General features: G+C 66.7%; 100 protein-coding genes (2 of these 100 cut by a window edge). 43 read left to right on the forward strand and 57 right to left on the reverse strand.

Annotation, left to right across the window (positions count from 1 at the left end; all coding sequences use genetic code 11):
* The 6 genes in view from RTW82_RS00545 to mreB are tightly spaced (at most 49 nt apart) and all read right to left on the reverse strand, a layout consistent with a single transcriptional unit that may run on beyond the window.
* Positions 1-3,090, reverse strand: the 5' portion of a protein-coding gene (locus RTW82_RS00545) for a YhdP family protein (RefSeq protein ID WP_316923959.1). The gene continues 741 nt to the left of window position 1, outside the view; 3,090 of the gene's 3,831 nt are visible here — the first part of the coding sequence; its start codon is at positions 3,088-3,090; its stop codon lies off the left edge, out of view.
* Positions 3,091-3,104: 14 nt separating this feature from the next.
* On the reverse strand, positions 3,105-4,562 hold the full coding sequence (rng, locus tag RTW82_RS00550; RefSeq protein WP_021217769.1) for a ribonuclease G: 1,458 nt from the start codon (positions 4,560-4,562) through the stop codon (positions 3,105-3,107).
* 9 nt (positions 4,563-4,571) lie between these two features.
* Positions 4,572-5,165 (reverse strand): Maf family protein, encoded by a 594-nt coding sequence (locus RTW82_RS00555; RefSeq protein ID WP_184488680.1) that lies wholly within the window; start codon positions 5,163-5,165, stop codon positions 4,572-4,574.
* 49 nt (positions 5,166-5,214) lie between these two features.
* The gene (gene mreD, locus RTW82_RS00560; RefSeq protein ID WP_021217767.1) at positions 5,215-5,703 is read right to left on the reverse strand and encodes a rod shape-determining protein MreD; all 489 of its coding nucleotides are present in this window, start codon (positions 5,701-5,703) and stop codon (positions 5,215-5,217) included.
* Positions 5,703-6,722, reverse strand: a complete 1,020-nt coding sequence (mreC, locus tag RTW82_RS00565; RefSeq protein WP_184488768.1) for a rod shape-determining protein MreC — start codon at positions 6,720-6,722, stop codon at positions 5,703-5,705. The genes mreD and mreC overlap by 1 nt, the downstream gene beginning before the upstream one ends.
* Before the next feature lie 33 nt (positions 6,723-6,755).
* Positions 6,756-7,793: a rod shape-determining protein MreB gene (mreB, locus tag RTW82_RS00570; protein WP_021217765.1), complete on the reverse strand. Its 1,038-nt coding sequence runs from the start codon at positions 7,791-7,793 to the stop codon at positions 6,756-6,758.
* 218 nt (positions 7,794-8,011) lie between these two features.
* Between mreB and gatC the strand changes: the two genes are divergently transcribed.
* The 7 genes from gatC (at position 8,012) to RTW82_RS00605 (ending at position 15,007) form a co-directional block, all read left to right on the forward strand.
* Complete coding sequence (gene gatC, locus RTW82_RS00575) at positions 8,012-8,299, forward strand: Asp-tRNA(Asn)/Glu-tRNA(Gln) amidotransferase subunit GatC (RefSeq protein WP_021217764.1); 288 nt, start codon at positions 8,012-8,014, stop codon at positions 8,297-8,299.
* 16 nt (positions 8,300-8,315) lie between these two features.
* On the forward strand, positions 8,316-9,767 hold the full coding sequence (gatA, locus tag RTW82_RS00580) for an Asp-tRNA(Asn)/Glu-tRNA(Gln) amidotransferase subunit GatA (RefSeq protein ID WP_184488679.1): 1,452 nt from the start codon (positions 8,316-8,318) through the stop codon (positions 9,765-9,767).
* A gap of 11 nt (positions 9,768-9,778) precedes the next feature.
* Positions 9,779-11,224: an Asp-tRNA(Asn)/Glu-tRNA(Gln) amidotransferase subunit GatB gene (gene gatB, locus RTW82_RS00585; RefSeq protein WP_316923960.1), complete on the forward strand. Its 1,446-nt coding sequence runs from the start codon at positions 9,779-9,781 to the stop codon at positions 11,222-11,224.
* 83 nt (positions 11,225-11,307) lie between these two features.
* The gene (locus RTW82_RS00590) at positions 11,308-11,691 is read left to right on the forward strand and encodes a septal ring lytic transglycosylase RlpA family protein (RefSeq protein ID WP_021217761.1); all 384 of its coding nucleotides are present in this window, start codon (positions 11,308-11,310) and stop codon (positions 11,689-11,691) included.
* 19 nt (positions 11,692-11,710) lie between these two features.
* Positions 11,711-12,097 (forward strand): carboxymuconolactone decarboxylase family protein, encoded by a 387-nt coding sequence (locus tag RTW82_RS00595; RefSeq protein ID WP_316923961.1) that lies wholly within the window; start codon positions 11,711-11,713, stop codon positions 12,095-12,097.
* Between the two features lie 949 nt (positions 12,098-13,046).
* Positions 13,047-13,964, forward strand: coding sequence for a GGDEF domain-containing protein (locus tag RTW82_RS00600; RefSeq protein WP_316923962.1), 918 nt, complete (start codon positions 13,047-13,049; stop codon positions 13,962-13,964).
* Between the two features lie 8 nt (positions 13,965-13,972).
* A complete protein-coding gene (locus tag RTW82_RS00605; RefSeq protein WP_316923963.1) occupies positions 13,973-15,007 on the forward strand; it encodes an AraC family transcriptional regulator in 1,035 nt (344 codons plus the stop codon).
* A gap of 6 nt (positions 15,008-15,013) precedes the next feature.
* On the opposite strand, the gene RTW82_RS00610 is transcribed toward RTW82_RS00605, so the two are convergent.
* Positions 15,014-15,967: a fimbrial protein gene (locus RTW82_RS00610; protein WP_316923964.1), complete on the reverse strand. Its 954-nt coding sequence runs from the start codon at positions 15,965-15,967 to the stop codon at positions 15,014-15,016.
* 182 nt (positions 15,968-16,149) lie between these two features.
* On the opposite strand from RTW82_RS00610, the gene RTW82_RS00615 reads away from it, so the two are divergent.
* The gene (locus tag RTW82_RS00615; RefSeq protein ID WP_316923965.1) at positions 16,150-16,620 is read left to right on the forward strand and encodes an Lrp/AsnC family transcriptional regulator; all 471 of its coding nucleotides are present in this window, start codon (positions 16,150-16,152) and stop codon (positions 16,618-16,620) included.
* A 4-nt stretch (positions 16,621-16,624) separates the two neighbouring features.
* Here RTW82_RS00615 and RTW82_RS00620 read toward each other — a convergent pair whose 3' ends face one another.
* Positions 16,625-17,617: a fimbrial protein gene (locus RTW82_RS00620; protein ID WP_316923966.1), complete on the reverse strand. Its 993-nt coding sequence runs from the start codon at positions 17,615-17,617 to the stop codon at positions 16,625-16,627.
* Positions 17,618-17,906: 289 nt separating this feature from the next.
* On the opposite strand from RTW82_RS00620, the gene RTW82_RS00625 reads away from it, so the two are divergent.
* Both RTW82_RS00625 and RTW82_RS00630 read left to right on the forward strand, forming a co-directional pair.
* Entirely contained in the window at positions 17,907-19,589 is a 1,683-nt protein-coding gene (locus RTW82_RS00625) for a flavin monoamine oxidase family protein (RefSeq protein ID WP_316923967.1), read from the forward strand.
* Between the two features lie 14 nt (positions 19,590-19,603).
* On the forward strand, positions 19,604-20,392 hold the full coding sequence (locus RTW82_RS00630; protein ID WP_316923968.1) for a carbon-nitrogen hydrolase family protein: 789 nt from the start codon (positions 19,604-19,606) through the stop codon (positions 20,390-20,392).
* 463 nt (positions 20,393-20,855) lie between these two features.
* On the opposite strand, the gene RTW82_RS00635 is transcribed toward RTW82_RS00630, so the two are convergent.
* The 4 genes from RTW82_RS00635 to RTW82_RS00650 are packed head-to-tail and all read right to left on the reverse strand — an operon-like array spanning position 20,856 to position 23,685.
* A complete protein-coding gene (locus RTW82_RS00635) occupies positions 20,856-21,560 on the reverse strand; it encodes a type 1 glutamine amidotransferase (RefSeq protein ID WP_316923969.1) in 705 nt (234 codons plus the stop codon).
* 1 nt (position 21,561) lies between these two features.
* Positions 21,562-22,758, reverse strand: coding sequence for an acetylornithine transaminase (locus RTW82_RS00640; protein ID WP_021222735.1), 1,197 nt, complete (start codon positions 22,756-22,758; stop codon positions 21,562-21,564).
* A complete protein-coding gene (locus RTW82_RS00645) occupies positions 22,751-22,990 on the reverse strand; it encodes a hypothetical protein (protein WP_043246979.1) in 240 nt (79 codons plus the stop codon). Before RTW82_RS00645 ends, RTW82_RS00640 begins: the two co-directional genes overlap by 8 nt.
* Positions 22,987-23,685, reverse strand: a complete 699-nt coding sequence (locus tag RTW82_RS00650) for an MOSC domain-containing protein (RefSeq protein WP_316924333.1) — start codon at positions 23,683-23,685, stop codon at positions 22,987-22,989. Before RTW82_RS00650 ends, RTW82_RS00645 begins: the two co-directional genes overlap by 4 nt.
* A gap of 102 nt (positions 23,686-23,787) precedes the next feature.
* Here RTW82_RS00650 and RTW82_RS00655 point away from each other — a divergent pair, with 102 nt between their 5' ends.
* On the forward strand, positions 23,788-24,678 hold the full coding sequence (locus RTW82_RS00655; RefSeq protein WP_021222738.1) for a LysR family transcriptional regulator: 891 nt from the start codon (positions 23,788-23,790) through the stop codon (positions 24,676-24,678).
* A gap of 406 nt (positions 24,679-25,084) precedes the next feature.
* A complete protein-coding gene (locus tag RTW82_RS00660; RefSeq protein ID WP_410478737.1) occupies positions 25,085-25,738 on the forward strand; it encodes an endonuclease I family protein in 654 nt (217 codons plus the stop codon).
* A 264-nt stretch (positions 25,739-26,002) separates the two neighbouring features.
* On the opposite strand, the gene RTW82_RS00665 is transcribed toward RTW82_RS00660, so the two are convergent.
* From RTW82_RS00665 to bioB, 11 genes are all read right to left on the reverse strand, one after another.
* Positions 26,003-27,781 (reverse strand): acyl-CoA dehydrogenase C-terminal domain-containing protein, encoded by a 1,779-nt coding sequence (locus tag RTW82_RS00665; RefSeq protein WP_316923971.1) that lies wholly within the window; start codon positions 27,779-27,781, stop codon positions 26,003-26,005.
* 194 nt (positions 27,782-27,975) lie between these two features.
* A complete protein-coding gene (locus tag RTW82_RS00670) occupies positions 27,976-29,772 on the reverse strand; it encodes an acyl-CoA dehydrogenase C-terminal domain-containing protein (RefSeq protein ID WP_316923972.1) in 1,797 nt (598 codons plus the stop codon).
* A 116-nt stretch (positions 29,773-29,888) separates the two neighbouring features.
* Complete coding sequence (locus tag RTW82_RS00675) at positions 29,889-31,181, reverse strand: sensor domain-containing diguanylate cyclase (RefSeq protein WP_031289053.1); 1,293 nt, start codon at positions 31,179-31,181, stop codon at positions 29,889-29,891.
* A 191-nt stretch (positions 31,182-31,372) separates the two neighbouring features.
* Positions 31,373-33,178 (reverse strand): phenylacyl-CoA dehydrogenase, encoded by a 1,806-nt coding sequence (locus RTW82_RS00680; protein WP_316923973.1) that lies wholly within the window; start codon positions 33,176-33,178, stop codon positions 31,373-31,375.
* Between the two features lie 166 nt (positions 33,179-33,344).
* Positions 33,345-34,049, reverse strand: coding sequence for a putative metalloprotease CJM1_0395 family protein (locus RTW82_RS00685; protein ID WP_316923974.1), 705 nt, complete (start codon positions 34,047-34,049; stop codon positions 33,345-33,347).
* Between the two features lie 58 nt (positions 34,050-34,107).
* Entirely contained in the window at positions 34,108-34,377 is a 270-nt protein-coding gene (locus RTW82_RS00690; protein WP_031289057.1) for a hypothetical protein, read from the reverse strand.
* A 90-nt stretch (positions 34,378-34,467) separates the two neighbouring features.
* Complete coding sequence (gene bioD, locus RTW82_RS00695) at positions 34,468-35,151, reverse strand: dethiobiotin synthase (RefSeq protein ID WP_316923975.1); 684 nt, start codon at positions 35,149-35,151, stop codon at positions 34,468-34,470.
* Entirely contained in the window at positions 35,152-35,982 is an 831-nt protein-coding gene (bioC, locus tag RTW82_RS00700) for a malonyl-ACP O-methyltransferase BioC (protein WP_316923976.1), read from the reverse strand.
* Positions 35,975-36,700 carry an alpha/beta fold hydrolase gene (locus RTW82_RS00705; protein ID WP_316923977.1) on the reverse strand — a complete coding sequence of 242 codons (726 nt, stop codon included), beginning with the start codon at positions 36,698-36,700 and terminating at the stop codon, positions 35,975-35,977. The genes bioC and RTW82_RS00705 overlap by 8 nt, the downstream gene beginning before the upstream one ends.
* Entirely contained in the window at positions 36,693-37,874 is a 1,182-nt protein-coding gene (bioF, locus tag RTW82_RS00710) for an 8-amino-7-oxononanoate synthase (protein ID WP_316923978.1), read from the reverse strand. The genes RTW82_RS00705 and bioF overlap by 8 nt, the downstream gene beginning before the upstream one ends.
* 92 nt (positions 37,875-37,966) lie before the next feature.
* A complete protein-coding gene (gene bioB / locus RTW82_RS00715; RefSeq protein WP_316923979.1) occupies positions 37,967-39,022 on the reverse strand; it encodes a biotin synthase BioB in 1,056 nt (351 codons plus the stop codon).
* A 218-nt stretch (positions 39,023-39,240) separates the two neighbouring features.
* On the opposite strand from bioB, the gene RTW82_RS00720 reads away from it, so the two are divergent.
* From RTW82_RS00720 to rarD, 5 genes are all read left to right on the forward strand, one after another.
* Positions 39,241-39,534 (forward strand): hypothetical protein, encoded by a 294-nt coding sequence (locus RTW82_RS00720; protein WP_021222751.1) that lies wholly within the window; start codon positions 39,241-39,243, stop codon positions 39,532-39,534.
* A gap of 21 nt (positions 39,535-39,555) precedes the next feature.
* Entirely contained in the window at positions 39,556-40,290 is a 735-nt protein-coding gene (locus RTW82_RS00725) for a ComF family protein (protein ID WP_316923980.1), read from the forward strand.
* A 64-nt stretch (positions 40,291-40,354) separates the two neighbouring features.
* A complete protein-coding gene (locus tag RTW82_RS00730; protein ID WP_265170335.1) occupies positions 40,355-41,119 on the forward strand; it encodes a TOBE domain-containing protein in 765 nt (254 codons plus the stop codon).
* 77 nt (positions 41,120-41,196) lie between these two features.
* Positions 41,197-42,171 carry a serine/threonine protein kinase gene (locus RTW82_RS00735; protein WP_021222754.1) on the forward strand — a complete coding sequence of 325 codons (975 nt, stop codon included), beginning with the start codon at positions 41,197-41,199 and terminating at the stop codon, positions 42,169-42,171.
* 151 nt (positions 42,172-42,322) lie between these two features.
* A complete protein-coding gene (rarD, locus tag RTW82_RS00740) occupies positions 42,323-43,213 on the forward strand; it encodes an EamA family transporter RarD (protein ID WP_316923981.1) in 891 nt (296 codons plus the stop codon).
* Positions 43,214-43,427: 214 nt separating this feature from the next.
* Here the strand turns inward: rarD and RTW82_RS00745 are convergent, their stop codons facing one another.
* Both RTW82_RS00745 and RTW82_RS00750 read right to left on the reverse strand, forming a co-directional pair.
* Positions 43,428-43,949, reverse strand: coding sequence for a glycine cleavage system protein R (locus RTW82_RS00745; RefSeq protein ID WP_021222756.1), 522 nt, complete (start codon positions 43,947-43,949; stop codon positions 43,428-43,430).
* Between the two features lie 30 nt (positions 43,950-43,979).
* On the reverse strand, positions 43,980-44,426 hold the full coding sequence (locus RTW82_RS00750) for a GNAT family N-acetyltransferase (protein WP_021222757.1): 447 nt from the start codon (positions 44,424-44,426) through the stop codon (positions 43,980-43,982).
* A 315-nt stretch (positions 44,427-44,741) separates the two neighbouring features.
* On the opposite strand from RTW82_RS00750, the gene RTW82_RS00755 reads away from it, so the two are divergent.
* Positions 44,742-46,919, forward strand: coding sequence for a malate synthase G (locus tag RTW82_RS00755; protein ID WP_316923982.1), 2,178 nt, complete (start codon positions 44,742-44,744; stop codon positions 46,917-46,919).
* Between the two features lie 59 nt (positions 46,920-46,978).
* Here RTW82_RS00755 and RTW82_RS00760 read toward each other — a convergent pair whose 3' ends face one another.
* The 4 genes from RTW82_RS00760 to RTW82_RS00775 all read right to left on the reverse strand — a co-directional run bounded on the left by RTW82_RS00760 (position 46,979) and on the right by RTW82_RS00775 (position 49,131).
* The gene (locus RTW82_RS00760) at positions 46,979-47,548 is read right to left on the reverse strand and encodes a TetR/AcrR family transcriptional regulator (protein ID WP_316923983.1); all 570 of its coding nucleotides are present in this window, start codon (positions 47,546-47,548) and stop codon (positions 46,979-46,981) included.
* Positions 47,549-47,610: 62 nt separating this feature from the next.
* Entirely contained in the window at positions 47,611-48,018 is a 408-nt protein-coding gene (locus tag RTW82_RS00765; RefSeq protein WP_410478738.1) for a PaaI family thioesterase, read from the reverse strand.
* Positions 48,018-48,449, reverse strand: a complete 432-nt coding sequence (locus RTW82_RS00770) for a PaaI family thioesterase (RefSeq protein WP_316923984.1) — start codon at positions 48,447-48,449, stop codon at positions 48,018-48,020. Before RTW82_RS00770 ends, RTW82_RS00765 begins: the two co-directional genes overlap by 1 nt.
* A gap of 175 nt (positions 48,450-48,624) precedes the next feature.
* The gene (locus RTW82_RS00775; protein WP_316923985.1) at positions 48,625-49,131 is read right to left on the reverse strand and encodes a response regulator; all 507 of its coding nucleotides are present in this window, start codon (positions 49,129-49,131) and stop codon (positions 48,625-48,627) included.
* Positions 49,132-49,426: 295 nt separating this feature from the next.
* On the opposite strand from RTW82_RS00775, the gene RTW82_RS00780 reads away from it, so the two are divergent.
* The 8 genes from RTW82_RS00780 to RTW82_RS00815 all read left to right on the forward strand — a co-directional run bounded on the left by RTW82_RS00780 (position 49,427) and on the right by RTW82_RS00815 (position 58,610).
* A complete protein-coding gene (locus RTW82_RS00780) occupies positions 49,427-51,361 on the forward strand; it encodes a putative nucleotidyltransferase substrate binding domain-containing protein (RefSeq protein WP_316923986.1) in 1,935 nt (644 codons plus the stop codon).
* Positions 51,358-52,068, forward strand: a complete 711-nt coding sequence (locus tag RTW82_RS00785) for a PolC-type DNA polymerase III (protein WP_263402786.1) — start codon at positions 51,358-51,360, stop codon at positions 52,066-52,068. The genes RTW82_RS00780 and RTW82_RS00785 overlap by 4 nt, the downstream gene beginning before the upstream one ends.
* Before the next feature lie 124 nt (positions 52,069-52,192).
* A complete protein-coding gene (locus tag RTW82_RS00790) occupies positions 52,193-52,711 on the forward strand; it encodes an RNA polymerase sigma factor (RefSeq protein ID WP_021222765.1) in 519 nt (172 codons plus the stop codon).
* Positions 52,708-53,658: a FecR family protein gene (locus RTW82_RS00795; protein WP_316923987.1), complete on the forward strand. Its 951-nt coding sequence runs from the start codon at positions 52,708-52,710 to the stop codon at positions 53,656-53,658. The genes RTW82_RS00790 and RTW82_RS00795 overlap by 4 nt, the downstream gene beginning before the upstream one ends.
* Before the next feature lie 138 nt (positions 53,659-53,796).
* Positions 53,797-56,226 (forward strand): TonB-dependent siderophore receptor, encoded by a 2,430-nt coding sequence (locus RTW82_RS00800; protein ID WP_316923988.1) that lies wholly within the window; start codon positions 53,797-53,799, stop codon positions 56,224-56,226.
* 69 nt (positions 56,227-56,295) lie between these two features.
* Positions 56,296-57,420 (forward strand): PepSY-associated TM helix domain-containing protein, encoded by a 1,125-nt coding sequence (locus RTW82_RS00805; protein WP_316923989.1) that lies wholly within the window; start codon positions 56,296-56,298, stop codon positions 57,418-57,420.
* On the forward strand, positions 57,417-57,581 hold the full coding sequence (locus RTW82_RS00810) for a hypothetical protein (protein WP_263402781.1): 165 nt from the start codon (positions 57,417-57,419) through the stop codon (positions 57,579-57,581). Before RTW82_RS00805 ends, RTW82_RS00810 begins: the two co-directional genes overlap by 4 nt.
* Positions 57,582-57,659: 78 nt before the next feature.
* On the forward strand, positions 57,660-58,610 hold the full coding sequence (locus RTW82_RS00815) for a lyase (protein WP_316923990.1): 951 nt from the start codon (positions 57,660-57,662) through the stop codon (positions 58,608-58,610).
* Between the two features lie 326 nt (positions 58,611-58,936).
* Here RTW82_RS00815 and RTW82_RS00820 read toward each other — a convergent pair whose 3' ends face one another.
* The 5 genes from RTW82_RS00820 to RTW82_RS00840 form a co-directional block, all read right to left on the reverse strand.
* Positions 58,937-61,012 (reverse strand): TonB-dependent siderophore receptor, encoded by a 2,076-nt coding sequence (locus RTW82_RS00820; protein ID WP_316924335.1) that lies wholly within the window; start codon positions 61,010-61,012, stop codon positions 58,937-58,939.
* Positions 61,013-61,210: 198 nt separating this feature from the next.
* Positions 61,211-61,378, reverse strand: a complete 168-nt coding sequence (locus RTW82_RS00825) for a hypothetical protein (RefSeq protein WP_173177495.1) — start codon at positions 61,376-61,378, stop codon at positions 61,211-61,213.
* Positions 61,368-61,694, reverse strand: coding sequence for a hypothetical protein (locus tag RTW82_RS00830; protein WP_316923991.1), 327 nt, complete (start codon positions 61,692-61,694; stop codon positions 61,368-61,370). The genes RTW82_RS00825 and RTW82_RS00830 overlap by 11 nt, the downstream gene beginning before the upstream one ends.
* Before the next feature lie 56 nt (positions 61,695-61,750).
* Positions 61,751-63,103 carry a cell envelope integrity protein CreD gene (gene creD, locus RTW82_RS00835; protein WP_316923992.1) on the reverse strand — a complete coding sequence of 451 codons (1,353 nt, stop codon included), beginning with the start codon at positions 63,101-63,103 and terminating at the stop codon, positions 61,751-61,753.
* A 337-nt stretch (positions 63,104-63,440) separates the two neighbouring features.
* A complete protein-coding gene (locus tag RTW82_RS00840) occupies positions 63,441-63,878 on the reverse strand; it encodes a CBS domain-containing protein (RefSeq protein WP_021217056.1) in 438 nt (145 codons plus the stop codon).
* Between the two features lie 143 nt (positions 63,879-64,021).
* On the opposite strand from RTW82_RS00840, the gene RTW82_RS00845 reads away from it, so the two are divergent.
* Positions 64,022-64,744, forward strand: a complete 723-nt coding sequence (locus RTW82_RS00845; RefSeq protein WP_213628082.1) for a hypothetical protein — start codon at positions 64,022-64,024, stop codon at positions 64,742-64,744.
* Positions 64,745-64,838: 94 nt separating this feature from the next.
* On the opposite strand, the gene creC is transcribed toward RTW82_RS00845, so the two are convergent.
* The 4 genes from creC to RTW82_RS00865 form a co-directional block, all read right to left on the reverse strand.
* Positions 64,839-66,263, reverse strand: coding sequence for a two-component system sensor histidine kinase CreC (gene creC, locus RTW82_RS00850; protein WP_316923993.1), 1,425 nt, complete (start codon positions 66,261-66,263; stop codon positions 64,839-64,841).
* Positions 66,264-66,276: 13 nt separating this feature from the next.
* Complete coding sequence (creB, locus tag RTW82_RS00855; RefSeq protein WP_021217053.1) at positions 66,277-66,972, reverse strand: two-component system response regulator CreB; 696 nt, start codon at positions 66,970-66,972, stop codon at positions 66,277-66,279.
* An 89-nt stretch (positions 66,973-67,061) separates the two neighbouring features.
* Complete coding sequence (locus tag RTW82_RS00860) at positions 67,062-67,580, reverse strand: ATP-dependent zinc protease (RefSeq protein ID WP_316923994.1); 519 nt, start codon at positions 67,578-67,580, stop codon at positions 67,062-67,064.
* A 61-nt stretch (positions 67,581-67,641) separates the two neighbouring features.
* Complete coding sequence (locus RTW82_RS00865; protein WP_316923995.1) at positions 67,642-68,898, reverse strand: HD-GYP domain-containing protein; 1,257 nt, start codon at positions 68,896-68,898, stop codon at positions 67,642-67,644.
* Positions 68,899-69,062: 164 nt separating this feature from the next.
* On the opposite strand from RTW82_RS00865, the gene RTW82_RS00870 reads away from it, so the two are divergent.
* A complete protein-coding gene (locus RTW82_RS00870; protein ID WP_316923996.1) occupies positions 69,063-69,956 on the forward strand; it encodes an acyltransferase in 894 nt (297 codons plus the stop codon).
* A gap of 305 nt (positions 69,957-70,261) precedes the next feature.
* On the forward strand, positions 70,262-72,220 hold the full coding sequence (betT, locus tag RTW82_RS00875; protein ID WP_184488572.1) for a choline transporter BetT: 1,959 nt from the start codon (positions 70,262-70,264) through the stop codon (positions 72,218-72,220).
* Positions 72,221-72,441: 221 nt separating this feature from the next.
* On the opposite strand, the gene fdhA is transcribed toward betT, so the two are convergent.
* From fdhA to glyA, 7 genes are all read right to left on the reverse strand, one after another.
* Positions 72,442-73,641: a formaldehyde dehydrogenase, glutathione-independent gene (fdhA, locus tag RTW82_RS00880; protein ID WP_021217048.1), complete on the reverse strand. Its 1,200-nt coding sequence runs from the start codon at positions 73,639-73,641 to the stop codon at positions 72,442-72,444.
* A 188-nt stretch (positions 73,642-73,829) separates the two neighbouring features.
* Positions 73,830-74,687: a formyltetrahydrofolate deformylase gene (gene purU, locus RTW82_RS00885; protein WP_316923997.1), complete on the reverse strand. Its 858-nt coding sequence runs from the start codon at positions 74,685-74,687 to the stop codon at positions 73,830-73,832.
* Positions 74,688-74,842: 155 nt separating this feature from the next.
* The gene (locus RTW82_RS00890) at positions 74,843-75,484 is read right to left on the reverse strand and encodes a sarcosine oxidase subunit gamma (protein ID WP_021217046.1); all 642 of its coding nucleotides are present in this window, start codon (positions 75,482-75,484) and stop codon (positions 74,843-74,845) included.
* A 57-nt stretch (positions 75,485-75,541) separates the two neighbouring features.
* Positions 75,542-78,562, reverse strand: a complete 3,021-nt coding sequence (locus RTW82_RS00895) for a sarcosine oxidase subunit alpha (protein WP_316923998.1) — start codon at positions 78,560-78,562, stop codon at positions 75,542-75,544.
* Complete coding sequence (locus RTW82_RS00900) at positions 78,559-78,885, reverse strand: sarcosine oxidase subunit delta (protein ID WP_021217044.1); 327 nt, start codon at positions 78,883-78,885, stop codon at positions 78,559-78,561. Before RTW82_RS00900 ends, RTW82_RS00895 begins: the two co-directional genes overlap by 4 nt.
* Positions 78,886-78,896: 11 nt before the next feature.
* The gene (locus RTW82_RS00905; RefSeq protein ID WP_184488474.1) at positions 78,897-80,147 is read right to left on the reverse strand and encodes a sarcosine oxidase subunit beta family protein; all 1,251 of its coding nucleotides are present in this window, start codon (positions 80,145-80,147) and stop codon (positions 78,897-78,899) included.
* 15 nt (positions 80,148-80,162) lie between these two features.
* Positions 80,163-81,416: a serine hydroxymethyltransferase gene (glyA, locus tag RTW82_RS00910; protein ID WP_184488473.1), complete on the reverse strand. Its 1,254-nt coding sequence runs from the start codon at positions 81,414-81,416 to the stop codon at positions 80,163-80,165.
* A gap of 507 nt (positions 81,417-81,923) precedes the next feature.
* On the opposite strand from glyA, the gene RTW82_RS00915 reads away from it, so the two are divergent.
* A complete protein-coding gene (locus RTW82_RS00915) occupies positions 81,924-82,229 on the forward strand; it encodes an NIPSNAP family protein (protein ID WP_316923999.1) in 306 nt (101 codons plus the stop codon).
* A 169-nt stretch (positions 82,230-82,398) separates the two neighbouring features.
* Here the strand turns inward: RTW82_RS00915 and RTW82_RS00920 are convergent, their stop codons facing one another.
* Complete coding sequence (locus tag RTW82_RS00920; protein WP_271659740.1) at positions 82,399-82,698, reverse strand: hypothetical protein; 300 nt, start codon at positions 82,696-82,698, stop codon at positions 82,399-82,401.
* 233 nt (positions 82,699-82,931) lie between these two features.
* Here RTW82_RS00920 and RTW82_RS00925 point away from each other — a divergent pair, with 233 nt between their 5' ends.
* Positions 82,932-83,975, forward strand: a complete 1,044-nt coding sequence (locus tag RTW82_RS00925; RefSeq protein WP_021218147.1) for a low specificity L-threonine aldolase — start codon at positions 82,932-82,934, stop codon at positions 83,973-83,975.
* Positions 83,976-84,750: 775 nt separating this feature from the next.
* On the opposite strand, the gene gbcB is transcribed toward RTW82_RS00925, so the two are convergent.
* Positions 84,751-85,854, reverse strand: a complete 1,104-nt coding sequence (gbcB, locus tag RTW82_RS00930) for a glycine-betaine demethylase subunit GbcB (protein ID WP_043240720.1) — start codon at positions 85,852-85,854, stop codon at positions 84,751-84,753.
* Between the two features lie 349 nt (positions 85,855-86,203).
* On the opposite strand from gbcB, the gene gbcA reads away from it, so the two are divergent.
* Positions 86,204-87,493 carry a glycine-betaine demethylase subunit GbcA gene (gbcA, locus tag RTW82_RS00935; RefSeq protein WP_316924000.1) on the forward strand — a complete coding sequence of 430 codons (1,290 nt, stop codon included), beginning with the start codon at positions 86,204-86,206 and terminating at the stop codon, positions 87,491-87,493.
* A gap of 267 nt (positions 87,494-87,760) precedes the next feature.
* Here the strand turns inward: gbcA and RTW82_RS00940 are convergent, their stop codons facing one another.
* Positions 87,761-88,138 carry an NUDIX hydrolase gene (locus tag RTW82_RS00940; RefSeq protein WP_265170321.1) on the reverse strand — a complete coding sequence of 126 codons (378 nt, stop codon included), beginning with the start codon at positions 88,136-88,138 and terminating at the stop codon, positions 87,761-87,763.
* A gap of 537 nt (positions 88,139-88,675) precedes the next feature.
* On the opposite strand from RTW82_RS00940, the gene RTW82_RS00945 reads away from it, so the two are divergent.
* Complete coding sequence (locus tag RTW82_RS00945) at positions 88,676-88,984, forward strand: hypothetical protein (RefSeq protein WP_265170320.1); 309 nt, start codon at positions 88,676-88,678, stop codon at positions 88,982-88,984.
* Positions 88,985-89,333: 349 nt separating this feature from the next.
* On the opposite strand, the gene RTW82_RS00950 is transcribed toward RTW82_RS00945, so the two are convergent.
* The 3 genes from RTW82_RS00950 to RTW82_RS00960 all read right to left on the reverse strand — a co-directional run bounded on the left by RTW82_RS00950 (position 89,334) and on the right by RTW82_RS00960 (position 93,754).
* Positions 89,334-91,907 (reverse strand): fimbria/pilus outer membrane usher protein, encoded by a 2,574-nt coding sequence (locus tag RTW82_RS00950; protein ID WP_316924001.1) that lies wholly within the window; start codon positions 91,905-91,907, stop codon positions 89,334-89,336.
* A 173-nt stretch (positions 91,908-92,080) separates the two neighbouring features.
* Positions 92,081-92,788, reverse strand: coding sequence for a molecular chaperone (locus tag RTW82_RS00955; protein ID WP_316924002.1), 708 nt, complete (start codon positions 92,786-92,788; stop codon positions 92,081-92,083).
* 330 nt (positions 92,789-93,118) lie between these two features.
* On the reverse strand, positions 93,119-93,754 hold the full coding sequence (locus RTW82_RS00960) for a response regulator (protein ID WP_021218154.1): 636 nt from the start codon (positions 93,752-93,754) through the stop codon (positions 93,119-93,121).
* Positions 93,755-93,919: 165 nt separating this feature from the next.
* On the opposite strand from RTW82_RS00960, the gene RTW82_RS00965 reads away from it, so the two are divergent.
* Positions 93,920-95,098, forward strand: coding sequence for an EAL domain-containing response regulator (locus tag RTW82_RS00965; protein WP_316924003.1), 1,179 nt, complete (start codon positions 93,920-93,922; stop codon positions 95,096-95,098).
* 18 nt (positions 95,099-95,116) lie between these two features.
* Here the strand turns inward: RTW82_RS00965 and RTW82_RS00970 are convergent, their stop codons facing one another.
* A complete protein-coding gene (locus RTW82_RS00970) occupies positions 95,117-98,749 on the reverse strand; it encodes a transporter substrate-binding domain-containing protein (RefSeq protein WP_410478750.1) in 3,633 nt (1,210 codons plus the stop codon).
* A gap of 468 nt (positions 98,750-99,217) precedes the next feature.
* Here RTW82_RS00970 and RTW82_RS00975 point away from each other — a divergent pair, with 468 nt between their 5' ends.
* A complete protein-coding gene (locus RTW82_RS00975; protein WP_021218157.1) occupies positions 99,218-99,844 on the forward strand; it encodes a response regulator transcription factor in 627 nt (208 codons plus the stop codon).
* A gap of 4 nt (positions 99,845-99,848) precedes the next feature.
* Here the strand turns inward: RTW82_RS00975 and RTW82_RS00980 are convergent, their stop codons facing one another.
* From RTW82_RS00980 to choX, 4 genes are all read right to left on the reverse strand, one after another.
* Positions 99,849-100,337: a thioesterase family protein gene (locus tag RTW82_RS00980; RefSeq protein WP_316924005.1), complete on the reverse strand. Its 489-nt coding sequence runs from the start codon at positions 100,335-100,337 to the stop codon at positions 99,849-99,851.
* 67 nt (positions 100,338-100,404) lie between these two features.
* Positions 100,405-101,370 (reverse strand): L-carnitine dehydrogenase, encoded by a 966-nt coding sequence (locus tag RTW82_RS00985; RefSeq protein WP_316924006.1) that lies wholly within the window; start codon positions 101,368-101,370, stop codon positions 100,405-100,407.
* A gap of 65 nt (positions 101,371-101,435) precedes the next feature.
* Positions 101,436-102,323: a 3-keto-5-aminohexanoate cleavage protein gene (locus RTW82_RS00990; protein ID WP_021218160.1), complete on the reverse strand. Its 888-nt coding sequence runs from the start codon at positions 102,321-102,323 to the stop codon at positions 101,436-101,438.
* A gap of 99 nt (positions 102,324-102,422) precedes the next feature.
* The gene (gene choX, locus RTW82_RS00995) at positions 102,423-103,361 is read right to left on the reverse strand and encodes a choline ABC transporter substrate-binding protein (RefSeq protein ID WP_021218161.1); all 939 of its coding nucleotides are present in this window, start codon (positions 103,359-103,361) and stop codon (positions 102,423-102,425) included.
* A gap of 238 nt (positions 103,362-103,599) precedes the next feature.
* Between choX and RTW82_RS01000 the strand changes: the two genes are divergently transcribed.
* From RTW82_RS01000 to RTW82_RS01035, 8 genes are all read left to right on the forward strand, one after another.
* Positions 103,600-104,610 (forward strand): GlxA family transcriptional regulator, encoded by a 1,011-nt coding sequence (locus RTW82_RS01000; RefSeq protein ID WP_184488466.1) that lies wholly within the window; start codon positions 103,600-103,602, stop codon positions 104,608-104,610.
* 217 nt (positions 104,611-104,827) lie between these two features.
* Entirely contained in the window at positions 104,828-105,805 is a 978-nt protein-coding gene (locus tag RTW82_RS01005) for a dipeptidase (protein WP_316924007.1), read from the forward strand.
* 139 nt (positions 105,806-105,944) lie between these two features.
* Entirely contained in the window at positions 105,945-106,475 is a 531-nt protein-coding gene (locus tag RTW82_RS01010) for a DUF5943 domain-containing protein (RefSeq protein ID WP_316924008.1), read from the forward strand.
* Positions 106,476-106,491: 16 nt separating this feature from the next.
* Entirely contained in the window at positions 106,492-108,552 is a 2,061-nt protein-coding gene (gene dgcA / locus RTW82_RS01015; RefSeq protein ID WP_031287283.1) for a dimethylglycine demethylation protein DgcA, read from the forward strand.
* A gap of 101 nt (positions 108,553-108,653) precedes the next feature.
* Positions 108,654-110,618 (forward strand): dimethylglycine demethylation protein DgcB, encoded by a 1,965-nt coding sequence (dgcB, locus tag RTW82_RS01020; RefSeq protein WP_316924009.1) that lies wholly within the window; start codon positions 108,654-108,656, stop codon positions 110,616-110,618.
* Between the two features lie 46 nt (positions 110,619-110,664).
* Positions 110,665-111,897: an electron transfer flavoprotein subunit alpha/FixB family protein gene (locus tag RTW82_RS01025; protein WP_316924010.1), complete on the forward strand. Its 1,233-nt coding sequence runs from the start codon at positions 110,665-110,667 to the stop codon at positions 111,895-111,897.
* Positions 111,887-112,666 carry an electron transfer flavoprotein subunit beta gene (locus tag RTW82_RS01030; protein WP_021218168.1) on the forward strand — a complete coding sequence of 260 codons (780 nt, stop codon included), beginning with the start codon at positions 111,887-111,889 and terminating at the stop codon, positions 112,664-112,666. Before RTW82_RS01025 ends, RTW82_RS01030 begins: the two co-directional genes overlap by 11 nt.
* A 31-nt stretch (positions 112,667-112,697) precedes the next feature.
* A complete protein-coding gene (locus tag RTW82_RS01035) occupies positions 112,698-112,943 on the forward strand; it encodes a hypothetical protein (protein ID WP_021218169.1) in 246 nt (81 codons plus the stop codon).
* A gap of 295 nt (positions 112,944-113,238) precedes the next feature.
* Here the strand turns inward: RTW82_RS01035 and RTW82_RS01040 are convergent, their stop codons facing one another.
* A protein-coding gene (locus tag RTW82_RS01040) for a GlxA family transcriptional regulator (RefSeq protein WP_021218170.1) crosses the window boundary here: on the reverse strand, positions 113,239-114,263 show its 3' portion. 76 nt of this gene lie beyond the right edge of the window; only the last 1,025 of its 1,101 coding nucleotides appear in the window; its start codon lies off the right edge, out of view; the stop codon is at positions 113,239-113,241.

Below are 114,263 nucleotides of genomic sequence, written 5' to 3' on the forward strand. Positions count from 1 at the left end.
CGTCGGCCGGGCCTTGAACGCCCAGGCACCCAGGGGCTCGTCGCCAAGCTGCACCTGGGCGATGCGCACATCCAGCGCCGGGACGGCATGGGGGTCGACATCCTTCAGCGGGTCGGGGCTGGCTTCCGCCGCCTCGTCGTCCTCCGGCGGCTTGGGCAGGCGCACCCGGGCCAGGTCGAGCACGATGGGCGCCCCCTTGGCGTCGGGCAGGCTGACGCTGCCCTGCAGCAGGTCGCTGTCGAGGTCGACCTTCCACAGGGCGTCACCCCGGGCCAGGCCGACCCGGAAGTCCTCGAGGCTCATGCCCATGCCATCGAAGTGGCCGATGCGCAGGTCGGCGCCTTGCAACAGGCCCACGGCATCACCGGCGTCCTTGGCGGCGTAGCGATCACGCACCGCCTGCCAGGCGGCCAGGTCCAGCTTAGCCAAGGTGCCGCGCACGCGAATGCCACGGTTCGACGGCATGCTGGCGCTGCCCGAGCCCAGCAGCAGCTCGCCGCGTGCCTGGGAAAAGTCCGTGGCCGGCGCCGCGACCGCCAGGTTGGCCAGGCCGCCGTAGTCCAGCCAGTAGCGCCGTTCGGGGCCGTCCAGGGTCATGCGCCACTGGCTGTCGCGCACCTCGCCGGCCGCCTTGCCGAAGGGTGCCGGCAGGTCGATGGCCGCGCCCTTGAGGCTGGAATCGATGCGCAGCTGGCTGTCCTTGCCATCCAGCACCAGCTCGAGCTTGTAGGGGAGATCACCGGAAATCGGCAGCGGCCGGGTCACCCCCAGCCAGGCGGCGACGTCCTTCACCGCGGCCTGGCCGCCGGCCTGGATGCGCGTGCGCCCCTTGCCGTTGCGCCCTTCGGCGATGGCCTTGGCGATCACCTCGCGACCGAAGGCCTTGCCCCGGATCTGCTGGGCGCTGAGGCCGCTGGCGGTGTCGAAGCGGAAGGTGCCGGCCAGGGCGCTGAGCTCCAGGCTCGGCTTGGCGAATTTCAACCGGGCATCACGGGTGGTGAGCTCGACGATGACCCGGGGTTCACCCCCGGCCTTCTCCAGGGGGATGTCCAGGTCCAGGTTGCCATCCAGGCTGCCATCGCCCTGCCAGCCGGCCATCACCTCGGCGGCCGGTGTGGGTGCCTCCTGCATGATCTTCAGGCCATCGGTGAAGCTGCTGTCCAGCTGTGCCTTGACCCGCAGGTGCGGCACCTGGCCATGCTCCACATGGGGCACATCGGCGCGGGCATCGCTGACGCGGCTGTCGAGGATGCGCCCGCTGGGCACGCGCACGCGCACGCCGCTGTCTTCGACGAACACGTCGCCACGGGCCTCGCGCAGGGCCGGCCAGCCGGGCTGATAGGCCAGTTCGGCATCGTGGACCTTGAAGAACAGGCTGATGGAGCGGGATTCCGGCGGCGAGTCGTGCTGCAACGAGCCCTGGTACTGGAAGAAGCCCTCGTCCACCACGCCACCCTTGATCGCGGTCTTCAGCCATTCGGCCAGGGCCGGGCTGAGGCCGCTGGACAGGGTCGGCAGGTACTTCTCGGTGTAGCGCGCATCGCCCTCGTGCAGGCCGACGCGCAGGTCCATGTAATCCTCCTGCGCCGGGTCGTGCAGCAGGCGGATGAGGAAGTCGCCGGCGACCTTGCCTTCATCACCGGTCACCTGCAGGTAGGGGCTGATCAGGGTGAAGCCCTGGTCATCCAGCTTCCAGGTCAGCCGCGCATGGGCCTCGTGGTAGCGCCAGGGCTTGGGGAACAGGTGATCAAGGTGCAGGGCGAAGTCGTCGGAATCCATCCGCAGCTCACCGCCGGCCAGGTCGCCGGTGATGCTGCCGCTGACGTTCTCGGCTGCCGGCGCGCCGTGCACGGCGTTGAAGGAGATGCGCTCCAGGTTGCTGCTGAAACCGATATGCCGGGCGCCCTCCACCTGGGGCCGATAAACCATCTGCAGGTTGCGCAAGGCACCCCGGGGCTTGAGGCCGCTGACCAGCTCGGCGGCCAGGTCCGGCAGCGGCACCAGGCCCTCCACCAGCGGCACCAGGGGCTGCAGGTCGAGGCGGTCGGCGGCGAGCTTCCACTCGGTTTCGCCCTGGCCATTGTCCAGCACCTGTTCGAGCTTGATGTGGGCATTGCTGTAGCGCTGCTCGCCGACGCTCACCGCCAGGGAGTCCAGCAACAGGCTCATGCCCTTGTCGTTGCGGTTGAAGTAGGCGTCCACCGCCAGGTCCTGCAGGGCCACCGGCTTGCGCTGGGCATAGCTGCCGCGCAGTTCGCCGACGTGCAAACGGGCCACGGCGCCTTGAAGGGCACCGCGCTTCCAGTCGACCCAGAGTTCGCCACCGCCCTTGAACTGTTCGATGCGCCAGTCACGGGTCAGGCTCTTCGGCAGCCAGCGCGCCCAGTCGCTCTGGGGCAGGCTGAGGTAGAGCTCGGCGTCGCTGTCCAGCACCACGTCGGGGTTGAGCCGGGTACGCAGGCGCAGGCTCAGTGGCTGGCCGTCCGGCAGGGTCAGCTGGCCGTCCAGGCGTTGCCGCGAGGCACTGCCGCCCAGGGATGTCTGTACGTAGGTGAAGGTGACCGGCTTCTGCTTCCAGGGCTCCAGGGTGACCTGGCTGTTGAGCAGGGAAATGCGTTTGACGATCCCGAGGCCATCGATCAGCTTGCGCGGGTTGAATGGCTGCTGGTCGTCACGGGCGGGCATGCCGGCCAGGGTCCACTTGCCGGCCTCGTCCTGCTGCACCTGCAGCTGCAAGCCCTCGACTTCCAGGCTGGCGATGCGCGGCGCACGGGCCAGCAGGCTGCCAAGCAGGTCGGGCACTACGCGCACCTGGTCCAGGCGCAGAACCGCGTCACCCTCCCCCAGCATCACATCATGGGCCACCAGCACCGGACCCATGCCTTGCCAGCGGCCTTCGAGGCTGCCGATCAGCAAGGGTTCGCCCAGGGCCTCGCGAGCCTTCTCCTGGACTTCGGCACGGTACTCGGCCACCAGCGGCACCAGTTGCCGTCCCAGGCTCACATAGAGCGCAGCCAGCACCAGGCCCAGTGCGCAGAGCGCCAGCAGGGTACGCAGGAAGGTGACCAACGACAGGCCCGGACGCGCCATATCAGTTCAGGCCCTCAGAGCAGCACGACATCGTACTGCTCCTGGGAATACATCCCCTCGACCTGGAACTTGATGGTGCGCCCGATGAAGGCTTCGAGGTCGGCGACGTTGCCCGACTCCTCGTCCAGCAGGCGGTCCACCACCTTCTGGTTGGCCAGCACCAGATAGCCCTCGGCCTGGTAGGCGCGGGCTTCGCGGAGGATTTCGCGGAAGATCTCGTAGCAGATGGTTTCGGCGGTCTTCAGCATGCCGCGGCCCTGGCAGCTCGGGCAGGGCTCGCAGAGGTTCTGCATCAGGCTTTCGCGGGTGCGCTTGCGGGTCATCTGCACCAGGCCGAGTTCGGTGATGCCGATGATGTTGGTCTTGGCGTGGTCCCGTTCCAGCTGCTTCTCCAGCGTCCGCAGGACCTGGCGCTGATGCTCCTCGTCCTCCATATCGATGAAGTCGATGATGATGATGCCGCCCAGGTTGCGCAGGCGCAGCTGGCGGGCGATGGCGGTGGCCGCTTCGAGGTTGGTCTTGAAGATGGTCTCTTCGAGCGTGCGGTGGCCGACGAAGGCGCCGGTGTTCACGTCGATGGTGGTCATCGCCTCGGTGGGGTCGATGATCAGGTAGCCGCCGGACTTCAGCAGCACCTTGCGCTCCAGGGCCTTCTGGATCTCGTCCTCGACGCCGTAGAGGTCGAAGATCGGGCGCTCGCCAGGGTAGTGCTCCAGGCGGTCGGCGATCTCCGGCATCAGCTCGTCGACGAACTGGGTGACCTTCTGGAAGGTCTCGCGGGAGTCGATGCGGATCTTCTCGATACGCGGGTGGACCAGGTCACGCAGGGTGCGCAGGGCCAGGCTCAGGTCTTCGTAGATCACCGAAGGCGCGGGGGCGCTCTGCATCTGCGAGGAAATCTGCTCCCACAACCGGCGCAGGTAGCGGATGTCGACGAGGATCTCCTCGGCCCGCGCACCATCGGCGGCGGTGCGCAGGATGAAGCCACCGGTTTCCACGATGCCTTCGGCGGCGACGCAATCGGCCACCACCTGCTTGAGGCGTTCGCGCTCGGCTTCGTCTTCGATCTTCAGCGAGATGCCCACATGGGCGGTACGCGGCATGTACACCAGGTAGCGCGAGGGGATCGACAGCTGGGTGGTCAGGCGCGCGCCCTTGCTGCCGATGGGGTCCTTGGTCACCTGCACCACCAGGGCCTGGCCCTCGTGGACCAGGGCGGTGATGTTCTCCACCGCACTGCCTTCGCGGTTGGAAATCTCCGAGGCATGGATGAATGCGGCGCGATCCAGGCCGATATCGACGAAGGCCGCCTGCATGCCCGGCAGCACCCGCACCACCTTGCCCTTGTAGATGTTGCCGACGATGCCACGACGCTGGGTGCGCTCTACATGCACCTCCTGCAGCACGCCGTTTTCCACCACCGCCACGCGCGATTCCATCGGCGTGATATTGATCAGAATCTCTTCGCTCATGCTGAGAACCTACCCGACGCGCTGCCAACAAGAAATGCCGAATTCGCCCAGCACGTCCGCCGTTTCCAACAACGGTAGACCCACCACGGCGGAATAACTCCCCTGAATGTTCTCGACGAACACCGCACCCAGTCCCTGAATCGCGTAGCCACCTGCCTTGTCCGTCGGCTCGCCGCTGGCCCAATAGGCCTCGCGCTCGGCCTGGGGGATGACGCGGAAGCGCACCCGACTGGTCACAAGGCGCGAGATGCAACGCCCGGGCTGGGCCACCGCCAATGCGGTCAACACCTCGTGCTCGCGGCCGGAAAGGCCCGCCAGCATCGCCAGGAAGTCGTCGCGGTCCTGGGGCTTGCCGAGGATGCGGCCATCGAGCACCACCGACGTATCGGCACCCAGCACGCAGGCATCCCCGGCGGCATCGCCCAGGGCGGCCAGGCCGGCGGCGGCCTTTTCCCGGGCCAGGCGCTCGACGTAGGCCGGGGCAGGTTCGCCGGGGCGCACGGATTCATCGATGGAAGCGGAAAGAAGCCGGAAGGGAACGCCGATCTGGGCGAGCAATTCGCGACGGCGGGGCGAGCCGGATGCCAGGTGGAGCGTGGCCATGCTGGGACTTCTCCATGTCGAGAAGGCGCGCGGCATGGCCGCGGCCTGGTCATTTGACGTTGAGGCGGCGGCTCAGGCCGCGCAAGGCGGCGAAAATCCAGGGCCAGAGCAAGGCGCTGACCAGGGCGGGCAAGAGGAACAACAAGGTCGGCGGGCGGTTGCCGGTCAGGGCGTTGAGCCACAGCTGCACCAGTTGGGCGAGGCCGAAGACCACCATCAGCACCAGACTCTGCTGCCACATGGGGAACATGCGCAAGCGCTGATGCAGGGTCAGTACGAGGAATGTGATCAGGGACAGGATCAGCGCGTTCTGCCCCAGCAGGGTGCCGTAGAGCACGTCTTCGGCAACGCCGACCAGCCAGGCGGTGGTCATGCCTACGCGGTGCGGCAGGGCCAGCGTCCAGTAGGTGAGCAGCAGGGCGGGCCACAGCGGGCGCCCCACTTCCATGAAGGTGGGCATGGGCGCAACGCTGAGCAGCAGGGCCAGCAACAGGCTGAACCAGATCACCCAGCCATTGTTCGAACGGGCGCTGACCATCAGCGGTTCTCCCGGTGGGCGGGCGGCGTAGCCGGCGTCGAGGAGGCCGCGCCAGCAGGAGTCGGGGCGGCAGGCGTGGCGGCGGCGCCTGGGGCGGCCGCACCGGCGGGCGCGGGCGTCGCAGCGGGCTTGCCGGCGGCCTCGCGATCGGCCGCTTCCTGGGCTTCGGCCGAATCGTTGGCGCGTTGTTCGGGGCTGCGGGTATCGGTGAACACCAGCAGCAGGTAGCGGCTGCGGTTCAGGGCGGCGGTGGGCACGGCACGGACGATGGCGAAAGGCTGGCCGGAGTCGTGGATGACTTCCTTGACCGTCGCCACCGGGTAGCCGGCGGGGAAGCGCTGGCCAAGGCCGGAACTCACCAGCAGGTCGCCTTCCTTGATATCCGCGGTATCGGCCACATGGCGCAGCTCCAGGCGTTCCGGATTACCGGTGCCGCTGGCGATGGCGCGCAGGCCGTTGCGGTTCACCTGAACCGGAATGCTGTGGGTGGTATCGGTGAGCAGCAGGACGCGGGCGGTGTAGGGCATGACCTCCACCACCTGGCCCATCAGGCCACGGGCGTCGAGCACTGGCTGGCCGAGGAACACGCCGTCCTTCTCGCCCTTGTCCACCAGGATGCGGTGGGTGAAGGGGTTGGGATCGACGCCGATCAGCTCGCCCACCAGCACCTTGTCGTCCACCAGGGCGGAGGAGTTGAGCAGCTCGCGCAGGCGCACGTTCTGCTCGGTCAGGGCCGCCAGCTTCTGCAGGCGACGCTGCATCAGCAGGCCTTCGGCCTTGAGCTTCTCGTTCTCGGCGATCAGGGTGCTGCGGCTGGTGAACTGGTCGCTGACACCATCCCAGAGGCGCACCGGCAAATCCGCCAGCCAATAGAAGGGCGTCAGCACGAGGCCCATCTGGCTGCGTGCTGGTTTCAGTGTGTCGAAGCGGGCATCGACCACCATCAAGGCGGCAGAAAGCACGGCGAACGCCAACAGGCGCACGCCGAGCGAAGGTCCCTTGGCGAATAGCGGTTTTATGACCCGCTCCTCAGGTGCAATGGCTCTCCAACCTTACTCGGTGGAGAGCAGGTCCATTGCGTGACGATCCATCATTTCCAGGGCGCGACCACCACCACGGGCCACGCAGGTCAGCGGGTCCTCGGCGACGATCACCGGCAGGCCGGTTTCCTGGGACAGGAGCTTGTCGAGATCGCGCAGCAGCGCGCCACCACCGGTCAGCACCAGGCCGCGCTCGGCGATGTCGGAAGCCAGCTCCGGCGGGGATTGTTCCAGGGCGCTCTTGACCGCCTGGACGATGGTCGCCAGGGATTCCTGCAGCGCTTCCAGAACCTCGTTGGAGTTCAGGGTGAAACTACGCGGTACGCCTTCGGCCAGGTTGCGGCCACGGACATCGATCTCGCGGACTTCGCCACCCGGGAAGGCGGTGCCGATTTCCTGCTTGATGCGCTCAGCGGTGGATTCACCGATCAGGCTGCCGTAGTTGCGGCGCACGTAGGTAACGATGGACTCGTCGAAACGGTCGCCGCCAACCCGTACGGATTCGGCGTAGACCACGCCGTTGAGGGAGATCAGGGCGATCTCGGTGGTGCCACCGCCGATGTCGACGACCATGGAGCCACGGGCCTCTTCGACCGGCAGGCCGGCACCGATGGCCGCGGCCATGGGTTCTTCGATCAGGAAGACTTCACGGGCGCCGGCGCCCAAGGCGGATTCGCGAATGGCGCGACGCTCGACCTGGGTGGACTTGCAGGGAACGCAGATCAGCACACGGGGGCTGGGCTGCAGGAAGCTGTTCTCGTGCACCTTGTTGATGAAGTACTGCAGCATCTTCTCGCAGACGCTGAAGTCGGCGATCACGCCGTCTTTCATCGGGCGGATGGCGGAAATGTTGCCGGGGGTACGACCGAGCATGCGCTTGGCCTCGGTACCGACGGCCACGACGCTCTTCTGGTTGCCGTGGTTACGAATGGCGACCACGGACGGCTCGTTCAGGACGATGCCGCGCTCGCGCACATAAATCAGGGTATTGGCAGTGCCCAGGTCGATCGAAAGATCGCTGGAAAACATGCCACGCAGTTTCTTGAACATGGGAGAGGGACCCTAGGCAACGCGTGGGTAAAAAAGTGCGGCAAACTCTAACAACGACAGGGATTTTGGGCAAGGCGCCGATATGTTAAATTGCCGGTTTTTCCGGGCCTCTGGGCCCATCATCGCGGCCTTTGACCGCCCGTTCGCGGTGCCGTTCCCGGCGCCCTTCCCGCACGGTCCCAAGCACTGCGCTGACCGCACCTCAGTTGGAGAACCCGATGGCGCTTGAACGCTCCGACGTGGAAAAGATCGCCCATCTCGCCCGCCTGGGCCTGAACGACGGCGATATCCCGCGTACCACCGAGACCCTCAACAACATCCTCGGCCTGATCGACGCGATGCAGGCCGTGGACACCGACGGCATCGAGCCGCTGGCCCACCCCCTCGAAGCCACCCAGCGCCTGCGCGCGGACGAAGTGACCGAGGAGAACCACCGCGACGCCTACCAGGCCATCGCGCCGGCCGTCGAGAACGGCCTCTACCTCGTGCCTAAAGTCATCGACTAAGGAAAAGGGTTACAGCATGCATCAATTGACCCTGGCCGAGATCGCCCGTGCGCTGGCCGCCAAGGAATTCTCCTCCGAGGAACTGAGCGGCGCCCTGCTGGCGCGCATCCAGGCCCTCGACCCGCAACTCAACAGCTTCGTCACCGTCACCGCCGACCAGGCGCTGGAACAGGCCCGTGCCGCCGACGCCCGTCGCGCCGCCGGCGAGAACGGCGCCCTGCTCGGCGCGCCCATCGCCCACAAGGACCTGTTCTGCACCCAGGGCGTACGCACCAGTTGCGGTTCGAAGATGCTCGACAACTTCACCGCCCCCTATGACGCCACCGTGGTCGAGAAGCTCAAGGCCGCCGGCACCGTCAGCCTCGGCAAGCTGAACATGGACGAGTTCGCCATGGGCTCCGCCAGCGAATCCAGTTACTACGGCGCGGTGAAGAACCCCTGGGCGCTCGACCGCGTGCCCGGCGGCTCCTCCGGCGGTTCCGCCGCGGCCGTCGCCGCGCGCCTGGTGCCCGGCACCACCGGTACCGACACCGGCGGCTCGATCCGCCAACCCGCGGCCTTCACCAACCTCACCGGCATCAAGCCCACCTACGGCCGCGTGTCGCGCTGGGGCATGATCGCCTACGCCTCCAGCCTCGATCAGGCCGGCCCGCTGGCCCGCACCGCCGAGGACTGCGCCCTGCTCCTGGGCGCCATGGCCGGCTTCGATCCCAAGGACAGCACCAGCGTCGACGCCCCGGTGGACGATTACCTCGCCGCCCTCGCCCAGCCCCTGGCCGGCCTGCGCATCGGCCTGCCCAAGGAATACTTCGGCAGCGGCCTCGACGCGCGCATCGGCGCCGCCGTGATGGCCGTGGTCGAAGAGCTGAAGAAGCTCGGCGCCACCGTCAAGGACGTCTCGCTGCCCAACATGCAGCACGCCATCCCCGCCTACTACGTGATCGCCCCGGCCGAGGCCAGCTCCAACCTCTCGCGCTTCGACGGCGTGCGCTTCGGCTACCGCTGCGATGCGCCCAAGGACCTCACCGACCTGTACAAGCGCTCCCGCGAGGAAGGCTTCGGCAGCGAAGTGAAGCGCCGCATCATGGTCGGCACCTACGCGCTGTCCGCCGGCTACTACGACGCCTACTACCTGAAGGCGCAGAAGATCCGTCGCCTGATCAAGAACGACTTCGTCAAAGCCTTCGAGGGCGTCGACCTGATCCTCGGCCCGACCACGCCCAACCCGGCCTGGAAACTCGGCGAGAAGAACAACGACCCGGTCGCCCAGTACCTCGAAGACATCTACACCATCACCGCCAACCTCGCCGGCCTGCCCGGCCTGTCCATGCCCGCCGGCTTCGTCGACGGCCTGCCGGTAGGCGTGCAGTTGCTCGCACCCTACTTCCAGGAAGGACGCCTGCTCAACGTGGCCCACCAGTACCAGCAGGTCACCGACTGGCACAAACAGGCCCCGGCCGGATTCTGAGGACGACACACATGCAATGGGAAACCGTGATCGGGCTGGAAATCCACGCACAGCTCAGCACCCAATCGAAGATCTTCTCCGCCAGCGCCACCACCTTCGGCGCCGAGCCCAACACCCAGGCCAGCCTGGTTGACCTCGGCATGCCCGGCGTGCTGCCGGTGCTCAATGCCGAAGCCGTGCGCATGGCCGTGAAATTCGGCCTGGCCATCGACGCCGAAATCGGCGAGCGCAACGTCTTCGCCCGCAAGAACTACTTCTACCCGGACCTGCCCAAGGGCTACCAGACCAGCCAGATGGACCTGCCCATCGTTGGCAAGGGCCACCTGGACATCACCCTGGACGACGGCACCACCCGCCGCATCGGCATCACCCGCGCGCACCTCGAAGAGGACGCCGGCAAGAGCCTGCACGAAGACTTCCACGGCATGACCGGCATCGACCTCAACCGTGCCGGCACCCCGCTGCTGGAAATCGTCTCCGAGCCGGAGATGCGCAGTGCCAAGGAAGCCGTGGCCTACGCCAAGGCCATCCACGCCCTGGTCCGCTACCTCGGCATCTGCGACGGCAACATGGCCGAAGGCTCGCTGCGCTGCGACTGCAACGTCTCGGTCCGCCCCAAGGGCCAGGTCGAGTTCGGCACCCGCCGCGAGATCAAGAACGTCAACTCGTTCAAGTTCATCGAGCGCGCCATCAACACCGAGATCGCCTGGCAGATCGACGAGCTGGAATCCGGCCGCAAGATCGTCCAGGAAACCGTGCTCTACGACGTGGCGGCCAACGAAACCCGCTCCATGCGCAGCAAGGAAGAAGCCAACGACTACCGTTACTTCCCCTGCCCGGACCTGCTGCCGGTGGTGATCGAGAAGAGCTTCCTCGACGAAGTGCGCGCCCAGCTGCCGGAGTTGCCGGTGCAGAAGCGCGAGCGTTTCGAGAGCCACTTCGGCCTCTCCGCCTACGACGCCAGCGTGCTCTCCGCCAGCCGCGAGATGGCCGACTACTTCGAAGCCGTGCAACGCACCTGTGGCGACGCCAAGCTGGCCGCCAACTGGGTGATGGGCGAGCTTTCCAGCCTGCTCAACAAGGACGGCCTGGAGATCGAGCAATCGCCGGTGTCCGCCGAGTACCTGGGCACCATGATCCTGCGCCTGAAGGACGGCACCATCAACGGCAAGGCCGCGAAGACCGTGTTCGCCGCCATGGCCGAAGGTGAAGGCTCCCCCGACGCCATCATCAAGGCCCGCGACCTGGTGCAGAACACCGACAGCGGCGCCGTGGAGACGCTGCTCGACGAGGTGCTCGCCGCCAACGCCGAACAGGTCGAGCAGTACCGCGCCAGCGACGAAGCCAAGCGCGGCAAGATGTTCGGCTTCTTCGTCGGCCAGGCCATGAAAGCAGCCAAGGGCAAGGCCAACCCGGCCCAAGTGAACGAACTGCTGAAGAAGAAACTCGAAGGCTGAGCCTGCTGAACCGGTGGGCCCCGCACGGGGCCCACCGGACAGTGACAGGGCACAAGAACGTTTCGCCTCCATCAGGTGACGCCATGCAGCGACTGCTCTGCCTTCTCGCTTTCTCCGGCCTGTTGACCGGCTGCTCCTACATCCCCTTCGAACGCGACAGCGAAACCCCGGGCGACTACCGCGCCGAGGGCCGCGCCTCCTTCTATGGCGCCCGCCACCACGGCCAGAAGACCGCCAGCGGCGAACGCTTCGACCAGAACGCCCTGACCGCCGCCCACCGCACCCTGCCCTTCGGCACCCGGGTCAAGGTCACCAACCTCGACAACGACCGCAGCGTGGTACTGCGCATCAACGATCGCGGCCCCTATGCCCGCACGCGGATCATCGACGTCTCGAAAAAGGCCGCCGAAGAGCTGGGCATGATCCGCTCGGGCGTGGTGCCGGTGCGCGTCGAAAGCCTCAGATGAACCCAAGCAGGAAACCGCTATGAGCGAAACACGCAAACCCGGCGTCCAGGTCCGCCGCGAAGTCATGGGCGACACCTTCGTCGACCGCGCCCTGGGCAATGCCACCGAATTCACCCAGCCGCTGCAGGAGTTCGTCAACGAACACGCCTGGGGCGGCGTCTGGAACCGTGAAGGCCTGGACCGCAAGACCCGCAGCCTGATCACCCTCGCCGCCCTCACCGCCCTGAAATGCCCCCAGGAGCTCAAGGGCCACGTGCGCGGCGCGCTGAACAACGGCTGCACCGTGGAAGAAATCCGCGAAGCGCTGCTGCACTGCGCCGTCTACGCCGGCGTCCCCGCCGCCATCGACGCCTTCCGCGCCGCCCAGGAAATCATCGACACCTGGCAGGCCGAGCAGAAGGCCTGATTAGCGCCTGTAGGTTGGCGCCGAGCGCAGCGAGGCCCAACGATGCGCGGCTCGAGGTCGCTGCGCGGGACTGTGGGAGATTCATTCGCGAAGAGGGCCAACTCGGGCGGCGTTCCGCGAGCTACGCGCCATGCCCGCCTCCGCCTGGTGGAGGTAAAAAGCGACCTCCACCAAGCAACGGTGATGTCCGAGCGACGCGGGCATGGGTAGGGGCGAATTCATTGGCTCTGTCTGCGTAAGTGTTGCTAGAGGATTTGAGTCCAGCTGATTGCCGAGCTCTGCTGATGTTTCTGGTTTCGCCCACCCGGGCGAGTCCCTTTTCTCAGTCGCTGGAACGCCAGCCCGGTGAAAAGGAATCAAAAAACTTGCCCCATCATCCGGCCCGACTGCGTCGGGTTCCCTCACTCCATCGCCGTTACTCGCTACGCTCGCCCTTCGGGTCGCACTGAAGTGCGTTCGCCGCAAGCGTCGTCTGGGGGCCGGCGCGATGGGCCATCCATGGCCTGGCGCGCCGGGGCCGGCGCGATGGGCCATCCATGGCCTGGCGCGCCTCTCGCGGCATCCATGCCGCTCGTCCCCCGGCGCAACGACTGCGTTCGGCCTCCTGGAGGGGCGTTGGCGGCTGCTCCAACTTTCTTCGTCCAGCGCATCACCACAGGTGCGCACGGGCTTTCGTAGGATGGTGTAGAGCGAAGCGAAACCCATGCGGTGGAGGTAGCGCAAACCCTCGGGCGCCCGGAAAGGGCCGTGCTTGAGCGCCTGCGTTAAAATCACAACAGCTAACGCAGACAGAGCCAATGAATTCGCCCCTACGGAATGCGACCCGGGCACCTGAAAATCTGCCCATGTGCCCTGAGCCGATCCGACCCTCCCACCCCGCTCCGGCGCTGCAACTTCGCCGTCACAATCATCTGCTCTGCTGGCCCGGTCGAACCTCCCGGACAGCGCCATGACCTCCCTGCTCAAGCTGCATCGCCTCAAGCTCACCGCGCTGTTCCTGGCGGCCAATATCGGTCTGCTGCTGCACCTGGCGGTGGGCGACCTGAAGGCGACGTCGGAGTGGGTCTGGCTGGACATCCTCGGCGAGGGTGGCTCGGCGCTGCTGGCCCTGGTGTGGATCGGCCTGGTGCTGAAAAGCCGGCCCGCCGGGCGGGTCACCAACCTGCTGGTGCTGGGGCTGGCCGGGGTGTTCTTTTCCTGGTGGATCGACAGCCTCGACGAATTCATCCGCATGCCCGACACGGTGCACTGGGACCACTGGCTGGAGTCGGTGCCCATGCCCATCGGCCTGGTGCTGCTGACCCTGGGCATCTACCACTGGCACCGCGAGCAGTTGGCCATCAGCGCGCAGATGGAGAAGCGCGAGCGGCTGTTCCGCGAGCACCGCCAGTTCGACACGCTCACCCCGCTGGGCGACGCCGACTACCTGCGCCGCCAGCTGGAGCTGGGCCTGGGCGAAGCCGCCGCGAACGGCCAGCCGCTGTCGCTGGTGATCCTCGACATCGATGACTTCAGCAAGGTCAACGACCGCTTCGGCCACGCCGAGGGCGACCACCTGCTGCTGGCCCTGACGCAGTTGCTGCTGCTCAACCTGCGCCGCCAGGACCTGCTCTGCCGCCTGGCCGGCGACCGCTTCGTGGTGCTGCTGCCGAACACCGGCGAGCGCCAGGCGCACCAGTTGGCCACGGAGCTGGGCGAGGCGGTGGCGCACTTCGCCCACCGCACCCGCCAGCACGGCGAGCGCCTGCAACTGCGCGCCAGCACAGCGGTGGCGATGGCCCTGGACGAGAGCCCCGAGGCGCTGCTGCAACGGCTCAACCTGGCCCTGGCAAAGGCCCGCTCGCCGCGCCTGGCCCACAGTGCCTGAGGTGCGCGATGACCATCAGGGGTGACTGGTACGAGTGCGACAGCCGCTTCATTCCGGCCCATGGCCAGCCGGCGGTGCTGATCGACCTGGCGCTCTCGCGGGGGATCGACAGCCACCGCCTGCTGCGGGGGACCGGCCTGTTCTACGAGGACATCCTCGCCGGCGGCCAGCTCGTCAGCCCGCAGCAGTTCCTCGGGCTGATTGGCAATGCCCGGCGTCTGCTGGCCGCTGATGACACGGCCTTTCTCTTCGGCCAGCGGCTGCTGCCCGGCCACTACGGCGCCGCCAGCCACACCCTGCTGCATGCCGAGCACCTGCAGGATGCGCTGGGGCAGCTAATCCGCCAGCGCGCGCTGCTGACGCCGTTGCTGGCGCCCCGGCTGGTGCTGGACGAGCAGGACGCCTGGCTTTACTGGGTGGACGCCTGCGGGGCGGGGGAACACCGCCGCTTCTTGCTGGAGGCGAGCATGGCGGCAGTGGCAGCGCTGTGCCGGCGCCTGGGCGGGGAGCGGCTGCCGTGGCGCTACCACTTCGCCCATGGCCAGCCGCGCTGCATCGAGCAGTACTGGGTGCACCTGGGGGACGAGGTGCGCTTCGACCAGCACGTGGATGCCATGCAGGTGCCGCGCGCCTGGCTGACCCGGGCGCTGCCGGAGGCGTCGCAGACCGCCGGCCAGGTCGCACGCCAGGAATGCGCGCGCCACCTGGCGGCGCTGGGCCATCGCGCCAGCCTGCTGGACCGGCTCTACGGCTGGCTGCTGGAGCGGGTGCGCGAGGCGCCGGTGCTGGAGGACGCGGCCCTGGCCTTCGCCATGAGCCCGGCCACCTTCAAGCGCAAGCTGGCCAAGCACGGCACGCATTACCAGGAGCAGCGCGACCTGGTGCGCAAGCACGTGGCGCTGTACCTCTACCGCATCAAGGGCTACTGCAACGACGAGGTGGCGGCGTACCTGCACTTCCACGACAGCACCAACTTCCGCCGCTCGCTCAGGCGCTGGACGGGGCTCTCCCCCAGCGCGCTGCGCCAGCTCTTCGGGGCCTGAACCGCGCTACTCGTAGAACAGGGTGAGGGTGGCGGTGGTCAGCACCTGCCCCGGCCTGACCGTGGGCTCGAGCTGGTAATAGCGCGCGATCAGCGAAATCATGCTGGGGCCGCCAGTTGCGCCGGTATTCAGGTGCTCGTTCCTGGCGCCCAGCGCCAGGGGCGTCCCACCATTGCCCTTGAGCAATTGCACGCCGATGCCCTGGGCCATGTTCGGGCCTATCACGTTCTTGAGCACCGAGCCGGCTTCATGCAGCCCGTCCACACGGTAGGAGATGCGGATATCAGGGTCGCAATCGAGATTCAGGCTGAAGGCCTTCTCCCGGGCCGCGCTGCCGACCCCATTGAAATGATGCAGGTTGGCGATCGGCAACTTCACCGTGGTGTCAGGGGTGCGCAGGCTGCAGCCCTTCTTGGTGAAAACCAGCTGGGTGGGCGAGAAGGTCAGCTCGTTGTCGTAATAGATCCTCACGGGATTGACGTGCAGCGCCCCTGAGCTGGGGTTGTCGTTGGTCTTGACCAGTTGGACCCAGAAGCGCTGGGCAGGCGCGTAGTGGTTGCGCGGGATCTCCCTGCGAGGGCGGCTGCCGTGCATGATTTCCCCGCCCCCAATGCTGGCGGGCAGGTTGTTCGAGTTCTGTGCCCAGCCGACCCTCACCCCGATGCCTTCCAGGCTGGTGGCATAAACCCCGCTGAGACCCGACACCGCCGCGGGCGAACTGATGAAGCCCGTACTGACGTGGTGAGAGCCGAGCTCCATGCACCTTACATAGGCGTCGCCCGTACCGATCCAGCCGTGGGTATCGAAAATGACTCCGCCGACGGGGATATCGCGAGGTGCGCTGATGGATGCCGGGAACGCTTGCACCGATTTACGCCCCGTATCCAGAGCGCATGCACGGGCATGGCTCCAGGAGGCCAGAAGCAAGACCGCAAGAACCCAATACATATGTCGGGACAAGATTCGCCACCCATCGTCTGTTGACTGAAGGCGGCATGCTAACGATGGAGAGAAAGGCGCCCAGCCAGCAGGGCCCTCCACACGCTGTAGGCCGTTCCTGAGCGCGACGAAATGACGATCGACTTCGTCTTCGGGGCGCCATCCGGTAGCCTTGCTCCAGCTTCCCCTCGCACGAGCCCGACATGCCCGAAAGCCACTTCCCCCTCGACGAAACCGACCGCCAGTTGATCGCCGCCCTGCAGATCAACGCCCGGGAAAGCGTCGCCACCCTCGCCCGTCGCCTGGGCATAGCGCGCACCACGGTGAACTCGCGCCTGGCACGCCTGGAGCGCAGCGGGGTAATCAGCGGCTATGGGGTCCGCCTGGGCCAGCGGGTGGCGGAGGGGGGGCTGCAGGCCTATGTGGGCATCACCGTGCGGCCGCGCAGCGGCAAGGACGTGCTGCGCCGGCTGACCGGCATGGCCGAGGTGCAGTTGCTGTGCACCGTGAGCGGGGAGTTCGACTACGTGGCCTGGCTGCGGGCCGAGTCACCGGAGCGGCTCGACCTGCTGCTGGACGAGATCGGCAATGTCGAGGGCGTGGAACGTACCACCACCTCGATCATCCTCAGTTGCAAGATCGACCGGGGCCAGCCATTGCCGGGCCCGGCCTGAGCGATCAGCGGTAGAACAGGGTCAGCGTGGCCATGGCGACCACCTGGCCGGGAGTCACCTGCTCCGCGACCTGGCGGTAGCGGGCCATCAGTGGTATCCGCACCCTCTTTTCGCCCATCGCGCTGCGCCCGAGCGGGTACTCGCTGCCGAGCGACAGCGGGAGGCCCTGCAAGTCGGTCAACTGCACCCCTACGCCACGTGCCATGGCGAGTCCCGCACTGTTCTTCAGGGTCGACGCATCATGGTTCAAGCCATCGAGACGGTAGGCGATGTCGAGATCGGGATCGCATTCCAGGGCGATGCTGACGTCGAGCGGCCAGGCAGTGCTGCCGATGCCGGAAAAATCCTTGAGCCAGGTCTTGTGCAGGGTGCGGGTGAGGGCAGTGCCTTCGACCAGCCGGCAACTGCGAGCCTGGAAGGCGATGGCGATGGCGGGGAAACGCAGGGAGTTGGTGCGCTCGTCGTGGTAATGCACTTCCACTGCCGGGATGCTGTAGGTGCCACTGGAAATCGGCCCGGTCTTCACCAATTGGATCCACCAGTTGCTCGCGGGGGTGTAGTGCCCCCAGGCCAGCGCATCCGTCTTGCGCGGCGAGTTCATGAACTCACCGCCGCTCATCTGCGCCGGCAGCGTCGTTGCGTTCCGCGACCAGGCCACGCGGATGCCGATGCCCGGCACGCCGCTGGGGTAGACGTTCGCATGCCCCGCAACGCTCGCCCCACTGGTAAAGCCGCGGCGCAGCCAGAGGTCGCCGTGCTGCAGGAACCCGCCGCAGTTGACGTCCGCCTTGCCGCCCTGGATCCAGCGCTGGGTATCGAACAGCACGAGGCCGTTCGCCGCGTCGCGCGGCACCACCAGTTCCGTTGGCAGGGGCGCCGTGGTCGGCGGCGCCTCGGCAGTCCTCTTGCAATAGGCCGTGACCGCCCAGGCAGGCTGCTGGCTGATCACCAGTATCGAGAAGAAGAGAATGAATGAACGAACGAGCCCAGCGTGCATGAGGCATCTCCCGGTGTTTCGGTTTCGAAGGCTCAGATGATCGCCGATCGATATCTTCGCCCGGCCCGCGCGCGTCTTGCCGTGTTGGAAGACTTGTCTCTACGCGTAGATGAATATTCCTTGGCTGCCTGGCTGGGCGGGATAGCATTTCGTCATATCGCCATGAATGGTCGTCGTTTAGCTATAAAAACTGGCTTAGTGACGACACAAAACGTCTTATGGACGAAAATAAGCCTCCCTAGAATGACGCCAACGCTGCCCAGACAGCCCTCTCATTCTTCAGGTCGCCATGCACACCACCAATCGCCACCCCGCCGACGGCAAGAAGCCGATCACCATCTTCGGCCCCGACTTCCCCTTCGCCTTCGATGACTGGATCGAGCACCCCGCCGGCCTGGGCAGCATCCCCACCGAGCGCCAGGGCGAGGAAGTGGCCATCGTCGGCGCGGGCATCGCCGGGCTGGTGGCGGCCTACGAGCTGATGAAGCTGGGCCTCAAGCCCGTGGTCTACGAGGCCTCGAAAATGGGTGGCCGCCTGCGCTCGCAGAGCTTCGAAGGCACCGAGGGGATCATCGCGGAGCTGGGCGGCATGCGCTTCCCGGTGTCGTCCACGGCCTTCTACCACTACGTCGACAAGCTCGGCCTGGAGACCCGCCCCTTCCCCAACCCGCTGACGCCGGCTTCCGGCAGCACGGTGATCGACCTCGAAGGCAAGACCTACTACGCCGAGAAGATGGCCGACCTGCCGGCGCTGTTCCGCGAGGTGGCCGACGCCTGGGCCGACGCCCTGGAAGACGGCGCGCAGTTCGGCGAGATCCAGCAGGCCATCCGCGACCGCGACACCAAACGCCTGAAGGAACTGTGGAACAGCCTGGTGCCGCTCTGGGACGACCGCACCTTCTACGACTTCGTCGCCACCTCCAAGGCCTTCGCCAAGCTGTCGTTCCACCACCGCGAAGTGTTCGGCCAGGTGGGCTTCGGCACCGGCGGCTGGGACTCGGACTTCCCCAACTCCATGCTGGAGATCTTCCGCGTGGTGATGACCAACTGCGACGACCACCAGCATCTGGTGGTGGGCGGTGTGCAGCAGGTGCCGCTGGGCATCTGGCGCCACGTGCCGGAGCGCATGGCCCACTGGCCGGCGGGCACCAGCCTGGCGTCCCTGCACAATGGCGCGCCGCGCCCGGGGGTGAAGCGCATCGCCCGCGCCGCCGATGGCCAGTTGGCGGTGACCGACGCCTGGGGCGACACCCGCCACTACGCGGCGGTACTGACCACCTGCCAGAGCTGGCTGCTGACCACCCAGATCGAATGCGAGGAGTCGCTGTTCTCGCAGAAGATGTGGATGGCCCTGGACCGCACCCGCTACATGCAGTCGTCGAAGACCTTCGTGATGGTCGACCGCCCCTTCTGGAAGGACAAGGACCCGGTCACCGGCCGCGACACCATGAGCATGACGCTCACCGACCGCCTCACCCGCGGCACCTACCTGTTCGACAACGGCGACGACAAGCCGGGGGTGATCTGCCTCTCCTACTCCTGGATGAGCGACGCCCTGAAGATGCTGCCGCAACCCATCGAGAAGCGGGTGAAGCTGGCGCTGGACGCGCTAAAGAAGATCTACCCGGACGTGGACATCGCCAGCCACATCATCGGCGACCCGATCACCGTTTCCTGGGAGGCCGACCCGCACTTCCTCGGCGCCTTCAAGGGCGCGCTGCCGGGCCACTACCGCTACAACCAGCGCATGTACGCGCACTTCATGCAGGACGACATGCCCGCCGAGCACAAGGGCATGTTCATCGCCGGTGACGACGTGTCCTGGACCCCGGCCTGGGTGGAGGGCGCGGTGCAGACCTCGCTCAACGCCGTGTGGGGGATCATGAAGCACTACGGCGGCGCCACCCACGCCGCCAACCCCGGCCCGGGCGATGTGTTCGCCGAACTCGGCCCCATCGCCCTGCCGGAATGACCAGGAGAGACGCCATGCGCATCGCCCTCTACCAGTGCCCGCCCCTGCCGCTGGACCCAGAGGCGAACCTCGCCCGCCTGCACCGCCAGGCCACCGAGGCGGCGCGGCGCGGCGCCCGCCTGCTGGTGGGCCCGGAGATGTACCTGAGCGGCTACAACATCGGCCGCGAGGCGGCGCAGGAACTGGCCCAGCCCAGCGATGGCCCCTGGGCGCAGCGCATCGCCGCCATCGCCCGCGAGCAGGGCATCACCATTCTCTATGGCTACCCGGAACGGGGCGCGGACGGCGCCCTGTTCAACTCGGCGCAACTGATCGACGCGCGGGGCGAGCGCCTGGGCAACTACCGCAAGACCCACCTGTTCGGCGAGCTGGACCGGGGCATGTTCAGCCCGGGCGAAGCGCCCTGCCCGATCATCGAGCTGGAAGGCTGGAAGCTCGGCGTGCTGATCTGCTACGACGTGGAGTTCCCCGAGAACGTGCGGCGCCTGGCCCAGGCCGGTGCCGAGCTGGTGCTGGTGCCTACTGCCAACATGGTGCCGTACGACTTCGTCTGCGACGTGCTGGTGCGCACCCGCGCCTACGAGAGCCAGTGCTACCTGGCCTACGCCAACTACTGCGGCGCCGAGGGTGCCATCCGCTACTGCGGCCTCTCCAGCCTCAACGGCCCCGACGGCGAACAGACCGCCCGCGCCGGCCGCGACGAAACCCTGCTGCTGGCCGATATCGCCCACGAAGCCCTGGAAACCTCCCGCGCCGCCATCACCTACCTGCACGACCGCCGGCCGGAGCTGTACCGGCCGTAGGTCGGCGCCGAGCCCTGCTGCTCGGCAATCAACCACCCAACGAAGCGTTGCGTAGTGCAAGGCGCGCAGCCATGTACACACACCTTATCCACAGCCCCATCCACGGTTTCCGGGGACAGGTAGGGCGGGTGAAACCCGCGTGGCTTGGTTCTCGGACCGTCGGGTTGCACCCGACCGACAACCCCCCACCGCCCGTAGGTTGGCGCCGAGCGCAACGAGGCCCAACGCAACCATGGCGACCCCGCTTGCTCGGAAATCGATCACCCGACGAAGCGCTGTGCAGTGCAAGGCGCGCAGCCGTGTACACACAGCTTATCCACAGCCCCATCCACGGTTTTCGGGGACAGCACTCCGTAGGAGCGAGCTCTGTTCGCGAAGCCAATCATCGCCCTGAATGAAAAACCGCCCGGGGCAAAGGGCAGGGCCGCCGGGCGGTTGAGAAAACAGACTCGAGGGGAAAGGGTCAGGTCAGCACGGCGTGGGGACCGGTGAGGTAGTCGAGCAGGCGGAACAGCGTCGGCGTCAGGGCGCTGCAATGGGGGTAACCGTCACGGATGGCTCCGGCGCTTTCCACCGAGCCGGCGAGCGCCAGGTCTTCGGGGCAGGCTTCGAGCAGCGCGTGGATGCTTTCGGGGGTGCTTTCCAGGTGGCATTGCAGGCCGATGGCGCGCTCCTGCCAGACGAAGCCCTGGTTGGCGCAGGCGGCCGAGCCATAGAGCGGGATGGAGCCGGCCGGCAGGTCGAAGGTCTCGCCGTGCCAATGCATGGCCATCAGGCGCTGCGGCAGCATGCGGCCCAGGGGCGAGTGTTCGGCCAGGGCGTGCTTCTCCATGGGCCACCAGCCGATCTCGGCTTCGCCCGGGTGCACCTGCGCTCCCAGGGCTTCGGCCAGCAACTGGGCGCCCAGGCAAATACCCAGCACCCGCTTGCCGCCCTCGAGCGCCGCGCGGATCAGCGCCTTCTCGCCGACCAGCCAGGGCAGCACGGCTTCGTCGTGGACGCTCATCGGGCCGCCCATGACGATCAGCAGCTCGAAGTCATCCAGCTGCGGCAGCGGGCAGCCGGCATAGAGGTCGTGCACCCGCACCTGGGCGGAACGCAGGTCGAGCCATTGGGCGATGCGGCCGATGCCCTCGAAGGGCACGTGCTGGAGGATGGCGACGCGCATATCAGGCGGGCTCCTTGTGTTTGCCCTTGGCCAGGGCGAAGGCGCGGTTGAGGCGCTTGAGCATTTCATCGACGTTGGCGTGGCTGACCGTGAGCGCCGGGGAGAAGCGCAGGCAGTCGCTGGCCAGGCCGTTGATCAGCAGGCCCTCCCCCAGCGCGGCGCGGACCACGGCATCGGCGCGCTGCTCGATCAGCGGCATGCCGATCAGCAGGCCATGACCGCGCAAGGGGCCGTGGCCATGACGGCGGGCCACGCGGGCCAGGCCTTCGCGCAGGTGCTGGGCGACCTCGCGCACCTGTTCGAGGAAGCCCGGCTCCAGCACGGTGTTGAGCACGGCGAGGCCGGCGGCGGTCATCAGCGCGTTGCCGTGGTAGGTGCCGCCTTGCTCGCCCGGTTCGAAGCAGCAGGCGTTGCCCCGGGCCAGCAGCGCGGCCAGGGGCACACCGCCACCCAGGCCCTTGCCGAGGGTGATGATGTCGGCGCGCACGCCGTAGAGGTCTTCGGCCAGCAAGGCGCCACAACGGCCGACGCCGGTCTGCACTTCGTCGAGGATCAGCAGCACGCCGCGCTCGCGGCACAGGCGCTCGGCGCCCTGCAGGTATTCGAGGGTGGCGGGAATGACCCCGGCCTCGCCCTGCACCGGCTCCAGCATCACCGCCACCGTGCTGTCGTCGACGGCCGCGCGCAGGGCGTCGAGATCGTTGAACGGCACCTTGGTGAAGCCGGGCACCTTGGGCTCGAACATATCCTGGAAGGCCGGTTTGCCGGACGCGGACATGGTGGCGAGGGTGCGGCCGTGGAAGCTGTTGCAGGCGGTGACGATGCCGTAGGCGCCGCCCCGGTGCAGCTGGCCCCATTTGCGCGCGAGCTTGATCGCGCCCTCGTTGGCTTCGGCGCCACTGTTGAGGAAGTAGACCTGGTCGCTGCCGCTGGCCTGGCACAGGCGCGAGGCGAGCTTGAGCATGCCGCGGTTGTAGAAGGCGGGACCCGGGTTGATCAGGGCCTCAGCCTGGCGCTTGAGCGCCTCCACCACCACGCCGGGGCTGTGGCCGAGGCTGTTGACCGCCCAGCCCTGGGTGAAGTCCAGGTAGGCGCGGCCGTCGGCATCCCACAACCAGGAGCCCTGGCCCCGCACGAAGACCTGGGAGGGGCGCTCGACGGTGCGCATCAGGCGCAGGCCGGCCAGGGGGTCACGCATGTTCGGGCACCTCTTCGTGGCGGTATTCGATGCCCAGCAGGCGCAAGCCCTCCGGGCCCTGTTCGAGGATGCGACGCAGCTCGCGGCGACGACGGATGCGCAGGGCGAAGCCTTCGGCGGCGGGGAAGCGCTCGCGCAGCAGGGCGGTCATTTCGACGTAGCGCGCCTGGCTGACCTCCAGGTTGGCGAACAGCACGCCGTTCCGTTCCAGGGTGATCTGGTAGTCGCTCATGCGCGCATCCCCTCCAGCGGCAAGCCGTGCAGGCGTGCGTTCCAGTCCTCGACCTGGCCACTGTCCAGGCGGCGGGCGGCCCCATCGCGCCAGCGGCCACTGAGGGCTTCGCACTGCTGCAGTTGCCGCAGCCCTTCGTGCTCCAGCGGGGTGTGGAAATAGGCACGCACCGCCTGGGCGACGCTGAGCTCGGGATAGCGGCGTTCCTGCAGTTCGAGGCGGTCCTCCCGGCTGACGAAGCCGGGGCGCAGCACCCGGTAGAACCAGCCGCAACGGCCCGTGTCCTGGACGAAGCGCGGCAGCTCCTCGATGCCCCAGCGGCGGCTCAGGCGGTAGCAGGGCGAGCGCGGCTGGCTGACCTGTACCAGCGCCTGGCCCCAGCGGAACACGTCGCCGATGCACACCTGCTCTTCGGTCAGCCCGTAGGTGGAGATGTTTTCGCCGAAGGACGGCGCCTTCCAGGCGAGGTGGCGGTAGTGCTTGCGCCAGAAGCGGTAGTGCTCGGCCGGGTAGTGGTGCAGCGCGCGCTCGGGGCCGCCGTGGAAGCGCGGGTCGCCCTGCTCGTCGCTGCCCAGCCCCTGGGGCCAGAGCCAGAGGCGGTGGTCCACTTCGCGCTTGTCGATTGCGCTGCTGAGGCCACCGCCGATATCTTCGGCTTTACCTATGAAAATCGCTTTTACTTCTACGCCCTGCATCACCCGCTCCAGCGCTTGAAACAGCATTTATGCTGGTTAGACTAGGGCGTTGCCGCTGCGCATGACATTTCGTTTTTTCAGCTTCATTGATAAGAAAGGCTTATGGATTTTCGTCAGCTTCGCTACTTCGTCGCACTCTATGAGGAAGGCCATGTGGGCCGCGCCGCCGAGCGCCTGAGCATCTCCCAGCCGGCGCTGTCGCAGCAGGTCCGCCAGTTGGAACAGGGGCTGGACGTGAGCCTGTTCCAGCGCACCGGCAAGCGCCTGCTGCCGACCCTGGCCGCGCACACGCTGTACAACCATGCGCTGCCCCTGCTGGACGGCATGGAACGAGCGCGGGAGGCATTGCGCAATTTCCGTGGCCAATCGCCCCGCAGCCTGGCCATCGGCGTACTGCAGACGGTGAACGCGAGCCTGGTGCCGCTGCTGCTGGAACGCCTGCGTGAGGCCCAGCCGCACCTGGTGGTGCAGATCTACGAATTGTCGGGGCTGGATATCGAGCGGCGGCTGCTGACCGGCAACCTGGATATCGGCATCGGCTTCCTGCCGCCGCGCCAGCCCGGGCTGCACAGCCAGCTGCTGTACGAGGACGAGTTGCAGCTGGTGATCCCCGAGGAGCACCCGCTGAAGGAGTTCCGCAAGGTGTCCCTGGCCCAGGCGGCCGAGCTGCCGATGCTGTTGCTGGGCGAGGAGTTCCGCGTGCGGCAGATCTGGCAGGAGCAGTTGGCGCTGATCGGCCGACGCCCCCAGGTGCAGGCGGAGCTGAACCATATGGCCGGCATCCTCGACAGCCTGCCGCACACCCGCCTGGCCACGGTGCTGCCCGGCCGGGCGCGGCAGCTGCACGCCAACCAGGCGCTGTTGTGGAAACCCTTGAGCGAACCGCGGGTGCCGTTGAAGGTGGGGCTGGTGTTCCGCGATGCCCAGCGCCAGCAGGCGACGCTGGAGCTGCTGCAGGCGCTGCTGGAGAAGCTGGTGACGCCGACTGCGTGAAACCTGGGCCAGAAAAAGAAAAACCCCGCCGAAGCGAGGTTTTTGCAGACTTGTATCCCTGACATCCCTGATCTACCCACCATCCTGGCGGAAATCCGGCGTAGTCCCTGTTATTCAGTGCGCTTCCTGCGCTACGTCCCTATGGAGCAAAGATTAGTCCTGTACCCATGTAGGCGGAAGCAGCTAAAACCTTCAGGCAATGTAAGCATTAACTTACAAATCAGTGGATTGGCGATTTGATCACAAAATGCCATCAGTTCGATAAAACCCCCATTCCAGAGGTGCTACCGCTACCGAGCAAGCGATCGGTAGGTTTTGTCTTCAGAATAGTCGCTTGATAGACTCCGCATTGTCCTACAAGAACGAAGTAGCCAGCCTTTTCCGGCGGTCTTACAGGGTCATGACCATGCGCGTAGTAACGATTGCGCTTTTCTGCCTCGCTCCCTGCATCCCCCTTTCCGCCCTGGCCGGCGGCCAGACACGGCTCCCCGACCCGAAGGCGGCCGTGACCCAGGCCTTCTGGCAGCAGCTCTACCCTGGCGCGGGCACCACGCTCTATTGCGGCAAGGCCTTCAACGGCGAGAGCGGGCTGCTGGCGGCGAGCCCCGTCTACCCCATCAAGCAGATCAAGAGCGCGTTGCGCTGCGTCACCGATAGCCAGTGCAAGACCGCCAACCCGCAGTACTCCTTCATGCTCGCCGACCTGCACAACCTCTACCCGGAGCTGGCGCGGGTCGAGCTGGCGCGGCGCAACGCGCTGTTCGGCATGGTGGGCGATGTGCCGAGCAAGTTCGGCGCCGACTGCGACCTCAAGGCCAGCTTCCAGTTGGTGGAGCCCCGCGATGTCGCCAAGGGCAACGTGGCCCGGGCGATCTTCTACATGCACATCGAATACGGCCTGCCCATCGTCGGCCAAGTGCAGATGTTCAAGGAATGGCACCGCCTGGACCCGGTAGACGCCGAGGAGCGCGCACGCAACGAGCAGATCGCCGGCCTCCAGGGCACGCGCAATCGCTTCATCGACGACCCGGGCCTGGTGGACAAGCTGATTGCGGATTGAAGGGGCGCAACCAGGCTTCGGAGCCTGCAGCCGCCGCTCACTCCGAACGTAGGGTGTGCTGCGCGCACCTGGGACTCGCCGGAAGCACCGAGCGGCGGTGCGCACACGGCACACCCTACGGCACGAGCTCATCCTGTCAGTCCTCGGCGCGAACCGTCACAGGCACAGAGCCGATGACTCATGACCACGTCCTGAAGACGCGGTTTCCCACGTTCAAATGAAAAAGCCCCGCATCGGCGGGGCTTTTTCGTTTGCGGGGGCCGCTTAGAACTGGGCGGCGTCCAGCAGGTACAGCGACTCACTACCGGCTTTCACCGAGGCGGTCAGGGAGTGGATGCGCGGCAGCAGGCGGGCGAAGTAGAAACGCGCGGTGCCCAGCTTGCTGGCGTAGAACTCGTCCTGGCCTTCCTTGCCCAGCGAGGCCTTGGCCATCAGTGCCCACATGTAGGCATAGGCGGTGTAGCCGAAGGCGTGCAGGTACTCGACCGACGCGGCGCCGATCTCGTTGGGGTTGGACTTGGCGCTTTCCAGCAGCCAGGCGGTGAGGTCGTCGAGGTTGGCGACCGCAGCGTTCAGCGGCTCGACGAACTCGGCCAGGTCAGCGGAGGCGCTGCCGGTGAAGGCCTTGATCTCATCGGAGAAGTGCTTGTAGAACGCGCCGCCGCTGCCGACGATCTTGCGGCCGACGAGGTCCAGCGCCTGGATGCCGTTGGTGCCTTCGTAGATCTGGGTGATGCGCACGTCACGCACCAGCTGCTCCTGGCCCCATTCGCGGATGAAGCCGTGGCCGCCGAAGATCTGCTGGCCGTGGACGGTGGTTTCCAGGCCGAGGTCGGTGAGGAAGGCCTTGGCCACGGGGGTGAGCAGGGCGACCATTTCTTCGGCGCGTTTGCGCACGACGGGGTCTTCGCTGAACTTGGCGGTGTCCAGCTGCATGGCGACGTAGGTGGAGAAGGCACGACCGCCTTCGTTGGCCGCCTTCATGGTCAGCAGCATGCGACGCACGTCGGGGTGCACGATGATCGGGTCGGCGGCCTTGTCCTTGGCGACCGGGCCGGTCGGCGCGCGGCTCTGGATGCGGTCGCGGGCGTATTCGACGGCGCTCTGGTAGGAACGCTCACCGGAAGCCAGGCCCTGGATGCCAACACCCAGACGCTCGTAGTTCATCATGGTGAACATGGCGGCCAGGCCCTTGTTCGGGGCGTCGACGATCCAGCCGGTGGCGCCGTCGAAGTTCATCACGCAGGTAGCGGAGGCCTTGATGCCCATCTTGTGCTCGATGGAGCCGCAGGACAGGGTGTTCTTCTCGCCGAGGGAGCCGTCGGCATTGACCATGAACTTGGGCACCAGGAACAGCGAGATGCCTTTCGGGCCGGCGGGCGCGTCGGGCAGCTTGGCCAGAACCAGGTGGATGATGTTCTCGGTGAGGTCGTGCTCGCCGCCGGTGATGAAGATCTTGGTGCCGGTGACCTTGTAGCTGCCGTCGGCCTGGGGTTCGGCCTTGGTGCGGATGATGCCCAGGTCGGTGCCGGCGTGGGGTTCGGTCAGGCACATGGAGCCCGCCCAGACGCCCGCGTACATGTTCGGCAGGTACTTTTCCTTGAGCTCTTCGCTGGCGTGCGCGTTGATCGACAGGCAGGCACCGGCGGTGAGCATCGGGTAGAGGCCGAAGGAGAGGTTGGCCGAGTTGACCATTTCCTCGACCTGGGCGGAGATCGCCTTGGGCATGCCCATGCCGCCGTAGACCGGGTCACCACCGACGCCGACCCAGCCGCCCTCGGCGTAGGTCTTGTAAGCCTCGGGGAAACCGGCAGGCGTGGTGACCGCGCCGTCGCTCCACTGGCAGCCTTCTTCGTCGCCGGAGCGGTTCAGCGGGGCGATGGTGCCGCCGGTGACCTTGCCGGCCTCTTCGAGGATCGCGGATGCGGTTTCGGCATCGACGGTCTCGGCCAGGGCGGGCAGCTCGGCCCAGAGCTTGGCAACCTCGAAAACCTCGTTGAGGACGAAGCGCATATCGCGCAGGGGCGCTTTGTAGTCAGCCATGTGCAAAACCTCGCAGGAACTCTACAGGCGGCCGGAAGGGCCGGTTTCACGGAACAGGGCGGCAGTGTACCCGAACAACTTTTGAGACACATAGGGTCGTTGCGTGACCATATGTTATCGACAAGTCACAATTCGCAACCCGGATGAAAAGGGCCCGCACATGGCGGGCCCCTGGATACACCCAGATTAGACGCTTAGAGCGCGAACTGGTCGGCCGGCAGGGCCATCAGGCAGTCGCTGCCCGCCTCGACCCCAGCCTGATGGGCGGTGGTGCGGGGCAGCAGGCGCTTGAAGTAGAAGTCGAAGGTGGCGAGCTTGGTCTGGTAGTACGCCGCCTCGCTGGTGCCGGCGTCGAGCTTGGTCTGGGCGACCACGGCCATCTGCAGCCAGAACCAGGCGAGCACGATGTAGCCGGAGTACATCAGGTAGTCGACGGAGGCAGCGCCCACTTCGTCCGGGTTCTTCATCGCGGCCATGCCGACCTTCTGGGTCAGCTCGCCCCACTGCTGGTTGAGCCGAGCCAGTTCGGCGGCCTGTGCCTTGAACTGCGGGTGCTCGGCCTGGGCCAGGCAGAACTTGTGCACGCGCTTGGTGAAGCCGCGCAACAGCTTGCCCTGGCTGCCGAGCACCTTGCGGCCGAGCAGGTCGAGGGCCTGAATACCGTTGGTGCCCTCATAGATGGGGGCGATGCGGCAGTCGCGTACCAGTTGCTCCATGCCCCACTCGCGAATGTAGCCGTGGCCGCCGAACACCTGCATGCCGAGGTTGGTGGCCTCCAGCCCGGTCTCGGTCATGAAGGCCTTGCAGATGGGGGTGAGGAAGGCCAGCAGGTCATCGGCTTCCTGGCGCTGCTCGGCGTCCTGGCTGCCGTGGGCGATATCCAGCAGTTGCGCGGTGAAGTAGGAGAGCGCGCGGTTGCCTTCGTTGAACGCCTTCATGGTCAGCAGCATGCGGCGCACGTCGGGGTGCACGATGATCGGGTCGGCGGCCTTTTCCGGGGCTTTCGGCCCGGTCAGTGCGCGCATCTGCAGGCGGTCGTTGGCGTAGCGCACGGCGCCCTGGTAGCTGGCCTCGCCGAGGCAGAGGCCCTGCATGCCGGTGCCCAGGCGGGCGTGGTTCATCATGGTGAACATGCAGTTAAGGCCCTTGTTGGCCTCGCCGATCAGGTAGCCGGTGGCGGAGTCGAAGTTCATCACGCAGGTGGCGGAAGCCTTGATGCCCATCTTGTGCTCGATGGAGCCACAGGAGACGGCGTTGCGCGCACCGACGGCGCCATCGGCGGCGGGCATGAACTTGGGCACGATGAACAGCGAGATGCCCTTGGTGCCGGCGGGGGCGTCGGGCAGCTTGGCGAGGACGAGGTGAACGATGTTCTCGCTCATGTCGTGCTCGCCGGCGGAGATGAAGATCTTGGTGCCGCTGACTGCGTAGCTGCCGTCGGCCTGGGGCACGGCGCGGGTCTTGATGATGCCGAGGTCGGTGCCGCAATGGGGCTCGGTGAGGCACATGGTGCCGGTCCAGCGGCCTTCGGTCATGCGGGTGAGGTAGGTCTGCTTCTGCTCTTCGGTGCCGTGGGCGTGGATGGCCGACATGGCGCCGTGGGTGAGGCCGGGGTACATGGCCCAGGATTGGTTACTGGAGGCGACCATCTCGCTGATGATCAGGCCGAGGGAATGCGGCAGGCCCTGGCCGCCATAGGCCGGGTCGGCGGCGAGGCCGTTCCAGCCCCCTTCCACGTACTGGGCGAAGGCTTCCTTGAAGCCCTTGGGCGTGGTCACCACGCCGTCGTTCCACTGGCACTCTTCTTCGTCGCCGGAACGGTTGATGGGCGAGAGCACCTGCTCGCAGAACTTGGCACCCTCTTCGAGAATCGCCGAGACCATGTCCGGGGTGGCGTCGCTGGCACCGATGGCGGCGTAGGTGGCCGGGAAATCGAAGACTTCGTCGATGAGGAAGCGCATGTCGCGCAGGGGGGCCTTGTACTCGGGCATGGCAGGTTCTCCGTCGGGTGAGCGCCATGGTCGGCGCCAATCATCCGACCCTACTGCTCAAGCCGCAGTCGGACAACGACGCTGCAAGCGCTGAATGCAGCGCCATAACCTGCGGTCTACGTGGCCGCCCGCTTCACCCGCACGGCACCGCGACGGTTCTGCCCGTGCAGGAACACCCGGTTGCGGCCGGCGCTCTTGGCGCTGTAGAGGGCCTGGTCCGCCACCTTGATGACTTCCTCCGGTGTGCGCTGTTCGGCGTCACGCTCGGCCACGCCGATGCTGATGGTCACCGAGACGCTCTGCCCGGCGCCGCCGCTGCGCTTGCTGCGGCCCTGCTCGTCGCTCTTGGGGCGGCTGTCCTTGTCGCGCAGCTGCATGCTGTAGTTCTCGATGGCTTCGCGTATCGCCTCCAGGTGCGGCTGGCATTCTTCCATGGTCTTGCCGGTGAAGACGATGGTGAATTCCTCGCCGCCGTAGCGATACGCCTTGCCACCGCCGGTGACCTTCTTCAGGCGGCTGGCGACCATGCGCAGCACCTGGTCGCCGACATCGTGGCCGTAGGTGTCGTTGAATTTCTTGAAGTGGTCGACGTCGGTCATCGCCAGCACGTAGTTGCGCCCGAGGCGTTGCAGGCGCTCGTTGAGGGCGCGGCGGCCGGGCAGCCCGGTGAGCTCGTCACGGAAGGCCATCTGGTAGGCCTCGTGGGCCACCGAGGCGGTGAGCGCGAGCATCGCCAGGCTGCTCATTGCATGCAGCGCATGGGGCAGGACGAAGACCTTGGGCAGCATCCACCAGATGCCCAGCAGGGCCAGGAGCTGGGCGGCGTGCTGCGGCCGGGGCTGGCGCACATAGATGACCGCCAGGGCGATCAGGGCACCGACGAAGGCGAAGTAGGAAAGCTGGATCAGGCTCATCCAGGTGCCATGCAGCAACGGCCAGTGCACGGCGGTCAGCGCCGGCAGCACGGATTCGGGGTAGCTGCGACCAAGCGCGACGGCGACGCCGACCACGGCGAGCATCACCGCAGCGCGGGCGACGAAGTCCTGCAGCAGGTGGGTGCGCTCCTGCCAGCAACCGAACAGGCCGAACAGCAGGGGCAGCAGCAGGCTGCAGAGGTGGAACACCAGGGCCGCGTCTTCACGCACGACACGCTCGGTCTGGTAGTAGTCGACCTGGGTGTCGAGCAGGTAGTAAGCGAGGTAGAGGATCAGCAGCAGGAACAACTGGCGCAGGCGGCCGTAGGCGGCGCAGAACGAACCGCCGAGCAGCAGCAGGAGCGTGGGCAGCACGTTGAACAACGAGACGAAGAACTCCGTCATGACCGTCAGCGAGCCCATCACGCCGCCGGCCAGGATCAGGGCCAGGGGCGGGACGAAATGACTGACGCGAAAGGACGAGAGAGACCGCACTGATGCTGATCCAGAAAGGTGTCGGAGGGGGTGGGCGAGCTGGCCATATGATTGCATTTCTGCAGGGGCCACGCATCCGTCTGCGCGACGAAACGCCCCTATTCGCGCCCTCTTGGCCGAGGTTGCGGGCACATTCACACGCCCATGAAAAAGCCCGCCTTGCGGCGGGCTTCTTCGTACAGCGCTAAACCTTAGTAACCGAGGGCGAAGTCTTCTTCGGCCAGGTCCATCAGGTTGTTGGCGCCGGACAGCATGGTTTCAACATGGGTACGGGTACGCGGCAGGATGCGCTTGAAGTAGAAACGCGCGGTCTGCAGCTTGGCCTTGTAGAAGGCGGCGTCGCCTTCGCCAGCAGCGATCTTCTCGGCAGCCAGGCGAGCGATGTCGGCCCAGAAGTAAGCCAGGCAGGCGTAACCGGAGTACATGAGGTAGTCCACGGAAGCGGCGCCGACTTCTTCGCGATCTTTCATCGCAGCCATGCCGACCTTCATGGTGATGTCGCCCCACTCCTTGTTCAGCTTGGCCAGCGGCTCGACGAATTCCTTGACGGCTTCGTTGCCTTCGTTGGCCTGGCAGAACTTGTGCACGATCTTGGTGAAGCCCTTCAGCGCTTCGCCCTGGGTCATGAGGATCTTGCGGCCCAGCAGGTCCAGAGCCTGGATACCGGTGGTGCCTTCGTACAGCATGGAGATGCGGCTGTCGCGAACGTTCTGCTCCATGCCCCACTCGGCGATGAAGCCGTGGCCACCATAGATCTGTACGCCGTGGTTGGCCGACTCGAAGCCGACTTCGGTCATGAACGCCTTGGCGATCGGGGTCAGGAAGGCCAGCAGCGCGTCGGCGGCTTTCTTCTCTTCCTCGTTCTGGCTGTATTTGACGATGTCGACCTGCTTGGCGGTGAAGTACACCATCGCGCGGTTGCCTTCGGCGAAGGCTTTCATGGTCAGCAGCATGCGACGCACGTCCGGGTGGACGATGATCGGGTCAGCGGGCTTCTCGGGCGCTTTCGGGCCGGTCAGAGCACGCATCTGCAGACGCTCGCGAGCGTATTTCAGGCCACCCTGGAAACCGATTTCGGCGTGGGCCAGGCCTTGCAGCGCGGTACCCAGGCGAGCGGTGTTCATGAAGGTGAACATGCAGTTCAGGCCTTTGTTCGCCGGGCCGATCAGGAAACCGGTAGCGCCGTCGAAGTTCATCACGCAGGTCGCGTTGCCGTGGATGCCCATCTTGTGTTCGAGGGAACCGCACGCAACGGCGTTGCGCTCGCCCACGCCGCCTTCAGCGGTCGGCATGAACTTCGGCACGATGAACAGGGAGATGCCTTTGGTGCCGGCCGGTGCATCGGGCAGGCGGGCCAAGACGATATGGACGATGTTGTCGGCCATGTCGTGTTCACCGGCGGAGATGAAGATCTTGGTGCCGGTGACTTTGTAGGAACCATCGGCCTGAGGCTCGGCCTTGGTGCGCAGCATGCCCAGGTCGGTACCGCAGTGCGGTTCGGTCAGGCACATGGTGCCGGTCCACTCGCCGGATACCAGCTTGGTCAGGTAGGTGTGTTTCTGGTCGTCGGTGCCGTGGGCGGACAGGGTGTTCATCGCGCCGTGGGACAGGCCGGGGTACATGCCCCAGGACCAGTTGGCTTCGCCGACCATTTCGCTGATGGCCAGGCCGAGCGACTCGGGCAGGCCTTGGCCGCCGTGGTCGACGTCATGGGCCAGGCTCGGCCAGCCGCCTTCGACGAACTGCTTGTAGGCTTCCTTGAAGCCGGCCGGGGTTTTCACGCCGGACTCGCTCCAGGTGCAACCCTCGATGTCACCCACGCGGTTCAGCGGAGCGATCACCTGCTCACAGAACTTCGCACCTTCCTCGAGAATGGCGTCAACCATGTCCGGGGTGGCGTCCTGGCAGCCAGGCAGGCTCTGATAGTGCGCTTCGTAGCCGAGCAGCTCGTCACGTACGAAACGGATATCACGCAAGGGGGCCTTGTAATCAGGCATAGCAGTAAACCTCTACGGTGGGTTCCTAGTTAAGGTGACCGGCACATCGGTCGCTTACAACATCACGGTAGTCGCTGTGGGCTGCGCGGAAGCCGCCCGACAATCAAACAGGTGTTTGAAACATACGTTTACGCCAATCCCTTGTCAAGCATCCGCCCATCGGCGCTCAAGCGCGGGTATCGAGCAGGGGGCCGAGGGCGCTGGGGCTGGCGACCTGAAGGTAGATACCCAGATCCTGATTGGCCGCAGGAGAGGCCGACGAAGACGACTCGTCCTCCGATTTGGCACGGGCGGCGGCTTTGCTCGCGGCCTCCTCGGAGGCTTCCTCGCGGCGCTGCTGGGCGAGTTCGACCAGCGCCTGCCCGGCCTGGGCGGCAGCTTCGGCGGCGACGCGGCGGTCCTGGGCCGATGGATCGGCCGGGGCCAGCGCTGCACGCTGTACCACCGCCATCTTGCGCAGAGTGGCGGCGGGGTCACCCGCCACTGCGCTCACGTCGATGCCGACTTCGCCACTCGTGGCATAGGACTGGCCATCCGGGCCACGCTTGAAACTGTAGCTGGGGGAGCCGGCATAGGCAGCGCCTACTGCGGCATGGGCCTGCTCATGGGCGCGCACTTCGCGGTCCCGCGCAGCCAGTTCGGCGATTTCCTGCAGGTCCTGCTGTTCCTGCTGCCGTGTTGCGCGTGCAGAGGCCGCACCCTCGCCGTCACGCACGTCGGCGCGGGTGCCCGTGGAAAGAGACCGATCATCGGTGGCCGATGAAGAACGAAGAGAAGAAGAGGAATCAGTGGCAGCGCCGCTCAGCGAACCGCGCGAAGACGGCGACGCCAGTGTGGGCGAGGGGAGATATGCAGCACTGCCGATCCGCATGGGGCCCTCCCTGCCCGCGCCAGACCACCGGCCGCTAACGCAGTCGGGATGCCCTTGGTCAGGCGTGGGTGTCGATCAGGGTTCCGAGTACATCGTCAGCGGTCTTGATCACCTGCGCCCCGGCTTCCGCCTGGAACTTGCCGACGTTGAGGTCCACCAGGTTGCTCGCCTGGTCGGCACCGTTGAATTCCTGCACGCGGGCGCTGGGGGCCTGCTGGTTGCGCTGCACGGACGAGCCTGCGATATCCGCACCAGCCTGGTCGATACGACGCTGGCCAGACTGCAGAGCACTCAATCCTGCGCTGAAGGCACTACCGGAGATTTCCATCACCAACCCCGAAACAAGAGATTAACGACCTAATTGAAGCAGAAAACGCCTAAAAAACGTACAAACAAAAGGCTATCAACTTCGGATCGCTTATAGCCCAAGCGGGGCGAGGTCCAGCCAGGCGGCAACGGCGGCGGGTGTCGGCGACTCCAGGCGCGGGATGCGGCCCAGGCAAGGGGCCGGAAGGCGCTCTGTCAGGGTGGCCAGGTTCTCTTCCAGACGCGAGGTGTTCGGGTCCACCAGGTTGGCCACCCAGCCGGCGAGCGGCAGCCCATCCCGCAGGATCACCTCGGCGCTGAGCAGTGCGTGGTTGATGCAGCCCAGGCGTACGCCGACCACGAGGATCACCGGCAGGCCCAGGGCAATCGGCAGGTCGGACAGGTTGGCCCGGTCCGCCAGGGGCACCCGCCAACCACCCGCCCCTTCCACCAGGGTGAAGTCGGCGCCTTTGTCGAGAATCCGCCGCACGGGGACCGAGAGCGCGGCCAGGTTCAGCTCGACACCCGCTTCGCGGGCAGCCAGATGCGGGGCGATGGCGGGCTCGAAGGCCAGCGGGTTGATCTCCTCGTAGGCCAGCGGCAGCGAGCACTCGCCCAGCAGTGCCAGGGCGTCTTCGTTGCGCAGGCCATCGGCGGTAGCCAGGCAACCGGACGCCACCGGCTTGCTCGCCGCCGTGGACAGCCCAACCCGACGTGCCGCATGCAGCAGGCCGGCAGCCACCGTGGTCTTGCCGATCTCGGTGTCGGTACCGGCGATGAAGAAGGCAGCGGCCATTCAGGAATCCTTGCGCAGCAGGCCGTGGACGACCTGATAGGTAACGGGCAGGCCGGCGTCATCGCGGCGACGCTCGTAGGCGTCGATCAGGGCGAGCATGCGCGCCCGGCCGGTCAGGCCACCGGGGCGACCGGGGTTGAGGTTGTGCGCACCCAGCGCCTTGAGCTCATGGGTCAGGCTGCGCAGATCGGGGAAATGCAGGGTTCGCGGGCGACGTTCGAGCTGCAGCGGAGTCAACCCGCTTGCGACGCAAAGCGCCTGGTAGCGTTGGAACTCGCGGAAGCGGTTGACGTGGACGAAGCCGTCCACCTCCTGCCAGCTGTCGCGCAGCTCCTGCAGGGTGCCGACACAGAGACTGCTGAACACCAGCAGTCCACCCGGTCGCAGCACCCGCCGCACCTCGGCCAGCACGGCGGCGAAATCGCCGCACCACTGCACCGCCAGGCTGCTGAACACCAGGTCCAGGCAACCATCTGCCAGCGGCAGGCGCTCGGCGTCGCCCGCCGCGAAATACCGCGCGCCCCCCAGGGGTTGCGCGTGCTGCAGCATGCCTTCGGCGATATCCATCGCCAGGCCGGACGAAGCCGGGAAGCGCTGCGCCAGCTGGCGCGAGAAGTACCCGGTGCCGCAGCCCAGGTCGAGCCAGCGTTCAGGAGCAAAGTGCTTGGGCAGGCTGTCGAGCAGGGCACCGCCGACGGCGCGCTGCAGCTCGGCCACGCTGTCATAGCTGGCGGCCGCGCGCGAGAAGGACGCCGCTACCTGGCGCTTGTCCGGCAGGGGCGAAGCGTCCTGGGAGGCGCAGGGCAGAGGCAGGGCAACGGATTCAGACATCTTCACCTTCGAACATGAACGCCAGCATCGCTTCGGCGACCGCATCCGGGCACTCCACCGGCAGGCCGTGGCTGGCCTCACGGATGATCGACGCCTCCACGTCCGGTAACCAATCCAGCAACGCCTGGCAGGCGGCGGCGGGCACCAGCGCATCGCGGCCGGCGAACAGGTGCAACTGGGGGCCGCTGTAGGCACGCAGGGCGCCACGGGTATCCAGCCCGGCCAGCAGTTGCAGGCCGGCTTCCAGCACCTCGGGCGGTGTCGACGGCTGGGTGACCTGCAGTTGCCGCGCCAGGGTGCGCGGGTCCTTGGCGCCCTGGCTCACCAGCAGGCGGAAGCGCTTGAGGGTCAGTGCAGGGTCAAGGCCAAAGGCTTCATGGAAAGCGGCGAAGACCTCGCCAGGCATGGCGCTCGGCCAATCCTCGCGGGCACGGAAACACAGGTTGCTGGCAAGACCGATGAGCCCGCGGCAGGACGCGTCCCGCCGTGCCGCCAACTGCGCGGCCAGCATGCCGCCCAGGGACCAGCCGGCCAGCCAGCAGTCGCTCGGCAGGCGCGCATCAAGTTCGTCGAGCCAGGCTTCCGGCTGCGCCAGGTCGGGCAGCGCTTCGATCTCGATGTTCAGGTGCGGCGCACGCTCGGACAGGGCATCGCGCAGCGGCTCCAGGGCCGCCGGGCCCAGCGCCCAGCCGGGCAGCAGGATCAATCGATCACGCATCGGGGTTTCCTTCCTTAGCCAGAATGTTCCAGCTTTCGGACAACGCCAGGAGCAACAGTTCCAGCTGGGCCTCGCTGTGGGAGGCACTGAAGGTCACCCGCAAACGCGCACTGCCGGCCGGAACCGTGGGTGGGCGGATGGCGCCGACGAGAATGCCGCGCTCGCGCAGCAGGGCCGCGAGCCTCATGGCCCGGGCGCTGTCGCCGACGAGGATCGGCTGGATCGGCGTCGGGCTGTCCATCAGCGTCAGGCCGATCTCGGCGGCGCCCTCGCGGAAGCGCTGGATCAACCGGTTCAGGTGCTCGCGGCGCCAGCTCTCCTTCTGCAGCAGCTCGAGGCTCTTGAGCGTCGCGCAGGCCACAGCGGGCGGCTGGCTGGTGGTGTAGATGTAGGGACGGGCGAACTGCACCAGCGTCTCGATCAGCTCCTCGCTGCCGGCAACGAAGGCCCCGGCGGTGCCGAAGGCCTTGCCCAGGGTGCCCACCAGCACGGGCACGTCGTCCAGACCGAGGCCGAAGTGCTCGACGATGCCGCCGCCCGTGGCGCCCAGGGGGCCGAAGCCGTGGGCGTCGTCGACCATCACCCAGGCGCCCTTCTCCCTGGCCTTGGCGCAGAGCGCAGGCAGGTCGGCGAGGTCGCCGTCCATGCTGAACACACCGTCGGTGACTACCAGGGTGTTGCCTTCCGCCTTCTCCAGGCGCGAAGCCAGGCTGCCCACATCGTTGTGCAGGTAGCGGGAAAAACGTGCCCCGGAGAGCAGGCCCGCGTCCAGCAGCGAGGCGTGGTTGAGGCGATCCTCCAGCACGCTGTCGCCCTTGCCCACCAGCGCGGTGACGGCGCCCAGGTTGGCCATGTAGCCGGTGGAGAACAGCAGCGCGCGCGGCCGACCGGTGAACTCGGCCAGGGCCAGCTCCAGTTCGTGGTGCGGTCCGCTGTGGCCGATCACCAGGTGCGAGGCACCCCCACCGGCGCCCCAGCGCTCGGCACCGGCACGCAACGCGGCGATCACCTCGGGGTGGTTGGCCAGGCCCAGGTAGTCGTTGGAACAGAAGGCGAGCACCGCCCGGCCATCCACCACCGCCTCGGGCCCCTGGGGGCTTTCCAGCAGGGGGCGCTGGCGGTAAAGGTCGGCGGCGCGGCGCTCGGCGAGTCGGGAAGCGAGATCGAAGGGCATAGAAAGCTCGAAGCGGGAAGCTAGAAGCTGAAAGCCCGAGCCACCCGCTTCAAGCTTCCGGCTTCAGGCTTCAGGCTTCCAGCTCGCCGTCGTTAAACAGCAGCGTTATAGAAGAGCTTGGAGTCTCTCTGCTCCACCAGCGCCTGTTCGATGGCGGCCTGGTGCACTTCGTCGGCGTGTTCTTCGCGCTCTTCCGGCTTGATGCCGAGGCGGGCGAAGAGCTGCATGTCCTTGTCCGCTTGCGGGTTGGCGGTGGTCAGCAGTTTTTCGCCGTAGAAGATGGAGTTGGCGCCGGCCATGAAGGCCAGGGCCTGCATCTGCTCGTTCATCTGCTCGCGGCCTGCGGAGAGGCGTACATGGGACTTCGGCATCATGATGCGCGCCACGGCCAGGGTGCGGATGAAGTCGAACGGGTCGACGTCCTTCTCTTCGGCCAGCGGCGTGCCCTTGACCTTGACCAGCATGTTGATCGGCACCGACTCCGGGTGCTCCGGCAGGTTGGCCAGCTGGATCAGCAGGCCGGCGCGGTCGTCCACCGACTCGCCCATGCCGAGGATGCCGCCGGAACAGATCTTCATCCCCGCCTCGCGCACGTAGGCCAGGGTCTGCAGGCGCTCACTGTAGGTGCGGGTGGTGATGATGTTGCCGTAGAACTCCGGCGAGGTATCGAGGTTGTGGTTGTAGTAGTCCAGCCCGGCATCGGCCAGCGCCTGGGTCTGCTCCTGGTCGAGGCGGCCGAGGGTCATGCAGGTCTCGAGGCCGAGCTTCTTCACGCCCTTCACCATCTCCAGCACGTAGGGCATGTCCTTGGCGGAGGGGTGCTTCCAGGCGGCGCCCATGCAGAAGCGGGTGGAGCCGATGGCCTTGGCCTCGGCGGCGGCCTGCAGGACCTTCTGCACCTCCATCAGCTTTTCCTTGTCCAGGCCGGTGTTGTAGTGGCCGGACTGGGGGCAGTACTTGCAGTCTTCGGGGCAGGCGCCGGTCTTGATCGACAGCAGGGTGGAAACCTGCACGCGATTCGGGTCGAAGTGCGCGCGGTGCACGGTCTGCGCCTGGAACAGCAGGTCATTGAAGGGTTGCTCGAACAGCGCCCGCACTTCGGCGAGGGACCAGTCGTGGCGTGTAGAGATGGCTGCGGTTGCACTCATGGGAGCTTCCTTCGACGCGTGGATCGCGCCTCTTGTAAGGGGAAATCCCGACGGCGAGCGCGGGAATTCAGGCTGATGGGCATCTTGATTTTGGGGTATGACGCTGTCAACCAAAAACTCGACACAGGTTTACATCTGGTTATTTGTTGACCACAAAGAACCCTTGGCTGCCGTTTGGATCAAAGACCCTGACGGTCCTGAACGCATAAGGAATGAGCATGGGTAACGACGGTTTCTTCAGTTGGCTAGGCGAGGCGATCGGCAAGGTGATCCGCTTCATCGTGGACCTCCTTTCCACCGTCCTCGGCGGCGTCTGGGCGGCCATGGACGACTTTCTCCACGGCCTCGCGCGGGCCATCGGCATGGATGTGTCGATCTTCAGCTTCGTCGTACTCATTCTCGGCCTGCTCCTGCTGTTCAGCGGCGTACGCGCATTGCTGCGAAAGGGCATCATCAGCGGCCTGATCCTCATCTTCCTCGGCCTGGTCGTCATGAGCTGGCTGATTCACTGACCTCGCCCACGGAGGGGCGCCATGGACAGGATCGTCCACCTGCTGCGCCACCTCGTCACCCCATCCCCGACCTGCGCGCTGTGCGGCGCGCGGGCAACCGGCAGCAGCCTGCCAATATGCCCCGGCTGCGAAGGCGACCTCCCCTGGCTGGACGGCTGCTGCAGCGTCTGTGCCCTGCCCCTCCCCGCCCACGGGCTGGTGTGCGGCGAATGCCTGAAGCAGCCACCCGCCTTCGATGCCGCCCACATCGCCTGGCGCTATGACTTCCCGGTAGACAGCCTCATCACCCGCTTCAAGCACCAGGCCCAATGGCCCTTGGGGCGCCTGCTGGCGGAGCTGCTGGCCAACCACCTGCAACGGACCCAGGCCCCAGGTGAACCCCGCCCCGATGCCCTGCTCGCGGTGCCGCTGGCCGCCCGGCGCCAACGCCAGCGCGGCTTCAACCAGGCGCAGATGCTCGCCCACTGGCTTGGCCGTCAACTGCGCCTGCCCGTGCACGACGACTGGCTACTCCGCGCCCTCGACACCCCCGCCCAGCAAGGCCTGGACGCCGCCACCCGCAAGCGCAACCTGCGCGGCGCCTTCCAGCTCGCCAGGCACGCCGCGCCGAGCGGGCTGCACCTGGCCCTGGTGGATGACGTGCTGACCACCGGCACCACCGCGCAATACCTCGCCCAGTTGCTGAAACGCGCCGGCGCCGCACGGGTCGACATCTATTGCCTGGCCCGCACGCCCAAACCCGGCAGCACGCCCTGAGTGCTTGACTGAAGCGTCGGACTCACTCAGCCTGCTGCGCCATAGTCACCAGCAGTTATCCGCCATGAGCCAGCTCACGCCCCTGACCCAGCAACTGACCCGCCGCCCGCAGCGCATGGCCCTGCTGGAGCAGATCGGCGTGCAGGGCTCGATCACCCGCGCCGCCAAGGCCGCAGGGCTGAGCTACAAGGCCGCGTGGGACGCCATCGACGAACTCAACAACCTTTCCGAGAAGCCCCTGGTCGAACGCAGCGTCGGCGGCAAGGGCGGCGGTGGCGCACGCCTATCCGCCGAGGGCGAGCGCCTGCTGGCCCTGTTCAAGCGCATGGAAAGCCTGCAGGCGCGTCTGCTGGAAAGCGCCGAAAGCGAGCAGGACCTCGAGCGCCTCGGCCGCCTGATGCTGCGCACCAGCGCCCGCAACCAGCTCAGCGGCAAGGTCGTTGCGCTGCACGCCCAAGGCCGCAACGACGTGGTGGAGATCGAACTCCCCGGTGGTGCGAGCATGCGCGCGCAGATCACCCATGACAGCAGCGAAAAGCTGGAGCTTGCCCCCGGTGGCGGCGTGATCGCCCTGATGAAGGCCGGCTGGCTCAGCGTGCAACCCCTGGGCGCCACGCCCGACCCGCAGATGAACGCCCTGGAAGGCCGCATCGAGGCGATCCTGCCCGATGACGAAGGCCCCAGCGAAGTGCGCATCACCCTGGCCAGCGGCCAGACCCTGTGCGCCCTGGCCGAAGCCCAGCAACTCAAGGCCGATGGCCTGCAGCCCGGCAGCATGGCCCGCGCCCAGTTCTCCCCCAGCCAGGTTCTGCTCGGCACCCCGCTCTGAGATGCGCTCCTTATAGATAGGCCGCCCCGCTGGTGCCATTGGCGCTAGACTTGCCGCCCAATCCATCGGAGCCACCCATGTCCCATCCCTTCGCCGAACTGACCCCCGACCTGGTGCTCGATGCAGTGGAGAGCCTGGGCTACCTCAGTGACGCCCGCGTGCTGGCCCTGAACAGCTACGAGAACCGCGTCTACCAGGTCGGCATCGAGGACGAGCAGCCGCTGATCGCCAAGTTCTATCGCCCGCAACGCTGGACCGACGCCGCGATCCGCGAAGAGCACGCCTTCAGCGCCGAGCTCGCCGAACATGAAGTCCCGGTGGTGGCCCCGCTCTCCCGGGATGGCGAAACCCTGTTCGAACATGCCGGCTTCCGCTTCGCCCTGTTCCCCCGTCGCGGCGGCCGCGCCCCCGAGCCCGGCAACATGGACCAGCTCTACCGCCTCGGCCAGCTGCTCGGCCGCCTGCATGCGGTAGGCGCCGTGCGCCCCTTCGAGCACCGCGAGACCCAGACCGTCCAGGCCTTCGGCCACGACTCGCTGCACACCCTGCTGGAGGGCGGCTTCGTGCCCAAGAGCCTGCTCCCGGCCTATGAGTCCGTCGCCCGCGACCTGCTCAAGCGCCTCGACCAGCGCTTCGGCGAGGTGCGCTACAACGCCATCCGCCTGCACGGCGACTGCCACCCCGGCAACCTGCTGTGCCGTGATGAAACCTTCCACATGGTCGACCTCGACGACTGCCGCATGGGCCCGGCAGTGCAAGACCTGTGGATGATGCTGGCCGGCGAGCGCCACGAACGCCTGACGCAACTCTCAGAGCTGGTGGACGGCTACCAGGAATTCCACGATTTCGACCCCCGCGAGCTGCCCCTCATCGAAGCCCTCCGGGCCCTGCGCCTGATGCACTACAGCGCCTGGCTGGCACGGCGCTGGGACGACCCGGCCTTCCCCATGAGCTTCCCCTGGTTCGGCAGCGAGCGTTACTGGGGCGACCAGGTGCTGATCCTGCGCGAGCAGCTGGCGGCGATGGACGAAGAGCCGTTGCGGCTCTTCTAGCCCCTGCGAACGAGAGCGGAACGCGGCGTAACGTATTTCTTACGCCCGTTTCGACGGGGGCCTGCCGGAAGATCCTGAACACACAGACAAGTCGGCCGGGCGGCCTCTAGAATGTCGGACCTTTCGTTAGCGACCTAAGCAAGGACCTTGCATGGCCACCGCCAACCCGCGTCGCGGGTACATTCTCGGCCTGACCGCCTACATCATCTGGGGCCTGTTCCCCATCTATTTCAAAGCCATCCAGGCCGTCCCCGCCCTGGAGATCATCGTCCATCGCGCGGTCTGGTCCGCCGTGTTCGGCGCCCTCCTGCTGCTGGTGTGGAAGCACCCCGGCTGGCTGCGTGAGCTGCGGGCCAACCCGAAACGCTTCGGCATCCTCGCCGCCAGCGGCATGCTGATCGCCTCCAACTGGCTGGTCTACGTCTGGGCGGTGAACAACGGGCGCATGCTCGAAGCCAGCCTGGGCTACTACATCAACCCGCTGGTGAACGTGCTGCTGGGAATGCTGCTGCTCGGCGAGCGCCTGCGTCGCCTGCAATGGCTCGCCGTGGGCCTGGCGACTGCGGGCGTGGCGCAGCAAATCTGGCAAGTGGGCAGCCTGCCCTGGGTGTCGCTGACCCTGGCGCTGACCTTCGGCTTCTACGGGCTGATCCGCAAGCAGGCGCCTGTAGCGGCGCTGCCCGGGCTGGTGGTGGAAACCTGGCTGCTGCTGCCTATCGCGCTGGGCTGGCTGGCCCTGCACCCGGCGGCGCAGACCAGCCAGGTGGCGTTCTGGAGCACGCCCGAAGCCTTCTGGCTGATGGCCGCAGGCCCGATCACCCTGGTACCGCTGGTGTGCTTCAACGCCGCCGCCCGCCACCTGCCCTACACCACCCTGGGCTTCCTCCAGTACCTGGCGCCGACCTTGGTGATGCTGCAGGCCATCTTCCTCTATGGCGAACACTTCGACCCAAGCAAGCTCGTCGCCTTCTGCTTCATCTGGGCCGGCCTGCTCGTCTACAGCGTCGACGCCTGGTTCACCCTGCGTCGCAACGTCGGCTGAGCAGAAAACGAACGATCGGCTACAGGCCAGGCAACGCGAGGCCTGTAGCCGTTTCTCCCAAGGTTATCCACAGCTCCATCCCCGCCCTTTGTGCACAAGCCGCTGATTTAGCTCGTTTTTCACCCAGGTAGCGGAAAAGCCCGCCCCGCGTGGCGCAGCCGTTACGCTCCCCAGGTTATCCACAGGCTTGCTCAGGTTTTCCGGGGATAGCGGCTCAGGACGCCTGGGGCTGCAGGTTGAGTTCCACCATCAGGTCGTCGGCCAGGGTCTCCAGGCGCCTCTGCAGCACATCCAGCGAAAGCGTCAGCGGCACCGCCAGCAACGCTTCGGCATGGAACAGCGGCTCGCTGCTCATGGGCGCGGGCTTCACCTCGGTCACCAGGCGCTCCAGGTTCACCCCCTCCTCGGACAGCAGCCGGGTGATGTCGCGGACGATGCCGGGGCGGTCGTTCCCCACCAGGTCCAGCAGGATCGGCTTCCAGGTGCAGGAAGGCTCGATGCCGCTTTCCGCCAGCATCACCCGGATGCCATGGGTGGCCAGGCCCTGCAGCCCTTCCACCAGTTCGTCATAACCCTCGGCCGGCACCGCCACCCGCAGGATGCCGGCGAACTGCCCGGCCATGCGTGACATGCGGCTTTCCAGCCAGTTGCCGCCATGGGCGGCGATGCACTGGGCGACCCGTTCCACCAACCCGGGCTGATCCGGGGCGATTACCGTCAGTACCAGATGGTCCACGTTCTACTCCTTGCCTTAAGTGGGGCCGCCTCAGGCGAGGCTCAGCCAATAGGTCAGGTACACCTGGTCACGCACGTAGCCCAGGCGCTCGTACAGGGCCTGGCCGGCCAGGTTGGTCTTCGCCGTCTCCAGCTGCAGGCCGCAGGCACCGGTGGCCTCGCCATGGGCACGCGCCGCGTTCATCAGCGCTTCGCCCACGCCTTGCCGGCGGGCATCGGGGGCGACGTACAGGTCGCTGAGCAACCAGGCCGGCGCCAGGGCCAGGGACGACATGAAGGGGTAGAGCTGCACGAACCCTTGCGCCCTGCCCTCCAGGCTACGCGCGATGAACAGCACCGAATCGCCGCGCGCCAGGCGGTCACCAAGAAAGTCGCGCACCTCGCCCAGGGGGCGCGGCACTTCGTAGAAATCCAGGTAGCCGGAGAAGAGTGCGGCGAGCTCATCGATATCGGCAGCGGTTACGGCATGCACAGCCATGGTGGAACTCCGTTTTTTGTAGTGGGAGGAGTATAGAAAAGAGCTGGATGTAGTCCCGAAATCTACCTTCACAGCCTGCGGCGCTGGGTCGCAGGCACGGTTTTTCAGAAATCGTGTACGTTTTTAAGATTTATCTGGAACAATCACCCAGTTTTTTGAGAACATTCTGCCCCCGCTGTGACTGTAAGGCGTTTTCCGGTCGCATAGCGACGCACGCCCATGATTTTTACGACGGGTTCATGTAGTATGCCGCGGCTCGGACTACAAGCACTGGAGCATGGTCCGAAGCGGATATTGAGCAGAGTGAGGCAAGCAATGACTGAGCGCGTTCAAGTCGGTGGCCTGCAGGTCGCCAGAGTCCTGTTCGACTTCGTGAATAACGAAGCCATCCCCGGAACCGGCCTCAGCGCCGATAAGTTCTGGGCCGGAGCCGAAGCGGTCATCAATGACCTGGCGCCCAAGAACAAAGCCCTGCTCGCCAAGCGCGACGAACTCCAGGCGCAGATCGATGCCTGGCACCAGGCCCGCGCCGGCCAGGCCCACGATGCCGTGGCCTACAAGACCTTCCTTCAGGAAATCGGCTACCTGCTCCCCGAGCCGGCCGACTTCCATGCCACCACCACCAACGTCGACGAAGAAATCGCCCGCATGGCCGGCCCGCAGCTGGTCGTACCGGTGATGAATGCCCGCTTCGCGCTGAACGCCGCCAACGCCCGTTGGGGCTCGCTGTACGACGCGCTCTACGGCACCGACGTGATCAGCGAAGAGAACGGCGCCGAGAAGGGCAAAGGCTACAACAAGGTCCGTGGTGACAAGGTCATCGCCTTCGCCCGCGCCTTCCTCGACGAAGCCGCCCCGCTGCACGACGGCTCCCACGTCGACGCCACCGCCTATGCCATCAAGGACGGCGCCTTCGCCGTGACCCTGAAGGACGGCACCACGACCGGCCTCAAGGACGCTGCCCAGTTCATCGCCTTCCAGGGTGATGCCGCAGCCCCGCAAGCCCTGCTGCTGAAGCACAACGGCCTGCACTTCGAAATCCAGATCGACGCCAACAGCCCCATCGGCAAGACCGATGCCGCTGGCGTCAAGGACGTGCTGATGGAAGCCGCCCTGACCACCATCATGGATTGCGAAGACTCCGTTGCCGCCGTCGATGCCGACGACAAGACCGTGGTCTACCGCAACTGGCTGGGCCTGATGAAAGGCGACCTGGCCGAGAGCGTGTCCAAGGGCGGCGAGACCTTCACCCGCACCATGAACCCCGACCGCGTCTACACCAAGGCCGACGGTTCCGAGCTGACCCTGCACGGCCGCAGCCTGCTGTTCGTGCGCAACGTTGGTCACCTGATGACCAACCCGGCCATCCTCGACGCCGCTGGCAACGAGATCCCGGAAGGCATCCAGGACGCGCTGTTCACCAGCCTGATCGCCCTGCACAACCTCAACGGCAACACCAGCCGCAAGAACACCCGCACCGGCTCGGTCTACATCGTCAAGCCGAAGATGCACGGTCCGGAAGAAGTCGCCTTCGCCGCTGAAATCTTCAGCCGCGTCGAGGATGTGCTCGGCATGCCGCGCAACACCCTGAAGGTCGGCATCATGGACGAAGAGCGCCGTACCACCATCAACCTCAAGGCGTGCATCAAGGCCGCCAGCGAGCGCGTGGTCTTCATCAACACCGGCTTCCTCGACCGCACCGGTGACGAAATCCACACCTCCATGGAAGCTGGCGCCGTTGTGCGCAAGGCCGCCATGAAGAGCGAGAAGTGGATCGGCGCCTACGAAAACAACAACGTCGACATCGGCCTGGCCACCGGCCTGCAAGGCCGCGCCCAGATCGGCAAGGGCATGTGGGCCATGCCCGACCTGATGGCCGGCATGCTCGAGCAGAAGATCGGCCACCCGCTGGCCGGCGCCAACACCGCCTGGGTGCCGTCGCCGACCGCCGCCACCCTGCACGCCCTGCACTACCACAAGGTCGACGTGTTCGCCCGTCAGGCCGAACTGGCCAAGCGCACGCCCGCCTCGGTGGACGACATCCTGACCATCCCGCTGGCGCCCAACACCAACTGGACCGCTGACGAGATCCAGAACGAACTGGACAACAACGCCCAAGGCATCCTCGGCTATGTAGTGCGCTGGATCGACCAAGGCGTCGGCTGCTCCAAGGTGCCGGACATCAACGATGTCGGCCTGATGGAAGACCGCGCCACCCTGCGTATCTCCAGCCAGCTGCTGGCCAACTGGCTGCGCCACAACGTGGTCACCGAGGAGCAGATCCTCGCCAGCCTCAAGCGCATGGCTCCGGTGGTTGACCGTCAGAACGCCAACGACCCGCTGTACCGCCCGCTGGCCCCCAACTTCGACGACAACGTAGCCTTCCAGGCCGCAGTCGAACTGGTGGTCGAAGGCACCAAGCAGCCCAACGGCTACACCGAGCCGGTCCTGCACCGTCGTCGCCGCGAGTTCAAGGCGAAGAACGGCCTGTAAGCCGGGCTCCACAATAAACCGCCCCTCGGGGCGGTTTTTTCATGCCTGTGAAAAGCCCTTCATCCCGGCAACAAGGGCAGCAGCTCCGCCTCGATCAATTGCAGCGGCCGCAGGGAGCGCTGCACCCGGGCCACGCCCAGCGCGCCTTCCAGGGCGGCGATCAGCAACCAGGCGCGGCTCTCGGCAACGGCCGCCGGCACACCGTCCGCACCCAGCGCCTGCTCGAACACGCCGTGCCAGCCAGCCAGCGCAGCGCCGCAACGCTGGTGAACGCCGTTCAGCTCATCGTCGATGCTCAAGGTGGTGGCGAAGATGGGGCAGGACTCGGCGTAGCCCGACGCCTCCAGCCAACCGCGCAGTGTGGCGGTGAACCCCAGCAGGGCGTTACGCGCATGGGGTGCCCGGCTTGCGGCCTGTTCGAGATGCGCTCGCACCTCGCTGGCGACGAAGTCGATGGCCGCGCCGACGATCTCCGGCTTGCCATCGGGGAAGTAGTGGTAGAGCGACCCCTTGGGCGTTTCCGAGCGCGCGATGATGTCGCCCAGGGCGGTGCCGAAATAGCCCTTGCTCGCCAGCAGTGAAGCGGTGGCACGCACGACGCGATCGGCAGCGTTGGATTTCTTCGGCAAAGGGACGTCTCCAGGAGCAATGGCGCGCCGGCCGCCCGGCGCGCGCAAAGCATGCCCGAGCCTCAGGGAATATGAAACACGGCGCTGCCGCGGGCCACGGGGTGTTCCCCGCAGCGCAGGTCCGCACTGGCGAAGGCCAGGCGCTGGCCCACCTTGTGGATCGCCGTGCGCACCTCCACCAGGTCACCCAGGCGGGCCGCTCCACAAAAATCCAGGCTCAGGTTCACCGTGGCCATCGCCAGGGGCGGCTCCTGGGAGAAGGCCGTGGAGTAGCCCAGCGCGACATCCGCCAGGGTGCAGAGCAAACCACCATGGGCGGTGCCCCGCAGGTTGCAGTGCTTCTGCTGGATGCGCGCAGCGATGACCAGGCCGCCCTCCTCGTCGCGCCGGGAATACAGCGGGCCCAGCAGATCGAGGAAGGGACTGCTGCGGAACAGCGGCTCGAAGCCGGGAGGGATCGCGGCGTCCATCAGCGCCCACCCTCGCCACCGACCTTGGCCACGCTGGCCAGGGCCACCGCCACCAGCTTCTCTTCGCCATTCCTGACCGCGAAGACCTCGGCGAAGGTGGCCAGGGACCGACTCGATGCCTTCAGCACCCGCCCCCGGGCCAGCAACCGCTCACCCACCGCCGGCGCCAGCAGGTTGAGTTTGTACTCCGAGGTCACCACGTCCCCCGCCACCGAGGCCGCCGCCCAGGCGCAGGCGCTGTCGGCCATGAAGCCGACCACTGCGCCATGCACGAAGCCATGGTGCTGGTGCATCACCTCCGGCTTCACGTCGACTTCCAACTCGACGACGCCATCGCCCAGCGCATTGACGCGCGCGCCCATCAGCGCAGCGAAGGGGGTGGCGCGGATCACCGCCTCGAGTCTTTCCAGCAAACGCGGATTCTCACTCATGACACGTCCTCCTGAAGAAAATGGCCGGCCTTTTTTATATAGACCGGTCTAACTATTTTGCTCAGAAAGCGATCACCCACAAGCAGGCGCAGGCCTGCATCAGGCCGGCGAATGCCAGGCCAACCAGCACCTTGATGAACGGAGGGAGGAAATGAAAAGCCGCCTCGCGGCGGCTTCAGGCGCTTTTCAGCGCGAGGATTTCGGCCTTGCCTTGCCTCGCCCTCACCGGCGGGCTCTTCGCCGGCGGAGCCCCCAGCTCGTTGCGCACCAGTGTAACCAGGCGGCTGATATCCACGGGCTTGAGCAGGAAATCGAGCACCTTCAGGCGCATGGCCTCGATGGCGTCCTGCACATCGGCGTCACCGCTGGTGATGATCACCGGCAGGTCGGCACGTGCCGATTGACGAACCTCGCGGACCAGCTCCAGGCCGCCGCCGCAGGTAAGGTGCAGCTCGGTCACCAGCAGGTCGATGGAGGGCCGCGCCAGCAGCAGCGCCAGTGCCTGCTCGGCGCTGCCGGCGGTGGTGCAGACGATGCCCTGGGCCAGCAACCGCTCGGCCAGGGCGTAACGCGCCGCCTCGTCGCCGTCCACCACCAGGACGCTGGGCTGGGCGTTGGGCACGCGCACGAGCTCATCGAGGGCCTTCATCTCCTCCTGGCTCAGCAAGTCACCGTAGTTCATGGACTTCACCTCGTAGCGGCCGTTGCAGGCGCGCTGCTCCACACAAAACCGGAATGCGCGGGATTACGCCTGTGTGATAGCGGATGAACATAAGAGTTCCTGCACCCCCGCCGAACGGTACGAAAAACGACCAACGCGACGGCACGCACGCAAAACCCCGGTCCAGACAGCCCCGCCCCTGGCGACCGAGCGGCCGGGAGGCAGCGGCGGCCTCTCTATACTTACGTCCAATGTGCAGCACCGCTGCAGCCACCGACCATGCACCCCACAACAAGAGAGCCGTGGAACCCACAGCATGAGCACGACGGACGCCTTCGCCCAGGCGGGCAAGCTGGCGGTGATGCAGAACGTCCATGGCACCATGGAATTCCTGCAGAAGTTTCCGCCCTTCAACCAGATGGAAAGCGCCCACCTGGCCTACCTGGTGGAGAACTGCCTGTTGCGTTTCTACGGGCGCGGGGAATCCATCATCAAGCCCAGCGACGGGCCGGTGGAGCACTTCTACATCGTCAAGCAGGGCCGGGTCGTCGGCGAGCGCCCACACTCCGCCAAGCGCGGCACCGAAACCACCTTCGAGATCGCCGGCGGCGAGTGCTTCCCCCTCGCCGCCCTGCTCGGCGAACGCGCTACCCGCACCGAGCACCTGGCCGGTGAAGACACCTTCTGCCTGCTCCTGGCCAAGCCGTCGTTCGTGCGCCTGTTCGCCCTCTCCGGCCCCTTCCGCGACTTCGCCCTGCGCGGCGTCAGCAGCCTGCTCGACCAGGTCAACCAGCAGGTGCAGCTGCGCGCGGTGGAAACCCTCGGCGCCCAGTACTCCCTCGACACCCGCCTGATCGACCTCGCCGTGCGCCAGCCCATCGCCTGCCCGCCGCAGATGCCCCTGCGCGACGCGGTGCGGCTGATGCACGAGAACCAGGTGGGCAGCATCGTCATCGTCGACGAGCAGCAGCGGCCCCAGGGCATCTTCACCCTGCGCGACCTGCGCCGGGTGATCGCCGACGCCTGCGCCGACCTCGGCCAGAGCATCGCCGAGCTGATGACCCAGCAGCCTTTCCACCTGCCCCCGGATGCCAGCGCCTTCGACGCCGCCATCGCCATGACCGAGCGCCACATCGCCCACGTCTGCGTGGTGGACGACGGCCGTCTGCGCGGCGTGGTCTCCGAGCGCGACCTGTTCTCCCTGCAACGGGTCGACCTGGTGCACCTGGCGCGCACCATCCGCCACGCCGGTCGGGTGGAAACCCTCGCCGCCCTGCGCAGCGACATCCAGCGCCTGGTGGACAGCATGCTCGCCCACGGCGCCAGCTCCACCCAGATCACCCACATCATCACCCTGCTCAACGACCACACCGTGTGCCGGGTCATCGAGCTGGCCATCGAAGCCCTCGGCGACCCCGACCTGCCCTTCACCTGGCTGTGCTTCGGCAGCGAAGGCCGTCGCGAGCAGACCCTGCACACCGACCAGGACAACGGCATCCTCTTCGAGGCCCGCGACGCCGCCGAAGCCGCCGCCATCCGTGGGCGCCTGCTGCCCCTGGCCGAACGCATCAACCAGGACCTGGCCAAATGCGGCTTCGAGCTGTGCCGGGGGCGCATCATGGCCAGCAATCCCGAGCTGTGCCTGTCGCGCCAGGAGTGGAGCCGCCGCTTCGCCGGCTTCATCCGCGAGGCCACGCCGGAAAGCCTGCTGGGCTCGAGCATCTACTTCGACCTGCGCACCGTCTGGGGCGACCGCGAGAGCTGCGAGCAACTGCGCCGCGAAGTGCTCGTGCAAGTAGCCGACAACCAACTGTTCCAGCGCCTGATGGCCGACAACGCCCTGCGCCAACGCCCGCCCGTGGGCCGCTTCCGTGATTTCGTGGTGGCCCGCAAGGGTGCCGAGAAAGACACCCTCGACCTCAAGGTCCAGGGCCTCACCCCCTTCGTCGACGGCGCGCGCCTGCTCGCCCTAGCCCACGGCATCGACAGCTGCAACACCCTCGAACGCCTGCGCCAGCTGGTCGCCCACGAAGTGATCGACGCCCAGGACGGCGCCGCCTTCGAGGAGGCCTACCACTTCATCCAGCAGACCCGCATGCAGCAGCACCAGCAACAGGCCCGCCAGGGGCTGCCCTTCTCCAACCGCCTCGACCCGGACAGCCTCAACCACCTGGACCGGCGCATCCTCCGCGAATCCTTCCGCCAGGCCCAGCGCCTGCAGGCCAGCCTCGCGCTGCGCTACCAGCTATGAACGCCCTCGCCTGGCTCACCCGACGCCACCGCCCGCCGTTGAGCGATGCCCAGCAGCGCCGGCGGGAACAGCTGCCCGCCCCGCTCGGGCTGGGCGACGGCCCCCTGGGCGAACAGCGCTTCGTGGTGCTCGACCTGGAAACCAGCGGCCTGAACATGAGCCGCGACCTGGTGCTGTCCATTGGTGCGGTGAGCATCGAGAACGGCGCCATCGACCTGGGCCACCAGTTCGAAGCCACCCTGCACCGCGAAACCGGCCGTATCAGCCCCAGCGTGCTGATCCACGGCATCGCCCCCAGCGAGTCGGCCGAAGGTGTGGAGCCCGCCGAAGCCCTGCTGGCCTTCATGGAATACCTCGGCGACAGCCCGCTGCTGGCCTTCCACGCCCCCTTCGACCAGCGCATGCTCGCCCGCGCCCTCCGGCGTGACCTCGGCCACCGCCTGCAGCACCCCTTCCTCGACGTCGCCGAACTGGCCCCGCTGCTGTGCCCCGACGCCGGCATCCGCAACGGCGGGCTGGACCAATGGGCCGAGTATTTCGGCCTGCAGGTGCAGCAGCGCCACCACGCCAGCGCCGACGCCCTGGCCACCGCCGAAATGGCCCTGATCCTCTTCAGCCGCGCCCGCCAACAAGGCCTCGGCAGCCCCGCCGCCCTCGCCGCCGCCCTGACCCGCTGGCAACGCCGCCAGCAGCAACCCGGCCTCTGATCCCTCCGCGAACGGTCATCGCCAACCGACGGCCTGCGATTGCGGCCCGTGGCCAGCATGGGCATAATTGCGAATCATTCTCGCTCTATTTCCTACCAGCCAGCTTCGAGCGGCGGAGGTTGCAGTGTCGCTTGGGGAAACCACGAACCATGCTCTGGCGGGCGCGCTCTATCGCGACCATCGTGACTGGCTGCTCGGCTGGCTGCGGCGCAGCCTCAGCTGCCCCCATCGGGCGGAAGACCTCAGCCAGGACGCCTTCGTGCGCATCCTCGGCAAGCCCGACCTGCACCAGGTGCGCGAACCCCGCGCCCTGCTCACCACCATTGCCCGTGGCCTTCTGGTGGACCATTTCCGCCGCAGCGCCCTGGAGCGCGCCTACCTCGACGAACTCGCCCTGGTGCCCGAAGCCGTGCACCCGGACCTGGAAGAGCAGGCGCTGATCCTCGAAGCCCTGCGCGAGATCGACCGCCTGCTGGGCACGCTCTCCAGCAAGGCGCGCGCCGCTTTCCTCTACAACCGTGTCGACGGCCTGGGCCACGCCGAAATCGCCGAGCGCCTGGGCGTCTCCGTGCCGCGCGTGCGCCAGTACCTCGCCCAGGGCCTGCGCCAGTGCTACATCGCGCTCTACGGTGAGCCGACGTGAATCGCGCCCCGGTTTCCTCACAGGTTCTCGACGAAGCCATCCACTGGCAGCTGTGCCTGGGGTCGGGCGACGCCAGTGCCGGCGAGCAGGCGGAATTTCTCCACTGGCACGCCGCCAATGCCGAGCACGCCCGTGCCTGGGCGCAACTGGCCGGGCTCGACCAGCAATTCATCGCCGCCGGCAGCGCCCCGGCCCGCCGTGCCCTGCTGCGCTCGCCGCGCAGCATGCGCCGCAGCGGCGGCCTGCTCGGCCTGGTGCTGGTCGGCGCCCTGGCCCTGGGCCTGGCCAACCAGCAGCGCCCACTGAGCGACTGGCTGGCCGACGAAGTCACCGCCAGCGGCGAACAACGCGACCTGCTGCTGCCCGACAGCACCCACGTGCGCCTCAACAGCCGCAGTGCCCTGGACATCGAGTTCGACCCGGCCCAGCGCCGCATCCACCTGCGCAGCGGCGAGATCCTCGTCGAAACCGCCCACGGCGACCCGCGCCCCTTCGTGGTCGGCACCGAGAACGGTGACCTGCGCGCCCTCGGCACCCGCTTCCTGGTACGCGCCGAGAAGGACGGCACGCGCCTGGTCGTCCTGCAATCGGCGGTCGCCGCCCACCCGGCCCAGGCCGACGACGAACGCATCATCAAGGAAGGCCAGCAGGTGCTGATGCGCCGCACCCAACTGGAGGCCAGCCAGCCCGCCGCCGTGGGCGCCGACGCCTGGGTACACGGCATGCTGGTGGTGGAAAACGCCCGCCTCGCCGACCTGCTGGAGCAGTTGGGCGAATACCGCAGCGGCTACCTGGGCGTCGCCCCGGAAATCGCCGACCTGCGCATCAGCGGCAGCTTCCCCCTGCGCAACAGCGACCTCGCCCTGGACGCCCTGCCGCCCAGCCTGCCCGTGCGCATCGAACGCCACACCGGCTGGTGGACCCGCGTGGTGCCCGCCGAGAAATAGCGCTTCAACCCGGGCTCCGGCCCGGAAAACCGCCATCCGGCGGACTTTCAAAAAATATTTCGCAGGGCCCCTATCACTTTTCTATCCTGATCCGGCAACAGGTCATTGAGACTTATTTCCTATCAGGAGTCGTTCGCAATGACGTTTGCCTTCCGTCCCAGCCTGCTCGCCGTCGCCATCGTCCTGAGCAGCCTGTCCGCCCATGCCGTCGCTGAAACCCAGCAGTACAAACTGCCCGCCGCGCCCATGGCCAGCACCCTGAGCCGCATCGCCAGCGAAGCCGGCATCGTCCTGAGCATCGACCCATCGCTGACCGCCGGTAAAACCGCCCAGCCGGTGCAAGGCGAATACTCGCCGGTCGCCGCACTCAACGCCGCCCTTAACGGCAGCGGCCTGCAACTGGTGAAAAGCCCCTCGGGCACCTTCAGCCTTGAGCCCGTGGCCGATAACGGCCTGGCCCTGCCGGCCACCAATATCGACGCCGCCGGTGTCGGCGAAAGCGCCTGGGGCCCCACCACCGGCTACCTGGCCAAACGCACCGCCGCCGGCACCAAAACGGATACCGCGCTGGCCGAGGCCCCGCGTTCGATCTCCGTCGCCACCCGCGAGCAGATGCAGGAGCGCAGCGTCCACAGCCTCGATGACGCGGTGAAATACATGCCCGGCATCGTCTCCGCCAGCTTCGGCAGCGACACCCGCTACGACTGGATGCGCGTGCGCGGCTTCGAACCGACCCACTTCCTCGATGGCCTGCCGCTGCCGCGCGGCGTGTACGCCAACCCGAAACCGGAAACCTGGAACCTGGACCGCCTGGCCCTGCTGCGCGGCCCGGCTTCTTCCGTGTACGGCCAGACCCCGCCCGGCGGCCTGCTGGACATGGTCAGCCGTCGCCCGAGCGCCGAGACCAGCCACGAGATCGAAGTGCAGTACGGCAGCGACAACCATCGCCAGATCAACTTCGCCAGCACCGGCAAGATCGACGAGCAGGGCCAGTTCCTCTACGGCCTGAGCGGCGTGGTACGCGACAGCGGCACGCAGATCGACCACGTCGACAACAAGCGCTACAACCTCGCCCCCAGCCTGACCTGGAATATCGACCCCGACACCACGCTGACCCTGCTGTCGCAGTTCACCCGCGACGATACCGGCACCACCAGCCAGTTCCGACCGATCCAGGGCACCAAGATCGACATGCCGTTCGGCAAGATCTCCCACCACAAGAACCTGGGCGATCCGGACTACGACTTCTACGACCGCACCTACTACGCCCTGGGCTACGCCTTCGAGCATCGCTTCAACGATGTCTGGCAGTTCCGCCAGAACCTGCGCTACACCAAGTCCGAGCTGTCGTTCCAGACCGTCACCGTCAACAGCTACATCCCGTCCCTCGCCGGTTTCGGCTACGTGGTCGACGCCAACGGTAATGTCGGTCGCAACAGCACCAACACCGATGAAGACATCAGCCAGTTCGCCGTGGACAACAACTTCCAGGCCGACTTCGCCACCGGCGGCATCGATCACACCCTGCTGCTCGGCCTCGATCACCAGCGCATCGAAACCGACTACATGTCGGTCTTCGGTACCGCCTTCAACGGCTACGCCCCGCCGGACATCAACGTCAACAACCCGGTCTCCGGCCAGCCGATCGTCCGCCCGCCGCGTTCGCTGGCGTACTACGACTACAACCAGAAAACCAACCAGACCGGCCTCTACGTCCAGGACCAGATGGCCCTCGACCAGTGGCGCCTGACCCTCGGCGGCCGTGAGGACTGGGTGCACACCGGCACCACCTTCCTCAACCAGAGCGATGCCACCAACACCGAACGTGACAAGGCCTTCAGCGGTAACGCCGCCCTCAGCTACGTGTTCGATTCCGGCTTCACCCCCTACCTGTCGTACGCCGAGTCCTTCCAGCCCACCAGCAACGCCACGGCATCGCCGACCGACTCCTTCAAGCCGACCGAAGGCAAGCAGTGGGAGCTGGGCATCAAGTACCAGCCGCCGGGCAGCGACATCCTGCTGACCGCCGCCGTCTATGACCTGACCCAGCAGAACGTGTCGGTCACCAATCGCATCAACGGCACGCCGGTCACCAGCCAGGACGGCGAAGTGAAGGTCAAGGGCCTGGAGCTGGAAGCCGTGGGCAACGTCACCGACAGCCTGAAGCTGATCGCTTCCTACACCCAGGCGAAGTCCGAAGTGCAGGACGGCGAGTACAAGGGCAAGCGCCTGCAACTGATGCCCAACCGCCAGGCCTCGCTGTGGGCCGACTACACCTGGCACAACGGCGTGCTCGACGGCTTCGGCATCGCCGCCGGCGCCCGCTACACCGGCAACACCTTCGGTGACCAGGCCAACTCCGAGCTCGGCTTCGCCAAGTCCTACACCGTGTTCGATGCCGCCGTGCACTACGACCTCGGCCGCCTGGACAGCAGCCTGAACGGTGCGTCGTTAGCGCTCAACGCCACCAACCTGCTGGACAAGGACTACCTCTCCACCTGCGACGCCTACTACTGCTACTACGGTGACGAGCGCAGCGTCGTCGCCAGCGCCACCTACAAGTGGTAAGCCACTAAGTCGTACACCACGCTCCACCTAGGCCGCCCGCTGGGCGGCCTTCGGCTTTTGGACAGGCTCATGAAATCAACCACCATCCGCCGCTGGTCCTTCGTCCACACCTGGACCAGCCTGATCTGCACGGCCTTCCTGCTGCTCCTGGCACTGACCGGCCTGCCGCTGATCTTCCACCACGAGATCGACCACCTGCTGGGCGACGCCCCGGTGCTGCGCGAGATGCCGGCGGACTCGCCGCGCCTCGACCTGCAGCAACTGGTGCAGGCCGCCGAGGCCCATCGCCGGGGCGAGGTGGTGCAGTACCTGGGCTGGGAAGACGACGAGCCCAATGGCGTGGTGGCCATCACCGCCGCCACCGCCGGCACCGAACCCAACTCCTCGCACACCTTCATGCTCGACGCCCGCAGCGGCGAGCCAGTGGCCATGCCCTCGGCCAACGGCGGCTTCATGATGACCATGCTGCGCCTGCACGTGGACATGTTCGCCGGGCTGCCGGGCAAGCTGTTGCTGGCCTTCATGGGCCTGCTGTTCGTGGTCGCGATCGTCTCCGGCGCGGTGCTCTATGCGCCCTTCATGCGCCGCCTGGAGTTCGGCACCGTGCGCCGCGACCGCTCCACCCGCACCCGCTGGCTGGACCTGCACAACCTCATCGGCATCGTCACCCTGACCTGGGCCCTGGTGGTCGGTGTCACTGGGGTGATCAGCGCCTGCGCCGACCTGGTGATCGCCGCCTGGCGCAACGAGAGCCTGGCCGCCATGGTCGAGCCCTACCGCGACGCCCCGCCGCTCACCGAGCGCGCCCCGGCCACGCGCCTGCTGGAGATCGCCGCCCAGGCGACGCCGGGCATGGCGCCGGACTTCATCGCCTTCCCCGGCACGCGCTTCTCCAGCGAGCACCACTACTCGGTGTTCATGAAGGGCAGCAGCCACCTCACCTCGCACCTGTGGACGCCGGTGCTGATCGACGCGCGCACCCTAGAAGTCACCGCCATCGGCGAGCGGCCCTGGTACATGGACACCCTAGCCATGTCCCAGCCGCTGCACTTCGGCGACTACGGCGGCCTGCCCATGCAGCTGCTGTGGGCGACCTTGGACGTGCTGACCATCATCGTCCTCGGCAGTGGGCTCTACCTCTGGTGGGTGCGCCGACGCGCGCCGGCGCGGCAGCGTGGGGAGGCGACGGCATGAACCTGAAGCGCATCTTCGCCGTGCCCGCGCTGCTGGCGGCGCTCACCGCCATTGGCCTGGTGGGCGCCCTGCTCGGCGACGGCATCTGGGACGCCCTGGCCTGGGTCGGCCTGGGCATCCCCGCCTTCCTCGGCATCCGCCCCTTCCTGCTGCGACGCTGAACGGGCGCCGGCAAATTCCGGCGAACCCTTGGAGCGCGGCGGCGTCCATACGTCTGTATCCCAGACCTGGAGGTCGCCATGCTCCGCACCGCCGCTGCGGTCTTGTTCGCCGCCCTGCTCAGCACGACCGTGCTCGCCGCCGAGGTGAAGTACTTCCCCCTGCCACCGGGCAGCGGCCCGCGCGACGTGGCCCCCGCCACCGACGGCCGCGTCTGGTACACCGCGCAGAAGCTCGGCCTGCTCGGGCTGCTCGACCCCATGACCGGACAGAGCCAGCAGATCGCCCTCGGCGCCGGCTCCAGCCCCCGTGGCGTGGTGGTCGGCCAGGATGGCGCGGCCTGGGTCACCGATGCCGGCCTCAATGCCCTGGTGAAGGTGGACCCGGACCGCCTCAGAGCCAAGCACTACCCCTTGCCGGGCAGCGCCGCCGACGCCGGCCTCAATAGCGCCACCTTCGATAGGGCCGGGCTGCTCTGGTTCACCGGGCAGAACGGCTACTACGGCCGGCTCGACCCGAAGAACGGCGAGATCAAGGTCTGGCCCGCCCCGGGCGGCGCCGGGCCCTACGGCATCACCACCACGCCCAATGGCGAGATCTGGTACGCCAGCCTCGACGGCAAGCACATCGCCCGCATCGACGCCGGCTCCGGCCATGCCGAGGTGATCGCCTCACCCGAGGCGCAGCAGGGGCCGCAACGCATCTGGAGCGATTCCAAGGGCACCCTCTGGGTCAGTGAAAGCGGCAGCGGCAAGCTCAGCCGCTACGACCCGCTGGCCAACGCCTGGAACAGCTGGGCCCTGCCCGGCGGCAAGGCCGACGCCCATGCCATGTTCGTCGACGAGCAGGACCGCATCTGGATCAGCGATTTCAGCAGCAACGCCATCCTCCGCTTCAACCCCTTCAGCCAGCGCTTCACCGCCTTCCCCAGCGACCAGGCCAACGCCCGCGTGCTGCAGCTCTCCGGCCGCATCGGCGAAGTCTGGGGCGCGGAATCGGGCCTCGACCGGCTGGTGATGATCAGGGATTGAGCGGCCCATCCGGTGGAATTCATTCGCGATCGGCGCTGACCACGGCACCGGCTTCGCGGTTGAAACCGCTCCCACAAGGTTCCACCTCACCTCCGTGGCTCGGGGAAATCCGCCGTAGGTTGGCGCCGAGCGCAGCGAGGCCCAACGGCGCAAGACCCAACCCCACCTCTGCCGCTGAATCGTAGGATGGGTAGAGCACCGCGAAACCCATGCTGAAGGCCCGGCACCCAAGGCATCTCCGTGCCGGGAATTGATGGGTTTCGCTTCGCTCTACCCATCCTACGGGCTACCCACCCGACGGGCCGGGCACGGCCTCGATCTCGCGATCAGAACCTGTAGCTCGCGCTGGTCATCAGGGTGCGGGGGTCGCCGGGCATGATCTGCACGGCGCTGGTGGCGGTGGCGTAGTAGGTCTTGTCGGCGATGTTGGTCAGCGCAGCCTTCAGGTCCCACTGCTCCAGGCGGTAGCCGAGCAGGGCGTCCCAGCGGCCGTAGCCCGGCAGCGCCACGGTGTTGGCGTTGTCGGCGTAGCGGTCGCCCACCAGGGTCAGGCCGGTTTCACTGTACAGGCCCTGTTCCGGCTTCCAGCTGAGGAACAGGCTGCCGTTGCGCTCGGCCACGTCGCCGATGCGCTTGCCTTCAAGGCCGTTGTTGTCCTTGACGATCTCCGCGTCCTGCAGGCCGATGCCGCCGCGCAGGTACCAGTGGCTGTAGAGGCGGCCGCTGGCGGTCAGCTCGACGCCGCGGGAGCGCTGCAGGCCGGAGAGCAGGAAGTTGCCCGGGTTCAGCGGATCGGAGGTGCGGCGGTTGTACAGCTCGATCTCGTAGACGGCCAGGGTGGTGCTGAGGTTGTCCTCCAGCCAGTCGCTCTTCACACCCACCTCGTACTGGCGGGTGTGTTCCGGGCCGGTGTCGTTGGTGTTGGTGGTCGCGCCGGCGGTGACGCCGATCAGGCCGCCGCCCACCGGCGAGTAGGTCTTGCTGTAGGAGGCGTAGAAGGAATGGTCGCGCAGCGGCGTCCAGACCACGCCGACGCGCGGGCTGAAGCTGTCGTCCACCTGCTGCTCGCTGCGGCGGGTGAGGCGGTTCTGGCTGTCCACGTCGAAGTGGTCGTAGCGCAGGCCGAACAGCACCTGCCACTGCTCGTTCAGGGTCACCTGGTCCTGGATGTACAGGGCGCGGCTGTCGATGCGGTGCTGGGCATCGCTGCTGGCGACCATGCGCCCGGTCTGCTGGCGGGTGGTGTCGGGGTTGAAGATGTCCAGCGAGGGCGCGGCGTTGGCGGCACCGGTGGCGTTGGTGTAGAGCTTCGGGTCGCGGTGCTGGTTGCCCAGCTCCAGGCCGGTGAGCAGGCGGTGCTCCAGGCCGGCTGTGTGGAACACGCCTTCCAACTCCACGTTGTTGAAGATGTTGCGGGTGGTCAGGTCCTGCTGCCAGCGGGCGCGGCCCACGGTGCGGGCGGCGGCGTTGACGCTGGTGACGTAGGTGTTGTCGAAATCGCTGTCGAGCTTGAACACGCCGAGGGTCTGGCGCAGTTGCCAGTCGGCGTTGATGTCGTAGGTCAGGCGCGAGCGCAGGGACTGCGCCTTGTCGTCGATGTAGTCGCGCTGCAGGTCGCTGTAGACGGTGTCGCGGCTGACGTCCGCCGGGTGGCCATTGAGGCCGGGGATGCCGCGATCCGGGGTGCGGCGGTGGCGGCTGTACTCGTATTGCACCAGCCAGTTGAGGTCGGGGCTGAGCTGCCAGCTCATGGACGGCGCGAACAGCTGGCGGCTGGAGTCGACGCCCTTGCGGAAGCTGTTGGCGTCCTGCTCGCCCATGTTCAGGCGCAGGGAGATGTTCTCGCTGGGGTCGGTGCTGAGGTCGGCATAGAGGCTGCGGAAGTCCTGGCTGCCCAGCTGCGCTTCCAGGGTGGAGGCCAGCCCGGCCTGGGGCTGCTTGCTGATGCGGTTGACCAGGCCACCCTGGCTGCCACGGCCGTAGAGCACCGCCGCCGGGCCCTTGAGCACCTCGATGCGCTCGATGTTGTGCAGGTCGCGGGTGTACTGGCTGTCGTCGCGGATGCCGTCGAGGTAGAAGTCGTTGCTGGCGTCGAAGCCGCGGATGCGCAGGCCGTCGAAGCGGGTGTCACTGGCGTCGCTGACGTTGGGCAGGCCGGCGAGGGCCTGGGCGATGTTGCGGGTGCCGTAGCTGAGCACATCCTCGGTGCGCACCGTGTCGATCGCCTGGGGCACGTAGCGCACCGGGGTGGCGGTGCGCGTGGCGGTGGAGACCTCTTTCACCCTCGAATCCTGGCTGCGCTTGCCGTCGACTTCGATGGCGGGCAGCTCGGTGGCGGCCATGGCCAGCGGCGACAGCAGCAGGGAGGCCAGGCTCAGGGCCAGGGGTGAAAGGGCAGGCAGTTTGGCAGGGGTCGACATGGGGCAGGTCCGCATCCTGGTGGAGAGTAAAAGAATCGGTTGCGGATGATATTTATTTTCATTTGATCTTTATAGTCATTTGCATCGAAATATTTACAAGACGCTGACATTCCCTCGTCCTCTCTCCTCGTCCTGCCCCCTCGCACCGCTCCAGGCCGCGCCGTCCCTGGCATGCGTCCTTCAGCGGGCCTGGCGCCGCGCTTGCCCGGTGGGCTCCTGGCGGCCCGGCCAGGGCTCGAAACCGATCACCACGCCCTGCCTTTCCGCCCGGTAGCCGGGAAACAGTTCGGCGATCCGGGCCGCCAGGCGTCGGCTGGCGGCACGCTCTTCATGCAGTTCACCGCGCATCACGGGTGTCCTCCTCTTCGTCACGGTGCCGGTACCACAGGCGGAAGAACCCGGCCGCCAGCAACAGGGCGCCCTGGGAGAGCGCCACGCACAGCTGCAGGAAGGAGTTCACCGAGGGGTTGTTGCGCGGGTCGATGACGCCGGTCAGCGCATGCCAGAAGGACTCGGGCAGCACCATCAGCGCCAGGTTGGCCACCGGCTTGCCGGTGATCAGCCAGAGGTCGATGAAGCCGAAATTGCCGGCGAACATCAGGCCGCCGAGGATCAGTACCGAGACCACCAGGCCAAGGGCGAAGCAGGCTGTGAATTGCACCATTGCACGCATCGTTTCTTCCTCCCGAAGGGGCGCGGCGATGGCCGCGCCCATGAATGTCAGCCCTGGACCTGGGCGGGTTTGACGGCACCGACGCCGTACCAGTCGAGCTTGCGGGTCAACACCATCACGCAGGCCAGCAGGCCGAACACCAGCAGCGAGCCCATCAGCAGCGCGTAGTCCTCGGCGCTGAGCAGGCCGTAGAGCATCCCGTAGAGCGCCGCCAGCCCGGCGGTGAAGCCTGCGCCACGCGCCCAGCTGTGCAGCACGTGGCTGACGTAGAAGCCCACCAGCAGCACGCAGGCCGCTGCGGAAAGCGAATAGGCCAGGGCGAACTCCAGGTGCTCGGACAGCGACAGCAGCAGCAGGTAGAAGAACGCCAGGGCCAGGCCCACCAGGGCGTACTGCACCGGGTGCACCGCCAGGCGCTTGAGCACTTCCATGAGGAAGAAGCCGGCGAAGGTCAGGCAGATGAACAGCAGGGCGTACTTGATGGCGCGATCGGTCTTCAGGTACTGGTCCACGGGGTCGACGAAGCTGACGCCGAACACCTTGCCGTTGAAGTCCTCGCAACGCTCGGCGTAGGCGCAGTTGGCCAGGGCCGCTTCCATGTCGGTGGCGAAGAAGCTGGTCTGCCAGCGGGCGCTGAAGCCGTCGTCACGCACCTCGCGCTCGGCGGGCAGGAACTCGCCGACGAAGCTCGGGTGCGGCCAACCGGACTTCAGCTCCACCTGGCTGTCGCGCCCCACCGGGGTGATGCTCAGCGACTCGGTGCCCTGCAGCTTGAGGTCGAAGGCGAAGTCGAGGTTCTGCACCTCCGCCGTCAGCAGGCTCGGCAGCGGCACATGCACGCCACCGGCCAGTACCGGATCGCCGCTGCCGGGCTGGAAGTCGAAGCTGCGGCCGTTGAGCTCCAGCTTCAGCGCGTTGCTGATGCCACGGATGTCGCTGATGCCCACCGCCAGGAACGGCGCCTCGAAGCGGTAGTCGGCCAGGCCGTCCTCGATGCCGTAGTTGGCCGGCAGCACGAACTGCCCGCTGACGCGGCTATCGCTCTTGTACAACCGCGCCTGGTAGATGCCCCGGGCACGCAGCTCGGTATCCACGTCGCCGACCAGGCGCAGGCGCTCCGGCAGGAAGAACAGGCGGCTGTGCTCCTCGCTCTCGTCGAGGTAGCGCTGGCCGGTCTTCTCGTTGGTCTTCCACTCGCGGATCACGCGGCGATAGGGCACCACCAGGATCGGCCCCGTCACCTGCTGGCTGTAGCTGGAGCTCTGGGCGATGTTCGCCAGCACGCCGTCACGGGCCTGCTGACGCTCGTCGATCAGGCCGTCGATCATCAGCAGCGGGATCATCAACAGCAGGATCAACAGGGCGATGGCGCCCAGCTTGAAACCCAGGGTACGGGTCATCTCGGACTCTCCTCATGTGTTCTCGATGGGGAAAGTCTGGAGCGCACCCAAGGAGGGGCTATGGGGAAAGTGTGGAGTTTGTGTGGGAATTGGGTGGAGAGTGGGGATCGCTCATGCGGGATCGTAGGATGGGTAGAGCGAAGCGAAACCCATCAGCGGAGTCGGGCGCTGCCCCATGGGTTTCGCTTCACTCGCGGAGCGCCGCCCGGCCCACCCTACGCGATGCCCGATAATGCGTAATGCGCGAGACGGAACACCGCCCGGTGGATGGGTGAAGCGTCATCCACCCTACAGGCCACATTCGCTCCCACAAGGGTCCGGCGTCCAGATCCAACGATCAGCACGACCCGCGGATGTAGTCCTCGAGGTGGTGGATCAGGCTTTCCTGCTCGGCGGTGATGTCGCGTACCAGGTCGCGGATGGACAGCAGCCCGATCACCTTGCCGTCATCCAGCACGGGCAGGTGGCGCAGGTTCTTCTCGGTCATCAGTTGCATGCAGAACTGGTTGCTGTCCTTCGGGCCGACCACGAAGAGGTTGGAGGTCATGATCTCCTGCACCTCGGTGCCGTAGGAGGAGCGGTCCTTGGCGGCCACGCGACGCACGTAGTCGCGCTCGGTGACGATGCCCACCAACTCGTCACGCTCCATTACCAGCACCGCGCCGATGCCCTTCTCGGCCATCAGTTCGGCCGCCTCCAGCACGGTGGTGGTGGGGTCGACCCGGTAGATGGTCGTGTGGGGCTTGCCCCGCAGTATTTCGGCGACGCTCTTCATTGGCTGCTCCCGGTTTCTCGTTGTTATGTGCACCGCGTTCCATGCACGGCGACGGTTTGAGAATAGTCAATTGTGGGCACTCGCAAGAAGCGGCAGAATCGCCGCCAGTCGGGCCTTCCGGCCCTTTGGAAAAGGACGTTCCCATGCTCCCCCGCAAGACCCTCTTTGCCCTCACCGCCCTCTCGCTGCTCATGCTCGGCGGTTGCTCCAGCAAGAGCTATGTCACGCCCAGCCATGGCGTTCCCCTGGCCGGCATCGACGACGCCGATATCGAAGAGCTGTTCAGCAAGAAACCTGCCAGCCCCTTCCCGGCGCAGTTGAGCATCGTCCGTGTCACGAGTACCTATCGGGACGGGTTCGAGGTGGTGCAAACCCGCGACATCGAGTCCGACGCCGATCTGGCGCGCATCGCCGAACAGCCGCTGATTAGCCAGACCGCCCCCCTGAGCCGCCTGCTGGTTCCCAGCGACATGAAGAGCCTGAAGGACCTGCGCCTACCCGCCGCGCGCATGCGTTCGGACCTGCTGCTGGTCTACACCGTGGACACCACCTTCTATGTCGACAGCACCCCGCTGGGTCCGCTGACCGCCGTTTCGCTGGGCTTCCTGCCCAACCACCAGGCGCATGTCACCGCCACCGTCGCCGGCATCCTGGTGGATGTGCGCAGCGGCTACATCTACGGCTCCACCGAGGCCACCGCCCAGGAAGAACAGCGCTCCAGCACCTGGTCCACCGAGGACGCGGTGACCGAGTCGAAGAGCCGCGCCGAGAAGGCCGCGTTCGCCCGCTTCAGCGAAGGCTTCCCGGCGTTCTGGAAGGGTGTGACCGCGAAGTACGCCAAGAGCGCACCGGCCACAGCGGAGTGATTGCTCCGCACTGAGGTGGATCACGCGGAGTCCGGCCACCCGAGCGCCTGGAGAGCCAGGCAGGCGGATGCACCAGGATGGTGCCTGCGCGAAATCAAGCCACCGGCAGGCGCAGGCGCACTTCCACACCGCCGTCGAAGTTGCAGACCTGCAGGCTGCCGCCGTGCAGCTGCGCCACTTCCTGGACGAAGTTGAGCCCCAGGCCGGTGCTCTTGCGGCCGCTGCCGGGGCGCGGCAGGGAATAGAAGCGCTCGGTGAGGCGCGGCAGGGCGTAGTCGGGAATAGCCTCGCCCTGGTTGTACAGCCGCAGGTCCAGCTCATGGCCGTCGCGGCTCGCTGCGATGCGGATCAGGCCGCCCGCAGGGGTGAAGTCCAGGGCGTTGTCCAGCAGGTTGGCCAGCGCCTGGCGCAGCAGGAAGCGTTCGCCCGATGCCTCAAGACCGATGTTCACCGCATTCTCGATGCGGAGTCCGGCGGCCTCGATGCGTGCCGCCTGGGCCTGCAACAGGTCTTCCACCAGGGGCGCCAGCGGCACCGGCACGCGCTCCTCCAAGCCCTGGCGCTGCTCGACCTGAGCCAGGTACAGCAGCCGCTCGATCAGGTGCTGCAGGCGCGCGCTCTCGCCGCTGATATTGGCCACGAAGCGCTGGCGCTGCGCCGGGGGCATCTCGCCCTCCAGCAGCTCGGCCGCACCCCGGATCGCCGCCAGCGGGCTCTTCAGCTCATGGGTCAGGGTGTGCACGTAGCGCTCGACGTAGGCCTTGCCTTCCAGCTCGGTGCGCATGCGCTCCACGGCTCGGGCCAGTTGCGCCAGCTCGCCACCGCGCAGGGTGGGCAACTCGGCGCGCTGGCCTTCGCTCACGGCCTGGGCATAGCGGGTGAGGAGCCGCAGGGAGCCGCTGAGCCACCAGGACAGCAGCCCGCCGATCAGCAGGCCGAGCCCGATGAGCCCGGCACCGAGCCAGGCCAAGCGCATCTGCGAGCGGTAGATGTAGGGCTGCAGCGAGCGGTTGGGCTTGGCCACCGAGACCACACCGATGATCCGACCGTTGTCGCGGATCGGCGCCGCCACGTACATCACCGAGGAGTCCGGGTCGCTGGGGTCTTCACGGGTGGAGCGGGCGCCGTACTGGCCGCGCAGGGTCAGCAGCACGTCGTTCCAGCCGGAGTAGTCCTGGCCCACGGCCAGGCCGCTGGAGTCCAGCAGCACCTTGCCGGTGCCGTCGGTGACGTAGATGCGGTGGTTCACCTCGGTCTTGCGCACGCCCCAGATCTCGGCGCCGGGCTGGCGCTTGCCATAGGCCTTGAGCAGCTCGGGCAGATTGCTCTGGCCCAGGGTGCCGTCGCGCACCGGATCGCGGAGGATCTCGGCCAGCAGGTTGGCGGTGTCCACCAGGGTCTCTTCGGTGGACTGGCGCACGCCGGGGCGGATCTCGTCCATCACCGTGCTCAGCACGAAGTAGCCAGCCAGGCCGACGAAGAGGAAGTACACCAGGAAGATGCGGACGCCGAGCGGCATGGCGGGGCTCCGGTCAGGCGTTGGGGTCGTAGCTGTAGCCGAGGCCGCGATGGGTCTGGATCGGCTCGGCCTCGGCGTTCACCTGGCGCAGCTTGGCGCGCAGGCTCTTGATGTGGCTGTCGATGCTGCGCTCGTAGCCGGCATCGCTGGCGACGCCCACCGAATCCAGCAACTGCTCGCGGCTGAACACCCGCTCGGGCTGGGCCAGCAGCGTCTGCAGCAGGCGGAATTCGTGGCGGGTGAGGCTGAGCAACTGGCCCAGGTAATGAATGCGCACACGCTCCGCATCCACCACGAAGGCGCCTTCGGCCGCCGGGGCGGGCACGCTGGCCCGCGCGGCCTCCCGGGGCGCGGTGCGCTTGAGGATGGCGCGCACCCGAGCAGCCACCTCGCGGGGGCTGAAGGGCTTGACCACGTAGTCGTCGGCACCGATTTCCAGGCCCACCACGCGGTCGATCTCGGCATCCCGGGCGGTAAGGAAGATCACCGGCACCTCGGAGAAGCGCCGCAACCGCTTGCAGGCTTCGAAGCCGCTGATATCGGGCAGGCCGACATCGAGGATGACCAGGTCGAACGGGTCACGGGCCAGCAGTTCCAGCGCCTCGCTGGCCAGGCTCAGCCAGGTGACCTCGAAACCGTCAGCCTGCAGGGCATAGACCAGGGTGTCGGCGATGGCCGCTTCGTCTTCGACAATCAGGATAGTGGGCATGGCGTCCGTGCAGGCGGGGAAATAGCCGGCACGGTGCCGCAGGCCTCGAGCGGCGTCAATCCCGCCGAGGCCCTCGGCTCAGCCGTGGCTCAGCACTGGGGCTTGCCGGCGGTGAACTTGCGCCCGGGGTAGATGGCGGCGCGGAACTCGCGCAGGGCCTTGGCGCCGATCAGCAGCGGGTAGTTGAAGCTGCTGCGGTCGGTGAGATTGACCTCGACGGTGCGCTTGGTGTCGCCCAGGCACATTTCCATCTCGATCACCGGGCGATGGGTCGGATCGGCCTTTTCACGCTCGTCGTCCTCGTCGTCGCCGGCTTCCTCGGAGCGCGTCTTGATCTTGCTGATGCGCGCCAGGCGGTGCTCGTAGACGGTGTCGTCGGCATCCTTGGTGGCCAGGCGGAAGCGTACCCAGTCGTCACCGTCACGCTTGAAGCGCTCGATGTCCTTGGCCGACAGCGAGGCAGTCAGGGCGCCGGTGTCCATCTTGGCCTTGAGGGTCTGGCCGATCTCCGGCAGGCGGATGTACTCGTAGCGGCCGTAGAGCTCGGGGTCCTCGGCGGCGAAGGCCGGCAGGGCGACCAGGGTCAGCAGGGCTAGGAAGCGTTTCAACGGGTTCTCCTCGGGATCAGGGTGCAGGGAGTAGGACTGGATGGCCGCCCATTCGTTCGCGTCACTTCGCCTTGGCGGGTGGCAGGCGTTCGCCGCCCCAGAGAGCGTCGAGGTTGCGGAAGCCCCAGTCCTCGGGGGACTCGCGGCCGATGATGCGATCGCGGCCGTCGAGGGCGGCGAGGTCGATCACCTCTTGGGGAATCGGCACCTTCGAGCGGGCCGAGAAGAACACCTTGACCCGCGGCAGCAGCAACGAGCGGGCGTTCTGGTCGATCACCACGCCGAGGCGGCCGCTTTCCAGGCGCACCAGGGAGCCAGTGGGGTAGATGCCCACGGTCTTGACGAAGGCCTGGAACACCTGGGGATCGAAGTGCCCCTTGGTCCACTCGGCCATCTTGTGCAGGGCCTCGGCCGGCGCCCAGCCCTTCTTGTAGGGGCGGTCGGAGGTGATGGCGTCGTACACGTCGCACACCGCGCCCATACGCGCCAGCAGGCTGATCTGCTCGCCGCCGAGGCGGTGCGGGTAGCCGCTGCCGTCGAATTTCTCGTGGTGGTGCAGGCACACGTCCAGCACCAATGCGCTGACCTGACGGCTGTCGATAAGCATGCGCGCGCCGGCCTCCGGATGGTGGCGCACCGTGGCGAACTCGGCGTCGGTGAGGGCGCCGGGCTTGTTCAGCAACTCCAGCGGCACGGCCATCTTGCCGATGTCGTGGAGCAGGCCGGCCAGGCCCGCCTCGCGCACCAGGGCTTCGCTGAGCTGCAGTTGGCGCGCCAGGGCGATCATCAGCGCGCAGACGGCCACCGAGTGCATGTAGGTGTATTCGTCGGAACGCTTGAGCCGCGCCAGGCTGATCAACGCATTGGGGTGGCGCAGTACCGAGTTGGTGATGGATTCCACCAGCTCGGCGGCGTGGCCCAGCTCGATGGCGTGGCCGAGGCGGGCGTCGCTGAACATCTCCATCACCGCCTCGCGGGAGCGGGCACAGAGCTGCACCGCGCGGGACAGTTCTTCCTCCATGCTCGCCGGGCTGACCACCACCGGCGGCGCCTTGGCGGCCTCCAGCAGGCGCGCTTCGGCTTCCTGCTGCACCTGCTCGGCGGTGCTGCCGCCATTGGCGGAGCCCGAATCGATGTCCAGGCCTTTGGACACGTCTATCCACACCTCGGTGACGGCACTGTCGAGGATGCGGGCGAGGTCCTTTTCGGATTTCAGCAGGAAGCTGCTCTTCCAGAAGGGGTGGTCCATCCATGAACCGCATAATTCCTGGACGTACATGCCCAGGCGCAGGTCGGACACGGCGATCTTCTTGAGCACGATAACTACTCGATGGACATACGCGAATGCAGCTCCATCATGCCTGATGGCCAGCTGCCAGGACAGCTACCCGCGATGGACTTTCGCACCCCGTCACGTCTTGGCAAGCGAAGCCCACTGCGTATCATGGCAACGCCACCCACAGGCCAAGGAGCCAAGGACCTATGCGGGCGCTGCTGACCGGTATCACCACCATCCTGCTCATCCTGATCAACACCCTGGTGCTGATCGGCCCCATGCTGCTGATCGCGCTGCTGAAACTGATCCTGCCCGGGCAGGCCCTCAAGGACGCCTGCTCCCGCACGGTGATGTGGATCGCCGAAGCCTGGGCCGAGAACGACAAGCGCATCTTCGCCCTGCTCACCCCCACCGTCTGGGACATCCGCGGCGGCGACGGCCTGCGCAGCGATACCTCCTACCTGGTGGTGTCCAATCACCAGTCCTGGGTGGACATCCCCGCCCTGGTGCAGGCCTTCAACCGCAAGACGCCCTACTTCAAGTTCTTCCTCAAGAAGGAGCTGATCTGGGTGCCCTTCATCGGCCTGGCCTTCTGGGCGCTGGATTACCCCTTCATGAAGCGCTACTCCAAGGCCTTCCTCGACAAGCACCCGGAGATGAAGGGCAAGGACCTGGAGATCACCAAGGCCGCCTGCGAGAAGTTCAAGCGCTTGCCGGTGACGGTGGTGAACTACCTCGAAGGCACGCGCTTCACCCCGGCCAAGCAGGCGCAGCAGGGCTCGCCCTACCGCCACCTGCTCAAGCCCAAGGCCGGCGGCGTGGCCTTCGTGCTCGCCGCCCTGGGCGAACAGCTCGACGCCATGCTCGACGTCACCCTGATCTACCCCGGCAAGCAGGTGCCCGGCTTCTGGGCGCTGGTGTCCGGCCAGGTGCCCAAGGTGATCGTCGACATCCAGACCCGCGACATCGACCCCTCGCTGTGGCAGGGCGACTATGAGAACGACCCGCAATTCCGCCAGCACATCCAGGACTGGGTGACCCGCCTCTGGGCCGAGAAGGACGCGCGCATCGAACAGCTGCGCGGTGAACTGCAGGGCTGAGCCCGCCACCCGCGCCCTCCCTCAGCATTTTCCGACGAAACGGCGCAGCCCCCTTGAGCTCTGGCTCAGGGGGGCGGCGAAGCCCTGCGCGGCAGGGTGTGGGAATTGGCCGAAAAGACGCTTGCCGTGTTTATATTGAACGCTCGATCAATTTAAAAGGAACCTCGACGCCCTCTTCCGTTTCTCATCAGGCGCGTGCCTGAACCTGCGTCAAAGGAGTATTTCTTGTCGACCCCCTCCCCCTTCCGCCAAGAGGCCGCCCGATCATGAGCGTGCCCAATCCCCCCGGTAGCCTGCCGCTGCGCATGAACACGCCCGTCCTGCTGGGATCGGCGGGCTTCGTCCTGATCTTCGGCCTGGTGGTTGCGATCTTCACCGAGCAGGCCGGCGCCTGGTTGCTGCAGGCCCAGGCCTGGGCCGCCAACAGCGTGGGCTGGTACTACCTGCTGGCCATGACCCTGTACCTGGTGTTCGTGGTGGTCACCGCGCTGTCCGGCTACGGCAAGATCAAGCTCGGCGCCGACCACGACGAGCCGGAATTCAGCTACCTGTCCTGGGCCGGCATGCTGTTCGCCGCCGGCATCAGCATCACCCTGTTCTTCTTCTGCGTCTCCGAGCCGCTGACCCACCTGCTGCAGCCGCCCCAGGGCGAAGCCGGCGGGCCCGAGGCGGCGCGCCAGGCGATGCAGCTGCTGTTCCTCCACTGGGGCCTGCACGGCTGGGGCGTGTTCGCCCTGGTGGCCATGGCCCTGGCCTATTTCGCCTACCGCCACAACCTGCCGCTGGCCCTGCGCTCGGCGCTCTACCCGCTGATCGGCAAGCGCATCAACGGCCCCATCGGCTACACGGTGGACGCCTTCGGCATCATCGCCACGGTGTTCGGCCTGGGCGCGGACATGGGCTTCGGCGTGCTGCACCTGAACGCCGGCCTCGACTACCTGTTCGGCATCCCCCACAACCAGTGGGTGCAGGTGCTGCTGATCGCCCTGATGATGGGCGCGGCGGTGCTGGTGGCGGTGAGCGGCGTGGAAAAGGGCGTGCGGGTGATGTCCGACGTCAACATGCTGCTGGCCTGTTCGCTGTTGCTGTTCGTGCTCTTCGCCGGGCCCACCCAGCACCTGCTGAACATGCTGGTGCAGAACGTCGGCGACTACCTCAGCGCCGTGCCGGCCAAGAGTTTCGACCTCTACGCGTGGAACAGCCCCTCCGGCTGGCTGGGCGACTGGACGGTGTTCTACTGGGCCTGGTGGATCGCCTGGGCGCCCTTCGTCGGCCTGTTCATCGCGCGCATCTCGCGCGGGCGCACCATCCGCGAATTCGTTTTCGGCGTGCTGTTCATCCCCCTCGGCTTCACCCTGGCGTGGATGTCGATCTTCGGCAACAGCGCCCTGGAGCTGGTGCTCAACCACGGCATGACCGAACTGGCGGTCGGCGCCATCGAAGACCCGTCGATGGTCATCTACCGCCTGCTGGAAACCTACCCCTGGAGCCGCACGGTGATCGCCGTGACGGTGTTCGTCAGCTTCGTGTTCTTCGTCACCTCTGCCGACTCCGGCACCGTGGTGCTCTCGACCCTCTCCGCACGCGGCGGCGAGGAAGGCGAGGACGGGCCCAAGTGGCTGCGGGTGTTCTGGGGCGCGATGACCGCGCTGATCACCAGCGGGCTGCTGTTCGCCGGCAGCATCGACGCGCTGAAGTCGGCGGTGGTGCTCACCTCCCTGCCCTTCTCGCTGATCCTGCTGCTGATGATGTGGGGCCTGCACAAGGCCTTCTACCTGGAGTCCCAGCGCCAGCGCGCGCGCCTGCATTCCCTGGCGCCACTGGACCAGCGGCCACGCAAGGGCGGCTGGCGCCAGCGCCTCAGCCAGGCCGTGCACTTCCCCTCGCGGGACGAGGTGTACCGCTTCATGGAGCAGGAGGTGCGCCCGGCCATGGAGGCGGTGGCGGAGCAGTTCCGCGAGAAGTCGCTGCGAGTGGAGACCGAGCTGGACCCGGCCAACGCCAGCCTCAGCCTGGAGGTCGGCCACGGCGAGGAAACGCCCTTCCTCTACCGGGTGGTGATGCGCGGCTACTTCACGCCCTCCTTCGCCGTCGCCGGGCTGGACGCGCGCAACCTGCGCAACCGCCGCTACTACCGCGCCGAGGTGCACCTGGCCGAAGGCAGCCAGGACTACGACCTGGTGGGCTACAGCCGCGAGCAGATCATCAACGACATGCTCGACCAGTACGAACGGCACCTGCAGTTCCTGCACCTGGTGCGTTAGCTAGGGTGCCCGGGCTACGGAGCAGTCCGTAGGATGGGTAGAGCCCCGCGAAACCCATCGCTCCGAGGTGATGGGTTTCGCTTCGCTCTACCCATCCTACGTCCGGCCTTCAGGTGCGAGGCCGGGTTCCCCGCCTTCCCCCATAAAAAAGAGGAGCCCAAGGGCTCCTCGAAACAGGTACCGCAACGTAGCAGACGCGGTACCGGGGGTTTGCGGGTGGGTCAGGCGGCGCTGAACAGCTTGTGCGGGTCAATGACGAATTTCTTCGGCACGCCGGCGTCGAACTCGCCGTAGCCACGGGGCGCTTCATCCAGGCCGATCACCTGCACACCGACCACTTCGGCGATGTTGATGCGGTCCCACATGATGGCCTGCATGAGCTGGCGGTTGTATTTCATCACCGGGGTCTGGCCAGTGTGGAAGCTGTGGGACTTGGCCCAGCCGAGGCCGAAACGGATGCTCAGGCTGCCGATCTTGGCGGCCGCGTCCACCGCGCCCGGGTCTTCGGTGACGTAGAGGCCGGGGATGCCGATCTTGCCGGCGACCCGCACCACGCCCATCAGCGAGTTGAGCACCGTGGCCGGCGCTTCGTGCTGGGCACCGGCATGGCCGTGGCCGCGCGCTTCGAAGCCCACGGCGTCGACGGCGCAGTCCACTTCCGGCTCGCCCAGCAGGGCGGCGATCTGCTCGTGCAGCGGGGTGTCCTTGGACAGGTCGGCGATCTCGAAGCCCTGGGCCTTGGCATGGGCCAGGCGCACCGGGTTGACGTCGCCGACTATCACCACCGCGGCGCCCAGCAAGCGCGCGGAGGCGGCAGCGGCGAGGCCGACGGGACCGGCACCGGCGATGTAGACGGTGGAGCCCGGGCCGACGCCAGCGGTGACCGCGCCGTGGTAGCCGGTGGGCAGGATGTCGGAGAGGCAGGTCAGGTCGCGGATCTTCTCCATGGCCTTGTCGCGGTCCGGCAGTTTCAGCAGGTTGAAGTCGGCGTAGGGCACCAGCACGTACTCGGCCTGGCCACCGGTCCAGTCACCCATGTCGACATAGCCGTAAGCGCCGCCGGCACGGGCCGGGTTGACGGTGAGGCAGACGCCGGTGTGCTGTTCCTTGCAGGAGCGGCAGCGACCGCAGGCGACGTTGAAGGGCACGGAAACCAGGTCGCCGATCTTCAGGTTCTCGACGTCGCTGCCCTTCTCGATCACCTCGCCGGTGATCTCGTGGCCGAGCACAAGGCCGACCTGGGCGGTGGTACGGCCGCGCACCATGTGCTGGTCCGAGCCGCAGATGTTGGTGGATACCACGCGCAGGATGACCCCGTGCTCGATCTTGCGACCGCGCGGGTCCTGCATCTTGGGATAGTCGATCTTCTGCACCTCGACCTTGCCTGCGCCGAGATAGACGACACCACGATTACCAGACATGCATGAATCTCCTTTGTTGTTGTGGATACAAAGGCGCGGCCTGGGCCACGCGGCCTTGTACTGGAGCTTGTGTCTGTTGCCGGAGCCGCCGGGTGGAGCTGGCAGGGCGGCTGCCGAAAGCTGTAGCCGGACTTCAGTCCGGGGTCTGGCACGCTCCCGGGCTGGAGCCCGGGCTACGTCTGTTCAGGTCAGAGCACCACTGTGCGGTTGGCGTTGAGGAACACCCGGCGCTCGATGTGCAGGCCCACGGCCTTGGCCAGGGTCAGGCACTCGATGTCGCGGCCCTTGGCGATCAGGTCCTCGGGGTAGTGGGCGTGGTCCACCGGCTCCACGCCCTGGGCGATGATCGGCCCCTCGTCGAGGTCGTTGTTGATGTAGTGGGCGGTGGCCCCCACCAGCTTGACGCCCTTCTGGTACGCCTGGTGGTAGGGCTTGGCGCCCTTGAAGCCGGGCAGCAGCGAGTGGTGGATGTTGATCGCCCAGCCGTCCAGGCGTCGGCACAGTTCGGGGGACAGCACCTGCATGTAGCGGGCGAGGACCACCAATTCGGCGCCGGTCTCCTCAATCACCTGCAGCACGCGCCGCTCCTGGGCGGGCTTGTCGTTGGGGTCGAGGGGGAGGTGGTGGTAGGGAATCCCGTGCCAGCGGGCCAGGGGTTCCAGGTCCGGGTGGTTGGAGACCACCGCGACCACGTCCATGGCCAGCTGGCCGATGCGCTGGCGGTAGAGCAGGTCGTTGAGGCAGTGATCGGCCTTGCTGACCATCAGCACCACCTTGGCACGGTAGCTGGGCGGGGTCAGCTCGATCTGCATGTCGAAGGGCGCCACGCGCTCGGCCAGGGCGGCACGGAAGGCCTGCTCCTCGAAGCCGTCGGGCTGGCGGAATTCGATGCGGATGAAGAAGCGCGCGGAGAGCCGGTCGTCGAAGGAGTGGTGCTCGGTGACGTAGCAGCGCTGCTCGTAGAGGAAGCGCGTCACCGCGTCCACGGTGCCCAGCACGCTGGGGCAATGGGCGGTGAGGATCCAGGTATCGGGGGTGCGGCTCATGTCGATCTCCTCGGGTACGGCGGCAGGTTGGTACGGGCCACGTTGGGCCTCGCTGCGCTCGGCACCAACCTACGGATGCAGGCGCAAGGTGGATGACGCTTCACCCACCCTGGCTGTCCTGCGGTGGACGAAAAGAGCGTCGTCCACCCTACCTCTCAAGCCTTGATCGCCAGCCCGTACTCGGCGCTGGCGTCCTGCAGCCAGAGCCAGAAGTAGTCGGAGAAGCTGCGGCGGATCAGCAGTTCCCAGGTGTCCTCGCCGGTGTGGCGGATCACCAGTTGCGACTTGGCGAAGGTGGTGCCCACCGCCTTGCCCACCGGGAAGTTGCTCGGGTGCAGGTCATAGGGCGTGGACTTCATCAGCATCTCGCGCACCTTGGGCCCGCTCAGCTCCAGCAGGGTCTGCCCGCCGCTGACGTTGATCACCGCGTGGTGCAGCCCTTCCAGGGCGGCGCGCAGGCGCTGCTCGGCGGCGAACTCCTCGCCACGGGGCAGGATCAGCAGCCACTCGTCCGGCGACAGCCACTGCAGCGAAGTCTCGCCGCTGGCCACCAGGGTCAGCGCCACCGGCAGCTCCAGGCCCAGGGCCTTGTGCACGCCGCCGGCGAAGGCCGGGTCGCGGGCATCGCCACGCAGCACCAGGTGGCCCAGCAACTGCTTCTCGCGCAGGGTCACGCCGGCGGCGCCGGACTTGCCCAGGGCGCCCTTGCCGGCCAGCTCGTCGAGCCCGGCGTGGAACAGCGGCGATTCGCCGGCCAGTTCATCCGGACGCTGCTTGTACACGTTCACTGCGCTCATTTCTCACCTGCCTGGTGCACGCCGGCACCGTCGAATTCCATGCTCTTGGCCCGTTGCTCACACATTCTGGCGTTCCCCTTTCGGGTCGTAGAACACCGAGCTGACGATCTCCGCCTCGATCACGCTGCCGTCCGCCAGCGGGGCGAAGACCTTCTCGCCCATGCGCTTGAGGCCGCCCCGCACCACGGCGAGAGCGAAGGAATAGCCCATGGCCGCGCTCATGTAGCTGGAGGTGACGTGGCCGACCATGGTCATGGGGATCGACTGTTTCGGGTCGAACACCAGCTGCGAGCCTTCCGGCAGCACCTTGTTCGGGTCCAGGGGCTTGAGGCCCACCAGTTGCTTGCGGTCTTCGCGCACGCAGTCCTCGCGGTTCATGCCGCGCCAGCCGATCCAGGAGAAGGGCTTGTTGCGGCCCACGGCCCAGCCCATGTCGAGGTCGTCCGGGGTGACCGAGCCGTCGGTGTCCTGGCCGACGATGATGAAACCCTTCTCGGCCCGCAGCACGTGCATGGTCTCGGTGCCGTAGGGGGTCAGGTTGTATGGCTTGCCGGCGGCGATGAGCTTTTCCCAGACGCCGGCGGCGTAGTCGGCCTGGACGTTGATCTCGTAGGACAGCTCGCCGGTGAAGGAGATGCGGAACACCCGCGCCGGCACACCGCCGACCAGGCCTTCCTTCCAGCTCATGAAGGGGAAGGCGTCCTTGTCCAGGTCGATGTCGGTGACCTCGGCCAGCAGCTTGCGGCTGTTGGGGCCGGACAGGGTCATGGTGGCCCAGTGGTCGGTGACCGAGGTGAAGTACACCTTGAGCTCCGGCCATTCGGTCTGGTGGTAGATCTCCAGCCACTCGAAGATGCGCGCGGCACCGCCAGTGGTGGTGGTCATCAGGAAGTGGTTGTCGGCGAGGCAGGCGGTCACGCCGTCGTCCATCACCATGCCGTCTTCCTTGCACATCAGGCCGTAGCGGGCCTTGCCCACGTCCAGCTTGGTCCAGGCGTTGGTGTAGACGCGGTTGAGGAACTCGCGGGCATCCGGGCCCTGGATGTCGATTTTGCCCAGGGTGGAAGCATCGAGGATGCCCACGCTGTCACGCACGGCCTTGCACTCACGGGCCACGGCGGCGTGCAGGTCCTCGCCGTTCTTCGGGAAGTACCAGGGGCGCTTCCACTGGCCGACGTCCTCGAACTCGGCGCCATTGGCCAGGTGCCAGCGCTGCATGGCGGTGTAGCGCTTGGGCTCGAACAGGTGCCCGCAGTGGCGGCCGGCGACGGCGCCGAAGGCCACGGGGGTGTAGTTCGGGCGGAACATGGTGGTGCCCATTTCCGGGATGCTGATGCCCAGCGAACGGGCGGCGATGGCCAGGCCGTTGATGTTGCCCAGCTTGCCCTGGTCGGTGCCGAAGCCCAGCGCGGTGTAGCGCTTGACGTGCTCGACCGACTCGAAGCCCTCGCGGGTGGCCAGTTCGATGCCGGCGGAGGTGACGTCGTTCTGCAGGTCGACGAACTGCTTCGGCGCACGGGCGGTGGATTTGTCGTGGGGCACCTGGAACAGCGCCAGGGTGGCTTCCTCGTGGCGCTTCTCGGCCTTCGGCAGGCTGCCGGTGACTTCCTTGAAGCCCGCCTCGGCGGCAGCCTTGGCACCGGCCTCGAAGCCGTCGGCCAGGGTGTCGCCGAGGGCGAACACGCCATTGACGGCGCCGGCGCAGATACGTTTCTGGAAGCCGCCCTCGCCCGGGACGAAGGCCAGGATGTCTTCACGCCAGGTGGGCTTGCCGCCCAGGTGCGAAGCCAGGTGCACCACCGGGCTGTAGCCGCCGGAGGTGGCGATCAGGTCGCAGTCCACCACTTCACCGGGGCTGGTGACCTTGTGCGCACGGGTGTCGATGGCGCAGATGCGCGCACCGCTGACGCGCTTGCCGCCACGGGCCTCGACCACGGCGCTGCCGGTGAGGATGCGCACGCCACGAGCACGGGCCTCCTCGACCCAGGCGCCACGCGGGTTGCTGCGGGCGTCGGCCACGGCCACCACCTTCTGTCCGGCGTCGAGCCAGTCCAGTACCAGGCGGTAGGCGTAGTCGTTGTTGGTGGACAGCACCAGCTCCTTGCCGGGCGCCACGCCGTAGCGGCGCACATAGGTGGAGACGGCGCCGGCGAGCATGTTGCCCGGCACGTCGTTGTTGGCGTACACCAGCGGGCGCTCGTGGGCGCCGGCGGCCAGCACCACGCGCTTGGCACGGACGCGGTGCACGCGATGGCGGGCCTGGCCCATGGGCGCGGTCTCGCCGAGGTGGTCGGTGAGGCGCTGGTGGATGGTGAGGAAGTTGTGGTCGTGGTAGCCGTTGACCGTGGCGCGGGGCAGCAGGGTCACGTCCGGCAGTTTTTCCAGCTCGGCGATGACCTGGGCCACCCACTCGGCGGCGGGCTTGCCGTCCAGGGTCTCGCGGGTATCCAGCAGGCTGCCGCCGAATTCTTCCTGTTCATCGGCGAGGATCACCCGCGCGCCACTGCGGCCGGCGGCCAGGGCGGCGGCGAGGCCGGCGGGGCCGGCGCCCACCACCAGCACGTCGCAGTGCTGGTTCATGTGGTCGTAGATGTCCGGGTCGTTCTCGGTCGGCGCACGGCCGAGGCCGGCGGCTTTGCGGATGTACTTCTCGTAGGTCAGCCAGAGGTTCTGCGGGTACATGAAGGTCTTGTAGTAGAACCCGGGCGGCATCATCTGCCCGCCGACCTTGCCGAGGATGCCCATCAGGTCGGTGTTGACGCTCGGCCAGCCGTTGGTGCTGCCGGCCACCAGCCCGGCGTAGAGCGCCTGCTGGGTGGCGCGCACGTTGGGCACCTGGGTGGCGGGGCTGGAGCCGATCTGCAGGATGGCGTTGGGCTCTTCGGCACCGGCGGCGACGATGCCGCGGGGGCGGGAATACTTGAAGCTGCGGCCGACGATGTCGACGCCGTTGGCCAGCAGCGCGGCGGCCAGGCTGTCGCCGGCGTAGCCCTGGTAGCTCTGCCCGTTGAAGGTGAAGGTCAGGGGCTGGGCGCGGTCGATGCGGCCACCCTTGGAAAGACGGTTGGGCTGGCTCATGCCGTTACTCCTTGGTCCACGGCTTTCTTCTCCTGGGGCCCGGCTTCGGTGACGGCGGGGCGTTCACCGACCTTGTAGGTCTCGAGGATTTCGTAGGTCACGGTGTGGCGGGTGACGTTGAAGTACTTGCGGCAGCCGGCCGCGTGCACCCACAGCTCGTGGTGGATGCCGCGCGGGTTGTCGCGGAAGAAGATGTAGTCGCCCCACTCCTCGTCGGTGCAGGCGTTGGGGTCCAGCGGGCGCGGGATGTGCGCCTGGCCCTTGGCGTGGAATTCCTCTTCGGAGCGCAGCTCGCCACAGTGGGGGCAGAAGATGTGCAGCATGGCGGGTCTCCTTAGTGAGCCACGGCAGCGGCGCCGTGCTCGTCGATCAGTGCGCCGTTGTGGAAACGTTCGATGGAGAAGGGCTTGGCCAGCGGGTGCATCTCGCCCTTGGCCAGGCTCGCCGCGAATACGTGGCCGGAACCGGGGGTGGCCTTGAAGCCGCCGGTGCCCCAGCCGCAGTTGAAGAACAGGTTCTGCACCGGCGTCTTGGCGATGATCGGGCAGGCGTCGGGGGTGGTGTCGACGATGCCGCCCCATTGGCGGTTCATGCGCACGCGGGAGAGCACCGGGAACATCTCGACGATGGCCTGCAGGGTGTGTTCGATGGTCGGGTAGGAGCCGCGCTGGCCGTAGCCGTTGTAGCCGTCGATGCCGGCACCGATCACCAGGTCGCCCTTGTCGGACTGGCTGATGTAGCCGTGCACGGCGTTGGACATGATCACGCTGTGGATGACCGGCTTGATCGGTTCGGACACCAGCGCCTGCAGCGGGTGGGATTCCAGCGGCAGGCGGAAGCCGGCGAGCTTGGCCATGTGCCCGGAGTTGCCGGCGGTGACCACGCCGACGCGCTTGGCGCCGATGAAGCCGCGGTTGGTCTCGACACCGATCACCACGCCATCCTGTTTGCGGAAGCCGATCACCTCGGTGTTCTGCAGCAGGTCGACGCCCAGGGCGTCGGCGGCGCGGGCATAACCCCAGGCCACGGCGTCATGGCGGGCCACGCCGCCGCGACGCTGCACGGTGGAGCCCATGATCGGGTAGCGGGTGTTCTTGCTGCAGTCGAGGTAGGGAATCTCCTCGGCCACCTGCTTGGCGTCAAGCAGTTCGCCGTCGATGCCGTTGAGGCGGTTGGCGCTCACACGGCGCTCGGAGTCGCGCAGGTCCTGCAGGGTGTGGCACAGGTTATAGACGCCACGGGCGGAGTACATGACGTTGTAGTTGAGGTCCTGGGAGAGGTTTTCCCAGAGCTTCATCGCATGCTCGTAGAGGTGCGCCGACTCGTCCCACAGGTAGTTGGAGCGGACGATGGTGGTGTTGCGCGCGGTGTTGCCGCCACCCAGCCAGCCCTTCTCCACCACGGCGACGTTCTTCACGCCGAATTCCTTGGCCAGGTAGTAGGCCGTGGCCAGCCCGTGGCCGCCACCGCCGACCACGATCACGTCGTAGACCGGCTTGGGCGTGGGGTTGCGCCACATGCGCTGCCAGTTCTCGTGGTGGCTGAGGGAGTGCTTGAACAGGCCGAAGCCGGAATAACGTTGCATGCGCGTGCTCCTGGATCAGCGGTACACGGGGAAGTCGGCGCAGAGAGCCGCGACCTGTTTGGCCACCTGGGCCTCGACATCGGCATCACCGAGGTGGTCGAGGATGTCGCAGATCCAGCCGGCCAGCTCGATGCTCTGCGGCTCCTTGAAGCCACGGGTGGTGATGGCCGGGGTGCCGATGCGCACGCCCGAGGTGACGAAGGGCGATTGCGGGTCGTTGGGCACGGCGTTCTTGTTCACGGTGATGCCGGCGCGGCCCAGGGCGGCGTCAGCGTCCTTGCCGGTCAGGCCCTGCTTGATCAGAGACAGCAGGAACAGGTGGTTGTCGGTGCCGCCGGAAACCACGTCGAAGCCGCGCTCGATGAACACCTGGGCCATGGCCTGGGCGTTCTTGATCACCTGGGCCTGGTAGGTCTTGAAGCCAGGCTCCAGCGCTTCCTTGAAGCACACCGCCTTGCCGGCGATCACGTGCATCAGCGGGCCGCCCTGGGCGCCGGGGAACACGGCGGAGTTGAGCTTCTTCTCGATCTCCTCGTTCTTGCGGGCGAGGATCAGGCCCCCGCGCGGGCCGCGCAGGGTCTTGTGGGTGGTGGTGGTGACCACGTCGGCATAGGGCAGCGGGCTGGGATACAGACCGGCAGCGACCAGGCCGGCGACGTGGGCCATGTCGACGAACAGCAGCGCACCGACCTTGTCGGCGATGGCGCGGAAGCGCGGGAAGTCGAGGGTCTTCGAATAGGCGGAGAAGCCGGCGACGATCATCTTCGGCTTGTGCTCCACGGCCAGGCGCTCGACTTCGTCGTAGTCGATCAGCCCGGTGCGGGTGTCGAGGCCGTACTGCACGGCGTTGTACAGCTTGCCCGAGGACGACACCTTGGCACCGTGGGTCAGGTGGCCGCCGTGGGCCAGGCTCATGCCGAGGATGGTGTCGCCGGCATTGAGCAGGGCCAGGTAGACGGCGGAGTTGGCGGAGGAACCGGAGTGCGGCTGGACGTTGGCGTAGTCGGCGCCGAACAGTTCCTTGGCGCGGTCGATGGCCAGTTGCTCGACCTTGTCGACGTATTCGCAGCCACCGTAGTAGCGCTTGCCCGGGTAGCCCTCGGCGTACTTGTTGGTCAGGCCGCTGCCCTGGGCTTCCATCACCCGCTGGCTGGTGTAGTTCTCGGAGGCGATCAGCTCGATGTGGTCTTCCTGGCGCTGTTCTTCTTCCTGCATCGCACTGAAGAGTTCGTCGTCGTAGCCCTGGATCTGGTCGTGCTTGCTGAACATCGCTGATCTCCTGCCGCGCCATCGGTTGGCGCCTGTCGTTGGGTACGGGGGTTTCCCCGTTTGCAGCGATGGTATGACTCGGCCTGCCTTGCCAGATGCCTACGGACGCCACGGGAGAATGCGTTTGCGACATGCAAAGGGTCGCAATCGAACATCCGTGCGACGGACGCCGATCACCCACAGTTTCCGTGGACCAAGCTGTGGATAAGCTGTACACCCCCGGCTAGCGGCCAGGTGCGTCGGGCCCTGCAGGTAAGTGACGGTTTTTTGAGCGATATCAGTCAGTTAGCGAAATCGTTACGCACAGAAGCTGTGCAACGATCTGTGGACAAGCTGTGAGTGGATACACCCAGGCCAGCAAGGGCGGGGCTCCTGGCCGGCTGTACGCGAACCGACCCGCCCGACAGAGGCGGAATTGCCCACAGCGACATGCCTGGACAGGCCCGCTGGCAGTGGATAATTTCGACGCCCCCGCAGCATTTCGCATGCGCCTGGACGAGCGATTCCATGATCACCTGCTACCTGCGCTACATCATCGACCCGTACAAGCTGGCCGAATTCGAGCACTACGGAAAACTCTGGATTCCCCTGGTGGAGAAGTTCGGCGGCACCCACCACGGCTACTTCCTGCCTTCCGAAGGCGCCAACAATGTCGCCCTGGCGATGTTCAGCTTCCCCAGCCTGGCGCTCTACGAGGACTACCGCATCCGCTCCATGGCCGACGCCGAATGCATCGCGGCCTTCGGCTACGCCGAGGAAACCCGTTGCATCCTCAGCTACGAGCGCAGCTTCTTCCGCCCGGTGTTCAACTGATCGCCACCTCGTTCCCGGGCTGAAGCCCGGGCTACGCCCAGGGTGAAACCGCCCACAAAGACCGTGGACCACCCTGTGAATAAGCTGTGCGGCGAACGCGCGAAGCCAGGGACGGCGCCGGATGGCGCCGCCTGGCTCTTTTCTGATCAGGCCCCGAGGGCCCGGCGGGTCAGTTCAGCTGGGTGAGGCACTGGTTGGTGACGCTCAGCAGCCGCTCGTGGGTGGCTTTCGGCAGGGGCGTCTTCTGGGCTTTCAGCTCGTTCAGCTCGGCCTGGCTGAACTCGGCACTGACCTTGTCGGCCGCACAACCGCAGTACTTCTGCAGCTTGTCCGGGCTGACCTGGGCCTGGGCTCCCGCCGCGCACTCCTTGACGAAGTGGTCGCGTTCGCCCGGTGCCCATTCGGCGGCATTGGCCGACAGGCTGACCAACAGCGGCGCGGCGAGAGCAAGCAGGTAGGGATAGCGCATCGGTGTCACTCCTCATTGATGGCAAGGTCCGTCCCCGTGCAGGCACGGTTATGTTGTGAGCGGCAAAGGCCCCGGTGAGTTCCTCCCAGCGCGGGCACGGCCGCAGCGGGAACAGCGCCTGGTCTAAAAAGGATGTCGCCTGAAGCCATATTCCGTCGTCCATCCTGGCGTAAAGTTAGCTCCCATACGCCCTCCCCGCCCGGGGCATGCGGCGACCGGACCAAGGACCCGAGATGACCGACCAGACCCAGCAATTCGCCAGCGACAACTACTCGGGCATCTGCCCCGAAGTCTGGGCCGCCATGGCCGAGGCCAACCACGGCCACGACCGCGCCTACGGCGACGACCAGTGGACGGCCCGCGCCGCCGACCATTTCCGCCGCCTGTTCGAGACCGACTGCGAAGTGTTCTTCGCCTTCAACGGCACCGCCGCCAACTCCCTGGCCCTGGCCTCGATGTGCCAGAGCTACCACAGCGTGATCTGTTCCGAGACCGCCCACGTCGAGACCGACGAGTGCGGCGCGCCGGAGTTCTTCTCCAACGGGTCCAAGCTGCTGCTGGCCCGCACCGAGCAGGGCAAGATGACCCCGGAGGCGGTCCGCGAGATCGCCCTCAAGCGCCAGGACATCCACTACCCCAAGCCGCGCGTGGTCACCCTCACCCAGGCCACCGAAGTAGGAACTCTCTACCGCCCGGAAGAGATTCGCGCCATCAGCGACGTGTGCAAGGAACTGGGCCTGCGCCTGCACATGGACGGCGCGCGCTTCTCCAATGCCTGCGCCTTCCTCGGCTGCTCCCCGGCGGACCTGACCTGGAAGGCCGGCGTCGATGTGCTGTGCTTCGGCGGCACCAAGAACGGCATGGCGGTGGGCGAGGCCATCCTCTTCTTCAACCATGAACTGGCCGAGGATTTCGACTACCGCTGCAAGCAGGCCGGCCAGCTGGCCTCGAAGATGCGCTTCCTCTCCGCCCCCTGGGTAGGCCTGCTGCAGGACGACGCCTGGCTGCATTACGCCAACCACGCCAACAGCTGCGCCCAGTTGCTGGCCGAGCTGGTGGCGGACGTGCCGGGCGTCAGCCTGATGTTCCCGGTGGAAGCCAACGGCGTGTTCCTGCAGATGTCGGAACCGGCGCTGGACTACCTGCGTGCCCGCAACTGGCGCTTCTACACCTTCATCGGTGCTGGTGGCGCGCGCTTCATGTGCTCCTGGGACACCGAGAAGGAGCGCGTGCGCGAGCTCGCTGCCGATATCCGCGCGGCCATGGCCAATACCTGATCCTCTCCGGCCCGGAATCTCCGGGCCGACGCCCCTCCCCCGGCGGCGCGAACCTCCAGGCACAGCACGGGGGAGATATCCCCCGCTGCGCGCTTATCCTCGATTCCGGTGCATCACCCTGTGGACAAGCTGTAGAGCGACCGCCACGGCCCTGGCGGTACGGCGCCCCTGGGCAATCGCTCACTTCGTGAGCAAATTCAATCAGTTACGTAAATTCGGCACACAGTTTCTGTGCGGCACTCTGTACGCAAGCTGTGGATAGAATGCTGCAGGCCAATAACCACGTGACCTGCAGACCATCGCTCGTTTTCTAATCAGCCCTGAAAGCCCCATGTTGCCTGGAGCCGGGTTTCTGCGAGCGGTGCCCAGCAGGCAGTGAGCAGAACAGGTTTTCCCCTGCTGAGGTGGATGCCTCTGTGGACAAGCTGTGCGGCGTTCGCTACAGGCGCCAGCCCGCAAGGCATGCGTACTTCAGCCTATTTATCGAACGATTTCAGGGGGTTGGGAGCAACCTTGTGCACAGCTGCTGTGCAAGGAGCTGTGACCAGCCTGTGCATAACTCCTTGCAGGCTACGGACTGCGGTGGATACAGGCGTTAGATCAATCCGTAACCAGCACGCCGTGCACCTCGAAGAGTCGCTGCAGCCCTTGCCGGGCGGGGCCTTCATCCAGCTGAACAACCCACAGATTCACTGTACCAGCCTGTGGACAAGCTGTTCACCGAGCGCCAGGAGCCCCGCAGGGCGGGGCCTGGCGAGGATCGTACGTTTTCTGCTCAGTAGTCGATGGCCACGTCGCCCTTGGGCACGCTGCAGCAGGATAGGATGTAGCCCTCGGCGACGTCTTCGTCGGTGATGCCGCCGTTGTGCTCCATCTCCACCTCACCGGCGGTCTTCATCACCTTGCAGGTGCCGCAGATGCCCATGCCGCAGGCCTTGGGAATATGCAGCCCGAGCTTGGCCGCCGCCGCGTGCACGGTTTCACCGGGCGCCACGCGAATGCTCTTGCCGGTGCTGGTGAAGTCCACCTGGTGCAGATCGGCTGCGGGTACGGGCGGCGCGTCCGCGGCTTCGGCCGCCAGCTCCTTCACTTCCTCGCGGATTTCCGGCGGCGTGGGGCCGAAGGCCTCTTCGTGGTAGCGCCGCATGTCGAAGCCGTTGGCTTCCAGCAGTCGCTTGATCGCGCTCATGTAGGGCGTGGGGCCGCAGCAGAAGATCTCGCGCTCCATGAAGTCGGGGGCGATCAGCTGCAGCATCGGCTGGCTGAGGTAGCCGCGGTAGCCGGACCAGGTTTCGCCGATGTCGTATTTCTCGCAGACCAGGTGCAGCTTGAAGTTGTTGATGCGCGAGGCCATGTGGCGCAGCTCGCGGTGGTAGATGATGTCCTTCGGCGTGCGCGCGCTGTGGACGAAGACCATGTCGACGTTGGCACTGGTGTCGAAGAACCAGCGTGCCATGGACATCACCGGGGTGATGCCGACGCCGCCGGACAGGTAGAGCACCTTGTCGGCGGGGAAGTCGATGGCGTTGAACAGGCCCACTGGGCCGTGCACCGGGATGACGTCGCCTTCCTTGAGGTTGTCGTGCAGCCAGTTGGAGACCTTGCCGCCCGGCACACGCTTGATGGTGATGGAGAAGCTGTAGGGCACCGAGGGCGAGCTGGAGATGGTGTAGGAGCGCATGATCGGCAGGCCGTCGATCTCCAGCTCCAGGGTCACGAACTGCCCCGGCTTGAAGAAGAACACCATGGGCTGGTCGGCCATGAAGCAGAAGGTGCGCACGTCCCAGGTCTCCTGGACGACCTTTACGCAGCGCACCAGATGACGGCCGTTGGCCCAGGTCTGTGTCGTCACCGGATTCAGGAAGCTGTTGCTGCTCATACGCATCTCCGCGCGGCCGGACGTCGGCCCCATATGAAGCGGATTCTGCGTAAGCGAAAAAACGCCCACTTACCTAGCTGCGACATTCACATGCTCATCGCGACCTGCCAGCAGCACCAAGGGCTGCGGAGTCGGAAACGGATGTGGCCGTGTCGCCCATGGATAAGGTCGGGTCAGGCCCCGACGCCACACTCAGCCCCAGCCGAACACAAGCAATCGAGCGACATTCCCCCCTCTATCAGCGCGCTATCGGCAGCGTCGGAAGGGGAGGTGAAGCCGCCTTGCGTCATGACCGAAAGCCATATTTCGCGGCGGCCGCCCAGGGCGCCCCGCCATTGAGGAGTCAACGATGGATATCACTTCCACCCTGAGTCTGGGCGACCCGCTGGAACCGGCGCGCAAGGCGACCGCAGAGATGCTGCGCGAGCGCGACCACAGCTTCTCGCTGCCGCAACCCTTCTACAACGACGAGCGCCTGTTCCAGATCGACATGCAGGAGATCTTCCACAAGGAGTGGCTGATCGCCGGGATGACCTGCGAGATCCCCGCCAAGGGCAACTACCTGACCCTGCAGATCGGCGACAACCCGATCATCGTGCTGCGCGGCGCCGAGGGGCAGGTGCATGCCTTCCACAACGTCTGCCGCCACCGTGGCTCGCGCCTGTGCGTCAGCGAAAAGGGCAAGGTCGCCAAGCTGGTCTGCCCCTACCACCAGTGGACCTACGAACTGGACGGGCGCCTGCTGTTCGCCGGCACCGAGATGGGTGCCGACTTCGACCTCAGGGACTACAGCCTCAAGCCGGTGAAGGTGAAGACCGCCGGCGGCTACATCTTCATCTCCCTGGCCGAGAACCCGCCGGCCATCGACGACTTCCTCTCCACCCTGGCCCATTACATGGAGCCTTACGACATGGAGAACACCAAGGTCGCGGTGCAGACCACGCTGCGGGAGAAGGCCAACTGGAAGCTGGTGCTCGAGAACAACCGCGAGTGCTACCACTGCAACGGCTCGCACCCCGAACTGCTCAACACCCTGCTGGAGTGGGACGACGTCACCGACCCCCGCGCCAGCCAGGCGTTCAAGGACCAGGTGGCGGCCTGTACCACTGCCTGGGATGCCGAGAAAATCCCCTATGCCCACGCCAGCTTCGGCCTGCGCAACCGCATCGTGCGCATGCCGCTGCTGCAGGGCACCGTGTCCATGACCATGGACGGCAAGCAGGGCAGCAAGAAACTCATGGGCCGCATCCAGAACCCGGACCTGGGCTCCATGCGCATCCTCCACCTGCCGCATTCCTGGAACCACTGCATGGGCGATCACATGATCGTCTTCACCGTGTGGCCCATCAGCGCCCAGGAAACCGTGGTCACCACCAAGTGGCTGGTGCACAAGGACGCGGTGGAAGGCGTGGACTACGACGTGGCGCGCCTGCGCGAAGTCTGGGACGCGACCAACGACCAGGACCGCCGCCTCGCCGAGGAAAACCAGCGCGGCATCAACTCCACCGCCTACCAGCCGGGCCCCTACTCCAAGACCTACGAGTTCGGCGTGATCAACTTCCTCGACTGGTACAGCGAGCGGATGCTCAACAACCTGGGCGACGTCCCGGCTACCCGCCTGCGCCAGGTCGGCGAATAGGGCCATGAGCCTGAGCCTCGGGTTCATCCTGCTGCTCACCCTCTACGCAGCGCTGGCCTGCCGCAAAGGCCGGCGCTGAGAGGCAACACACTGAGGTCCCGCAAGGGACACCCCTCGCCCCCGCCAGGACGTCGGCCCTGGTGGGGGCTTTTTTTTGCACAGGCCTCGCGCGCCCGACGCCAGGCCAACAGACCCCGACGGCCCAGGCCTCAGCCCGGGAAACCGACACGGAGCAGGGTTCGAGGGGCCTTCCCGAATGGCGTGAGCCTATGCGCCTGGGCGCTGGCAGGTCTTGAGCAGGCGTCGGATGGCCTTGTTGATGCTGCGCTTGCCCAGGTCTTCGACTGAGAACCAGCGGCAGTCGGCGATCTCGTTCAGCGGCGTGGGCTGCTGGGATTCCGGCATCGGCGCTTCGAAAACGTAGTGAAGGGTCGTGTACAGCTCCAGGGGCGCAATGTAGTCGAGGGTCTCGACCGCGAGCCCGGTCTCCTCCACCAGTTCGCGGAACGCCGCCTGCCCAGGCGCTTCATCCGCCTCGATCCGGCCGCCTGGCAACGTCCACTTCGACTTGGGTTTGCGCACGAAGAGGATCTTGTCTTCCAGGCGGCAGATGACGGTCGCCCGTTCTTTGATTGCCCTGCCCATCTGCTCACCCCCTGCCACTGCGTTGAAAGACCGGAACGGTCACGAAAACCCTCGTAACCAAGGCAAGAAGGGCGCCAGACATGGCCGGCCCCCACACGAGAACGCGCCTGTATCTAACGTTAGGCGTCCTTGGCGATATCTGCCTCACGCAGAACGTTGGAACAGGGCTTTCCGGGGAAGATTCCCGGTCTATTCGCCGCGGCAGGCGAATCCGGTCCGTACTTCGGGTGAAGACACCCGCGAAAAGCAGGCGGTAAACGAGGCGTGGATGCGCAGAAAGACCGGAAGCCCGACGGAAATTTCTGCGAGGCGGATGGAGGAGTATCCCACGTGTCACGAGGAAGTTTGTAGGTCGGATTAGTCCGACTTACCACCGAACCGGACCGGACCGGGTTCACAGCCTGGCGCCAAAGGACCGGGATAATGCGAAACCATCAGGTTCCTACAGTTAGGGCCTACAAAAAATCCGGATCGCCAAAGTGTGGATCGTAGGAGCCATCTGATTTTTACTCAGTTCAGCCTGTAAGGAGTGCTGAGATGAAACGACTACTGAATATTCCCCTCCTCGCCCTCATCTGCGTCGCCGGCCTGGCCCACGCGGAAAACGCGTCACCGGCCCTAGGACAGATCACTTTCGTGGGAAGCATCTGCAAGGACCTTTGCGATACCCCTACAAGCACCTGGCTCGAACATGTAGGACGCCGCAGCGGCCTCAGCCCCATCGGCCGATCAGAGCCCAGCGGGCGCGGCCATTGCGCAGGCCTGGGTGAAACCAGCTCGGTGAGCATGACCAGCATCGCCTCCCGCACGGGCGACGCCGGGATCATCACGGTGATCTACAACTGAGGTCGTATGCCGAGCACACCGCGAACGCCGATCCGGTACGCGGCACTGCGAGCCGCCATCGCACGGGGTCGTGCATGGCGGCAAGGCGGGAAGGATTCGCTTGATCGATCAGCAAGTTGCTGGCGCGACAGCCGGAGTCCGCGGCCATCGACCTGCTGGAGTAAGCCTGCTTGCACATCGGTCAAGACCGTGCGGTGGATGGTCCAGGAGGCGCGATGAAGGCTGGCGAGCCTGCGATCGAGCGGCGAGTCCGCCGACTCGGAACCCTGGATCGCGTGCCGACCACGGACGCATCAGCACCGGTCCGAGCGCCCGCGTACATGCATGGCGAGCCGCACGGCCGGCGGAATCATTCGGCAAACGCGATCTCCGTCCGCCCGCCGAGCGCGACGCAGCGCACCTCGACCTGCTGGTAGCTGGGGTCGTCCGGATCCTGTTCCGGCAGTTGGTAGTCGACTCGACAGGCCTTCTCCGGCCCTTCGCCCCAACGGACGATCAGCACACCCTCACGAGGCAGCCCGCGCAGGAATGCCCGCCCCCCCTGCCCCACCATGGCCAGGGAAACGCCCTGGGCATCGATGACGTCGGAGCCCAGCGGCGCGATCTGGCCGTCCTCGCGAAGGATGCGCAGCAACACCGGCACGCCGGTGATGGTCGGGTAGCTGAGCATCACCACGGCACCATGGCGCGGGGCCACCGCCTGCTCGGTGATCTGCAACTCGACGTTGCGCAGGGTACCGATCGGGTCGATCGCCACCTGGTTGTGGCGATAGGGGGCGAGGCCGCCGACCACCGCGTAACCGTTGCTGCCGACACGGGCGTTCATGTCGTTGCTGACATAGGCCCCTTCCGCCCCCTTGGCCTCGACGACGGCAAAGGTTTCGCTCTGGCTCTGGGTGAAGTTGATCCCACCCGGGTGGGCCACCAGGCTGCCACCAATGCCGACGCTCTGCTGGCGGTAACCGGTGCCTTCGCTGTAGCTGGCGTTGAGCGACGCCGCCGGTGCGAAGTAGTGGACGCTGCCGCCGGCGTTGCTCGACCGGTCGCCCTGGTCGCTGCTGCGCGAGCCGTAGAGGCTGTAGTTCATCTGCGAGCGCTCGCCCGCGACGCCGCTGAGGCTGGCCTGGGTGTTGCTGCGCTTCCCGGACTGGCTGACCGAGCTACTGAGGAAGGGCGAGCGCACATCGCGCCTCAGGGGCACGCTGAAGGACAGCAGGTACTGGTTCTCGTATCCCGAGCCCATGCGCGTCCTGCCGGCCGAGGTGCTCATGGTTCCCCAGCTGAAGCCGTTGGAGTAGCCGGCCTGGAAGGTCATGTCGCTACGCTGTCCGGCGTTCCAGTAGTTCTGTGCCGAACCGCTCAGGTAAAGGCTGCCGAAGTTCGACCCCAGGGGCTGACTGATGTTCGACCCCAGGGGCTGACTGATGTTGGCCTGCAATCGGCTGCGCTGGCGGTAGAGGCGGCTGTCGGGGTTGCCGACGGACTGCGCGTAGTCGCCGAACTCGAGATATCCCTCGCTGGAGAAGCGGTAGGCAGCCAGGGTGAAGTTGGTCTGGGTGCTGTCCAGCAGCTTGCTGTAGGTGACCCGGTAGCTCTGGCCGCTCCTGGGGGCGGAGTCGGCGACGGGACGCTCGGCGACATGCGAGCGGGTGACATCGAACGCGACGGCCCCCAGCCCGGTACTGATCGCGACACCACCCTGGGCGGCCATGTACTTCTCGGCCACGATGCTGCCCAGGTAGCCGGTGAAGGCGTTGGTCACTCCGCGCTGGTAGGTACCCATGACGAACTTCGGCGATGCGTCCAGGCTGCGGTCCCGGTACTCGCCGGCAGTCACGCTGAAACGGGATACACCGGGGCGCAGCAACTGCGCCACCGAGGCATAGGGCACGACGAAGGAACGCTGGCGGCCGTCGGCCTCGGTCACCGTCACCTCGATGTCACCGGAGTAACCCGAGTCGTAGAGGTCGTCGATGCTGAAGGGCCCGGGGGCCACCGTCGCCTCGTAAAGCACCGATTGCCCCTGGCGCACGGTGACCTTGGCGTTGGTTTCCGCAACGCCCCGGATCACGGGGGCGAAACCGCGCTGGGAGTCGGGGAGCATGCGGTCGTCGGAACTGATCTGCACACCTCTGAAAGGCACGCTCTCGAACAGCTCGCCGGGCGTGTAGTAGTCACCGACCGTGAGTTGCGAGCGCAGGCCGGTGAGGTCGCGCTGGGCATAGGTGCTGGCGTTGCTGTAGTGGCTGCGGGTAGGGCCGCCATCCTGGCTGGAGCGGTTGTAATAGCCGTTGGAGCGCAGGCGCCACTCACCGATGTTGAGACCGTTGTTGAGCCCCAGGGACAGCTGGTTCGAACCGACGCCACCGCTGTGGCTGCGGTAGCCGCTGGCGTTGTAGCCGATGAATCCGGCCGTGACGCCGGCATCCCAGTCACGGGGGTCCACGTGCCCGCGTGCCTGTCGCCCCAGGTACGCCTGCGGGATGCTCAGCTGGGCGCGCAGCTCGGACAGATCAACCTCGACCTGCGCCTGCGGCACCAGGCGATCCAGTTCGACACAAGCCTCGTTGTCCATAATCGACTGCCGTGCGGCCTGGGGGTCCGGCAGGTTCGCCAGCTCGATGCCGAAGGTGCCGACGTGCTCGGGCTTGAAGCAGTAGCGCTGGATGACCGCAGCGCCCTCGCCCTCGCTGAGCACCCGCAACTCGTGCCGCCCCTTCCAGGCCTGGTTGACGTAGATATCCAGGAGATAGGTGCCGGGAGGCAGGACGTTTGCGTTGGCGAAGCGTGACAGGTCGACGGCCTCTTCCGCACCGCTACCGAAGAACGCCGGGTTGAAGACGGCATAACGGGCCGGGGAAACGCCTTCGTCCGCGTCCACCTGGCTCCAGTCGCTGAGCGCCAGGGAGGCGGCAAGGACCACGGCCGTGACCTTGAGCCGTCCACTACTGCGCGCGAGACGCACCCTGCGGGTGCCGCGCGTAGCCGATCCCGGATACCTGTCTGAAAGAGCTTTCATAGTCGTACCTGGCGCATCGATGAATGGCGCGCGAACGATCGAGCGGCATCAGCGCCTTGCGCGCACGAGCCGCCGGCTCACGGCTCCAGCCTCGCCTCGTGCCCAATGGATGAGCCGTAGTCGTTGATCCACTTCGTCACCACCGTGGCGGCCGATCCCCGCTGCACCGCACCCGGCAGGGGGAAGTCGCGGCTTCCGAGCGGCGGCACCATCCCATCGCCGGCCTCGTGCGCCCGCCCGCCGACATTCAGCGAGACGTCGCTGAACGACACATGGAAGGCGCTGGGGTTGCTCGCTCGCAGCACGCTTTCCGCGCCGTTCTGCACCAGCCGCCAGCTGATCTGCTGGGCCGCTCCGGACGCGCTACCCGGCAAGCCGGACGGCCGATAGAAGAGTTTCAGGCGGGTGCGGATGGCGAACTGCATGGAGTTGCCGCTGTCCGCCGTGGGTTGTGGCGGGACATCCAGGAGGTTGAGCCAGAACACCGTCTCGCGGTCAGTGGGCAGTGCCTCGCCCGTGAACGCCAGGCGCAGGCTCTGCCCCTTGCCCGGATCGAGGCGGAAGATCGGCGGCGTGAGCAGAAAAGGCGCATCGGCCTGGTCCGGCTTGCTCGACGGGTCGCCGCGATCGATCCAGGCCTGCACCAGGGAAGGCTCCGTACCGTCGTTGCTCACCCGTACGCTGATTTCCTGCTGCTTGGCGGGATAGATGAAACGGGTGCCGTTCACCACCATGCCGGCCTGCACGCTCGGCAGGAAGATGGCGATGAAGAGTGCGGCGATCAATCGGGTGATCCTTGCAGTGGGATGCATCGGTTTTTCCTGAATGGCCGCCGCCCGGGGCGGGCCGGGCGGGTGGCGATTGGTCCTGATTCGTGGCGGGGAAGGCGGGAACGAAGGCCGCAGTGGCGGCGTGCCTTTTCCCGGGGGAGGATGATATCGAGCGACACACCCGCCATCCGGCTTCGAGCACCAGGGAAAACCGTAGGAAAAGTCCTTAAAAAGCCAGGAAAAAGCCGTCAACTGCAAAAATGAGGCAGGGGTCGAATCAGCGGACGCGCAAAGTCAGAGCGCGGGAGTACGCAGGGGAAGCCCTTCACCAGGGAAGGACCCCGGCTAGGAAGCGGTGCTGTTGGCCAGGTCGTTACGCCGGGCGAATTCGATCAGCTCCAGCAACGAGCCGAGGTTGAGCTTCTGCTGGATGCGACTCTTGTAGGTACTGACGGTCTTGTTGCTGAGCAGCATCAGGTCGCCGATCTGCTTGTTGGAGAGACCCGACGCCAGGTACTGCAGCACCATCAGCTCTTGGTTGGACAGACGTGCGACCAGCTCGGCCTCGCTGGTCAGGGCGGTCTGGCCCGCCTGCAACGCATCGGCTGGGTAGAAGGAAAACCCCGCGCTGATCGAGTTGATCGCGATGACGAGGTTCTGCAGGTCCTCTTCCTTGCTGACGAATCCCTTGGCGCCCGCCTGCATGCAGCGCTGGCAGAAGCTCTCGGCGGGTTGCGACGTGAGCACCAGCACATGGCTGTCGAGCTCCAGGGCGCGGATGCGGGCGATCACCTTGAGCCCGTCCAGGCGCGGAATGCCGATATCGAGGATGACGATGTCGGGCTCGTGCTGGCGAATCAGTTGCAGCGCATCGACACCGTTGTCCGTCTCCGCAAGCACCTGGATGCCATTGCGTTCCAGCAGCATGCGCACGGCGAGGCGGATGACGGGATGATCGTCGACTATCAGGGCACTTCTCATGTCGATATCTTCCGAGGGACACGGGCACAACGCCAAGGCACGGCAGGTGGGGCTACGCGCTGGCGTTGATGAACTTTCCTACAAGCCAAGGGGAAGGTTCGCCTAGCTCGGCGACCGCCCCCCTAAGTAACGTAATCGGCCACGCGATTCTGCCGAGTAAAACCGATGAAGAACATAAGCATTCTGGTTCTGGAAGACGAACCCTTCCAGCGTCTGTTGGCCATGGCCGCCTTGAAAAAGCTCGGCCTGAAGGACATCTGCGGCGCCGGGGACGGCACCGAAGCACTGGCCATGCTTCAGGAACGCGGTGGCGTCGATATCGTGCTTTGCGACCTGCGCATGGCCGGCATGGACGGCCTGGCCTTCCTGCGCCACGCCAGCCAACGGGGCCTGGCACGCGCTGTAGTACTGAGCAGCGCGGTGGAGCCGGTGCTGCGCCAGGCCACCATCTCGATGATCCGCTGTCTGGGTCTGGAGTTCCTCGGCGACCTTGGCAAGCCCTTCGATATCGGTCGCGCCAACCAGTTGCTGCGCGCCTTCGATCCCGCCGTAGAACTGCCACCCGGTAAACCGGAGGTGGTTGAGATCCCCTCCCTGAGCGACTTGCTCGACGGCTTCGAGCGCGGCGAGTTCGAAGCCTGGTTCCAGCCAAAGTTCGATATGCGCAGTGGTGCACTGCAAGGTGCGGAGCTGCTCGCCCGCTGGCGCCACCCGCAATACGGCGTCCTCAGCCCGGCGCACTTCCTGGCCCAGGTCGAAAGCAATGGCCTCATCGACCGCCTGTTCTGGCAGCTCTTCGAGCAGGGCCTGACACTACAGCGTGACCTGGCCATCGTGGGGCAGCGCATCGAGTTGGCGTTCAACATCCAGCCCAGCCAGTTGAGCGACCAGAAAATGGTCGAACGTATCGCCCGCCGCCTGCAGGAAAGTCGCCTGCCCGCCGATGGGTTGAACTTTGAAGTGACCGAAACGGGCCTGCTGCGGGCACCCGCTGCCAGCCTTGAAAACCTCGTCAGGTTGCGCCTGATGGGCTGCGGCCTGGCCATGGATGACTTCGGCGCTGGCTACTCCTCGCTCGACCGCTTGTGCGAACTGCCCTTCAGCCAGATCAAGCTCGACTCTTCATTCGTGCGCAAGCTGCAGAGCCACCCACGTTGCGCCGCGGTGGTCAGAAGCGCTGTAGCCCTGGCTAGCACGATGGACATTTCCCTGGTGGTGGAAGGGGTAGAAAGCAAGGAGCAGAAGACGCGCCTGCTGGAGCTGGGCTGCTCCCTGGCGCAAGGGTTTCTCTTCGCCCGCCCCATGGACGGCGCCGCCTTGAAGCGCCATATCGCGCAACGATGAACCGCGCTGCAGCGCAGCTCAAGCCTCCTGCAGGTGCTCGCGCAGTCCGCTCTCCAGCTCTGTCAGCGCCCGCGCAAGCGCATCGCCCGCCTGCCGCAGCCGAGCCCCATCGGGCGGCGCATCGGCAGTGGCCGCCATCAATTGCCGGCAGGCCGCTATCACCCCCGCCGCCTTGACGACCCGCGCCGCGCCGATCAGCCGGTGAGCCAGCTCGGCAAGCCCCTCGGCATCGCCCGCCTCCAGCAACGGGGCCAGGGCCACGAGATCCTTGCGGTTGGTCGCCAGCAACTCACCCACCAGGTTTCTCACCAGCGCTTCATCGCCCCCGGTGAGTGGCTGCAGGGGGGCCAAGTCGAACAACGCCCCCTCATCCAATGGTTCCGCGCCCTGCTGGCGCTCCCGGGCATGGACCCCAAGCGCCCGCTGCAGGGCATCCAGGCCGATGGGTTTGATCAGGCATTCATCCATGCCGGCGGCCAGGCCCCGCTCGATCTCCTCGGGCTGGGCGTCGGCGGTCAGCCCGATGATGCACACCGCCGCCAGGCCCCGCTCGCGTTCCTCCAGGCGTATGGCAGCCGCCAGCTCGGCACCGCTCATGCGCGGCATGTGGCAGTCGGTGGCCACGGTATCGAAGTGCCCTTCGCGCCAGCGCTGCAAGGCTTCTTCGCCATCGCCCGCTTCCTCCACCTCATGGCCGAGGAAGACCAATTGCTGCTGCAGGATCTGCCGGTTCACCGGGTGATCGTCCACCACCAGTACGCGCAACCGCCGTGAGGCCACCACTGAAGCGACCGGCGCCGCCTCCATGGGCGGTACGGGGTCCAGGCGGTGCAGGCGCAAGCTCACATCCACCCGAGTACCGCGCCCCGGGACGCTGTCGAGGCTCAGACGCCCGCCCATCATTTCGCAGAGCGAGCGGCAGATGACCAGGCCCAGCCCGGTACCGTCCACCGGCTGGCCTGCCCGCTCGATGCGGGAGAAGGGCCGGAACAGGCGCGCCTGGTCCGCTGGCGAGATGCCGATGCCGCTGTCCTCGATGCTCAGGCTGACCCTGAGCATCCCCGCCTCCGAGGTATCTCCGTCAACGCGAACGCTGACCCGCCCATGAGTGGTGAACTTGATGGCGTTGCTCACGAGGTTGGACAGGATCTGCTTGAAACGCTGCCCATCCACCAGCACATCACCCTGGATGCTGCCGTCGATCTCCAGCGCCAGCTCCAGGCGCTTCTGGCGCGCCAGGCCATCGAAAACCCGAGCCACCGACTCGACCAGTTCGCGCAGGTTGGCGCGCCCGGGCGCAAGGCTGAGCCGCCCCGACTCGATGCGCGCGATATCGAGGATGTCGCCGATCAGCGTCAGCAGGCTCCTGGCGGAGCCGTAGGCGACCTGGATGCCGGCCGGGTCGATGGGCCCGCTCTCGGCGCGTTTAAGGGCCAGCTCGAGGATGCCGATCACCGCGTTCATCGGCGTGCGGATCTCGTGGCTCATGGTGGCGAGGAATGCCGTCTTGGCGCGGCTGGCGTCGTCGGCCTGGCGCTTCGCAGCCTCCAGCTCGCGGACCAGGTGATGGTGCTCGGTAATGTCCAGCCAGCCGCCAATCACACCCTTTATCGCGCCGGTGGAGTCCTGGAAGGGCTGGATCCAATGCTCGATCCACAGCCGCCGACCACCCAGCTCCAGTTCGTGCGTGCCCTGGATCAGACCCCCGCCCTCCATAGCCTGGAGGTAGCTCTCGTGGAAGAGCGGCGCGGCCTCGAAGGTCAGTGGCAGCTCCGCCACCGTGCAGCCCAGCACCTGCTCCCGCTCCAGGCCAAGGGTCTGCAGGTAGCTGCGGTTGCAGGACAGCATCCGGCCAGCCGTGTCACGCACATAGACAGGGGGCGGCATGCTGTCGATCAGGGTTTCGATGAAGCGCAACTCGTCGTTGAGCTGCCGCTCCGCTGCCCGCCGCTTGCGCACCTCACGACGCAGGCGCAGTCCCCAGGCGAGCACAAGCCCCAACAGCACCAGGGCACCGATGACGATCTGCAGGATCAGTTGGTTGTAGTCGCGCCAGGTCTGCGCGCTCATGGCCGGGCTGCCGCGCCAACGATTGGCGGCGGCATTCAGCTCATCCGGCGCCAGGCTGCCGAGCGCCTTGTCGAGGATCGACTGCAACTCGACATCGCCGCGGCGCATCGCAAAGTTCGCGGTGGCCGGGTCGATGGGCACCAGGGACGACACCGCCAGCCGATTGCGGAACAGCCGCACCACGTAGTAGCGAGCAGTGGGCAACGACACCAGCGCCGCATCGGCGTCGCCGCTGTAGACCAGGTTCATGGCATCCAGCGACGAGGCCGCCGCCAGCAGCTCCGCGCCTGGGTAGATGCCCCGGGCCTCCTCGGTCGCCACATGCCCAGCGGCGATGGCCAGGCGCTTGCCATCGAGGCCGTCGAGCGGCTCGGCAAGGCCGTCTTGCGCCCTTCTCGTCACCAGTACGAAGGGATTGGTGACCACCGGCCGGGTGAAGCGCAGCGCGCTTTCACGTTCGCGTCCCTGGGTGAGGATGGCCAGATCGAAACGCCCCTGGCGCAAGCTCTCCATCTGGTCGGCAAGGCTGCCCCGGCGACTGACCGCCTCGAACTGCAGGCCGGTGCGCAGGGACACCATCTCCAGCAGGTCGGCGGCGATGCCGCGGAACTGGCCCTGGGCATCGAAAAACGCCATCGGCGCCATGTCGTCGTCGATCACCAGGCGCACGCGCGGATGGCGCTCCACCCAGCGCCGCTCCTCCGCCGTCAGCGGCAACGGCTCCAGCGCCGGCATCACGCCGCTGCCTACCCAGCGCTTGGCGATGCCCTCCAGGCGCGAGCGGCCCAGAGCGCGCAGGGCCGCATCCAAGCCGCGAAGCAATTGCGGGTCCCCAGGGCGAACGATGAAGGCCACGCCATCGGCCTGGAGCTCGGCGAAGCGCTCGAAGCGCACCAGACCATAGAAACCCCGGTTGATCCGGTAGTAGGTGGTCAGCACGTCACCCAGGTACAGATCGGCCTTGCCGAAGGCCACGGCGGCCAGTGCCTCATCCACCGAGCCCGCCGCCACCAGGTGCGCGCCGGGGAAGCCCTGGCGCAACGCGGGGTCGGTGAGGTATTCGGTGGTGGTGGCGATGGTCAGCCCGGCCATGTCGGCCGGGAATTCGCGGCCATCCTCCTGACGGCGGAACAGCGCGGCGTGCTCGATGGCGAACGGCTGGCTGCGTGCCACGGCAGCCCCATGCAGGCCGTGACTGGATGCGCTGGCCATGTCGATCTCGCCCTCCTCCAGCGCCCGGGCCACGGCGGCCTGGTCGGGCAGCCTGCGCAGGACAACGCGCATGCCGAGCATCTGGCCGACCAGCGCCACCACATCCGCCGTCATGCCCTCGAAACTGCCATCGCGCTGCAACATCGCCAAGGGCGCCTCGATGTCACCCGCCACCCCCAGCACCAGCTCGCGCTTCTGCCGCAGCCAGTGCCAATCGCTTTCGCCAAGGGTGAGTTCCTGCTGGTCCACCCGCAGCTGGCTGGCCAGGCGCAGGGGGATGGTTTCCTGGGAAGCGGCCCGTGCCGACAGGGCGAGCGGCAACAGCCAGAGGCTCAGGCAGAAGTACTGCACAAGTACGCGGAGTGAAATATGACGGAACACCGGGCCGACCTGTTTCTAGGCGTTGGATGAAAGGAACATTAGTTGAAGAGCGGCAGGTCGTTAATCGTCTGAGTGCATTTAAAACTGCCTACATAGGCTGTAGGAAACTTCCCAAACACCCAGACCCGGCCTTCACCGCGAATATACTTCCCGCCTCACGTATTCAGCCAACTCCCCAGGCGCCACGGCCAAAAGACCCGTGGCCGCTGGCGTGACCCACTGGGATCACGTCAGGAATATTAGGAATTGTCTGAAAGACTTCAACATAACTTCCGAAGAAATATCCCATAGCGTCGGATCGACCTACAGCGGTTATTGATCCGCCTTGGGTAACTTGTTTGCGCTGCGCCCACCGGCAATTGCGCAAACACTCACCACGAAAACTTGCCCTTTAATCGAACGGCTTTGCGTGCGCGCCGTAGACCATTGGGAAACTCGCTAAGGAGTACTGAATAGATGAGTAAGATTCTGCTTATCGACAACCAACCGATGATCCGCTTCGCCACCCGCGTGCTGCTGGAGCGCGAGGGCTACGACATGGTCGGCGAGACCGAGAACGGTGTGGAAGGGCTGAGCCTGGCCCGCTCGCTCAAGCCGGACCTGGTCATCCTCGACATCGCCATCCCCAAGCTCGACGGCATGGAAGTGCTGACCCGCCTCGCCGCCATGGACGTCAACCTCAAGCTGCTGGTACTGACTTCGCTGCCCGCCGCGCTCTACGCCAACCGCTGCCTGCAGGCCGGCGCCACGGGCTACCTGTCCAAGCAGGAGCAGGCGGTCAGCCTGATCGCCGCGACCAAGTCGGTGCTCTCCGGCTACAGCCTGTTCCCCAGCACCGTGCACCTGCCGGTGCCGTCCCAGGCCGGCGAAGACACCCAGTTGCTGGACAGCCTCTCCGACCGTGAACTGGCGGTGCTGCAGAACCTGGCCAATGGCAAGAACAACAAGGAAATCGCCGAGCAGCTGTTCATCAGCCACAAGACGGTGAGCACCTACAAGTCGCGCCTGATGGACAAACTCAAGACCCGCAACCTGGTCGACCTGATCGACTTCGCCCGCCGCTACGCCCTGCCCACTCCCTGACCGCTCAACCCGCCGCTCGCGCGGGCGGCAGGCCGATCACCCGTGCCACATGCACGGGTGGCGGCAACTGCCGATGCGCCGCCGCCAGCCCGCCGACCCTCTCGGCGACCGTGCTGGCGAACGGCGTCGAGCGCGCACTCGCACTGTCCACGTTCATCAGCATCTGCTCACTGGCCGCCAGCAACGCATCACCACCCTCGGGGTACAGCCCGTGGTAGATGTGCAGGCGCTTGGCGTCGTGGGCGAGCACCTGGGTGCGCACCTCCACACCGGCGCCGAGCTTCACCTCGGCGAGAAAGTTGAGGTGGCACTCCAGCGTGTAGAGGGTGTGACCGCTGCTCGCACGCCCCACCTCGTCCAGGCCGATGTGCTCCATCAGCGCATCGGTGGCGTAGCTGAAGATCAGCAGGTAGAACGCGTCGCGCAGGTGGTCGTTGTAGTCCACCCATTCGGCGGGAATGGCGGTGCGGTAGGTGGTGAGGGCTTGGCTCATGGCGATTCCTGGCGATGGCCCTCCCTGGGAGAGGGCCGGTTCGAAGTAGCGGGAAGTCCGTGGGGCGTCAGTCGGCGAAGGCGAAGCCGTGCTTCTCCTTGGTCGCCTTCACCGCGTCGAGCACCGCCAGCAGGCAGTCATCACGATAGCGCTCCAGCTCGGCGATGCTGCGCGAGCCCTGCTGCTCGCTGGTGCCTTCCACCACGCTGTCGATCAGCGCTTCGGTCAGCTCCGGGGCAGGCAGGTAGGTCCAGGGCAGTTGCAGTGCCGGGCCGAACTGCGCCATGAAGTGGCGCATGCCGGCATTGCCACCCGCCAGGGTGTAAGTGAGGAAGGTGCCCATGAAGGACCAGCGCAGCCCTGCGCCGAAGCGGATCGCATCGTCGATCTCGCCGGTGCTGGCAACGCCGTCGTTGACCAGGTGCAACGCTTCGCGCCACAGCGCTTCCAGCAGGCGGTCGGCGATGAAGCCGGGCACTTCCTTGCGCACATGCAGGGGTCGCATGCCCAGCGCGGTGTAGATCTGTATCGCCGCCTGCACGGCCTCCGGCGCGGTCTTCTCGCCGCCCACCACTTCCACCAGCGGCAGCAGGTAGACCGGGTTGAACGGGTGGCCCACCACGCAACGCTCCGGGTGCACGGCGTCGGCGTAGAACTCGCTGGGCAGCAGGCCCGAGGTGCTGGAGCCGATGATCGCCTCCGGGCGCGCCGCCGCGCTGATGCGGGCATGCAGGTCGAGCTTCAGGTCGAGCCGCTCGGGCGCGCTTTCCTGGATGAAGTCGGCATCGCGCACGCACTCCTCGACCGTCTCGACGAAGCGCAGGCGCTCCTGGGAGGCGCCCGGCGCCAGGCCCTGCTTCTGCAGCGCCGGCCAGGCGTTGGCGATGCGGGTGCGCAGGGCGGCTTCGGCACCGGGCGCCGGGTCCCAGGCAACGACGTCGAGGCCGTGGGCCAGGGCGCGGGCGACCCAGCCGCTGCCGATGACGCCGCTGCCGAGGGCGGCGAAGGTCTTGATGTGGGTGATGAAGGCCATGGTGGCTCCTGGTCCTGTGTTCGATATGGGGGACCCGAGCTGATGCCCGGGTTAGGGGAGAAACGTCAGCCGCGGCGCTTGAGGTTCATCTTCTCGCGGCCCTCGGCCGGGCTCAGGGCGCGGCCACCGAGGCGCTCGATGATCTCCACCGCCCGCTCCACCAGTTGGCCGTTGCTGGCGTGCACGCCACGGTCGAGCCAGATGTTGTCCTCCAGGCCGACGCGCACGTTGCCGCCCAGCAGCATGGCCTGGGCGACCATGGGCATCTGCGAACGGCCGATGCCGAAGCCGGCCCAGGTGGCGCCCGCCGGCAGGTTGTCGGCCATGGCCTTCATGGTGGTGGTGTCCGCCGGAGCGCCCCAGGGGATGCCCAGGCAGATCTGGAACAGCGGGTCGTCCAGCAGCCCCTCCTTGAGCATCTGCTTGGCGAACCACAGGTGCCCGGTGTCGAAGATTTCCAGCTCGGCCTTCACCCCCAGCTCGGTGATGCGCTTGGCGCCGGCGCGCAGTTGCGCGGGGGTGGAGACGTAGATGAAATCGCCATCGCCGAAGTTGAGCGTGCCGCAGTCCAGGGTGCAGATCTCCGGCAGCAGCTCTTCCACATGCTTGAGCCGCTCCAGCGGGCCCACCAGGTCGGTGCCGGCGCCGAACTCCAGGGGCTGCTCGCCCTTGCCGATCTCCAGGTCGCCGCCCATGCCGGCGGTGAGGTTGATGATCACGTCGGTGTCGCTTTCGCGGATGCGCTCCACCAGCTCGCGGTAGAGCGCCACGTCGCGGCTGGGCTTGCCGGTGCGCGGGTCGCGCACGTGGCAGTGTGCGACCGTGGCGCCGGCCTTGGCCGCTTCGATGGCGGCGGCGGCGATCTCCTTCGGCGTGACCGGGATGGCCGGGTGCTTGCCGACGGTATCGCCGGCGCCGGTTACCGCACAGGTGACGATGACTTCATGGTTCACGGTTGCAACATCCTTTCTTGGAGGCGATCGGGTGCCGTGCGCGGCGACCCGCGCACGGGAGGAAGCGAAGCGTTGGTAACGGCAGCGAAGCTGCAGGAGCTACTTGAGCGAGGCGATGGCCGTCTCGGCGCCGTTCTTGCCGTCGAAGGTGGTCACCCCGGCGAGCCAGGCCTTGACCACGTCGGGGTTGGCCTTGATCCATTCGCGGGCGACCTTGGCCGGCGCCTCGCGCTCCATGATCGGCTGCATCAGGCGGCTCTCCTGCTCGCTGGTGAAGCGCAGGTTGGTGAGCAGGCGGTCGGCGTTGGGGCAGCGCTGGGCGAAGTCCGGCGCGGTGACGGTGGAGACGGTGGCGGCGCCGTCGTTGGGGCCGAACACGTCATGGCTGCCGGTGAGGTAGGTGATCGGCATCTGGATGTTCATCGGGTGCGGCTTCCAGCCGAAGAACACCACCGGCTTGTGGTTCTTCACCGCCCGCGACACGGCGGTGAGCATGGCCGCCTCGCTGGACTCCACCAGCTTGAAGCCGCCGAGGCCGAACTGGTTCTCGTCGATCATCTTCTTGATCGCCATGTTGGCCCCGGAACCGGATTCGATGCCGTAGATCTTGCCGTCCAGCTGGTCCTTGTAGCGGGCGATGTCGGCGAAGGTCTTCAGCCCCTCTTCCGCCGTGTAGGTGGGCACCGCGAGCACGGCCACGGCATCCTCCAGGGACGGCTTGGGCGCCACCTTCACCGAGGCGCTGTCGAGGAAGGGCTGGATGTTGTCGTCCATGATCGGCTTCCAGTAGCCGAGGAACACATCCACCTGCTTCTTCTGGATGCCGGCGAAGATGATCTGCTGCGACGCCTGGGTCTGGGTGGTTTCGTAGCCGAGGCCGGCCAGCAGCTCGGAGGCCACGGCGGTGGTGGCGACCACGTCGGTCCAGCCGACCGCGCCGATGCGGATCTTCTGGCAACTGGCGTCGTCCGCCGCCAGCAGGGTGGAACTGAACAGGGTGAGAAGACAGCAACCCGCGAGTGCGTTGAGACCTTTCATCGAATGCTCCCCTACAGCCATACGGTTATCGGGCCACGCGGCCCGTCTGTTGTTGTGCCGGGGCTCTTGGCGCCCCGCCGTTCGCGGGCCCTGTTGCACCCGTGGCAGCCAGATTACGCAACGCCAAACCGGCCAAATCGAACTAAAACGACCGAATGTTGAACGGGAACGACCTCCTGCATTGCCTTGCGCGCCATCCTGCCTTCTAGTGTGGTGATGCCCCGAGAGGATGCCTTCCATGCCCCAGACCCTGTGGTTCCTCCTGCTGCCCGGTTTTTCCATGATGGGCCTGATGTCCGCCATCGAGCCCCTGCGCGTGGCCAACCGCTTCCGTGGCGAACTCTACCGCTGGCGCCTGCTGAGCGTGGACGGCGGCGCGGTGCAAGGCAGCAACGGCATGTCCCTCAACGTCGACGCGGGGCTGGAGCGTCCCGGCGCCAGCGACAGCCTGTTCGTGGTGGCCGGCTTCGAACCCCTGGCCAGCTTCACCCCGCGCCTGGCCCACTGGCTCAAGCGCGCCGACCTCGATGGCGCCACCCTCGGCGGCATCGACACCGGCAGCTTCGTGCTCGCCGAGGCCGGCCTCTTCGCCCGCCAGCGCCTGACCCTGCACTGGGAGGCCATCGACGCCTTCCAGGAGCGCTACCCCGGCCTGTTGCCGACCCAGGAGCTGTTCGAAATCGATGGCCGCCGCATTACCAGCGCCGGCGGCACCGCCACCCTCGACCTGATGCTCACCCTGATCGGCCGCGACCACGGCGACGAACTGGCGGTGGAGGTCTCCGAGCAGTTCGTCCTCGGTCGCATCCGCACCCGCCAGGATCACCAGCGCATGCAGATCACGCGTCGCTACGGCGTGCACAACCGCAAGCTGGTGCAGGTGATCGGCGAGATGGAGCGCCACAGCGAGCAGCCCCTGGGCTCCGCCGAGCTGGCCGCCCTGGTGGGTGTCACCCCGCGCCAGCTGGAGCGCCTGTTCCGCCTGCACCTGGATGACACGCCGTCCGGCTTCTACCTGGCCCTGCGCCTGGAGAAGGCCCGCCAGCTGCTGCGCCAGACCGACATGGGCGTGCTGGAGATCGGCCTCGCCTGCGGCTTCGAATCCTCTTCCTATTTCTCCCGCTGCTACCGCAACCGCTTCGCCGCCTGTCCCAGCCAAGACCGCCACGAACACCCGGCCAGCGAAGCGACGCCACCCGGCACGCACACGCAACGCCCGACACGATCAACGACGGATCAGCGCATCTGAACGCAGATCGGTGCCGTTCACCCCGCACTCCCCATCGCCCCCGTGCGCGTCGGCCAACCCCGCGGCCAACCGTCTTGCCCATCCACGACCCCGCATTGACGCTTTCGGCAATACCCCGGTCGTTTTTGCGCGATAGCGCCGAAAGCCCCGGCGATATGCTCGGTTCAAAGCGCCGGCAGAAGATTCGGCGCGCCAAGAATCAAAAGGGGACAGCCTGATGAGCCCAGCCGAATTGCACGCCGACAGCATCGTCATCGATGGCCTGATCATCGCAAAATGGAACCGCGAACTCTTCGAGGACATGCGCAAGGGCGGCCTGACTGCGGCCAACTGCACCGTCTCCGTCTGGGAAGGCTTCCAGGCCACGGTGAACAACATCGCCGCCAGCCAGAAGCTGATCCGCGAGAACAGCGACCTGGTGATGCCCGTGCGCACCACGGCGGACATCCGCAAGGCCAAGGAACAGGGCAAGACCGGCATCCTCTTCGGCTTCCAGAACGCCCACGCCTTCGAAGACCAGATCGGCTACGTCGAGGTGTTCAAGCAGCTCGGCGTCGGCATCGTGCAGCTGTGCTACAACACCCAGAACCTGGTGGGTACCGGCTGCTACGAGCGCGATGGCGGGCTCTCCGGCTTCGGTCGCGAGATCGTCGCCGAGATGAACCGCGTCGGCGTCATGTGCGACCTCTCCCACGTCGGCTCCAAGACCTCCGAGGAAGTCATCCTCGAATCGAAGAAGCCCGTCTGCTACTCCCACTGCCTGCCGTCGGGCCTCAAGGAACATCCGCGCAACAAGTCCGATGAAGAGCTGAAGTTCATCGCCGACCACGGCGGCTTCGTCGGCGTGACCATGTTCGCGCCCTTCCTCGCCAAGGGCATCGACTCCACCATCGACGACTATGCCGAGGCCATCGAATACACGATGAACATCGTCGGCGAGGACGCCATCGGCATCGGCACCGACTTCACCCAGGGCCACGGCCAGGACTTCTTCGAGTACCTGACCCACGACAAGGGCTACGCCCGGCGCCTGACCAACTTCGGCAAGATCATCAACCCGCTGGGCATCCGCACCGTGGGCGAATTCCCCAACCTCACCGAAACCCTGCTCAAACGCGGCCACAGCGAACGCGTGGTGCGCAAGATCATGGGCGAGAACTGGGTGAATGTCCTCAAGGACGTCTGGGGCGAATGACGCCGGCCCGAACCGAACACGAACGTAGGGTGGATGACGCTCTTTTCATCCACCAGCCCACCGCGCGGTGGCTCATCTCTGCGGCGGATGACTGAAGCACCATCCGCCCGATACCTGACCTGAATTCGGAGTTATCCACATGGCCAAACACGTCCCCGAACTGCCCATCGAAGTCGACAGCGAAACCGGCGTCTGGACCAGCGACGCGCTGCCCATGCTCTATGTGCCGCGGCATTTCTTCGTCAACAACCACATCGGCATCGAAGAGGTGCTGGGCGCCGACGCCTATGCCGAGATCCTCTACAAGGCCGGCTACAAGTCCGCCTGGCACTGGTGCGAGAAAGAAGCCGAATGCCACGGCCTGGAAGGCGTCGCGGTGTTCGAGCACTACATGAAGCGCCTGTCCCAGCGCGGCTGGGGCCTGTTCAAGATCCAGGACATCGACCTCGACAAGGGCACCGCCAGCGTCAAGCTCGAGCACTCCGCCTTCGTCTACGTCTACGGCAAGGTCGGGCGCAAGGTCGACTACATGTTCACCGGCTGGTTCGCCGGGGCCATGGACCAGATCCTGGCCGCGCGCGGCAGCAGCATCCGCACCGTCGCCGAGCAGGTCTACAGCGGCTCGGAAGCAGGCCACGACGATGGCCTGTTCACCGTCAAACCCCTCTGAGGCGAGGCACGGCATCATGGCGTTCGAAGCAATGTTCCAGCCGATCCAGATCGGCAAACTGACCATCCGCAACCGCGTGCTCAGTACCGCCCACGCCGAGGTCATCGCCACCGATGGCGGCATGACCACCGAGCGCTACGTGAAGTACTACGAGGAGAAGGCCAAGGGCGGCATCGGCCTGGCCATCTGCGGCGGCTCGTCGGTGGTCTCCAGCGACAGCCCGCAGCAGTGGTGGAGTTCGGTGAACCTCTCCACCGACCGCATCATCCCGCACTTCCAGAACCTCGCCGACGCCATGCACAAGCACGGCGCCAAGATCATGATCCAGATAACCCACATGGGCCGGCGTTCGCGCTGGGACGGCTTCAACTGGCCGACCCTGATGTCGCCTTCCGGTATTCGTGAGCCCGTGCACCGCGCCACCTGCAAGACCATCGAGATCGAAGAGATCTGGCGCGTCATCGGCGACTTCGCCCAGGCTGCGCGCCGCGCCAAGGCCGGCGGCCTGGACGGCGTCGAGCTCTCCGCCGTGCACCAGCACATGATCGACCAGTTCTGGAGCCCGCGCGTCAACAAGCGTACCGACGAATGGGGTGGCACCTTCGAAGGCCGCATGAAATTCGGCCTGGAAGTGCTCAAGGCGGTGCGCGAGGAAGTCGGCCCCGACTTCTGCGTGGGCCTGCGCATCTCCGGTGACGAATTCCACCCGGACGGCCTGTCCCACGAGGACATGAAGCAGATCGCCAAGTACTACTGCGACACCGGCATGCTCGACTTCATCGGCGTGGTCGGCTCCGGCGCCGACACCCACAACACCCTGGCCAACGTCATCCCCAACATGAGCTTCCCGCCGGAGCCCTTCCTGCACCTGGCGGCCGGCATCAAGGAAGTGGTCAACGTCCCGGTGCTGCACGCGCAGAACATCAAAGACCCGAACCAGGCCACGCGCATCCTCGAAGGCGGCTACGTCGACATGGTCGGCATGACCCGCGCCCACATCGCCGACCCGCACCTGATCGCCAAGATCAAGATGGGCCAGGTGGACCAGATCAAGCAGTGCGTCGGCGCCAACTACTGCATCGACCGCCAGTACCAGGGCCTGGACGTGCTGTGCATCCAGAACGCCGCCACCACCCGTGAGTACATGGGCCTGCCGCACATCATCGAGAAGACCACCGGCAAGAAGCGCAAGGTGGTCATCGTCGGGGGCGGCCCGGCCGGCATGGAAGCGGCACGCGTCGCCGCCGAACGCGGCCACGACGTGACCCTGTTCGAGAAGAAGGACCAGCTCGGCGGGCAGATCAGCATCGCCGCCAAGGCACCGCAGCGCGACCAGATCGCCGGCATCACCCGCTGGTACCAGCTGGAGATCGCCCGCCTCGGCGTCGACCTGCGCCTGGGCACCGGTGCCGATGTGGATACCATCCTCGATCTGCGCCCGGACATCGTCGTCCTGGCCAACGGCGGCCATCCCTTCATCGAGCAGAACGAACACTGGGGCGCAGCGGAAGGCCTGGTGGTCAGCGCCTGGGACATCCTCGACGGCAAGGTCGCGCCCGGCCGCAACGTGCTGGTCTACGACACCATCTGCGAGTTCGGCGGCATGTCGGCGGCGGACTACCTGTCCGAGAAGGGCTCCCAGGTCGAGATCGTCACCGACGACACCAAGCCCGGCGTCGCCATGGGCGGCACCACCTTCCCCACCTACTACCGCAGCATGTACCCCAAGGAAGTGATCATGACCGGCGACCTGGTGCTGGAGAAGGTCTACCGCGAGGGCGACAAGCTGGTGGCGCTGCTGGAGAACGAATACACCGGCGCCCGCGAGGAACGCGTAGTCGACCAGGTCGTCATCGAAAACGGCGTGCGCCCCGACGAGAGCCTGTACTACGCGCTCAAGCAGGGCTCGCGCAACAAGGGCCAGATCGACGTCGACGCACTGTTCGAGATCCGCCCGCAGCCCTGCCTGGCCGAAACCGGCGACGGCTACCTGCTGTTCCGCATCGGCGACTGCGGCGCACCGCGCAACGTGCACGCGGCGATCTACGACGCCCTGCGGTTGTGCAAGGACTTCTAAGAAGCTTGAAGCTGGAGGCCTGAAGCTTGAAGCCAAGAGCGGCACACACCGCTTCCAGCTTCCAGCTTCCGGCTTCCAGCTCCCCAACCGGGTGAGCTGCAATGCTGAACACTATTCTCCCCATCCTGCTCTTCGTCGCCCTGGCACTGGCCGTACTCGGCGCCGCCAAGCGCTTCCTCATGTGGCGCCGGGGCCGGCCGGCGAAGGTCGACTGGCTGGGTGGCCTGCTGGCCATGCCGCGCCGCTACCTGGTGGACCTGCACCACGTGGTCGAGCGCGACACGTACATGTCCAAGACCCACGTGGCCACGGCCGGCGGCTTCGTCCTGGCGGCGCTGCTGGCGATCCTCGTGCATGGTTTCGGGCTGCACAGCCGCATCCTCGGCTTCGCCCTGCTGGGTGCCACGGCGCTGATGTTCGTGGGCGCGCTGTTCGTCGCCAAGCGCCGCCTCGACCCGCCCTCGCGGCTGTCGAAAGGCCCCTGGATGCGCCTGCCGAAGAGCCTGCTGATGTTCGCCGCGAGCTTCTTCATCGCCACCCTGCCGGTGGCCGGCATCCTCCCGGCCGGCTTCGGCGGCTGGTTCCTCGCGGCCATCCTCGCCGTCGGCGTGGCCTGGGGCGTGTCCGAGCTGTTCTTCGGCATGACCTGGGGCGGGCCGATGAAGCACGCCTTCGCCGGTGCCCTGCACCTGGCTTGGCACCGCCGCGCCGAACGCTTCGGCGGCGGCCGTTCCACCGGCCTCAAAGCCCTGGACCTGGCCGACCCGAGCGCGCCCCTGGGCGTGGAGAAGCCCACCGACTTCACCTGGAACCAGCTGCTCGGCTTCGACGCCTGCGTGCAGTGCGGCAAGTGCGAGGCCATGTGCCCGGCCTTCGCCGCCGGCCAGCCGCTGAACCCGAAGAAGCTGATCCAGGACATGGTCATCGGCCTGGCCGGCGGCAATGACGCCAACTTCGCCGGCAGCCCCTACCCAGGCAAGCCCCTGGGCGAACACAGCGGCGCCCCGCACCAGCCCATCGTCGCCCTGCAGGGCAAGGCCCTGGTGGACGCCGAGACGCTCTGGTCCTGCACCACCTGCCGCGCCTGCGTCGAGGAGTGCCCGATGATGATCGAGCACGTCGACGCCATCGTCGACATGCGCCGCCACCTCACCCTGGAAAAGGGCGCCACTCCGAACAAGGGCGCCGAGGTGCTGGAAAACCTCATCGCCACCGACAACCCCGGCGGCTTCGCCCCCGGCGGGCGGCTCAACTGGGCGGCGGACCTGAACCTGCCGCTGATGAGCGAGAAGAAACAGGCCGACGTGCTGTTCTGGGTCGGCGACGGCGCCTTCGACATGCGCAACCAGCGCACCCTGCGGGCCTTCGTGAAGATCCTCAAGGCCGCCGCCGTCGACTTCGCGGTGCTCGGCCTGGAAGAGCGCGACAGCGGCGACGTGGCCCGGCGCCTGGGCGACGAAGCCACCTTCCAGCAGCTGGCCCGGCGCAACATCGCCACGCTTTCGCAGTACCGCTTCACGCGCATCGTCAGCTGCGACCCCCACAGCTTCCACGTGCTGAAGAACGAATACGGCGCCCTCGGCGGTCACTACCAGGTGCTGCACCACAGCACCTTCATCGACGAACTGGTACAGGGCGGCGCGCTGAACCTCGGCCAGAGCAAGGCCGGTGCCGTGACCTACCACGACCCCTGCTACCTGGGCCGCTACAACGGCGAGTACGAAGCCCCACGCGCCGTGCTCAAGGCCATCGGCATCGAGGTGAAGGAAATGGCCCGCTCCGGCTTCCGCTCCCGTTGCTGTGGCGGCGGCGGTGGCGCACCGATCACCGACATCCCCGGCAAGCAACGCATCCCCGACATGCGCATGGTCGACATCAAGGAGACCGGCGCCGAGGTGGTGGCCGTGGGTTGCCCGCAATGCACCGCGATGCTCGAAGGCGTGGTCGCGCCGCGCCCGGAGATCAAGGACATCGCCGAGCTGGTGGCCGAGGTGCTGGTCGAGGCCCCGGCAGAAGCGAAGAAGCCGGCAGCGGCGAAACGCGAAGCCGTGGCGGAGGTGCATTGATGCAACGCCTTGCCCACCTGCGCCCCTCCCGCACGGAGATACAACGATGAGCGACATCATCCGCCGCGACCCGCGTGCCGAGCGTATCGCCCGCAATCGCCTGCACCCCCTGCATGCCGCAATGCAGCAGCAGGGCCAGACCCGCTGGATGGGGCCCAACGGCGTCATCCGCAAGAACCCCCACGCCATCGCCGCCGGCTTCATCGGCCCCGCCGGCATCAAGCGCATCGACCGCAGCGGCGCCCAGCAGGGCACCAACAGCAAGCGCAGCGGTGCCAGCGAGGCGGTGCAACTGCCGCTGCATGTGGTGGCGCAACCGGCGTTCTACATCGCCGTGGTGCCGGACATGGTCGGCGGCCGACTCGGCAGCCACGACAAGGACCTGCTCGGCCTGGCCAGCAAGCTCGCAGGCCCGGACGGCGCGGTGGTCGCGGTGCTGTTCGGCGACGACAAGGAAACCGCCTTCGACAGCGCCGGCATCGACCGCATCCTGCGCATCCAGGGCGAGGCCTTCGACGGCTACGCGCCGGAAGCGCGGGTACTGGCCCTGAGCGCGGTGGAAAGCCAGCTAGCCCCGCGCCACTGGCTGCTGCCTGATAGCCGCAGCGGCGGTGGCGAACTGGGTCGGCGCCTGGCCGCCAAGCTCGGCGAGCGCCCCGCCACCCGCGTCTGGCAGGTGGATGGCGAGCACTGCAGCGGTCGCGCCGGTGCCGGTCGCGAGGACTTGGTGCGCGCCACGCCGCGGCTGATCCTGGCCGCCGCCGAGTGCGCCGAGCCGGTCAGCGAGACCCGTCACGAAGCCAGCCCCATCGAGCTGCAGGCCAGCATCGCCCGCAGCCTGCCGCGCATCGAGGACCTCGGCGCGGTGGCCGTGGACCCGGCGCAGATCCCCATGGCCGAGGCCGAATTCATCCTGTCCGGCGGCAACGGCGTGAAGGACTGGGCGCAGTTCCACGAAGCGGCCAAGGTACTGGGCGCCACCGAGGGCGCCTCCCGCGTCGCGGTGGACGACGGCCACATGCCGCGCAACCGCCAGGTCGGCGCCACCGGCACCTGGGTCACCGCGCGGGTCTACCTGGCGGTGGGCATCTCCGGCGCCATCCAGCACCTGCAGGGCATAGGCGCCTGCGACAAGGTGATCGCGGTGAACATGGACCCGGGCTGCGACATGATCAAACGCGCCGATCTCTCGGTGATCGGCGACTCCGGCGCCATCCTCGCCGCACTGATCGAACGGATCACCGCACACCGTCAGGGAGGCGCACGCGATGCCGCATGACGCACTGAACATCGTCGCCCTGGTCTCGGTCGGCGCTCACCCCACCTCCGGCCGCCCACGGCGTGCGGAACAGGACGCGCGGGCCGTGGAACTCGGCCTGCGCCTGGGTGGCGAACGCCTGCAGGTGCTGCACGCCGGCAACCCGCGCGAGGAGGCCCTGCGCGCCTACCTGGGCATGGGCCTGGCGCAGATCGCCGTGCTCGAACAACCCGCCCAGGCCGACGCGCTACCCGCCCTGGCCGATTACCTCGCCGAGGCCGGTGCGCAACTGGTGCTCACCGGCAGCCAGGCGGAAACCGGCGAAGGCTCGGGCATGCTGCCCTTCCTGCTGGCCGAGCGGCTCGGCTGGCCGCTGGTGGTGGGCCTGGCCGAAGTGGAGAAGGTGGAGAACGGCGTGGCCCAGGTGCTGCAAGCCCTGCCCCGTGGCCAGCGGCGCCGCCTGCGGGTGCGCCTGCCGTTTCTCGCCAGCGTCGACAACGCCGCCCCGGTGGGACGCCAGAGTGCCTTCGGCCCGGCGCGACGCGGCACGCTCAAGGCCTGCGACGTCGAGGTGGTTGAAGACGCGCTGCTGGCCGAGGCACGCTTGCAGCCGGCACGGCCCAGGCCCAAGCGCCTCAAGGTGATCAAGGCCAAGACCGGCGCCGAGCGCATGAAGGCGGCCACGGCCAAGGCTTCAGGCGGGGGCGGCAAGGTGCTCAAGGACCTGTCGCCAGACGAGGGTGCCGAGGCTATCTTCAAGCTGTTGATGGAAGAAGGAGTGCTGCGCTGACGCGCAGCCCGATGACCGGAGGAGACAGGCCATGATGCATGCCGATCTGATCGACCAGGAAGATTTCCGCGAGCGCCTGGTGGCGCTGGGGCTGGCCATTCCCTCGGGGGTGAGCGCCGAACAGGCCTGCGAACACGCCGTAAGCGGCCTCAGCCCCGAACGCGCCGTGGCCCTGCGGCGCCTGGTGGAGGAACTGCTGGGAGGCCGCGCCACCCTGCTGCCCAACGTGCGCGAGGCCATCTCCCGTACCCTGCTGCCGGCGCTGGTACCGCGCTGATCCACCCGCCACGAAAAAGGGCGCCGATGGCGCCCTTTTTCATGCCCGGAACCCATGCACACAGCCCCGTAGGATGGCGTAGAGCGAAGCGAAACCCATCACTCTCGGGCACAGACATGACCCTGGCGCTGGCCGGGCTGCTCGAAAAGCATCGCGAATGAATTCGCTCCCACAAGACTGGAGCCCGCCACCAAGCATTGGCGTCACCTTGTGGGAGCGGTTTCAACCGCGAAGAGCCGAGGCACGTCGGTAGGATTGAAATGACCGGGGCCGCCAGGCGGCCCCGGTGCAAGGCTTACAAGCGCACGCTGGCGAAGGTGGACTCGCCCTGGGCGCGGGTGAGAGCCGCCATGGCGGTGGAGGACGAAGGCCGCATCAGGTCTTCCGGCATGGGCACCAGCGCCACCACGTTGGCGTTCTGGTTGGCGCGCTCGTCACGCGGCGGGATGCCGAAGTACTCGCGGTAGCACTTGGAGAAGTGCGGCGTGGAGACGAAGCCACACACCGAGGCCACTTCGATGATCGACATCGCCGTCTGCTTGAGCAGCTGGCGCGCGCGGATCAGGCGCAGCTTCAGGTAGTAGCGCGACGGCGAGCAGTGCAGGTACTTCTGGAACAGGCGCTCCAGCTGGCGGCGGGACACGTCGACGTAGCAGGCCAGTTCGTCCAGATCGATGGGCTCCTCGAGGTTGGCCTCCATCAGCGCGACGATTTCCTGCAGCTTCGGCTGGTTGGTGCCGAGCATGTGCTTGAGCGGCACGCGCTGGTGGTCCTGCTCGTTGCGGATGCGCTCGTAGATGAACATCTCGGAGATCGCCGCCGCCAGTTCGCGGCCGTGCTCGCGGGCGATCAGGTGCAACATCATGTCCATCGGCGCGGTGCCGCCGGAGGAGGTGTTGCGGTTGCGGTCGATGGAGAACAGGCGGGTGGTAATGGCGGCGCGGGGGAAGGCCTCCTGCATCGCCGCCAGGCATTCCCAGTGCACGCTGCAGTCGTAGCCATCGAGCAGGCCGGCCTTGGCCAGCGCCCAGCTGCCGGTGCACACGGCGCCGAGTTGGCGGCCCTGGCGCGCCTGGGATTGCAGCCACTGCAGGTGTTCACGGGTAACGCTGTGCTGGATATCGACGCCGCCGCAGACGATCACCGCATCCAGTGCCGGGGCGTTCTCCAGGCCCGCATCGGGAGTGATCTGCAAGCCATCGCTGGCGCTTACCGGCAGGCCCGTCTGGGTCAGGGTGAACCAGCGGTAGAGCTCCTTGCCGGACAGCTGGTTGGCCATGCGCAGCGGTTCCACTGCCGAGGCCAGGGAGATCAGGGTGA

The organism is Pseudomonas sp. zfem005, from assembly GCF_032621735.1.
In the GTDB taxonomy this organism is placed as follows: Bacteria; Pseudomonadota; Gammaproteobacteria; order Pseudomonadales; family Pseudomonadaceae; genus Metapseudomonas; species Metapseudomonas solani.

What these genes read in the sequence shown, in the direction of transcription:
- gatB (WP_316923960.1), top strand. Translation starts at nt 9,779, where the DNA reads ATGCAATGGGAAACCGTGATCGGGCTGGAAATCCACGCACAGCTCAGC.
- RTW82_RS00840 (WP_021217056.1), bottom strand. Translation starts at nt 63,878, where the DNA reads ATGAAGAGCGTCGCCGAAATACTGCGGGGCAAGCCCCACACGACCATC.
- gbcB (WP_043240720.1), bottom strand. Translation starts at nt 85,854, where the DNA reads ATGAGCAGCAACAGCTTCCTGAATCCGGTGACGACACAGACCTGGGCC.
- RTW82_RS00555 (WP_184488680.1), bottom strand. Translation starts at nt 5,165, where the DNA reads ATGGCCACGCTCCACCTGGCATCCGGCTCGCCCCGCCGTCGCGAATTG.
- RTW82_RS00765 (WP_410478738.1), bottom strand. Translation starts at nt 48,018, where the DNA reads ATGGACGCCGCGATCCCTCCCGGCTTCGAGCCGCTGTTCCGCAGCAGT.
- RTW82_RS00905 (WP_184488474.1), bottom strand. Translation starts at nt 80,147, where the DNA reads ATGCAACGTTATTCCGGCTTCGGCCTGTTCAAGCACTCCCTCAGCCAC.
- RTW82_RS00620 (WP_316923966.1), bottom strand. Translation starts at nt 17,617, where the DNA reads ATGCACGCTGGGCTCGTTCGTTCATTCATTCTCTTCTTCTCGATACTG.
- RTW82_RS01030 (WP_021218168.1), top strand. Translation starts at nt 111,887, where the DNA reads ATGCCGCATGACGCACTGAACATCGTCGCCCTGGTCTCGGTCGGCGCT.
- bioD (WP_316923975.1), bottom strand. Translation starts at nt 35,151, where the DNA reads ATGGCCGCTGCCTTCTTCATCGCCGGTACCGACACCGAGATCGGCAAG.
- RTW82_RS00920 (WP_271659740.1), bottom strand. Translation starts at nt 82,698, where the DNA reads ATGCGCTATCCCTACCTGCTTGCTCTCGCCGCGCCGCTGTTGGTCAGC.
- RTW82_RS00630 (WP_316923968.1), top strand. Translation starts at nt 19,604, where the DNA reads ATGCGCATCGCCCTCTACCAGTGCCCGCCCCTGCCGCTGGACCCAGAG.
- RTW82_RS00660 (WP_410478737.1), top strand. Translation starts at nt 25,085, where the DNA reads ATGCGCGTAGTAACGATTGCGCTTTTCTGCCTCGCTCCCTGCATCCCC.
- RTW82_RS00940 (WP_265170321.1), bottom strand. Translation starts at nt 88,138, where the DNA reads ATGGGCAGGGCAATCAAAGAACGGGCGACCGTCATCTGCCGCCTGGAA.
- gatC (WP_021217764.1), top strand. Translation starts at nt 8,012, where the DNA reads ATGGCGCTTGAACGCTCCGACGTGGAAAAGATCGCCCATCTCGCCCGC.
- RTW82_RS00640 (WP_021222735.1), bottom strand. Translation starts at nt 22,758, where the DNA reads ATGCGTGACCCCCTGGCCGGCCTGCGCCTGATGCGCACCGTCGAGCGC.
- RTW82_RS00600 (WP_316923962.1), top strand. Translation starts at nt 13,047, where the DNA reads ATGACCTCCCTGCTCAAGCTGCATCGCCTCAAGCTCACCGCGCTGTTC.
- RTW82_RS00945 (WP_265170320.1), top strand. Translation starts at nt 88,676, where the DNA reads ATGAAACGACTACTGAATATTCCCCTCCTCGCCCTCATCTGCGTCGCC.
- gatA (WP_184488679.1), top strand. Translation starts at nt 8,316, where the DNA reads ATGCATCAATTGACCCTGGCCGAGATCGCCCGTGCGCTGGCCGCCAAG.
- choX (WP_021218161.1), bottom strand. Translation starts at nt 103,361, where the DNA reads ATGAAAGGTCTCAACGCACTCGCGGGTTGCTGTCTTCTCACCCTGTTC.
- RTW82_RS00810 (WP_263402781.1), top strand. Translation starts at nt 57,417, where the DNA reads ATGAACCTGAAGCGCATCTTCGCCGTGCCCGCGCTGCTGGCGGCGCTC.
- RTW82_RS00670 (WP_316923972.1), bottom strand. Translation starts at nt 29,772, where the DNA reads ATGCCCGAGTACAAGGCCCCCCTGCGCGACATGCGCTTCCTCATCGAC.
- RTW82_RS00655 (WP_021222738.1), top strand. Translation starts at nt 23,788, where the DNA reads ATGGATTTTCGTCAGCTTCGCTACTTCGTCGCACTCTATGAGGAAGGC.
- bioC (WP_316923976.1), bottom strand. Translation starts at nt 35,982, where the DNA reads ATGTCTGAATCCGTTGCCCTGCCTCTGCCCTGCGCCTCCCAGGACGCT.
- RTW82_RS00605 (WP_316923963.1), top strand. Translation starts at nt 13,973, where the DNA reads ATGACCATCAGGGGTGACTGGTACGAGTGCGACAGCCGCTTCATTCCG.
- RTW82_RS00690 (WP_031289057.1), bottom strand. Translation starts at nt 34,377, where the DNA reads ATGGAAATCTCCGGTAGTGCCTTCAGCGCAGGATTGAGTGCTCTGCAG.
- RTW82_RS00975 (WP_021218157.1), top strand. Translation starts at nt 99,218, where the DNA reads ATGAGTAAGATTCTGCTTATCGACAACCAACCGATGATCCGCTTCGCC.
- RTW82_RS00625 (WP_316923967.1), top strand. Translation starts at nt 17,907, where the DNA reads ATGCACACCACCAATCGCCACCCCGCCGACGGCAAGAAGCCGATCACC.
- RTW82_RS00830 (WP_316923991.1), bottom strand. Translation starts at nt 61,694, where the DNA reads ATGGTGCAATTCACAGCCTGCTTCGCCCTTGGCCTGGTGGTCTCGGTA.
- RTW82_RS00685 (WP_316923974.1), bottom strand. Translation starts at nt 34,049, where the DNA reads ATGCGGATCGGCAGTGCTGCATATCTCCCCTCGCCCACACTGGCGTCG.
- creD (WP_316923992.1), bottom strand. Translation starts at nt 63,103, where the DNA reads ATGACCCGTACCCTGGGTTTCAAGCTGGGCGCCATCGCCCTGTTGATC.
- RTW82_RS01000 (WP_184488466.1), top strand. Translation starts at nt 103,600, where the DNA reads ATGCCCCAGACCCTGTGGTTCCTCCTGCTGCCCGGTTTTTCCATGATG.
- RTW82_RS00800 (WP_316923988.1), top strand. Translation starts at nt 53,797, where the DNA reads ATGACGTTTGCCTTCCGTCCCAGCCTGCTCGCCGTCGCCATCGTCCTG.
- glyA (WP_184488473.1), bottom strand. Translation starts at nt 81,416, where the DNA reads ATGTTCAGCAAGCACGACCAGATCCAGGGCTACGACGACGAACTCTTC.
- RTW82_RS00595 (WP_316923961.1), top strand. Translation starts at nt 11,711, where the DNA reads ATGAGCGAAACACGCAAACCCGGCGTCCAGGTCCGCCGCGAAGTCATG.
- rarD (WP_316923981.1), top strand. Translation starts at nt 42,323, where the DNA reads ATGGCCACCGCCAACCCGCGTCGCGGGTACATTCTCGGCCTGACCGCC.
- bioB (WP_316923979.1), bottom strand. Translation starts at nt 39,022, where the DNA reads ATGAGTGCAACCGCAGCCATCTCTACACGCCACGACTGGTCCCTCGCC.
- RTW82_RS00770 (WP_316923984.1), bottom strand. Translation starts at nt 48,449, where the DNA reads ATGAGTGAGAATCCGCGTTTGCTGGAAAGACTCGAGGCGGTGATCCGC.
- RTW82_RS00815 (WP_316923990.1), top strand. Translation starts at nt 57,660, where the DNA reads ATGCTCCGCACCGCCGCTGCGGTCTTGTTCGCCGCCCTGCTCAGCACG.
- RTW82_RS00845 (WP_213628082.1), top strand. Translation starts at nt 64,022, where the DNA reads ATGCTCCCCCGCAAGACCCTCTTTGCCCTCACCGCCCTCTCGCTGCTC.
- purU (WP_316923997.1), bottom strand. Translation starts at nt 74,687, where the DNA reads ATGAGCCGCACCCCCGATACCTGGATCCTCACCGCCCATTGCCCCAGC.
- fdhA (WP_021217048.1), bottom strand. Translation starts at nt 73,641, where the DNA reads ATGTCTGGTAATCGTGGTGTCGTCTATCTCGGCGCAGGCAAGGTCGAG.
- RTW82_RS00780 (WP_316923986.1), top strand. Translation starts at nt 49,427, where the DNA reads ATGAGCACGACGGACGCCTTCGCCCAGGCGGGCAAGCTGGCGGTGATG.
- RTW82_RS00915 (WP_316923999.1), top strand. Translation starts at nt 81,924, where the DNA reads ATGATCACCTGCTACCTGCGCTACATCATCGACCCGTACAAGCTGGCC.
- RTW82_RS00725 (WP_316923980.1), top strand. Translation starts at nt 39,556, where the DNA reads ATGGACAGGATCGTCCACCTGCTGCGCCACCTCGTCACCCCATCCCCG.
- RTW82_RS00635 (WP_316923969.1), bottom strand. Translation starts at nt 21,560, where the DNA reads ATGCGCGTCGCCATCCTCCAGCACGTGCCCTTCGAGGGCATCGGCCGC.
- RTW82_RS00645 (WP_043246979.1), bottom strand. Translation starts at nt 22,990, where the DNA reads ATGAGCGACTACCAGATCACCCTGGAACGGAACGGCGTGCTGTTCGCC.
- RTW82_RS00705 (WP_316923977.1), bottom strand. Translation starts at nt 36,700, where the DNA reads ATGCGTGATCGATTGATCCTGCTGCCCGGCTGGGCGCTGGGCCCGGCG.
- RTW82_RS00730 (WP_265170335.1), top strand. Translation starts at nt 40,355, where the DNA reads ATGAGCCAGCTCACGCCCCTGACCCAGCAACTGACCCGCCGCCCGCAG.
- RTW82_RS00965 (WP_316924003.1), top strand. Translation starts at nt 93,920, where the DNA reads ATGAAGAACATAAGCATTCTGGTTCTGGAAGACGAACCCTTCCAGCGT.
- mreB (WP_021217765.1), bottom strand. Translation starts at nt 7,793, where the DNA reads ATGTTCAAGAAACTGCGTGGCATGTTTTCCAGCGATCTTTCGATCGAC.
- RTW82_RS00775 (WP_316923985.1), bottom strand. Translation starts at nt 49,131, where the DNA reads ATGAACTACGGTGACTTGCTGAGCCAGGAGGAGATGAAGGCCCTCGAT.
- betT (WP_184488572.1), top strand. Translation starts at nt 70,262, where the DNA reads ATGAACACGCCCGTCCTGCTGGGATCGGCGGGCTTCGTCCTGATCTTC.
- RTW82_RS00665 (WP_316923971.1), bottom strand. Translation starts at nt 27,781, where the DNA reads ATGGCTGACTACAAAGCGCCCCTGCGCGATATGCGCTTCGTCCTCAAC.
- RTW82_RS00960 (WP_021218154.1), bottom strand. Translation starts at nt 93,754, where the DNA reads ATGAGAAGTGCCCTGATAGTCGACGATCATCCCGTCATCCGCCTCGCC.
- RTW82_RS00785 (WP_263402786.1), top strand. Translation starts at nt 51,358, where the DNA reads ATGAACGCCCTCGCCTGGCTCACCCGACGCCACCGCCCGCCGTTGAGC.
- mreD (WP_021217767.1), bottom strand. Translation starts at nt 5,703, where the DNA reads ATGGTCAGCGCCCGTTCGAACAATGGCTGGGTGATCTGGTTCAGCCTG.
- dgcB (WP_316924009.1), top strand. Translation starts at nt 108,654, where the DNA reads ATGCTGAACACTATTCTCCCCATCCTGCTCTTCGTCGCCCTGGCACTG.
- gbcA (WP_316924000.1), top strand. Translation starts at nt 86,204, where the DNA reads ATGGATATCACTTCCACCCTGAGTCTGGGCGACCCGCTGGAACCGGCG.
- RTW82_RS00590 (WP_021217761.1), top strand. Translation starts at nt 11,308, where the DNA reads ATGCAGCGACTGCTCTGCCTTCTCGCTTTCTCCGGCCTGTTGACCGGC.
- RTW82_RS00750 (WP_021222757.1), bottom strand. Translation starts at nt 44,426, where the DNA reads ATGGCTGTGCATGCCGTAACCGCTGCCGATATCGATGAGCTCGCCGCA.
- RTW82_RS00895 (WP_316923998.1), bottom strand. Translation starts at nt 78,562, where the DNA reads ATGAGCCAGCCCAACCGTCTTTCCAAGGGTGGCCGCATCGACCGCGCC.
- rng (WP_021217769.1), bottom strand. Translation starts at nt 4,562, where the DNA reads ATGAGCGAAGAGATTCTGATCAATATCACGCCGATGGAATCGCGCGTG.
- dgcA (WP_031287283.1), top strand. Translation starts at nt 106,492, where the DNA reads ATGGCGTTCGAAGCAATGTTCCAGCCGATCCAGATCGGCAAACTGACC.
- RTW82_RS00615 (WP_316923965.1), top strand. Translation starts at nt 16,150, where the DNA reads ATGCCCGAAAGCCACTTCCCCCTCGACGAAACCGACCGCCAGTTGATC.
- RTW82_RS00870 (WP_316923996.1), top strand. Translation starts at nt 69,063, where the DNA reads ATGCGGGCGCTGCTGACCGGTATCACCACCATCCTGCTCATCCTGATC.
- RTW82_RS00900 (WP_021217044.1), bottom strand. Translation starts at nt 78,885, where the DNA reads ATGCTGCACATCTTCTGCCCCCACTGTGGCGAGCTGCGCTCCGAAGAG.
- bioF (WP_316923978.1), bottom strand. Translation starts at nt 37,874, where the DNA reads ATGCCCTTCGATCTCGCTTCCCGACTCGCCGAGCGCCGCGCCGCCGAC.
- creC (WP_316923993.1), bottom strand. Translation starts at nt 66,263, where the DNA reads ATGCCGCTCGGCGTCCGCATCTTCCTGGTGTACTTCCTCTTCGTCGGC.
- RTW82_RS00925 (WP_021218147.1), top strand. Translation starts at nt 82,932, where the DNA reads ATGACCGACCAGACCCAGCAATTCGCCAGCGACAACTACTCGGGCATC.
- RTW82_RS00890 (WP_021217046.1), bottom strand. Translation starts at nt 75,484, where the DNA reads ATGAGCGCAGTGAACGTGTACAAGCAGCGTCCGGATGAACTGGCCGGC.
- RTW82_RS00720 (WP_021222751.1), top strand. Translation starts at nt 39,241, where the DNA reads ATGGGTAACGACGGTTTCTTCAGTTGGCTAGGCGAGGCGATCGGCAAG.
- RTW82_RS00650 (WP_316924333.1), bottom strand. Translation starts at nt 23,685, where the DNA reads ATGCAGGGCGTAGAAGTAAAAGCGATTTTCATAGGTAAAGCCGAAGAT.
- creB (WP_021217053.1), bottom strand. Translation starts at nt 66,972, where the DNA reads ATGCCCACTATCCTGATTGTCGAAGACGAAGCGGCCATCGCCGACACC.
- RTW82_RS01025 (WP_316924010.1), top strand. Translation starts at nt 110,665, where the DNA reads ATGAGCGACATCATCCGCCGCGACCCGCGTGCCGAGCGTATCGCCCGC.
- RTW82_RS01035 (WP_021218169.1), top strand. Translation starts at nt 112,698, where the DNA reads ATGATGCATGCCGATCTGATCGACCAGGAAGATTTCCGCGAGCGCCTG.
- RTW82_RS00755 (WP_316923982.1), top strand. Translation starts at nt 44,742, where the DNA reads ATGACTGAGCGCGTTCAAGTCGGTGGCCTGCAGGTCGCCAGAGTCCTG.
- RTW82_RS00805 (WP_316923989.1), top strand. Translation starts at nt 56,296, where the DNA reads ATGAAATCAACCACCATCCGCCGCTGGTCCTTCGTCCACACCTGGACC.
- RTW82_RS00985 (WP_316924006.1), bottom strand. Translation starts at nt 101,370, where the DNA reads ATGGCCTTCATCACCCACATCAAGACCTTCGCCGCCCTCGGCAGCGGC.
- RTW82_RS00825 (WP_173177495.1), bottom strand. Translation starts at nt 61,378, where the DNA reads ATGCGCGGTGAACTGCATGAAGAGCGTGCCGCCAGCCGACGCCTGGCG.
- RTW82_RS01010 (WP_316924008.1), top strand. Translation starts at nt 105,945, where the DNA reads ATGGCCAAACACGTCCCCGAACTGCCCATCGAAGTCGACAGCGAAACC.
- RTW82_RS00680 (WP_316923973.1), bottom strand. Translation starts at nt 33,178, where the DNA reads ATGCCTGATTACAAGGCCCCCTTGCGTGATATCCGTTTCGTACGTGAC.
- RTW82_RS00735 (WP_021222754.1), top strand. Translation starts at nt 41,197, where the DNA reads ATGTCCCATCCCTTCGCCGAACTGACCCCCGACCTGGTGCTCGATGCA.
- RTW82_RS00980 (WP_316924005.1), bottom strand. Translation starts at nt 100,337, where the DNA reads ATGAGCCAAGCCCTCACCACCTACCGCACCGCCATTCCCGCCGAATGG.
- RTW82_RS01005 (WP_316924007.1), top strand. Translation starts at nt 104,828, where the DNA reads ATGAGCCCAGCCGAATTGCACGCCGACAGCATCGTCATCGATGGCCTG.